Here is a 110947-nt window from a genome sequence, read left to right on the forward strand (position 1 = left end):
ATCCGAGTGGGACGCGATTCGAGCGTGCTTTGGAAGTGTGGCACCCCGGTCGCCCGGGGCGCCCCGCGTATTTCTACGAATGGCCGGGTAACATAAAAGGCCGTCGAACCGAAGCCTCCGCGTCATGCGATTTCATACCCCGTCGGCGCGGAATCGAGGGGGAGGCGATAGCCGTCGCTGGCGAGTGGGAGAGATATCGCGCGGTCGGAGGCCGGTCGGTCATCCCTCGCGTCTCGCGTCAGGTCGGACCGGGTGCTAGCCGCGCGAGTACGCATCGCCGGGGGACGGTCAAAGCCGTGTCGGATGCGTACTCCGGCGCGGGGTTGCACGTGTGCGTGAAGAAAAGGCGAACGGCGGCGTCGTCATCCTCGTTACTCTTCGAGGTGTTCGATACCCTGTTTCGAGACGTTCCCTTTCGTGATGTCGCCCTCCATCCAATCGGGCTTGTCCCCGGGGGCGTCGTCGGCCCACGCCCACGCGTGGAAGATGTGCACCTTGTCGGTGCCCTTCTCGCGGAGATGGATCTCTGTGGCGTGTTCTTTGGCTTCGTCTTCCGAGCCGTGCGGTTCGAGGCGTCGGGCGGCCTTCAGGGCGGCTTGGCGGGGCATGCTTCCGGAGAAGACGCTCGACTCCGAGCCGTCCTCCTCCCGCAGCACGAAGTTCCGCTTACCGTCCTCGCGTACCATGGTTTGTAACCTCCATGCCAACCGAACACATGGCTTGGCTTAAATATATCGGCAAAATTGGGAGCCGGCGGCGAGGTGCTTATATACCGAGTCGGGGTTCGGCCGCTCCTCGGGGTCGAACCGAAACCGGAGATGCGGGAGGCGGCGCCGCAATTCGGTTCCGGTTCGGAGGAACAGCGGTCGGGTAGACAACACTTATGTAGGTCCTACGGCGAAGCATCGAACAGAGAGACCCCGATGGTCCGGAAAAAGAAGCTCAGCCCAAGTGGCGCGAAAGACGAGAACGGCGAGTACCACAACGTCCACGTGAATCTCCACGAGGACGAACTCGCCGTCGCCGGGATGGACATCGGCGACGAGGTGTTCGTTCGGGTCCGTGACGGGAAGATCATCATCCAGAAGGCCGACTCCGACGACGTCGAGCACGACTTCTGAGACCGTCGCGCAGGTCGAACGAACGCCGACACACCCACACACGGATGCGCACCCTCTATCGAACACTGAAACCCGCACTCTTCTCGCTCCCGCCGGAGACGGCGCACGGACTCGTCCACCGCGGCCTCCGGACCGTCCAGCACACGCCCGTCTCCGACGCACTCGCCGCCCGGTACCGCGTCGACGACGACCGACTCCGAACCGAGGCGTTCGACTGCTCCTTCGAGAACCCCGTCGGCGTCGCGGCCGGGTTCGACAAGAACGCCGAGGTGCCCGACGCGCTCGGCGCCCTCGGGTTCGGACACGTCGAGGTAGGCGGCGTGACCGCCGAATCGCAGGAGGGCAACCCGCGTCCCCGGATGTTCCGCCTCCGCGAGGACCGGGGCATCGTCAACCGGATGGGACTGAACAACGAGGGCGCCGACGCCGTCGGCGAACGACTCGCGGCCGGACCGCGACCGGACGTTCCCGTCGGCGTCAACCTCGCCCTCTCGGAGTCGGCGGACGCCGACGACGCCCCCGCCGACTACCGCTACACCTACGAACGGGTCGGCGAACACGCCGACTACGTCGCGGTCAACGTCTCCTGTCCGAACAGCGAGGGCTTCCGCGACCTGCAGAACCGCGACTCCCTCGAAGCCATCCTCGGGGAACTCGTCGACGCGGGCGCCTCCCCCCTCCTCGTGAAACTCTCCCCGGACCTGCCAGACCCCGCCGTCGAGGACGCCATCGACGTCGTCGACGAGTACGGCCTCGACGGCGTCGTCGCGACGAACACGACCACCGACCGCCCGCCGGGACTCCGCAGTCCCAACCGCGCCGAACGCGGCGGCCTCTCCGGGGCCCCCATCCAGGACCGGGCGACCGAGATGGTCCGCTTCGTCGCCGAACGGACGGACGTGCCCGTCGTCGGCGTCGGCGGCGTCTCCTCCGCCGAGGGCGCCTACGCGAAGATTCGCGCCGGCGCCAGCCTCGTCCAGTTGTACACCGGCCTCGTCTTCGAGGGGCCGACGCTCGCGCGCGACATCAACGAGGGACTGTTGGAACTCCTCGAACGCGACGGCTTCGACTCCGTGGCGGACGCCGTCGGCGCGGATCCGTAGCGGACGGACAGCGACCTCCTGCATGGAAGCTTCGGGGAGTGAAACGCGGAAAACGAAGAACTGAGAGGGTAAATCGACGAGACGGAACGGAGACGAACGAGCCGCGAGTTCAGTCGCCGTGCCGGACGATGACGACGGCGTCGCCCGCTTCGAGCATCTCGCCTTCGCCCGTGTACTTGCGCTCTTCTTCGATGGTGAACATCTCGGAGTCGAGTTCGGCGTCGCCGGCGCGGAGTTCGCCGTCGACCACCTCGTACTCCTCGGCTTCGATGGCCGACTCGATGTCCGGCACCTGCGCGCCGAACTCGGGGCCGACGAGCGAGTAGTCGAGGTCGACGCCCGTGACGACCGACTCTATCGGCGGGCCCTCCGAGGAGGTTTCCAACTCCTCGACGTGCATCACGCCGCTGATGTCCTCCTCGAAGCCCCGCACGTCGCCGTACACGAGCACGTGGTCGACCGAGGCGTTCATCGACAGTTGGTTGTCGCTCTTGTACTTGCGGAGTGCGCCGACGACGGCCATCGCCGTCTCGCCGGCCGCGACGTCGGCGTCGACGCCGAGCGGTTCGGGCCACGCGGCGCGGTGGACGCTCGCGGCTTCCTCGCCGTACATGTCGCGCCACAACTCCTCGGTGGCGTGCGCGAGGACGGGCGCGAACAGTTTGACGAAGCGGCGGTGCGCCGTCCGGAGCGTGTACTTCGCGGAGTCGTCGTCGTCCTCGCGGACCCGCTGTTTGGCGATTTCGAGGTAGTCGTCGCAGAACGTGCTCCAGAAGAAGCTCCGGAGGCCGTCCCGCGCCTTCGAGAACTCGCGGTTCTCCAGTTTCTCGGTGACGCGGTCTATCTCGCGGTCCAACTCGGCCAACAGCCAGCGGTCTAAGGCGTGGAGTTCGTCGTGGTCGAACTCCGCGGGCGCCTCGTGGGTGAGGCTCTCGACCAGTTTCGAGGCGTTCCACAGCTTTCGGATGAGCTTCTCGCCCGCGCGGAGCCCCTTCTCGGAGTACGGCAGGTCGTCGCCGACGGCCGACCCCGCGGCCCAGTAGCGCGCGGCGTCGACGGGGTACTTCGAGACGACTTCGTCCGGCGAGACGACGTTACCCTTCGACTTCGACATCTTCTCGCGGTTCTCGTCGAGGACCATCCCGTTTATCATCACGCTGTCGAACGGCACCTCGCCGGTGTGCTCGTAGCACTTCACGACGGTGTGGAACAGCCAAAAGGAGATGATGTCGTGCCCCTGCGGGCGCAGGTCGAACTGGTACAGTTCCTCGCGGTCCAGCGTCGTCTCGCCGTTCTCCGCGTCCCAGTCCCACCCGGCGTTGATGAGGGGAGTCAGAGAGGAAGTGGCCCACGTGTCGAACACGTCGTCCTCGGGGACGAACTCGTCGTGTCCGCACTCCGGGCAGGCGTCGACCGGCGGGTCGTCCGCGAGGGGGTCGACCGGCAGGCTCTCTCGTTCGGCGACGACGACGTGTTCGCACTCCTCGCAGTACCAGACGGGGAACGGAATCCCGGAGGAGCGCTGCCGGGAGATGGACCAGTCCCACTGGAGCCCCTCGATCCAGTTTTTGTACCGCGTGAACATCTTCTCGGGGTACCAGTCCATCTGCCGACCCGCCTCGAGGTACTCGTCGGTCTTGTCGAGCAGTTCGATATACCACTGGTCCTTGACGAGGAACTCGACGCTCGTCCCGCAGCGCTCGTGGACGTTGACCGTGTGGGTGATGGCGCGCCTGTCGAGAAGCGCCCCCGCCTCGTCGAGGTCAGCGACGATGGCCTCGCGCGCCTCCTCGGAGGACATGCCGGCGTACTCCCCGGCCACGTCGGTCAGCGTGCCCGACTCGTCGATGGCGATGCGGAGGTCCAGGTCGTGCGCCTGGTACCACTCGATGTCGGTCTGGTCGCCGAACGTACAGCACATGACGATGCCGGACCCCGTTTCGAGGTCCACGCGGTCGTCCTCGATGACGGGCACCTCCTGTCCGAAGATGGGGATACGCGCCTCCTCGCCGACGAGGTGTTCGTTCTCGTCGTCGTCGGGGTGGACGAACACGGCGACGCAGGCCGGGAGCAGTTCGGGCCGCGTCGTGGAGATAACGAACGACTCCTCGGAGTTCACGACGTCGAACTCGATGTCGTGGAAGTGGCTGTCCTGTTCGTCGTCCTCGGTTTCGACCTGCGAGATGGCCGTCTCGCACTCGGGACACCAGATGGCGGGGGCGCGCTGGCGGTACTCCCGTCCCTCGTCGTACAGTTCGATAAAGGAGAGTTGGGAGGTGCGCTGGACCGCCGGCGAGATGGTCTGATACGTCTGTTCCCAGTCGATAGAGATGCCGAGCCCCTGCATCTTCTCGGTGAACTCGGCCTCGTACCCCTCGCAGACCTCCCGGCACATCCGCTGGAACTCCCGCCGGTCGTAGTCCTGGTGGCGCACGTCGAGTTCGTCCTCGGTCAGTCGCTCCGAGGCGATGCCGTTGTCGTCGAAGCCGAACGGGAAGAAGACGTTCTCCCCGCGCATGCGCTCGAACCGAGCGACGAAGTCCTGCAGCGTGAAGCCGTAGGCGTGGCCCCAGTGCAGACTGCCCGAAACCGTCGGCGGCGGCGAGTCGATGGAGAAGGCGGTGTCGGGGTCTACCGCGTCCGCGTCCTCGGCGTACGCGTACGTGTCCTCGTCGACCCACCTGTCCTGCCACTTCGCTTCGACCGTCACGGGGTCGTATTCTCCGCTCGGCATTCTTGTGCAGGAGTACCACCGGAGGGCGTGTTAAGTCACTCGATTGAACCGGCGAGACTCCCCCACGGGAACGATACCGGGCGAACCGACCGGCCTCGAACACGCGTCGCGGGGCGCACCCGCGGCCGGGAGGGTGCGCCGCCGCCGCGGGACGGAAGCGACGGTCAGAGCGCGTCGAGTCCGGTCGCGAGGTCCGACAGCAGGTCGGACTCGTGTTCGACGCCGACCGAGATTCGGAGGAGGCTGTCGGTGATGCCGAGGAAGTCGCGTTCGGACTGCGAGAGCGGCGAGTGCGTCATCGTCGCCGGGTGTTCGATCAGCGACTCGACGCCGCCGAGGCTGACCGCCAACGGGAAATGGTCGAGTTCGGCGACGAACCGCGCCGCGCCGTCCAGACCTGTCGCCAACTCGGCGGAGAGGACGCCGCCGTAGCCCGACATCTGCCGCGCCGCCAGGCCGTGTTGCGGGTGCGAGTCGAGGCCGGGGTAGTGAACCGCCGACACCGCCGAGTGGTCCGAGAGGAACTCCGCGACGGCCCGCGCGTTCGAGGCGTGCTTCTCCATCCGGAGCGGGAGCGTCTTCAGGCCGCGGAGGGTGAGGTAGGCGTCGAACGGCGCGAGCATGTTCCCCATCCCGACGCGTTGGAGGAAGGTCACCTCCTCGGCGAACGCCTCGTCGTTCGTCGCGAGTGCGCCGCCGATGGAGTCGGAGTGACCGTTGAGGTACTTCGTCGTCGAGTGGACCACCACGTCGGCACCGAGTTCGAGCGGTCGCTGGAAGTACGGTCCGACGAAGGTGTTGTCGACGCCGAGCAGCGCTCCGTGTTCGTCGGCGACGGCCGCGACGGCCTCGATGTCGCAGAGTCTGAGCAGGGGGTTCGTCGGCGACTCCATCCAGATGAGCGCCGTCTCCGGGCGCATCGCCGCCGCGACTTCCTCGGTGTCGCGCGCGTCGACGAGCGTGACGGCCACGCCGAGTCGGTCCTCGAAGAACCGCGAGAGCATCGACTTCGTGCCGCCGTACAGGTCGTCGAAGGCGACGACGTGGTCGCCGGGTTCGACGGCGGCCGAGATGGCGGTCACGATGGCCGCGGTTCCGGAAGCGAACGCGAAGGCGTGCTCGCCCCCGCAGAGCGCCGCCAAGCGGTGTTCCAGCGCGTTCCGCGTCGGGTTCGACAGCCGCGAGTAGAGGAACTCGCCCGCGTCCGGGTCGAGCGTCTCCAGCGACGCGTCGGGGTCGATGTCCGGCACCGCGTACGTCGAGGAGAGGTGGACGGGGACGGCCACGTCCTCGACGCCCTCGGCGGGTCGCTGTCCGCGTTCGCCGTGCGTCACCGCGAGCGTCTCGAACTTCCCTCCAGCATCGTTCATGAGGGATAGCGAGGCGACGGCGTACTAAACATTCCGATGATTTCTCTCGAAATAATTTGAGATAATTTTGTGTAAAAGAAGATTCTCCCGAGTTATGTTCCGCCGAACGGCGCGGGCGGACGAGGGTATCGAATCGGGTCGACATCCGGCGGTCGCGAGAGAGACGGACGCGGAGAGAAACGGGAACACGGGGAAACAGCGAGACGGAGGCGGGGGACGGTAGAACGGGACGAAAGAACGAGAGGCGCAAACCGGCGCGAGGGGGCTTAGCGCAGTGCGTCGAGGTCGAACTCGAACGCCGCGACGGGCAGTTCGAGGTCGTGTTCCACTAACACTCGCGGGTGAACCTCCCCGACGACGCCTACGTCCTCGCCGTCGACGACGACGCTCGCCGCCCGGCCGTCGATGAACGACGGGTGCTCGGTCGGCGGCGTCTCCAGGTCGACGGCGAAGTCCCGACAGAGCGTCTGCAGGCGGGCCTTCGCGTCCTCGAACGTCGCGTCGTGCCGCGCGAGGACGCCCGCGACGTGCCGGCGCTCCTTCACGCGCGTGTTCACGGAGTCGTCTCGCTCGGCGACGAGACCGATCTCGGCTAAGTCCTGCGGATACGCCCGATGGGTGTTGTTCTCCAGCACCATCATCAGCGAAGGGAGCGCCCACGTCCGCAGGATGGTGTAGTCCTCGCTGTACGGACCCGTGATTTCGGCGGGGTCACCACCGCCGAGCACCTCCGACCCGGCTTCGACGCCCATGCGCTCTTGCACCTCCGCCTCGCTCGTCATGTGGAAGTTGAGCATGTCCTCGAAGCCCAGCCCCACGAGCGAGTTCCGAACGGCGTCCTCCAGTCGGGAGCGCTCGTGCCGGCCGCCGACCGTGCCGACGTTCGGGTAGCGCGGGTCGAGTTCGTTGAAGCCGTACGCCCGGCCCACGTCGTCGACGAGGTCCAAGGGGTGGAGCACGTCGACGCGGTACGGCGGAATCGACACCTCGTAGACGGTCTCCTCGGCGTCGTCGCCGTCGGCCGCGTCGGTGCCGACGCCCGCACCGCCCTCGTCATCGTCGGCGAGTGCGGCGCCGAGACCCGAGCGCTCGAACAGGTCGGCCACCTCCCTCGTCTCGAACTCGACGCCGAGCATCGTCTCGATTCGCTCGTGGGAGACGCGCTTCGTGTCCACCTCGAAGTCGGGGCGCACGAGCGTTCCCGACTCGTACTCGACCTCCACCTCCTCGATGGTCGCGCCGCGGGCCGCCAGCGCGTAGCAGACGATGTTGCACATCCGGTCGATGGTCCACTGGTCGGTCCCCGTCAGTTCGACGAGGAGTTCGCGCGACTCCGTCGACACCTCGGTCCGACGGCCGTTGATGACCGGCGGGAACGAGAACAGACCGAGTTCGTCGTAGATGGCCGGATAGCGCTCGTACTCGCTCACGAGGCCCGCGTACTGCTTGCCGGTCTGATGCTCCGCCAGCACCGCCGCGGGCGTCATCTCCCGGTCCCCGTCGAGGGGGACGAACGTGTCGCCGTCGGGGTCGACGCCGCGGTAGGTGATTGAGTTGCCCTCCGAGTCCTCGCGCAGGGCGTCGCCCTGTATCATCGTCAGGTCGTGGATGCCGATGGCGCCCTTCGCGCGCTTTCGACCCATCGTCGCGTGCAGTTTCTCCTGCAGTTGGATGAGCGAGTCGAGGGCGTCCTCGTCCAAGTCGACGCCGCGGATTATCGCGCCCGTGACGTACGGGCGCTCCTCGGGCACGCTCTCGTCGACGGTGAACGTGAAGTCGGGGTCGTTCGTCTTCGGGACGTACACGCCCCGGTCGTCGCCGTACTGGTAGCGCAGCGACCGCGCGACCCCCTCCACGGAGAGTCGGTCCAGTCGGTCGGGGCCGAACTCCAGTTGGAAGGCGCCGTCTTCGGTCTCCCCCTCGAACTCCAGTCCGAGGGCAAACAGGTCCTCCTTGAACGACTCGTCGGATTTGTCCTCGTGCCCCGTCAGCCGCCGCAGTTCGTCGGGGTGGACGTCGACGACGGGCATTACCGCAGCACCTCCGTCTCCCGGAGCAGTTCGATGTCTGACATCGTCCCGTGCACGTCGCGGATATCGTCGAAGCCGTACATGAGCATCAGCAGTCGTTCCAGCGCGAGGCCCCACGCCATCACGTCGCAGTCGACGCCCAGCGGTTCGAGCACCTCATCGCGGAACATACCCGAATTACCGATCTCTATCAGTTCGCCCGTCTCGGGGTGCCGTCCGAACAACTCGAACGACGGCTCCGTGTAGGGGTTGTAGTGCGGTTTGAACTGGATGTCCGTGATGCCGAACTGCGCGTAGAACTCCTCGAAGGTGCCCATCAGGTCGCGCACCGAGAGGTCGTCGGCCATCACCCAGCCCTCTATCTGGTAGAACTCGAGGAGGTGCGTCGGGTCCAAGGTGTCGTTGCGGTACACCTTCTCGACGGAGAAATATCGCTGCGGCGGTTCCAGTTCGCCCACCTCGTGCCCCGAGAGGTACCGCATCGACAGCGAGGTGGTGTGGCCGCGCAGGGCGATAGCGCGCGCGAAGTCCTCCGACCACGGCGAGTGGTAGCCGTCGCCGTCCCGACCGACGCCCTTGCGGTGGGCGTCCTCGACCCTCTCGACGAGGTCCTCGGGCAGGTCCTCGATGGGCGGCACGTCGAGGGCGAAGCGGTCCCAGTGCGTTCTGGCGGGGTGGTCCTGCGGCATGAACAGGCAGTCGTTGATCCAGAAGTCCGCGTCGGCGTGCGGCCCCTGCATCTCCTGAAAGCCCATGCCGACCAAGACGTCCTTCACGCGGTCGGCCGTCTGCCGAAGGATGTGTGTCTTCCCGCCGCGGGTCTCGGGCGCGTCCGCCTCGACGTTGTACTCGGTGAACTCCACGTCCTCCCACTCCCCGGAAGCGAGCATCTCGGGGGTGAGTCGGTCAACCGTCTCCGCCGTCTCGACGCCCTCCATGAGGAGCGTCACGCCCTCGTCGGTGAGCGTCACCGAGCGAACCGTCTCCTCGCGGCGGTCGACGAGGTTGCGCGAGACGAGTTGCTCGAGCGTCGCCTCGTCCGCGTCGTCGACGGACTGGCCGTCAGCGAGGGCGGCTAAGACCGTCGACTCGGGGTCTTCCCCGGCGTCGGCGTCCCCGTCGGCGCTCAGTTCGCCGCTGTCGATGTCGCCGTAGCCCTTCCGGCCGAAGTTGGCGAGGGCGATGTCGACCGCCGGACCGCCGAGGCCCGACGCGCCGATGACCTGCCCCATCGGCGCGGCGCTGTCGGCCGCGCCCGCCTCGACGGCGGCGCGGTAGAGTCGCACCTCGGGAAGGCCGTCCTCGACGTACTCGCGGCCCTCCTCGGTGAGTTCGTAGTCGACGTCCGTTCGCTCCTCGACTGCGACGTAGCCCTCTTCGCGCAGTTCGAAGGCGGCCTGCGTCACCGTCTCCGGTTTCAGTCCCGTCTCGTCGGCGAGGTCGCCGACGGTCTGTTCGTCCGTCGCGCTCGCGGCGTTCAACACCGCGACCTGTGATTCGGGTAGTTTCATGTCGTGTTCGCGTCGGTCGATGTCGCGTCTTACTGGCCGAGCACCAGTGAGAGCGTCGATTGTCGGCGGTCGAACGCCCGGCGACGCCCCGAGGCGTCTGCGCTCGACGACCGGTGTCTCCGCGTTGACTGTGAAGTCGGACAACCGACGCAATAGCAGTTCCGAAGGGCGCTGGTGCGCGGTCCCGCCCCGGACCGGGTCGGACAGTTTTGTCGGCGGCGACCGCGCGGCGGGCGCGGCTCCGTCGCGTCGGTCCCCGTCGAGTCCGCCGTCGTCACGCGGCCTGTAATCGCGTCCGCAAATCGTCACACACTCGACCGCGTGACATCGTGCGGTCGGATGGATACTCAGTTGCGGACGCGACTATCGAAGAAGCCGGACCCGTCGGTCGCGGTCGGTTCGCGCGCGCCGCCCCCGCCGTCGGTGGGTCCGGTCGGCACGCACGTGAGAAACCGGTCGCGGGGCAAAACGGTTCCGAATCCGTGCGACCCGCTGTCACTGCATCGAACAACGGAAGCGGCACGAGACGGTCGCAGTCCCGTCAATAGGCCGCTCTCGGCTCGGCGAGGGTCGAACGTCACACCGAATCGCCCCCCAGACTCATGTCCGCCGCGCCCGTTCGACTGTACGAGAACCCATGAGTGGACACACACCAACGCGCGAAAGTGCGGAATCGGCGGGTCGAACGACTGGAACGAGGGGGCGGGCGAGATGAGCGGTCTCGGCCTCCTTGCGTTGCAAAGCGGTGCGGAGTCGAACGCCGGGTCGCTCGCCGGTGCAGTCCTCGTCTTCGTCGTCAACCTCCTCATCGGCGCCGTCGGCATCCACACCGGCGCGCGACTCATCGTAGACAAGGACGTTGGCTACCGCAGAGCCGTGTTCACGGCTCTCATCGGCGCCATCGTCTGGGCCGTCGTCGCGTTCTTCCTCGGGTGGATTCCGCTGCTCGGGCCCATCCTCGCGCTGGTGGCGTGGATCGGCGTCATCAACTGGCGCTACCCCGGCGGCTGGGGGCCGGCGACGCTCATCGCCTTGGTCGCGTGGGTCATCGCCGCACTCGTCCTGTACGCCCTCGCCGCCATCGGCCTGTTCGAGTTCTCGGCGCTGGGTATCCCGGGCGCCTGATCGCGCCGACGAAAAGCGGCGGACGGAGCGGAGAACGCCGGAGCGGTTCGGGCCGCACGGCCCGTCTCGGCTCCGGTTCGGCCCCGGTTCGGCCGTGCGCTTTATTCGGACCCCGTCCTACGAGGTTGCATGGTCAACAAGACGCTCAACGCCGAGAAGCTCTCCCGAGAGGAGACGGCTAATCGACTGCGGGCGCTCGCCGACGCCATCGAAGGCGAGGACGACGCCAACGTCAACGTCGGTAACAAGCAGATAACGCTCCGACCGCGTTCCAACATCGGCTACGAAGTCGGCGTCCGCGAACGGTCGTCCGTCCTCCGCGGCAGTCGCGAGAGCGTGACCGTGACGCTGGAGTGGAAGGCGCGGGGCAACTGACGAACGAAGGCGAAACCGATTTTCTTCGACCCGCCGATAGTCAGGAGTCGAACCGCTCAAGCGACGTTTTGCTCCACCGTGCCCGGTTCGTCCGACTCGAACCGTTCGAGCGACAGCGCCGAGACGTCGACGTGCGACGCGGCGCCGTCGAGGCAGAGTTCGGCGACGCACTCGCCGGTCGCCGGGGCGTGTTGGAAGCCGTGGCCGGAGAACCCGGCGGCGACGACGAACCCCGGACGCGCCTCGTCGACGACGGCGTGGTGGTCCGGCGTGACGGCGTAGAGGCCGGCCCACCCGTTGCGGACGCGCGTCTCGGGACCGAAGTACGCCGCCGCGTCGGCGGCGCGTTCGACCGCCTCGGCGGTCCACGCGAGGTCGGGCGACTCCGAGAAGTCGTCAGGGTCGACGTCCGGGTCCGCGTCGGCGAAGTGACCGCCGACCAGCGCCGTCCCCTCGCGTTCGGGCCGGAAGTACACCCCTCGGTCGAGGTCCACGGTCAGCGGCACCGACTCGGCCATCGCCGTCTCGGGTTCGACGACGGTCGCTTGGCGGCGGCGCGGCGCGATGGGCAACTCGACGCCGGCGAGTCGGCCGACCCGCCGCGCCCACGCGCCCGCGGCGTTCACGACGTAGTCGGCCGACAGCGTCTCTCCGGGCGTTTCGACGCGCCACGGTCCGTCCGCGGATTCGGGGGGCGAGAGGCCCGTCACCGGCGTCCTCGTTCGCACGTCGACGCCGCGTTCCTCGACGGCGCGCGAGTAGCCCTGCACCGCCGAGTGCGGGTCCGCGACGCCGTCGTCGGGGCAGTACGTCGCCGCGACGAACGCCTCGGCGCGCAGTTGCGGGCAGTGCTCGCGGGCCTCGGCGGGCGAGAGCGTCCGACTGTCGACGCCGCGGGCGGTCTGCATCTCGACGTTCGCCTCGAACGCCGCGGCGGTTTCCTCCTCGCGCGCGAGGAACAGGTAGCCGTTCTTCCGGTAGTCGACGTCGACGCCGAATCGCTCCTCGAAGGACTCCCAGACGGGGACGCTGGCGAGGGAGAGGTCGACGTTCACCGGCGTGGAGAACTGCGCGCGGATTCCGCCGGCGGCCCGGCCGGTGCTCCCGCCGCCGAGCGTCCCGGCCTCGCAGACGGTGACGTCGCCGCCGCGTTCGGCGAGGGCGAGGGCGCAGGAGAGGCCGACGACGCCGCCGCCGATGACAACTGTGTGCATACGTCGCGGTTCGCGGTAGGTGGGTAAGAATGTCACCCATCATTGGGGGCGGACTGATATCCCCGGCGCGCGAACGCGCACCCGTGCGAAGGATACGAACCGAACGCGAGGGTGCGGCCCCGGCGGAGGCGGCGTGGGACAGGGTGAGCGATATCTCGTCGTACCGCGAGCGGAATCCGCGCGTCGTCGACGGCGGCGGGCGATTCGAGGACGCGAACGGCGGCCGACGGGAGGCGGGAGCGTGACCGACGTTCGCGTCCTCTCGGACGACGACGTGGCCGCGTTGCTCTCGCTGTCGGACCTCCTGCCCGAGATAGAGCGGGCGTTCGTGAAGCAGGGTCGCGGCGAGGTCGAACGGCCCCCGCGCCCGCACTACCCGGTGGGGACGGAGACGCCGGGCACCGCGCTGACGATGCCCGCGTACCTGCACGGCGACCCGACGTACGCGACGAAACTCGCCGCCGTCCACGAGTCGAACGCGGAGAGGGAACTGCCGACGGTGAACGCGCAGGTGGCCGTGACGGACGCCGAGACGGGACTGCCGCTCGCGTACCTCGCCGGCACCCGCGTGACGAGCGCTCGAACCGGCTGTATCGGCGGCCTCGCCGCGCGCGAACTGTCGAACGGGCCGGTCCGACTCGGCGTGTTCGGCGCGGGCACGCAGGCCCGGTGGCAGACGCGCGCTATCGCCGCCGCGACGGACCTCGAACGAGTGCGGGTCTACTCGCCCTCCGACTCGCGGGAGGCGTGCGCGGCCGACCTGCGCGAGCGACTGCCGGACGTCGGCGTGACCGCCGTCGACTCGCCGGACCGGGCGCTGGCGGGGTCGAACGTCGTCGTCACCGCGACGACCAGCGCCGACCCCGTCTTCGACGGCGGCGGACTCGAAGCGGGAACGCTCGTCGTCGCCGTCGGGGCGTTCACCCCCGAGATGCGCGAACTCGACGGCGTGACCGTCCGCCGGGCGAGTCGACTGTTCGCCGACGTGCCCGAGGAGGCCGTCGAGACGGGCGACTTCGCGGACGTGGGCGTCGAGGCGACGGACCTGACGCCCCTCTCGGACGTCTTCGAGGGCCGGGTCGGCCGCGAGTCCGACGAGGAGGTTCTCGTCGTCGCCAGCGTCGGGTCCGCCGTGCTGGACGCGGCGACGGCGGGGCACCTGTACGAACGCGCCGAACGCGAGGACGCAGGGACCGTCGTCGAACTGTAGGCGGGGTCGGCATCGCTACGGGCGCAAAAGAGAAGGAATCAAATCGGTCGGGGCGCCCGCTCAGTCGTCGCCGGGGGCGACGTCGCGGCGCGCGGACTCCGTGGAGATATCGAGGTCCGCCAGCACTTCTTCCATCTCCTCGCGCTTCTCCTGGTGGTCTTCGAGGAACTCCTCCATCAGTTCGGCGGCCTGCTCTTTGCACCCGCCGCAGAGGCGTTCGCCGCCGACGCACTCCTCGTACACCTCCGTCGCGAACGCGTCGTCGTCGCCCGAGAGGAGGTAGGCGTACAGCTCGTAGACCGGACATTTGTCGGCTTCGCCGCCGAGTTCGCGCTGTTTCTCGGCCGTCTCCCGGCCGCCCGTCGTCGCGGATTTCACCTTGTCGTAGCCCTCCTCGGGGTCGTCGAGCAGCGAGATGTGACTCGCGGGAATCGAGGAGGACATCTTCCCCCCCGTGAGGCCGGTCATGAAGCGGTGATAGAGGGACGACGGCGCGCGGAAGCCGTAGCCGCCGTGCTCTATCTCCACCTCGCGGGCGAGTTCGTCCGCTTCGTCGAACGAGAGGTCGAACGCGTCGACGTGCTCGTCGTAGCGGCGCTTCTCCCCCTCGACGGCCTCGATGAGGGCGTCGAACGCTTCGTCGGTGGCGTTGGCGTCGAGAAAGCGGACGCGCGGGCGGAGCGGTTCCATCCCGGCGTTCGCCAGTTTCTCGACGGCCGACTCGCGGGCGGACTCGGCGGCGACGACGCCGTGGGCGTCGAGGTCCGCCGCCGAGAGCCACTCGCCCGCCTCCTCACAGCGCGGCGTTTCGGGGTCCTCGGCGAATTCCTCGCGGGCGTCGTAGGCGGCGGCGACGAGGGGTCGCTCCGCGTCCCGGAGTTCGAAGCTGGCGTACGCCTCGGTCACCTTGAAAAAGCGCATCCGGTCCGCTAAGTCGCGGGCGAGGCGAACGTGCGGGTCCTGGTCCGGGCCGACGGGGATAACCGTCGGTTTCGGCTCTTCTAACTGCGGGTAGAGGATGTCGGCCATCTGCGTGACGACCGACTGCACGTGCGAGACGTTCGTGCTCCCGTCGAAGCCGTAGATGGCCTCGAACTCCGAGTAGTTCGCCTTCGAGCCGAGTTCGAAGGCGAGGTCCTGCAGTTCCCGGTTGTCCGACTGTCGGTAGAGTTCGCCCTCCTCGGGATCGAACCCGAGCGCCAACAGCGAGAGCAGGTAGTCGCGGGCGTGTTCGTCTATCTCCGCCCACGACATCCCGCGGGCGGAGTGGGCCTCCAGGTCGGCGATGAGGCCGTACGCGTCGCCGCCCTGCTCTTGGTGCCAGATTATCTCGTCGAAGACGAGTTTGTGCCCGATGTGGGGGTCGCCGGTCGGCATGAATCCCGAGAGGACGGCGAAGTCGTCGCCGTCGCGCATCGCCTCGGCGACGGGGCGGTAATCGCGGTGCCCGAAGATGACGCCGCGGCGCATCAGGTAGTGGGGGTCCGGCACCTCCGGCAGCACCGCGTCGAACTCCTCGATGCCGAACTCCTCGAACAGTTTCCGGTAGTCCGAGATGGTCGAGGAACCCCACGGGTCGAGAGACGTTGCATCCGCTCCCTCTGCGGAGGCGCCCCCGTCGGTTCGGGGGTCCTCGCGTACCGACTCGTCGGTCTCGGTGTTGTGGTCTCGTGTCATGGGGTGAGCCGGGCTACCGAAAGCCAGTCTATCTGTTCGTTGGCGCCGGTGAGCGCAAAAACCATTCGTTTGCGGACCCCGCCGGCGAGGCGCACGTCGAGCGAGAGGTCCCGCGGCATGAACGCGTGGTCGGGCGTCACGACGCGCACCAGGTCGGCGGAGTGGCTCAACTCCGAGACGGACTCGAAGTCGGTGTACAGTCGGAAGTCGGCCCCGAACTTGAACCCGCTCTTCGGGACCGCGTCGGCGTTTCTGAGCGCCGCGTAGGCGCACAGACGGCGGTCGAACCGGTCGCCCTCCACGTCGCGGGCGAGGCTCACCACGTCGGCGGCGTCGACGTCGAGGGCGCCGCGTTCGGCGAGGTACGCCCCCTCGATGAGCGACAGTTGCAGGGGGCCGGCGTCGGCGTTACGGCCGAACAGTCGCTGCCCGTAGAAGCCCCGTTCGTACACCTCGTCGGGCGATTCGTAGCAGACGACGCGGTCCGAGAGGAGGTCCGCGTCGAGGCCCGCGGGCGGGTCGTAGTCGCCGGTGCCGCTCACGTCGGGGTCGGCGTCGGTGTCGAAGTACGTCAGGTCGCCGTCCTCGTCGACGACGGCGAGCACCACGTCGCCCAGAGACGACGCGGCGACGCGTTCGCGTTCCCCGATGACGCGGACGCGGTGCTCGACGACGCCGTCGGTCGGACCCTTTCCCCTGGGGTAGACGACGAAGTCGACGCCGTCGGGGTCCTCGACGCCCGGCCACTCCTCGCGGGCGGGCGAGAGGTAGAATCCCCTGTCCCGGAGGTCTTTGTAGACGACGAACTCCAGCACCGCGCCCGTCTCCGCGAGGAACTCGCGGAAGTCCATCCCGTCGATGCTGTCGAGGTCCCCCCGAGAGAGCAGGTGCGCCGCCTCGACCGGCGCGAGTTCGACGCGGTCCCCGTCGAGGGGACGACCGTAGCCCCTCGCGTCGTAGAACCGCTGACGCGCGTCGTCGGCCGCCCGGACGACGCCGTCGTGCAGTGTCGCGTCCATGTTCGAGAACGGGACGGGTGGCGACATAGGGCCTGCGATGCTCTCGCGGTTCCGCGGCCGACGAACGGCGACGACCGCACGGGCGCCGAAGAGACCTGTCGGTCTGAGCGGAATGTCCATACGTCGACGCGACGTATCGTGGGCATGGTCCACTGGTCCCCGTCTCAGACGGCCCGGCGACGTCCCTCGGTTACGTTCGGCGTCGCCGGAGGGGTGTCCGCCCTCGTCTTCGTCGCGGTGGCGACGGCCCAACGCGCGGCCGGCGGCGGCGGATACCTCCCGTCGGGACCGGAGATGCTCATCGTCGGCGGCGGGGCCCTCGGTGGCGCACTGCTCGCGCGGGTGCTCTGGACGCGCCTCGGCGGGGCGAAATCACCGCTTCGGGGGGCCGCCGTCGGCGCACTCGTCGGGTTACTGGCGATGCCGGTGCCGATGTACCTCCTCGAATTCGCGCTGGTCGTCGTGGACGGGATGCCGTTCGAGGCGGTGCCCGGTGTGTCGCCGTGGATGCAGGTGGGGAGCGATCTACTGCTCTTACTGGTGACGCCGCTCCTTCTCGCCGCGTTCGGCCTCGTCGTCACCTACGGAGGAACCGTCGTTGTCGGCGCCGTCACCGGCTATCTGCTCGCCGGCCGGTGAGCGCCGCCGGAGTTCGTCCGCGAAGCGCCTCCACTCACCCCGCGAACCGCTCGCACGTTCCGTCGAGACACCGCCGCCCCCGCGCCGTCTCGAACACCGGGAGGCCGCAGTCGCAGTCGTCGACGACGAAGCCGGCGGGAATCGAGAAGGCCGTCTCGCAGTCGGGGTACGCCGCGCATCCCGCGAGGAGGCGGCCGCCGCGCCGGATGATTCTCAGGTCGGACCCGCAGTCGGGGCAGGTCCACTCGCCGTCGAATCGCTCCCGCACGGCGTCGTCCAGCGACTCGCAGGCGCGGTCCACGCAGAGTTCGAAGACCGCGCCGCACTCCGCGCGCATCGTCGGGAGGCCGCAGTCCCCGCACGTCTCCTCCAGCACCGTCGCGCCCGCGGGGAGTTTGTACTCGGCCCCCGAGTCGAGGGCGACGACGGCGCCGCCCGTTCGAATCAGGGGTTCGCCCGTCGACGGGTGCGACCCGACGGGGACGCCCGCTTCCGTGACGGGATACTCCGCCCGTCCGCTGGATTCGTGACTCCGGACGCGCAGGACCTGCTCGTCCGCGCGGGCGACGAGGCCGAACCCGGAGTCGTCCGTCTCGACGGTCAGCGAGTCGGGACGAGTGAGCCACGATACGGGCTGGTAGCCGTCGGCGTCGTGGACGAGGACCGTCCGGTCGGGTTTCACGACGACCACCACCCGTCCGCGCTGTGTGCGGGCGTGCGCCCCCTCGAAGGTGGTCGTGCAGTCGCCGGCGAACACGCGAATCGTCTCGGACATGGGAGGCGCTGGCCGCCCGACCGGTGTTAAATCGTCACACGAAGGACTTTGAGTGGTGGCGCGCGTTGGACCGCGCATGGAAGTCCCCGACGACGCGGTGTTGTTCGACATGGACGGCGTGTTGGTCGACTCGGAGACGTACTGGTATCAGTTCGAAGACGAGTGGGTGTACGAGGAGGCCATCGAGTCCGGCGACCCGGACCACGAGGAGGTGACCGGGATGAACTACCGCGAGATTCACGACTACCTCACCGAGGAATACGGCACCGCGGTGACGAAAGAGGAGTTCGTCGAGGCGTACAACGAGCGAGCCGAGTCGCTGTACGGCGAGAACGTCGAACTGATGGACGGCGCCAACGACCTGTTCGACGACATCCGCGCGGCGGGGCGAAAGCTCGCGATCGTCTCCTCGGCGCCGCAGGCGTGGATCAAAATCGTCCGCGACCGCTTCGGCCTCGACCCCCTCGACTTGGTTCTCAGCGCCGACGACATCAGCGAACCGGGCAAGCCCGAACCGCACATCTACGAGCACGCCGCGGCCGAACTCGACCTCGACCCCGAGGAGTGCGTCGTCGTCGAGGACTCCGTCAACGGCATCGAGTCGGCCGCGCGGTCCGGCGCGTTCACCGTCGGCTACCGGTCGACGCACAACGCCGAGTTGGACCTCTCGCGGGCGGACGTCGTCGTCGAGGGTCCCGAGGAATTGCGCGAGACGATTCTCGGCTGAGTCAGAGGGCGGCGAAAACGCGCCGTTCGAACCGCTAACGGCGAAGAAAACAGTTATCGTGCGTTCTCGCGGACGAGTCGTATGCGTAGATTGTCAACAATACTCGTGTGTCTTCTTATCGTGCTCGCCGGGTGCGCCGGGAGTGGCGCCGGCGGCGACGCGACGGACTCGACGCCCGCACCGACGGCGACGGAGACGGAGGACGCCGGAAGCGGAGGGAGCGGCGGCGCCGATAGCGGCGCCGGGAGTGGAGGCGACTCGAACGAGGCCAGCGGGTCCGCCGGCGGCGACGACACGCCGCCGGATATGGCAGTCGTCCTGCGGACGGGCGAGTCCTACGAGTACGCGGTCCACAGCGCCGTCCTCGCCGACGAACCCGAGACCGGGACGATAACCATCGACGTCACGGAGGGCGGCGAGTGGCCCGGGGTGGCGATGGACGTCGTCCGCGACGCCCCCGGCGGCCGAATGGAGGCGTCCTCGCAGGCGGCGGTGTTCTCCCCCGCGATGGGTGAGATGAGTTACGCGCTGAACGTGCGGAACCTGGTCGTCACCTCCCGCCTCGTCACCGGCAGGTCGACGGATATCCGGACATACGAGGTCGGCGAGACGTGGCGCTTCCGAGGGTCCGACACCGAAGCGAACTTCGAGGTCGTCGACGAGGAGGACGTCGGCGGCCTGGCGGCCAAGCACGTCCGGGTCACGGGCGGCGCGGAGAGCGACTTGGACGCCGAGGTCTGGTTGGTTCACGGCGTCGGGTTCCCCGTGAAGTTCGTCCAGATGGAGGACGGCGAGGCGACGATAGAGCTGACGCTGACCTCCTACAGCGGGTAGTCGGGAGCGAGAGCGGACTTTTCGGATCTCAGCCTCACTCGACACGGACCGTCCGCATCTCCGTGACGGGGTGGAGGGGCGCGTCGGGGAACGTCACTTCGACGCGGTAGGTCACCTCGTCGGCGGGCGCGCCGAAGACGCCGACGTGGACCGTCGTCTCGTCCGAAAGATACGTCCGCTTGGTCGTCATCTCCACCTCGTCCCCCTCGTCGGCCACCGCGGAGACGCGGACGCCGACGGCCGCGCCGCCCGCGCGATTCCGGACGCCGACCTCGCACATCCTGTTTTCCCCCGTCGCGATGGACTCCGGGAAGTCGCCCCACGAGATGCTCACGTCGGGAAACGCCCGCGCGTTCTTCACGACCTGTTTCGCCACGCCCTCCGAGAGACCGGCCTGCCGGAGTTCGTCGGTACCGGCGGCCACCACGTCCCGCGGGGAGCGCAGGCCGCCGGTGGCGAGTTTGTTCGCGCGGTTCGGGCCGATGCCGTCGACGGCGGTGAGGGCGACGGCGTCGCGGGAGACGCCGTGTTCGACGCGCGCCTCGACGCGCCGGGCTAGGTTCGCCGCGCGCGGCCCGGCGAACTCGTCGAGGAACTCCCGGAGCGCCGAGAGCAGTCGGAGCGCGTTCTGGCGGATGACCCACGCGTCCGAGCGGAGGTCCGCGGGCGTGCTGTTCGACATGCTCGCGTGGAGGATGGCGAGCACCTTCCGCGGGCCGTCTTCGAGGGTCGTGTCGACGTCCCGCAGCACCGAGTTCACGGCGTCCATCTCCGATTGGCGCGCGGACACGTCGTGGAACTCGGCGGCGCCTGCGACCGTCTCCAGGACGGAGTCGTCGGTGATGGTGTCGCGTTCGCAGAGCGTGCCGAACCGGCGGGCGGTGTCCAATCGAAGATAGTACTTCGAGGCGAGGCGGCCGAGCGTCGTCGCCTCGATGGAGAGGTCCGAACCCATCTCGACGAACCCGCGCGCGACGAGCGATTCGAGCGTCTCGCGCACGCGGTCGCGCAGGCCGTCGAAGTCGTACTCGTCGGGTTTCGAGCGGGCGCGCTGGTAGAAGAACGTCGTCTCCAGCCACGACATGACGTCCTCTAAGTCCCCGATGGTGCCCATCGCTATCTCGGCGTTGAGATGCGAGTCGAGGTCCTCGGCGAGTCGGGACTCTATCTCCTTGCCCTCGCGGAGCAGTTTTCGATATTTGTCGGCGTCCGAGCGGTCGCAGACGACCCAGCCGTACCCCACGTCGTCGTAACCGGGGCGACCCGCGCGCCCGAGCATCTGGAGGATGTCCAGCGGCGACATGTCGACCTCCCCCTCTAGGGGGTCGTGGTACTTCGTGTCGCGGATGACGACGCACCGCGCGGGGAGGTTGACCCCCCACGCCAGCGTCGACGTGGAGAAGAGGAGCTGAATCTTCCCCTCCTTGAACCACTGTTCCACCCGGTCGCGGTCATCTTTGGCCAACCCGGCGTGGTGGAAGCCGACGCCGTCGGGGGCGGCTTTCCTGAGCGAGTCGTTGCTCAACTCCTTCGCGTCGTTGTGGAAGTCGTAGTCGCCGCGCGCGCCCATGGGGATGTCGCGCTTGCCGAGTTCGTCGCGGGCCTTCCCGGCGGCGCGGACGGTGTCCTGTCGGGAGGAGACGAACACGAGGGCCTGCCCGCCGTCGCGGATGTGTTCCTCGGCCAAGTCGATGGCGCGGTAGAGCCGCCGGTACTTGTCGGCGAAGGCGTTGTCGCCGTGCGCGTACGTCTTCACGCCGGCGTGGAGGTCCACCGGGCGGTAGTCGTCGCCGAACTCGAACGTCGTCTCCGGCGGCGCGTCCAGCCAGTTCGCCACGTCCTGGATGTTCGGCATCGTGGCGGAGAGGGCGACGATGCGCGGGTCGCAGATGCGACGGAGGCGGGAGACGGTGACTTCGAGGACGCCGCCGCGAGTGTCCGAATCGAGGAGGTGCACCTCGTCGATGACGACGCAGTCCACGTCCGTGACGAACGAGTAACGCGCGGAGTCGTGCTTTCTGGTGGCCGAGTCCGTCTTCTCGGGCGTCATCACGAGGATGTCGGCGCGTTCGGCGCGCCGGGGGTTCAGGTCGCGTTCGCCGGTGACGACGTAGACGGAGTAACCGAGCGACTCGAAACGCTCCCACTCGGCCTCCTTCTCGTTGGTGAGCGCGCGGAGGGGGGCGATGAAGAGGGCGGTGCCGCCCTTCTTCAGGGTGCGACAGATGGCCAGTTCCGCGAGGGCGGTTTTTCCGCTGGCCGTCGGCGCGGCGGCGACGACGTTGTCGTCGCGTTCGAGGATGGCGGGGGCCGCCTCGCGTTGCATCCGGTTGAACTCGTCGAACCCGAAGGCGTCGGCGAACTCGGGGACGACGGACGCGACTTTCACGGGAGGGGCCTCCGCGGAGACGAGACAGCGAGAGTCATACGCGACACCGGGTTCTACGGACTAAAAGGCGTTTCTCCCCGGGGGCGTCGCTGGTCGGTGCTCGGTTCGCTCGGAGAATAATCGGTCGGCGCGGGGGACGCGCAAGTCGGCCTTACGCGGCGCCCAGCGCAGCGGCGACGAACGACCAGTCCGTGCCGCTCTTGGGCTCTTCTTTCTTCGCTTCTGCGGTCGTGCGGTCGCGGCGGTGTTTCCAGTTCACACCAGTATTATGATTTACTCGGACTTGAGTTTTTCGATTATCTGATATATACGTCACGGTCTTCGATGCTCGATACGGAACTGTCGTGAGGAACCGGTCGGAACCGTGAACGACCCGGAGCGGCGGAGAGAGAGTCCGACAGGAGGTGCTCGGAAGCCGACGCCGAGGGCCGAGTCACTCCAGATGCTGCTTCGTCGGTTCGCCGAAGGAGCTCTCGCCGAGTTCGAGGGTGCTCTCGAGGAGATTCTTGTGTCCGCGGCGGAGTCGCTCCGAGACGGCCTGCTGGGAGATTCCGAGCGTCGCCGCCAAGTCGCTCATCGTCACGTTGCGGGGCACGTCGAAGTAGCCCTGATCCATGGCCGTCGTGAGCACCTCGTACTGGTCCTTCGAGAGGCCGTACTGGCCCCGCCCGACGGACCCGGTCACCTCGTAGATGTGCTTGATGACGAACGAGAGGTTCCTACCCTCGCAGAACTGGGCCGTCTCGGTGAGCGATTCGCGGTCCGGCAGGAGGACACGGAGGCGCCAACCGTCCGGGTAGCCGTTCATCTCCAGGACGACCCCCTCCTCGTCCAACAGGAGGTGGACGACGACGAGGATGTCCTCGACCCACTCCATGCGGTACAGGCGTTCGTCCCCGAGGTCGTCGACGAGTCGCCACTCCCGTACCGTCGGGTCCTCGTCCAACGCCTCGCCGAACGAGTCGAAGTCGTCCGCCGAGACGCGGACGTACGGGACGAGGGTATCGCGGTTCGTCGCGGCCACCCGAATGACCTCCAACTCGCCGTTCTCGAGCCTCGGGAGCGACCGGCCGAGCGCGAACTCGTCCACGTCCAGTTCGACTGACGCGATGGTACTCATCAGGAAAGAGGGTGCCCGCGACGGATATGAAACCGTCGGTCAGTGACCAACAGATAGAGAGTAGCTGTGAAAAGAATATAAATTTAATACGATTGTTTATTCTTCTATATTTTCCTACGAAAGCACATATTTACGGAGAGGGACTTATAAAAGACAAGAATATACAACCACAATCAAGTACGGGAGAGAGGGAGTACTTTATTTCACGACGATGGACCCCTACAACCGGCTCGACAGGGGACAGCTCCCCTATCATTGGCACGTGGTGTCCTCGCGGGACTGTATCGGTTTCAGACACCGCGATCGAGGCATCACGGTCGAGGCGGTGGAGGCAGAAGGCCCTCACCGCGAGTACGAAGGTCGGTGGCAGCTACGGTGTCGGCAGCGGTGCAACGAGGCCGAGTCACAGCGTACCGTGGGGCACGTGACGAGCGAGTCCGAGGCTCTCAGCGCGCTGTTCACCTGGATGGAGCGCATCAATACCGCCGCGGAGGAGAACGAGGCCACCGTCGATATCATCGGCCTCGGGAAGATTGCCGCGACGGAGACGGCCCCCCAAAGTAGCACGCACTGGGTACCAGACGAGAACGACAGGGCGGAACCGCGTGACACCGGTCCGAACACGCGAACCTCCCGCGACAGTCTGAGAGGCGCGCACAACATCGATTCTCGCGAACGAATTCGGAAGTAATCACAGTTCATGGCAAAGACCCCACCGTCGGAGACTGCGGACGATATTCGTTTAGAGGCGGACGACAGAATGAATCCGAACCAACGAGCGGACGCCGAGGAGGCGGCGGGGAGTCGCCACCTCGTCGTCGTCTCCAACCGGGAACCGTACCAGCACCACTACGAGGCGGACGGCAGCATCGGCGTCGAGGAACCCGTCGGCGGTCTGACCGCCGGACTCGACCCCGTGGTGCAGAAGACGCGCGGCGACTGGGTCGCCTGGGGCGACGGCGACGCGGACGCCGTCGTCACCGACGACGAAGACTGCGTGGCCGTCCCGCCCGGTGACGAGCGATACACGCTCCGCCGGGTGTGGCTGACCGACGAGGAGGTGTCGGGCTACTACTACGGCTACAGCAACCGGGTCCTGTGGCCGTTGTGTCACGACTTGGTCGACCGCATCGAGATGGAACCGGAGTACTGGGACACCTACAAGTCGGTCAACGAGTCGTTCGGGCGCGCGGCGGTAGAGCGCGCGACCGAGAACTCGACCGTCTGGATACAGGACTACCACTTCTGTCTCGCGCCGAAGACCATCCGGGAGTCCCTGCCGACGGGCGCGAACATGGTGCAGTTCTGGCACATCCCGTGGCCGGCGTGGGACACCTTCCGCGTCGTCCCGCATCCCGAGGAACTCATCGAGGGACTCCTGGCCAACGACGTGATCGGATTCCACGTCGAGCGCTATCGGGACAACTTCCTCGAGTGCGCCGCCCAACTCGACAGAACGCGCGTCGACCGCGGGGCCGGTATCGTCCGCATCGACGGACGCGAGGTCCGCGTCGGCGCGTTCCCGATGGGGGTCGACGCCGAACACATCGAGTCGACCGCGGAGGGGTTCGGCCGCGACGAGTGGGTCGACCTGGCGGAGCGATACGACATCGACCCCGACACGCGCGTCGCCGTCGGCGTGGACCGCATCGACTACACGAAGGGCATCCCGCACCGTATCGACGCGCTGGAGGCGTTCTGGGAGACGCACCCCGAGTGGCGGGGCGAACTGACGTTCGTCCAGAAATCGAGCCACAGTCGCTCGCAGATTCCCGCCTATCAGAAGATAGCGGCGGACGTCTGCGAGGCCATCCAACGGGTCAACGACCGGTTCGGCACCGACGAGTGGACGCCCATCGTCCACATCGACGACTACCTCTCCCAGCGCGAACTGTTCGGGCTCTACCGCCACAGCGACGTGGCGCTGGTGAGTCCGCTCCGCGACGGGATGAACCTCGTCGCCAAGGAGTACGTCGCCGCGCAGGTCGAAGAGGACGGCGTCCTCCTCCTGAGCGAGTTCGCGGGCGCGCACGAGCAGATGGACGAGGCAATCCCCATCAACCCGTACTCGCCGGACGGCTTCGCGGAGTCCATCCGCGACGCGCTGACGATGGCGGCGGGAGAACGCCGCCGCCGGATGCGGTCGCTCCGCGACCACGTCCGCGAGGACGACCTGGACGCGTGGGTGGCCGACCTGTTGGAGGCCGCGGGACTGGCCGCCCCGGAGGCGCTCCTCGCCGGAGGACACGATGTCTGAGGCGCAGAGCGCGGCGTTCACCTCGGCGGTCGAGACGCTCGATTCGAAGCTCCGGGAGCGCGAGGAACTGCTCCTCTGCGTCGACTTCGACGGGACGCTCTCGCCCGTCGTCGAGGACCCCGACAGCGCGACGATGCTCCCGGAGAACCGCGCCGCGCTGGAGGCGTTGCAGAGCCACCCGGACGTCACCGTCGCGGTGGTGAGCGGCCGGGAACTCTCCGACGTTCGCTCGCGCGTGGGCCTCACCGGCGTCACCTACGCCGGGAACCACGGGCTCGAACTCCGCACCGAGGGGACGACGAAGGTACACCCCGTCGCCAAGGAGCGGAAATCGGACGTCGAACGGCTGAGCGCGGAACTCCGCGGGACGTTCGAGGAAGTCAGGGGCGTCCACGTCGAAGACAAAGGCCAGACGCTGACGGTCCACCACCGTCGCGCGGCGGACGCCCACGCCGAACGGGCCCGCCGGACCGTCGCGCGCCTCGTGGGCGAGTTCGGCGGCGAGACGCTCACCGTCAGCGGCGACGAGGAGATAATCGAGGTGCGCCCGTCCATCGACTGGGACAAGGGCAGCATCGTCTCCTCGCTCCTGCACGACCGCGTGTCGTGTCTCCCCGTGTTCGTCGGCGACTCGCGGACCGACGAGGCGGGGTTCCGCGCCGTCGAACGCGACGGCGTCGGCATCCGCGTCGGCGAGCCCGACGACCGAGCGACGGCGGCGACGGAGTTCGTCAGCGACCCCGCGGAGACAGCCGCCCTGCTAGAGTGGTTCCAGCGGACGGGCGTCGACCGCCTGACGGGACCGCCGGAGACGACGCAGGCGAATCAAGCGGGGCCGACGGGCACCTCGTCCCCGTCACCGTCCTCGTCGGACGACCGACCGGACGTCGCGGACGACTGAACACGCCGGGACCGACCGGGTCGGTCCATCGGTCTAATCCTCACGCTTTTTACCTCCGCGCCGAACGTTCCCGTATGAGCGGCAGGCGCAAACCCGACTGGCTGAAGATGCGTCCGCCGTCGGGGCGACGCTTCACGGACATCAAGCAGACGCTTCGGGACCGCGACCTACACACCGTCTGCGAGGAGGCGAACTGCCCGAACATGGGCGAGTGCTGGAGCGGTACCGACGGCCCCGGCACGGCGACGTTCATGCTGATGGGCGACCGCTGCTCCCGCGGTTGTAACTTCTGCGACGTGCAGACCGGCGGGATGGAGCCGCTGGACCCCGACGAACCCGCGAACGTCGCCGCGGCGGTGGCCGAAATCGGCCTCGACTACGTCGTCCTCACCTCCGTCGACCGCGACGACCTCCCCGACCAGGGCGCCTCGCACTTCGCCGAGACCATCCGCGAGATAAAACGCCGCGACCCCTCGATTCTCGTCGAGGTGCTCATCCCGGACTTCCAGGGCGACGAGGACGCCGTCCGGGAGATAATCGACGCCGAACCCGACGTCATCGCGCACAACATCGAGACGGTCGAACGCCTCCAGTGGCCCGTCCGCGACAGGCGGGCGAACTACGAACAGACCCTGTCGGTGCTCGAACAGGTGAAGCGCGACTCGGACATCTACACGAAGACGAGCGTCATGCTCGGCCTCGGGGAGTACGACCACGAGATATACCGGACGCTGTCGGACCTCCGGGAGGCGGACGTGGACGTGGTGACCCTAGGCCAGTACCTCCAACCCTCCAGGAGTCACCTCGACGTGTTCGAGTACGTCCACCCCGACGCCTTCGAGACGTGGCGCCGCGTCGCCGAGGAGGAGTTGGACTTCCTCTACTGTGCCTCCGGTCCGATGGTCCGGTCGTCGTACAAGGCAGGCGAACTGTTCGTCGACGCCGTCGTCCGCGACGGCAAGAGTGTCGAACAGGCGCGCCGCGAGGCCCGCACCGCGGCCGGCGACTGACACCGTATCGCACGACGGCGGTGCGACGAACGTCTCCAAACCGGAAGTCGTCACATAATTTTACACATTCGTCCATTATCGTCCTCCGTCTGCTCCGGACGAAGAACGAATCACCGAGTCAGAGGGCCAAAAATCAAAGAAGTAGATTTCTTACCCGATGAGGATGGACGCTTTTCGCGTGGTCGGCAGTATTTCTTGGCATAGTAAACTATTTACGAAAACACTTTACGCGGGGCGGGTGAGGACCCGAACATGAGCAGGTGGGTTCACCCATGAGCGTACTACAGCGAGACCCGCAGGACATGCTTCGCGTCCTCGACGAGGGCGGCGAACCCGTCGGCGAGGTCCCTGACCTGAGCGACGACGAGTTGGTGACCATGTACCGCGAGATGTACCTCGCGCGCCACTTCGACACGCGGGCCGTCAGCCTCCAACGGCAGGGTCGGATGGGGACGTACCCCCCGCTGTCCGGACAGGAGGGAGCGCAGGTAGGCAGCGCGTTCGCCCTCGACGAGGAGGATTGGCTGTTCCCCAGTTACCGCGAACACGGCGCCGCCCTCCACCGCGGCCTGCCCCTGAAGCGGACGCTCCTCTACTGGATGGGCCACGAGAAGGGCAACCGCATCCCCGAGGACGTGAACATGTTCCCCGTCGCCGTCCCCATCGCCACGCAGGTGCTCCACGCCACGGGCGCGGCGTGGGCGAAGAAGTTGCAGGGCGAGGACGCCGCGGTGATGTGTTACTTCGGCGACGGCGCCACCTCGGAGGGGGACTTCCACGAGGGACTGAACTTCGCGGGCGTCTTCGACACGCCGAACGTGTTCTTCTGCAACAACAACCAGTGGGCCATCTCGGTCCCCCGGGAGCGACAGACCGCCTCCGCGACCATCGCGCAGAAGGCCACCGCCTACGGCTTCGAGGGCGTGCAGGTCGACGGGATGGACCCGCTGGCGGTGTACGCGGCGACGCGCGCCGCCGTCGAGAAGGCGAAGGACCCGGGCGAGGACGAGCGTCGTCCGACGCTCATCGAGGCGGTGCAGTACCGCTTCGGCGCCCACACGACGGCCGACGACCCGACGGTCTACCGCGACACCGACGAGGTCGAAGAGTGGAAGCGAAAGGACCCGATTCCGCGCTTAGAGCAGTTCCTGCGGAACACGGGCCGCCTCGACGACGAGAAGGTCGAGGCCATCGAATCGAGCGTGAAGGACGAAGTCGCGGAAGCCATCGAGGCGGCGGAGTCCGAGGCGCGACCAGAACCGAGCGAGATGTTCTCGAACGTGTTCGCCGAGCAGACGCCCGAGATTCGGGCGCAGGCGGAGGCGTTCGCGGAACTGCACGAACGACGCGGTGACGAGGGGTTCCTCCGGGAGTAACTATGAGTCAGAGCCAACAGACGCAGAATCTCACGCTGGTACAGGCGGTGCGGGACGGTCTCCACACCGAAATGACGAACGACGACCGAGTGGTCGTGATGGGCGAGGACGTCGGGAAGAACGGCGGCGTCTTCCGCGCCACCGAGGGCCTCTGGAACGAGTTCGGCGACGACCGGGTCATCGACACCCCCCTCGCGGAGTCCGGCATCGCCGGCACCGCCATCGGGATGGCGGCGATGGGGATGCGGCCCGTCGCGGAGATGCAGTTCTCCGGCTTCATGTACCCCGCGTTCGACCAGATAGTCAGTCACGCGGCGCGCCTCCGCGCGCGCAGCCGCGGCCGGTTCACCTGCCCACTCGTGGTCCGCGCGCCCTACGGCGGAGGCATCCGCGCGCCCGAACATCACTCCGAGTCGAAGGAGGCGTTCTACGCGCACGAGGCGGGACTGAAGGTGGTCATCCCCTCGACGCCGTACGACACGAAGGGGCTCCTCATTTCGGCCATCCGCGACCCCGACCCGGTCATCTTCCTCGAACCGAAACTCATCTACCGCGCGTTCCGCGGCGACGTGCCCGAGGGCGACTACGAGGTGCCCATCGGCGAGGCGGCGGTCCGCCGGGAGGGGACGGACGTCTCCGTCTACACCTACGGTGCGATGACGCGCCCGACGATGGAAGCGGCCGAGAACTTAGAGGAGGAGGGCGTCAGCGTCGAAGTCGTCGACCTGCGCACCGTCTCCCCGATGGACAAAGAGACGATAGTGAAATCGTTCGAGAAGACGGGCCGGGCCGCCGTCGTCCACGAGGCGCCGAAGACGGGCGGTCTCGGCGCGGAGATAACGGCGACGCTCCAGGAGCGAGCGCTCTTACACCAGGAGGCGCCCGTCGAACGCATCGCGGGCTACGACGTTCCCTACCCGCTGTACGCGTTGGAGGACTACTACCTGCCCTCGGTCGCGCGGGTCGAAGAAGGTATCCGGAACGCCGTGGAGTTCTGAACGATGGCTATCAAGGAATTCAAACTGCCCGACGTGGGCGAGGGCGTCGCGGAGGGCGAACTCGTCACGTGGCACGTCGCCCCCGGCGACACGGTCGAAGAGGACCAGGTCGTCGCGGAGGTGGAGACGGACAAGGCCCTCGTTGACGTCCCCTCCCCGTACAACGGGACCGTGAGCGAACTCCGCGCCGAAGAGGGGGAGATGGTCCCCGTCGGCGACGTGATAATCACGTTCGAGGTCGAGGGCGAAGGCGAGGAGGACACCGCAGAATCGAGCGACGGCGAACAGGTGACGGCCGACGACGCCGGCGACGGTGACGATGCTGGCGACGCGGCCGACGAGAGCGCCGAGGAGACGACCGACACCGCCGAGACGGAGCGAACGTCCGGGCGCGTGTTCGCGTCGCCGAGCGTTCGCAGACTCGCGCGCGAACTCGGCGTCGACATCGGATCCGTTTCGGGGTCCGGTCCGAGCGGACGGGTCACCGAGTCCGACGTGCAGGCGGCCGCCGACTCGGGGTCCGACGGCGACGACGCGGACTCCGGCGGCCCGCGGTCGGTTTCCTTCTCCGGGAAGTCGGCCGTCTCGAAGCGCGGCGACGCCGGTAACGGCGAAGTCGCGTCCGGTTCGGCGTCGGCGGACGCCGCCGGCCGGGAGAAGACGCTGGCCGCGCCAGCGACGCGCCGCATCGCCGACGAGGAGGGCGTGAACATCGACGACGTGCCCGCGAGCGAGGAACGAGACGGCGAGGCGTTCGTCACCCCCGAGGCCGTCCGCGAGTACGCGCAGGCCCAACGCGAGGCGCAGGCGGCCGACGCGAAAGCGCTCTCCGAGGAGGCCGATGCGGGCGAGGTAGCGGCCGAATCCGGGTCCGAGTCCGAACCGGAGACGGCGTCCGAACCCGCCGCATCCGGTCCCGCGGCCGGCGAACGCGTCCCCTATCGAGGGGTCCGCCGCGCCATCGGCGACCAGATGGAACGCTCGAAGTACACCGCGCCGCACGTCACCCACCACGACGACGTGGACGTGACGGACCTCGTGGAACTCCGCGAGGACCTGAAACCCCTCGCCGAGGAGCAGGGCGTCTCGCTCACCTACATGCCGTTCGTGATGAAGGCCGTCGTCGCGGCGCTGAAGGAGTTCCCGTACGTGAACGCCCAACTCGACGAGGAGAACGAGGAAATCGTGCTCCGCGACGAGTACAACGTCGGCGTCGCCGCCGCGACTGACGTGGGCCTCATGGTGCCCGTCGTCCGCGGGGTGGACGGGAAGGGCCTCTCCGACCTCGCACGCGACATGAACGAGAAGGTCGAGAAGGCGCGCGAGCGCAAGATTTCGCGCGAGGAGATGCAGGGCGGCACGTTCACCATCACTAACATCGGCGGCATCGGCGGCGAGTACGCGACGCCGATCATCAACTACCCCGAGGTGGCCATCCTCGCGCTGGGCGCCATCAAGGAGAAACCCCGCGTGGTCGACGGCGACGTGGTGCCGCGGAAGGTGCTGACGCTGTCGCTGTCGGTCGACCACCGGGTCGTCGACGGCGCGGTGGCCGCGCAGTTCACGAACAAGGTCAAGGAGTACCTCGCGAACCCCAAACTCCTCATGCTCGAATAATGGTCGTCGGAGACATCTCGACGGGAACGGAGGTACTGGTCATCGGTGCGGGGCCGGGCGGCTACGTCGCCGCCATCCGCGCCGCACAGCGCGGTCTGGACACGACGCTGGTGGAACGAGACGCCTACGGGGGCACCTGCCTGAACCACGGCTGTATCCCCTCGAAGGCGTACATCACGGCGTCGTCGCTGGCGCACGAGGCGGGCACCGCCGAGGAGATGGGCATCCACGCCGACCCCGCCGTAGATATGTCGCAGATGCGGAGTTGGAAGGACGACGTGGTGGACGGTCTCACCAGCGGCGTCGAGAAACTCTGCAAGGCGAACGGCGTCAACCTCATCGAGGGGACGGCGCGCTTCAAAGACGACTCCTCGGTCCGCATCGAACACGGCGGCGAGGGGCAGGGCTCCGAGACGGTGGAGTTCGAGCGCTGCATCGTCGCCACCGGCTCCCGACCCGTGCAGATTCCGGGCTTCGAGTTCACCGACGACCCCGTCTGGTCCTCGCGGGACGCCCTCGCCGCGGAGTCGGTGCCCGACGAACTGCTCGTCGTCGGCGCGGGTTACATCGGCATGGAACTGTCCACCGCGTTCGCCAAACTCGGCGCGGACGTGACCGTCGTGGAGATGCTCGAAGACGTGCTCCCCGGCTACGAGGACGACGTCTCCAGCGTCGTCCGCAAACGGGCCGAGGAACTCGGCGTCAAGTTCAACTTCGGAGAGGGGGCCAGCGGGTGGTCGCCCGACGGCGACGACGTGGTCGTCGAGACGGAGACGGAGGACGGCGAGACGGCGTCGTACCGCGCTGACAAGGTGCTCGTCGCCGTCGGCCGGTCACCCGTCACCGACACCGTCGACGCAGAGAACGCCGGATTGGAGACCGACGAGAAGGGGTTCTTCGAGACGGACGACCGGATGCGAACGAACGTCGAGCACATCTACGCCGTCGGCGACGTGGTGGCCGACTCCCCGATGTTGGCGCACGTCGGGTCGAAGGAGGGCATCGTCGCCGCCGAACACGCCGCGGGCGAACCCGCCGCCTACGACGCGCAGGCCGTCCCGGCGGCCGTGTTCACCGACCCCGAGATAGGGACGGTCGGCATGACCGAGGCGGAGGCCGAGGAGGCGGGCTTCACCCCCGCCGTCGGCAAGATGCCGTTCAACGCCTCCGGACGCGCGATGACGACGGGCCACACGGAGGGGTTCGTCCGCATCGTCGCCGACGAGGACAGCGGGTTCGTCCTCGGCGGGCAGATAGTCGGTCCGGAAGCCTCGGAGCTCGTCGCCGAACTCGCCCTCGCGGTGGAGATGGGCGCGACGCTGGAGGACGTGGCCAGCACCGTCCACACGCACCCGACGCTTGCGGAGGCCGTGATGGAGGCCGCCGAGAACGCGCGGGGCGAGGCGATTCACACGCTGAATCGGTGAGCTGACGCCGCCCCGGGTCGCGAACGGGCCATCTATTTGTTCGTTCGAAACATATTCTCGGTATGGTACTAGTGGTGCCGTTCGACGGGTCCGAACTGGCCGAAGCAGCGCTCGTCCGGGCGGGGCAGTTCGGGGCCGTCTTCGAGGAGGACGTGCTGGCGGTGAGCATCGTGCCCCGCGGAAACGTCCGGTACGCCGTCGATCGAGGGTGGTTAGAACCCGGCGAGCCGTTCGATCTAAACGCCGTCGTCGCGGCGTTGCACGAGCGGGTGACGGCCTGCTGTCCGAGCGCCGACTTCCGGCACAGCGTCGTCGGCCGGTACGCACCGCCGGGCAGCATCTCGACCCGGATTCGACGAATGATCGAGGACGAGGGCGCCACGATGGTTTTCATCGGCAGCGAGAACGCCGGGCACGTCGTCGCGTCGCTGAGCAGCGTCGGAAGCCACGTTGCCGCGGACGAGTCCTACGACGTGGTCATCGTCCGGCACGGGGTTCCATCTCGGATTGCCGCGCTCGCGGCTGACAGACGGAAGCAGCGACGGCCGAAGTCCGATTTCTTCCTTCCGGAGTGACGCCTCGAGACCCACTCGAACGCCGAAGGCGGCCGGTACGCCGCATCACGAGGGCCGCTCGGCCACCGTCGGTCACTGCCGCTCGTCGACCGCTTCCACGAGCGCTCGCACCTGTTCCGTTCCGTTCTCGACCAGCGCCCGCGGCAGTCGCCGTTGCCCGTTCGTGACGGCGTCCGTGAGTGCCGCCGCGGCGTCCTCGAACACGCCCTCGCCGTGGCCGACGAGGATTCGCTCGGGGTCGTAGCCGAGGAGGAACTTCGGGGTCACGAACCGCTGGAGCAGGTAGAGGCCGAGGCGTTCGTCGCCGGCGACGAACGGCGAGGCGGTGCCGAGCGTGTCCGGCGTATACAGCGTGCCGTCGGCGGGTCGGTAGGCTATCGCCTCCGACCACGCCGGGAGCGGCGCGTACTCGCGGATGCGGACGCCCGTGTCGGCGAGTTCGCCGTCGAACCGTTCGACGGGCGCGTCCACCCGTTCGGCGACCCGGGGGAGCCACCGCGGCAGCGACACCGGCACGTCGTAGCGGTCCGCGAACGCCGCGGCGTCGCGCGCGTGGTACGCCGAGAGGACCGCGACGCCCTCGACGGGGCCGAGTTCCGCGAGGGCGTCGTGGACGTTTCCGGCGTCGAGGGGGTCCAACAGCCAGACCCCGCCGTCGGCGCCGCAGATGGCGTGACTGCTCCGCGCTGCCGTCTCTTCGGGAAACGCGAGCCAACTCACGCCCCCGTCCCATCGGCGGATGCGGGCCTCGGTCGACTCCCCGCGGTCGTACATCGTCATCCCTCCGCAAATGGGTCAGCGACGCAAAAAGCGTGTCCCGTTCCCCCCGTCGAGACGCCGCGTTCGGTGGACGAGGCGAGAAAATTGAGATAAGCGAGCGGGTTCGGAGAACGGAGCGAAGCGAGGAGAGCGGGTCAGCGACGGGGCTGGGGGCGCCGGCCGGCGCGTTCGGACCTGCCGCCGTCCGTCGCCGTTCGGGCGGCGGCCGTCGGCGTCGGCGCCCGGGCCTCCGAGACGCCCGACGCGTCCGTCGCCGTCGCCTCGGCGGATGCGCCCACTTGGAAGCGAGCCAGGCGGTCGTGGAGCGACGCCGCCGCCGTCGAGAGGTCGCCGATGCTGGTCGCCACCTCGGAGACGGAGGCGGTCTGCTCCTCGGAGGCGGCGGTGACGCTCGATATCTCTTCGCTCGTCCGGTCGCCCGCCTCTCGGGCGTCCTCGGCCTTCAGCAGGGCGTCCTCGGTGGAGGTCGCCTGCTCGGTCGTCGCGCGGTCTATCTCCTGAATCCCGCCGTTGACCTCCTCGACGCGCGCGGCGATGTCTTCGAGGGCGGCCAGCGCGGATCCGACCGTCTCGGTGCCGGAGGTGACCCGGTCGCCGACCTCGCGCATGTCGCCGGCAGTGCCCGCGGCCGACGACTGGATGTCGGTGACGAGCGTCTCGATGCGGCCCGTGGCCGTCGTCGACTCGCTGGCGAGTTCCTTTATCTCGGCGGCGACGACAGCGAATCCCTTGCCGGCCTCGCCCGCGCGGGCGGCCTCGATGGAGGCGTTCAGCGCCAGCAGGTTCGTCCGGTCGGCTATCTCGGTGATGAGGTCGACGATGGCGACGATCTCGTCGAGTTCGTCGCGGAGCGCCTCCACCTCGCCGACGGTCCGGTCGGTCGTCCGCTGGACGTGGTCCATCTCCTCCAGCGCTTCGGTCGCGGACGCGCGGCCCGCCTCGCCGAGTTCGGACGCCTCGCCGGAGGTCTCGGCCACCTGCGTCGTCGACGCCGCCACCTCCTCGACCGTCGCCGAGAGCGTGCTCATCTCGTCGGCGGCCGCCGACAGGTGTCGGTGCTGCTCGTCGGTCTCGCCCGCGACGGCGGTCATCGAGGTGCTCACCTCCTCGCTCGCCATCCGTATCTCACCGGCGCTGGCGTCTATCTGCGCCGTCGAGTCGGCGACGTCGCCCGCGAACGACTGGATGGTCACGACGGTCGTCTCGAGGTCGGCCATCATCCCGTTGAACGACTCGGCCACGCGGGCCATCGCATCGCTCTCGCCGTCCCGGCTCATCCGAACGGTCAGGTCGCCGGCGGCTGCGGCGTCCATCACGCGGTCGAACTCGGCGGCGCCGGTTTCGAGCGACTCGGTCAGTGACTCCGCCGCCGCGCGGGACTCGGCCTCGCTGGCGCGGGAACGCTTCATGTCCTCGACGACGGCGTAGGTGCCCGTCGCGCCGACGGCGAAGACGGCGATGGTCGCCGTCAGGAGCGACACGCTGATGATGTCGAACACTTCCCCGCCGATTCCGAGATGCTCGGCGCTGACGACGCCCGCCCAGAAGAACCCGAGCAGAGCCGCCAACCCGAAGTTCAGCCAGAATCCCGACTCGGCGTCGGCCCGTCGGTAGGTCCGGAACGCGACGACCGCGGTGCCGAGGTACGCGACGGTGCCGACCACGTCGAAGACGGCGGTGAACTCGACCATCTCACTCCGCCTCCTTCGCGAGGACCCGACTCCGCTTGCGGGCCGCGATGAAGAACACGATGCCGGACGCGGCGATACCCGCTCCGTGCTCGACGGCGTTGAACAGGTCCCCGAACGCCAGTGCTTCGAGGTTCGTCGCTAACGCGCCAGCGCACAGTAGGAGATATCCACCCATGAACCACTTCGACTGCGAGGAACGCAGGAGCAACACCGGGACGACGCCGACCAATGCGACCAGTATCAGTACTAGTTCTTTCGGATCTAATGCGGTAAGTTCTGCCGACATGCCTCTGGGAGGGAGTATCAAGCGTTTCGGTATAAGACTACGGCCCCGAATATCAAAATTGGAAGTTTTGGGCGCTCGAGTTCCGTATAGACAACTATTCGTCCGGAAAATGTCGACACGAAAGCACGGTCGGGGGAGAAGACGCGTGGTTCCGTCCGCTTACCGGTCCGTCTTCCGCACGACGCCGTAGCCCTCGAGCACCTTTCCGAGGCGGTACATCGAGGCGACGACCACGTCGCAGGACGGTCGGACGGCCGGTTTGGGGACGAAGCCGACGGCGAGGCCGGCGACTTCGAGCATCGGCAGGTCGTTCGCGCCGTCGCCGACGGCGACGGTTCGAGAGAGTTTCACGTCGAGTTCGTCGGCGAGGGTTTCGAGCGCCTCGTCTTTCGTCCCCTCGATGAGCGACCCCTCCACCTCGCCGGTGAGACGGCCGCCCTCCACCGGGAGGCGGTTGGCGACGATGGTGTCCACCTCGACGCCCTCCTTCTCCAGGGCGCGTTCGACGCCGCGTTCGAACCCGCCCGTGAGCACGGCGACGTGGTGGCCGGCGTCGCGCAGGCGGCCGATGAGTTCCGCCGCGCCGGGACGGAGCGTCACCTCGTCGTACGCTTCCTCGGCGTCCTCGGCTTCGAGTCCGTCGAGGAGTTTCGCCCGCTTCCGGAGGCTGTCGGCGTAGGATATCTCGTCGTTCATCGCCCGTTCGGTGATGTCGGCCATCTCGTCGGCAACCCCCATCCGGCGGCCGAGAAGCACCGTCATCTCCGAGTCCGAGAGCGTTCCGTCGAAGTCGAAGGCCACGAGTCGCATACTCCCCTCTCGTCGGCGGCCGGTTTGAAACCAACTCATCCCGTCCACAGGGGGGAGATACCGCCGTCCCTCCCTCCCGTCGGAACGCCGTCGTGAAGCACGAGAGCACCTAACATAGCCAATACCGCCGACGAAGAAACCCTTAACCGGCGACCTACGGTGATTACGCGCATGAAGGTACTCGTCACGGACCCCATCGACGATGCGGGTCTGGAACGCCTTCGTGAGTCGGGTCACGAAGTCGAGACCGCCTACGATGTAACAGGGGAGGCGCTGTTGGACGCCGTCGCGGACGCGAACGCGCTCGTCGTTCGCTCCGGGACCGAAGTGGACGAAGCGCTGTTCGAGGCGGCGCCGGACCTCGTCATCGTCGGCCGCGCCGGCATCGGCGTCGACAACATCGACATCGACGCCGCGACTGACCACGGGGTCATCGTCGCCAACGCGCCGGAAGGAAACGTCCGCGCCGCCGCCGAGCACACCGTCGCGATGGCGTTCGCCGCCGCGCGCTCCATCCCGCAGGCGCACGCCCGCCTCAAGGACGGCGAGTGGGCCAAGGGCGACTACCTCGGCACCGAACTGAACGCGAAGACGCTCGGCATCGTCGGACTCGGCCGCGTCGGCCAAGAGGTGGCCAAACGGCTGGACGGCATCGGCATGGACCTCGTCGCGTACGACCCCTACATCAGCGAGGAACGCGCCGACCGACTCGGCGCCGAACTCGTGGAGTTCGAGGCGTGTCTCGAACGCGCGGACTTTCTGACGGTCCACACGCCGCTGACGCCCGAGACGGCGGACCTCATCTCCACCGACGAGTTGGAACTGATGGGCGGCGGTTACGTCGTCAACTGCGCCCGCGGCGGCGTCGTCGACGAGGACGCCCTCGCCGCCGCCGTCGAGGACGGAACGCTCGACGGCGCGGCCATCGACGTGTTCGCCGACGAACCCGTCTCGGCCGACAACCCCCTGCTCTCCGTGGAGGACGTCGTCGTCACCCCGCACCTCGGCGCTTCGACCGAGGCCGCCCAAGAGAACGTCGCCACCTCCATCGCCGACCAGATAGACGCCGCGTTCAACGACGAACCCGTCATGAACGCGCTGAACGCGCCGTCGGTGGACGAGGCGGCCTTCCCGCGCATCCGGCCGTACATCGACCTCGCGGAGACGGCCGGCAAGGTTGCCGCCCAACTCTTCGACAGTCGCATCTCGAGCGTCGAAGTCTCCTACGAGGGCGAAATCGCCGAGGAGGACATCGAACTCGTCACCGCCTCGGCGCTGAAGGGCGTCTTCGAACCGCTGGAGTGGCAGGTCAACGCCGTCAACGCCCCGAGCATCGCCGAGGAACGCGGCATCGACGTGACCGAGTCGAAGACGCTCCAGGCGGCCGACTTTCAGAGTCTCGTCACCGTCACCGTTGGCAACGACGAGGACTCGCTCGCCGTCTGCGGAACGCTGTTCGCCGGCGACGACCCGCGCATCGTCCGCATCGACGGCTACCGCGTCGACGCCATCCCGCACGGGCAGATGCTCGTCGCCCGCAACTACGACAAACCGGGCGTCATCGGGTTCATCGGCGGCGTCCTCGGGGACAACAACGTCAATATCGCCGGGATGTTCAACGCCCGCAGACACGAGGAGGGCGGCGAAGCGATAACCGTCTACAACCTCGACGACCCGGTCTCCGAGGAGGTCCAGGAGAAACTGCTCGCGGACGAACGCATCACCGACGTGAAATACCTCACGCTGAACGGCACCGACGAGTAGGTCGGCGGCGGTGAGCGGAGGGGGCGACGGGGGGAATCGGAGTTACAGTTCGCGTTCGGGTTCTTTTGCGTGACGGCCTCGGAGCCTCAGAGACCGGTCTGTCGCTGCCACGCGTGGTAGCGCCGTCGAAGGCGCGTCCATTGCGCGTCGAGTTCGTCGGCTAGCCGTCGCGCGAGCGACTTCGTCGGGGCGGGCGAGGTGTGCGGCGGCGACGGCGACGACCGCGCGGACGTGCCCGGCGCCGGCGTCGAGGGGGCCGTCTCGGTCTCGACTTCGACGTCGGCGTCGGTCTTGCCGTCGAGGAGTCGCTCGTACCGGTCGATGACGTCCTGTCGTCGCTGGCGGGTATCTCGAAGTTCCTGCCGCAGGTCCTCGTTCTCCGCTCTGAGCCGTTCGACCTCCGCTTCGAGCGTGGGCGGCGCGCCGCCGCGTCCGTCGGTCCGGGCGTTCGACTCGTTCGCGTCCGAGGCGGCGTCGCGGGGACGGTCGAACCGGTGTTCGTCCCGGATCGGGAACGTCCGCGACCCGTTCGACCCACCGCTCACCGTCCCAGTCGGCATCGTTGGCGAGGGCATACGTGCGAGGAAGTACCAGGGCGCTAAGAAAGTACGTCAGACCGCCGTCATTCACCAGATAGAAGAGAAGACAGTCTCAAAGTCCTACGTCGAGCCGATGTGGTCGAGCACCGCTTCGGTCGAGTTCGCCACGGGTTCGGGTTCGTTGCCCGCCTCGAACGCCGCGTCGGGGTCTTTCAGCAGGTGGCCGGTGGTGAGACAGACCACGTCCTCGTCGGCGTCGACGACGCCGTCGGACCGAAGTTTACGCAGGCCGGCGACGGAGGCGGCGGAGGCGGGTTCGACGCCGATACCCTCGCGGGCCAGGTCGCGCTGCGCCGAGGTTATCTCCGCGTCGGAGACGGCGACGGCCGTCCCGTTCGTCTGTCGGATGCCGGGGAGCGCCTTCGGCGCGTTGACGGGGTTGCCGATGCGGATGGCCGTCGCGCGCGTCTCCACCTCGTCCCAGCGTTCGGTGTCCTCCCAGCCGTTCTCGACGGCCTCGACCATCGGCGCGGCGCCCTCCGCCTGCACGCCGGTGAGTTTCGGCACGTTCTCGGGGTCCAGCGACCCGGACTGGACGAGTTCGCGGAACGCCTTGTACAGCGCCGCGGTGTTGCCCGCGTTGCCGACGGGGAGGACGATGCGGTCCGGGAACCGGTCGTAGTCGTCGCGGAACTCCTCTAAAATCTCCAGCCCGATGGTCTTCTGCCCCTCCAGTCGGAACGGGTTGAGAGAGTTCAGCAGGTACACCTCGCCGCGTTCGGCGAGGTCCTGCACGATGTCGAGACAGGAGTCGAAGTTGCCGTCGACTTCGAGGATGCGGGCGTCGTGGAGGGCGGCCTGCGCTATCTTCCCGGCGGCGACTTTTCCGGAGGGGAGGAGTACCAGCGTCTGCATCCCGCCGCGGGCGCCGTAGGCGGCGAGGGCGGCGGAAGTGTTGCCCGTGGAGGCGCAGGCGAGTCGGTCGACGCCGAGTTCCTTCGCCACGCGGACGCCGACGGTCATCCCGCGGTCTTTGAAACTGCCCGTCGGATTCATCCCCTCGTGCTTGATGCGGAGGGTGTTCACGTCGATGTCCTCGCGCAGGCGGGGGGCCTCGTGGAGGGGCGTGCCGCCCTCGGGGAGACTGACGCCCTCCTCGAACGGGAGCGCCGAGCGGTAGCGCCAGACGCCGCGGCCCTGGCCCTCGAAGTCGTCGAGGGAGGGCGGGTCGGCGTACTTGACTTCGAGCAGGTGGCCGCCGTCGCTGGTGTACCGTATCTCGTCGAAGGGGGCGTACGTCTCGCCCGTCTCGATGCACTCCAGCCACACGCCGTCCTCGGCGACGTCCGGGGCGTCCGGCGCGGGTGCGGTGAGGTCGAGGCTCATTGTCCACAGCCTCGGAGTCGGCGAGCAAAAAGGGGGACGGTTCGGACGCGTCTCAGTCGTCGACTCGACGGCGACCGTGGCGTTCGACCAGTCGCCGCATCGCCCCCGATTCAGCCCGTTGGAGCAGGTCCGAAGCCGTGCTCGGCGCGCAGTCGAGTTCGTCGGCCACGTCTCCGACGCCGGCTTCCCGCGGAATCTCGTAGAATCCGAGTTCTGCGGCGGTTCCGACGGCCTCCAGTTGACGTGTCGTGAGTTCGCCCGCGACGGGCGCGTGTCGCCTGTCGTACTCGCCGACGGCCTTCACGGTCACGTCTATCTCCTCGGGGAGGTCCGAGAGCATCGCCCGCAACTCCTCGCCGGGGCCGACGAGAATCATGTGGAACGCGGCGTTTTCGTCGTAGACGACGGGCGGTGCGAGGACGAGGTTCAGATCGGCGAACGCCTCTCTCCACGCCACGTCCTCGGGGCGCGTCTCCTGACTGACGTAGACGTAGAACGACTCGTCGTCTATCGGCGTGAGGTCGTACCACCGGACGGAGTCGACGGCCGAGAGCGCCGCTTCGTACGGCTCGCGGTCCGCCTCGGCGTAGAACAGTTCGTGTTCGACGCTTCTGTCGCCCGTGACCCCGCTCCACGCCTGCAGTTCCTCGTACCGCACGGCGTCCCCGTCGCGGATGAACTCCTGCATCGGGTGCAGCATCCACCGCGGTTGCGAGAGGCGCACGTCGAGATACTTCACGCCTGGTGCTTCCGGCGGCGCGGACTTGAAACTTAAACGAGCTAGTATCGCCGCGGAAAACTCCACGCGGCGACGGCCAGAATCGACGCGTATGGTGTGGACAGTCACGACGGCCCTGTTCGCGGTCGGCGCAGTCGCCGGAGTCGGTAACCTGGTCGGTATCGTCGCGAGCGCTCTCGGATGGGCGGACTACTGGCCGCCGGGAGACAGAAGCTGGGAGTACTACGCTCACTGGACGCTCTCGCAGGTGGTCAACCTCTCTTTGGCCGGGGTCGCGTACCTCGACTGGAACGCCCTCGGACTCCCGCAACCGGCGGCGGTCGTCGGCGGCGGCGTCCTCTTTGCGGTGTGGTACGGTGCCGCACTCGCCGCCGGGTTGGACTTGGGCGTCGAAGAGACGAAGGGGCTGACCGGCGACCTTCGCACCGACGGCTGGTATCGCTACTCTCGAAACCCGCAGTACGTCTGTTACATCGTCGCGACGGTCGGATTCGCGGTGATGGCGGGGTCGACGCTGGCGGCCGGACTCTGTGCGGTCTATCTCGCGTGGTGGCTGGTCCTCCCGTTCGCCGAGGAACCGTGGCTCCGCGAACAGTACGGGGAGGCGTACGAGCGCTACGCCGAACGCGTCCCGAGGTTCGTCGGTCCGCGTTCGCTCTCGGCGCTGACCGGCGACGCGCGGTCGAACGCCGATCCGGAGTGACAGGGGCCGCAGGCGGTGGCCCGCGTGGGAGAAACGCTGCCGGAGGGGACGAACCGTCGGCCGCGAGTCCGTGCGTTCGCGCCGGTCACTCCTCTCTACCGTACTCCTCGATGCTCCCGTGGACCTGTTCGACCCACTCGTCGAGGGCGGCGTGGAGCATCTCCTTGGCCTCCGGGAGCGGCGTCCCCGTGTACTGGTAGACGTAGCCGCCGGGGTCGAGCAGTCGTCGCTCGCGGTCCGCGAGGTTCTTCTCCATCAGCGTCGTCAGCGAGCGGTTGACGTTGCTCCGGTCGCGCTCTAAGATGTCCGCGAGTTCGGCGACGGTGCTGCCGGGGTTCTCGAGGAGCGTGAGGTAGGTCCGACTCTCGTGGTCCTGGACGCCGAAGACGCACGCGAGCACGCGTTGAAAGCTCGGGTCGTCCGTCTCGATGAGGTCCCCCATGTTGGGCGTATCGCTCATGTTCCCCCCTTGACCGCCCGCCCGATTAAAACGACCTGCAATCGGTAGCCGTCGCGGGCGCCGTCTGGCTCACTCGTTTCGCGCGTAGCCCATCTTCAGGATGCACTCGCGCATTCCGGCCTCGTCGGCGTGCTTGTGCAGCGTCGTCGGCGTGTCGCAGTAGTAGGTCGTGCCGTCGTGGCGGAGCGACACTTCGTGGACGCCGCCGAGCATCTCCGCTTCGACGACGACGCGGCGCCCCTCGCGGACCGCGTCGAGTATCTCTTCGACCGTCAACTCGCCGGACTTCGCGCGAAGTGGCTCGGACATCGCTCGTACGGAAGGACCTCTCGATAATGAGGGTACCGTCGGCGGAGAGGGTCGCGACGAGCGAATCGGGTGGGAAGTCAGTTCGTGCCGGGGTTCGACTCCGGTTTCGACTCCGGCGGCTCGACGCCCTCGGCCGCCTCGGCGTTCGTCGTCTCCTTCTCGACGTCGACGTGCCAGCGGTCCACCGTGTCGTCGTACTCGCCCAACCGGGTGCTGACGGCGGATTTCAGCTCGTCGTCGTTGATGTTCACCTCGAAGATGAACGTCACCTCCTCCTCGCCGCGGTGGGACTTCTGGATGTTGGCGCTGATGAGTTCGTTGTCGAAGTAGTACGGCGCGAGTTGGGTCATCACCTTCCGGTAGACGGTGTCTTCGACCTTTCGGAGCGCCCGTCGGCCGGCGGAGTCGGCGGCGCGGGCGACGTAGCCGATGGACTCGCTCCAGCGTTCGACGGCGCCGTCGTTGTCCCCCTCGTCCACCTTCTGATACGACTCGGACAACTTCTCGCCGGCCGTCTGAAGGTCCTCGTTGGGCTCTTTACCCGCCTTCTCCCCTTCGCCTTCGCCGACGCTCGCCTGCGCCGCCGTCTTCTCGTTCACGTCCTCGCTCAGCCGTTCGTGCGCCTTGGGACGCCACTCGTCCCACTGCTCGAACGCCTCGCTCTCGACGCCGGCGTCGCGAAGCGCGCGGGTGATGCGCTCGCCGTGTTCGACGATGTCGCCCCACGACCCGCGGATCTTGAAGCCGGAAACGCTCTCTTCCATCTGGTTGAGGGGTGATAAGTCCGGAGCCGTATAAAACTCTACTTGCGGCTTGCATCCGGTCAGGCTGTCACACGGTATCGTCCCTTGCTCGGCCGACGACGGCCGTCGCGGGGCGAGTTAGCGCGACCCGTAGACGAACCGCGAGGCGGCGTCGTCGAGACGGGAGACGGCGCTCGAAAGCCACGCGGCGGGCGAGGTGGCCCGCAACTCCCGGTCGGAGAGTTCGATGCGGTCGTCGCCGAACGTCGACGCGCGTCTCTCGTCGGCGTCGTCGCCGTCTGTCTCCGCTCCCCCCCCGACGGCGTCCACGACGGTGGACATCGCACACCGGCCGCAGGACTCGGTTCGTTTCCCGGACATCTCTGTTCACTCGTCGTACGGGACCCTCACGATTAAAACGTTGTGACCGCGGCGGACCCGGGGCGCTTTTGAGAACGTGCGGAGTGTGAACGCGTATGGGATACCGCGTCGTGGACTGCGAGACGGTGGAACCGAGCGACGATAGGGACTGCGAGATGCGCCGTCTGTCCGGACCCGCCGAGTTGGAGAACGTCGCTCTCAACCGGTTCCGCGCGGAACCGGGTCAGGAGCTTCCGCTGGCGTACCACTACCACGAAGAACAAGAGGAGGTGTTCTACGTGCTCTCGGGGACGCTGTCGGTCGAAACGCCCGAGGAGACGTACGAGGTGGGAGAGAACTGCCTGTTCGCCGTCGACCCGGGGAGCCCGCAACGAGCGTACAACCCCGCGGACGCCGACGACGCGGTGAACGTCCTCGCCCTCGGCGCGCCGCCCGTCTCCGGCGACGCGGTGCCGTACGACCCGGAGGACGGGGAGGAATGAGCGAGGCGGCCGACGACGGAGACGGCTCGTTCGACCCGAAGGCCGCCGCCGAGGAGGCTGGCATCGACCTCTCGGACGTCCCCGACTGGGAGGACGAGTACCTCGACCGGGTGTCCGACCGCCTCATGTTCAACTACGACTTAGAGCGGGACCGAAGCGTCCGCGGCGAGCGGTTCGACCTGTTCGGGGAGATGCGTATCGAGAGCGAAAAGCGGTTCTTCCACCCCGCCCTGAACTACGCGAACCACGAGACCCGAGAGTTCCTGTTCGCTCGGCGCGTCCCGAACGCGACGCGGGCGGAGTTAGAGCGACTGGTCGAACTCGGCCACGAACTGGCCGGAGCGTGGATAGACGCCGACGAGGAGCACTTCGGCACCGACTTCACGTTCGTCCTCCTCGCCGACGCGGTGCCTGAGGACGTGCGCGCGTTCGTCGCCGACTTCTCCGACCGGACGCTCCTGAAGTACGGCTACTACGGCCACTACGAGGTGAACCTCGCCGTCGTCGCCCCCGACGCCGAGGACGCCGTCGCCAGCGAGGGCGCCGACGCGGCGCGGGCGTTCACGCTGTGGGACGACGTGGACCCCACCCGGCGAGAACGGGGCGTCGTCGCCCGCCTGCTGGACCGTCTGCGCCGCTGAGCAGGCGGAGAACGGAATTGGAGGGTGAGAAACGAGAGGCGAAGAGGCTGGGGGGCGGCGGTCCGCGCGCGGTTCAGTCGTCGCTCGGCGAGTAGCCGCCCTCTTCGGGTTTCGCGCGGACGCGCTGGATGTTGCGGTAGCCCATCACCACCAAGGAGAGCGCGAGGTAGATGAGCACGAACGCGATGGCTATCTGGACCACCGCCGACAGCATGGCGAACGCGCCCGCCTCGGCCATCCACGCGTCGTTGAGGAACTTCGCGTAGACGTTGTCGTGCAGCGCCAGCCACAGCAGCCCGATGATGGTGATGAACGTCATCAGCGCCATCGGCGCGCCGGTGCTGAGGAGCTGTTTCGACTCGCTCCAGTTGGCCAGCCACACCGTCGCGGTGAGCAGCGCCAAGGCGGCGAGCAGTTGGTTGGCGCCGCCGAACAGTTGCCACAGCGTCAGCCACGACCCGCTGGTGATGAGGACGTACGCCGGAAGCGCCTGCACGAGAGCGTTACCGTAGCGGTCCGCCGCGAACGACTCGACGGACGACTCGGGCGTCCCGATTATCTCCTCCATCATGTACCGGCCCAGACGGACGGCCGTGTCCGTCGACGTGAGGAGGAAGCTGACGAGCACGAGCGCCATGAACGGTCCGCCGAAGGAGGCGGGGATGCCGAAACTCGTCAGGATGATACCGCCGCCCGTGGCGAACGTCGGCAGGGCGAGGCCGATGCCGCCGCCGACTTCGGGCGCGACGATGGCGACGGTGATGAGCGCCACGGTGGCGAGCAGTCCCTCGCCGAGCATTCCACCGTAGCCGATGACGCGCGCGTCGGACTCCTGATTCAGTTGCTTCGAGGTGGTCCCCGAGGAGACAAGCGAGTGGAAGCCGCTGATGGTCCCGCAGGCGATGGTGATGAACAGGAGCGGGAACAGCGGCGCGCCGGAGCGACCGATGAACCCGTAGTACGGTTCGAGGTTGGTCGTCAGCGGTTGGCTCGGCGTCACCGCCGAGATGCCGAACGCCGCGCCGGCGGTGCCGACGATGACGGCGACCAGCGCCCCGCCGACGCCCGTGTACAGCAGGAACGACGAGAGGTAGTCCCGCGGTTGCAGGAGCACCCAGACCGGGAGGGCGCTCGCGAGCGCCCCGTAGAGGAGGATGACGGGCACCCACGCCGCGGTGTTGGTGCCGAGCGAGGACGCTCCCGGAATCCACGACCCGCCGCTCGCGAACAGCACGAAGGTGTCTGCGGGCGCCCGCGAGGCCGGTTCGAAGAGCGCGAGGGGGTAGTGCGTCCCCAACCAGACGCCGACGAACATCGCGACGACGAACGCCACGGTGCCGGGGATGAAGGGGAGGTTCAGTTGGTAGAGGTAGACGCCGAAGACGACGGCGAGTCCGATGTAGATCAGACTGGCCGTCGCCGCCTCGGGGTACGCGTCGAACACGATGGCGACCACGAGGGCGAACACCGCCACGACGAGGACGATGGTGAGGAAGGCGAACCACAACAGCATGTTCTTACCCCGTTCGCCGACGTACTCGCCGATGATGTAGCCGATGGACTTCCCCTCGTGTCGGAGACTGGCCGACAGCGAGACGAAGTCGTGGACGCTGCCCATCAGCGGGTTCCCGATGGCTATCCACGCGAGCGCCGGGACCCACCCCCAGACGACGCCGGCCGTGATGGGGCCGACGATGGGCGCCCCGCCCGCGATGCTCGAATAGTGATGCCCGAGCAGGACCGGCTTCTTCGCCGGGACGTACTCCTGCCCGTCTTCGTACTTGTGCGCCGGCGTCGACCGACTGTCGTCGAGTTCGACGAACCGGGCGAGGTATCTCGAATAGCCGAGATATCCCACCGTGAAGAGCGCCAGCACCGCCGCCACGAGCCAGATGACTTGTACCATTGTATGACAGCCTCACTCACCCCTCATGGATAACAGCGGTTTAACGGTAACGATTGTTATCGTTCGAAAGCGGGTGTTAACTCCCGCTACCGCCGATATTCGGCAACATAGTCCGATTTAAGCGCCGGATGCCGACCCTCACGCGGGCCGTTCGGCGGCCGCGTCGATATCCAACTCCGCGGCCACCTCTTCGAGGAAGTCCCCCTTCACCTCGGAGACGCGGGTGGCTATCTCGGCGACGACCGGGTAGTCGAACGACTCGCGGAGTTCGCGCAGGCGTTCGCGTTCGGTCGCCACCCGGTCGCGGAGGAAGCGCGCGCCGCGGCCCTCCTCGTGCGCCTCCGGTTCCGGCGTGAGGCGGTTGACGGCGAGGCCGCCGACGGTCAGCCCGTAGGATTCTAAGTCGTCGGCCGCCCGGCGGGTCTCCCGCAGGGAGAGTTCGTCGGGGTTGACGACGAGGAAGAACGTCGACGCCTCGCGGAGCGTCTCGCCCGCGAACTCGAAGCGCTCCTTTCTGGTTTGCAGTCGGGCGAGGATGGGGTCGCCGTCCATCACGCGCCGGGGTTCGTTGTTGCCTATCGCCGCCTTCTCGTAGAGGTCGATGGACTTCTCGCGCTTGTGTGCGAGTCGGTCTATCCACCCCTCCAAGAGGTCCGGCAGCGAGAGCAATCGGAGCGTCCCGCCCGTCGGCGAGGTGTCGAAGACGACGCGGTCGAACGCCTCGGAGGACTGCATCACCTCGATGAAGCGGTCCATCAGCGCCGACTCGTACGCGCCGGGCGTCTGGTGGGCCATCTCGATTTGCCTATCGATTTCGTTGACCATCGCCGGACTCACCTGACTGCTCATCGCACGCTTGGTCTCCATCAGGTGTCGCTCCACCTCGTCCTCGGGGTCTATCTCCATCGCCGAGAGGTTCTCGACGCCCTCGACGGCCTGCGGGTCGTTCCCGAACTGCTGGTCGAACACGTCGGAGGTGCTGTGGGCGGGGTCGGTGGAGACGACGAGCGTTTCGAGGCCGGCGCGGGCGCACTTCAGCGCGTACGCCGAGGAGACGGTGGTCTTACCGACGCCGCCCTTGCCGCCGAAGAAGACGAACTTGCGCATCGTCAGAAGTGGTACTGGTGGCCCTTCCGTTCGAGCAGCGACCCGCGGTCCCACATCCGCCGCTCCCACGCCTCGAACTCGTCTTCGAGGTACGGCAGGAGTTCGGCGGTGTAGTAGGAGACGGGACTCGGGATGCCGAACGCCTCCGGAAAGCACGCCAGCATGAACGTGTCTTCTTGGTCTTCGGCCTCCTGCTCTATCTTCTCGTACGCCGGGTGCGAGACGAGTCCGTGGTAGAAGCCGCGAAGCCACTCTTCGAGGGCCTCGCGATAGTCGCCGATGCGGTCCGCGAGCGTCATGCGTTCACGTACCCCGGCCGGCGCGGAAAAGGATGTCGTTCGCGGGCGTCGACGGGGATTCCGCCGGTTCAGCCCGTGACGCACCGGGAGCGTCTCGGAAGGATTGCCCGCACCGGGCGGGCCGTTCGACCCGACGTCGGCGTCGGATTCGACGGCGGCGAGAAGAGAACACGCGAGCGGGCACCGCAGGTTGAAATACCGTGCCGGACCACTCTCGGACATGAGTCTGGGCGCGGCCAACGCGATACCGGTCACCATCCTGACGGGGAGCCTCGGCGCCGGCAAGACGACGCTCCTGAACCGCATCCTGCGGAACGCCGGCGACCGGAAGGTGGCCGTCCTCGTCAACGACATGGGCGAGTTGAACGTCGACGCCGAACTCGTCAGCGAGGAGTCCGAACTGTCCGTCGCCGACGGCACCGTCGCCGAGTTGTCGAACGGCTGTATCTGCTGTGAACTCCGCGACGACCTCGAAACCGCCGTGGTCCGCCTCGCCCGCGAGCGCTCGTTCGACCACCTCGTCGTCGAACCCTCTGGAATCAGCGAACCCGCGCCCGTCGCGCGCCTGTTCACCGGCGGGTCGCCCGCGGCCGCCCGGTACGAGGTGGACGCCGTCGTCGCCGTCGTCGACGCTCGGCAGTTCGCGGACACGTTCGACGGCGACGGCGAACCGACGAGGACCGTCGAGACGGGCGGCGACGGCGAGCGTCGCCCCCTCTCGGACCTCCTGGTCGAGCAGGTGGAGTTCGCCGACCTCGTCGTCCTGAACAAACGCGATTTGGTGAGCGAGGCCGAACTCGCGCGCGTGAAGTCGGTCGTTCGCGCCCTGCGACCCGACGCCGAAGTCATCCCCGCGGAGTACGCCGCGGTGTCGGTCGACCGACTGTTCGACATCCGCCTGTTCGACCCGGGGACGGCCGCCGAACGCGCCGGGTGGCGGCGGACGCTTGATGAGGCGGAGTCGGAGTCGGAGTCTGCATCGGCGGCGCACGGCGACCATCGCGACCACGAGCACAGCCACAGCCACGACAACAGCCACGAACACGCCCACCCCGAGGAGGCGTACGGCGTCGACTCGTTCGCCTACCGGCGTCGGCGGCCGTTCCACCCGGAGCGAGCGGCGGCCCTCCTCTCGGACCTCCCCGAGTCGGTCCTCCGCGCGAAGGGGTCGATGTGGGTCGCGGGGCGCGAGGACGCCCACCTCACCTACAGTCGGGCCGGGCCCTCGGCGTACGCCGAGGCGACGGGCCGGTGGGTGGCGAGCCTCCCCGAGTTCGAGCAGGACGCCTACCGGCGGAACCGCTCGGACCTCGGGTTCGAGTGGGACGAGGAGTGGGGCGACCGGCGCACGGGATTGGTGTTCATCGGCCGCGAAATGGACGAGGGGGCGCTGACCGCCGCGTTGGACGACTGTCTGCTCACCGACGAGGAGTTCTCCGCGGAGTGGGACGCCTTCGAGAACGCCTTCCCCGAGGAACCCGGCGCGCGGACGACGTTAGCGGAACCGACGCCCGAGGAGTGAATCCGGATTCGCGCTACGCGTCCGCGGCGAGGGCGTCGAGGGCGCGTTCGAGTTCGCCGCGGCGCTTCCACGCCGCGAGGCGGTCGGTCACCGCCGGAAGGGGCAGTCCGAGCGCGACCGACGAACGGGCGGTGACGGAGGCGCCGCCGTCGGCCGGTTCGACGGAGACGACCGTCTCCATCGCCTCGAACGGTCCGGCCTCGCCGTCCTGTTCGTAGCGGAGGCCGTCCTCGATGGACTCGAAGCGGAGGGCGAACTCGACGCCGCGCGCGCCGACGACTACGACCGTCTCCGGATCCTCCTCGCGGACCCCTCGGACGTCGAAGCTACCCTCGTACCGCACCATCGCCTCGGGCGCGAGTCGTCGGAGCACCGTCGGTTTCGACCGCGGGACGAACCGGGAGACCGTCACCTGACGCATACGCTAGCTGGTGGGAACGGCCGCGTATACCTGCCGACTCGGGTCGGCGGCGAACGAGTCGGAACGGGTCGGTCGGGTCCGGACGAACGGACCGGATTCGCTATCGGACGCTGTCGAGCGACCGAGCGACGGAACGGTCGACGGTTATCCACTGGGTCGCCAGCGTTCGCTCTCCGGGCGAGAAGATGGTCAGTTCGGACGGATTCGTCCGGTCGTCGTACAGACACTCCAACTCGACGTCGGGCGCGTCGTCGGGCTCCTCGGGCGCCCGTCTCTTCGAGTCCATCGATTACGCGGTCACGTCCGCCTTCAGACAGTTCGCACAGCGAATCTTCCCGCCGCGCGCCTTCCGCGTCGAGACGTACTCGCCGCAGTCGAAACACCGTACCCGACTGCGCGCGTACTCGGTGTGCGATGCGACGGGCGTCCGTCCACCGTGTTCGGTCATATCCGGTACCATGCGGGCAGCGTACAAAAGTACTTTGACAGATAGGTTCCTATTCGAGAATTTGCTTTCCTTCCGCGGTTCTATTCGGTAGATATCGTTATCTCTAGACTATTCTCACTACTTCGATGGACGATCGGTCGTATACGGGGCGCAGGAGAAAGCACCGGGCGGAACTATAAGCGCGCGAGCCGGAACTGTCCCGCATGGGAACGGACACCGCCTCGCGCGGCGACCCGCGCGTGCTGTTCGTCATGAATCTCGTCCTCTCCTCGGTGTTCGCCGCAGGGGTCGTCTGGGGGCTGGACTTCCTCGGGATGCTGGCGCTGACGTTCGTGAACGTCGCGTCGTTGGCGCTCGTCGTGATGGCTGTGACGTATCTCGTTACGCGATGACGCGGCGACGACGCGCCCGCGACCCGCACTGCCTCGCGTGAACCACCCGCACGAGCGCGTCTGCGGGGGATTCATCGGAATTTATGTCGCTGGGGGGTCCGCGTTTCGAACAACATGCCCATCGAAGACCGAGACGACGCGTACCTCATCACGCACGCGCTGGCGAAGGACACGCTGCTGCGACTCCGCGACGTGGAGACCGAGCAGGTGGCGTTCCGCAAAGGGCTCGTGAAACTCGGGCGCATCTGCGGCTACGAGATAATAGACGGCGTGATGGAGACGGAGTACGTGACGGTGCAGACACCGCTGACGGAGACGACGGGCGAACGCGTGAAGGGACTCGACGACGTGGTCATCATCAACGTCCTCCGCGCGGCGACGCCGTTCGTGGAGGGACTGTTGAAGGCGTTCCCGCGTGCCAAGCAGGGCGTCATCAGCGCCGGCCGCGACGAGGACGCCGGGATGGACGAGGAGGGGGAGTTCCCCATCACCGTCGACTACGTGAAACTGCCCGAGATAACCGAGAAGGACACCGTCATCGTGGCCGACCCGATGCTGGCGACGGGCAGCACGATGTGCGCCGTCCTCGACCACGTCCTGGAGAGCACCGAGGCCGACCCCACGGACCTGTTCGTGCTCTCGGCGGTATCCGCACCGGACGGCCTCCTCCGCGTCGACGGCCAGTTCCCCGAGGCGGACCTGCTGACCGTCTCCATCGACGACCACCTCGACGACGACGGCTACATCGTCCCCGGACTCGGCGACGCCGGCGACCGGGCGTTCCGCACGAAGTAGTCTCTCTTCCTCTCTCGTCTCGCCGCGGCCCCCCGCTCAGTCGTCGGCGGGGGTGCCGGCGGAGGGCGCGTTCGACGATGGCTCCTGACGCGCCCGCGCGACCGACTCCCAGCGCTCGCTCGACCCGCGGAGGAACCCGACGAGCGTCCGAAACACCACGAAATCGAGGAACTGCCGGTAGCCGACGACGTGGAACGGGACGTACGCGAGCAGTCGCCAGTCGCCCCCGGACACGTCGAGCGCCGTCGCCGCGACGAGCGAGAGGACCACGACGAAGTAGCCGGTGGCGAGAGCGACGGAGAGGAGAGTGCCGTGGAGCGCCGCGCCGATTAACGTCGCCGTGACCAACATCCCCGCCAGCGGGACGAACAGCAGCGAGCACGCCCACAGGGGGAACGTAAACCGGTGGAGAGAGCCGTACGCAGGCGTCCAGAGCACGTCGCGATGCTTGCGGAGCGTCTGGACGTTTCCGCGGGTCCAGCGGAGCCGCTGGTGGAGGAGGTCCGCGAAGGAGAACGGCGCCTCCGTGTAGACGACGCCCTCGGACAGTTCCACCCGCCAACCGGCTTTCAGGAGTGTGAGCGTCAGGTCGAAGTCCTCGGTCACGGTGTCGGGGTCGTAGCCGCCGACGCCGACCAGCGCCTCGCGGCGGAACGCACCGAGACAGCCGGGGACGACCATCACCGACCCGAGGTGGGAGAACGCGCGTCGGAGCGTGTTGATGCCGAGGACGTACTCCAACGCCTGCACGCCGCCGACGACGCCCTCGGGGTTGTCGATGACGACGGTCCCCGCGACGGCGCCCAGTTCGGGGTCCGCGTCGAGTTTCGCCACTGCCGTCCGGAGCGCCCCGGGGTCGAGGACGCTGTCGGCGTCGACGGTGACGACGAACTCGCCGCGGCCGCACGAGAGCGCGAAGTTCAGCGCGGCGTGCTTGCCGCCGTTCGCGCGGTGGTACACGGATACTCGGTCGTCGCGGTCACGGTAGGCGGCCGCCTCCGCGTACGTGCCGTCGGTGCTCCCGTCGTCGACGACGAGCACCTCCATCCTGTCGGCGGGGTAGTCGGAGGCGAGTATCGACTCGATGCAGGCGCCGACGTAACCGGACTCGTTGTACGCGGGGACGAGCACGCTCACGAACGGCGCGTCGCCGCCGAACGTCTCGTCCGGTTCGGGGCGACTGCGGACCTGCGCGAACGTCAGCGGAACGACCACCGCGACGAGACAGGAGACGACGAGAAAGCCCGCGAAGACGGCCGACTCGAACGCCGAGGGGAGGCGCCAGCCGAAGACGGCGCCCGCGGTGAGGCCGAGCAGCGACAGCATGGTGAGTGGCCACGTCGGGACCCGAAGACGCGTCGACGCCGCCCGACGGATGTCCCCGCCGAATGCCAGAGCGATCAACCACGGGAGGCACAGCGACGTGAGGAGGGCGAACTCGGCCGCTGCGACCGTGAGCCGTTCGACGAACGAGAGTGCGCCCGCGAACGCGAGAGCGAGGAACGCGGCGGCGGCGACCCAGACGGGTACCGGGAGGCGGGCGGCGAAGAGCCGGTCGAACCGCTGCGGCCACCGCTCGGCGGCGAAGAGCAGGGTCGAGAGGACGAGCGCGAAGCCGAGCGGTGCGAGGACGAGCGGGGCCGGAAACAGCAGCATCCCGGCGAGGACGGCGACGAGGAGGAACAGCAACTGCACCGGGGCGCGACCGGCCCATCGGGCCGCCCGGTCCGACGACGCCGCCTCCGCCATCAGTCGGACTCCGCCGCCCGCGGCACGCGCGAGGCGAACGAGACCGGCGCGTCGAACCGGTGGTCGCAGGACGAGCAGTCGTACAGAAAGCCGACGCACCGCAGGTCCTCGTCCGCCGGCGCGAGCGTCGCGTCGCACTTCGGACAGACGACGGCCGGACCGTCGGCGCCGAAGGCGGCGACGACGTCGACGAACCCGCACCGCACGTGCTCGAACGCGCCGACCCGCCGAACCCGGCCCTCGCCGCAGTCGGGGCACTCCGGGTCGGCGCGGCGGCTTCGAGAGACCGGCGCGTGTGTTCTCTCCACCATGCAACTAATATCGAATTTTAGATATATTGTTATCAGTCAGTGACCGCGAAGCGGTCGCGGCGAAATCGGTCGTTTAATCGTCCTCGGACGGTGTAACGGCCGGTTTAGCGGCGGAGGTGCCGGGGTAGCGGTGTGCTACTAATGACGGGTCCGGACGGAGGGCGCGTATGGACCGACGGCAGTTTCTCGGGTTGGTCGGCGCGTCGGCGGGCGCCGCTGTCGGCGTCGCGGGACTGACGCGGACCGCCTCGGAGACGGGAGCGACGCGGACGGGCGACTTTCTCGCCGGCGTCTCGGTCGACCGGCCGACCGTCGAGACGCTCGACCGCTTCGAGCGCTGGACCGGGAAGCGACACGCCGTCGTCACGCAGTACGCCGCCCTCGGGCAGTCCGACGAGGAGATAGCGTGGACGATGTCGGTGCTCGAAGCCCTGTGGGAACGGGGGCACGTGCCGATGCTCGTACTCGAACCGACGTTCGGGTCGGAGGCGGCGACACCGACCACCGTCTCGGCCGACGTGGCCGCGGGCGACCACGACGGCCGGGTGGACGCGTGGGGCGACGCCCTGACCGACTGGGTCCGCCGCGGGTTCGGTCGCCCGAACCGACGCCTCTTCGTCGAGTTCGCCCCCGAGATGAACGGCGACTGGGTGAAGTGGGGCGCGCCCGCCGGCGGGTCGACGCCCGAGGACTACGTCGAGATGTTCCGCCGGGTGCGCGGCCGCGTGATGTCGACGGGACTCGACGCCTCGGACGTGCAGTGGGTCTGGGGGCCGAACGCCGGCGGCCGCGGCGGCATCCCGATTCCGCGCTACTACCCCGGCGACGACGCCGTCGACTGGGCGGCCGTCAACGGCTACAACTGGTGGGAGTGGGCCGGGTGGTTCTCGCCCCCGGAGATATACGCCAAGGCGTTCGAGCAGGTCCGGAGCGTCACCGACGCGCCCCTCGCCATCACCGAAGTCGCCTGCTCCAGCGAGGTCGGGGGCGGCAACGACCCCGAGCGAAAGGCGGCGTGGATAGCCGACTTCTACGACTACGTCGTCGCCGAGGACGTGCGACTCGTCTCGTGGTTCGAGCACGCGAAGGAGACGGACTGGCGCGTCTTCGACGGCGTCCGCGGCACCGACGGGGCGACGGTGGGCGGCGAGACGGTCCGCGTGTACGACGCCTACAAGCGGGTGATGGACCGGGAGTCGACGCTCGGCGCGCACCCGACCGACCCGCGGCGATTGACTGACAGAGAGTTCCGCGGCGCGTTCTGAGTCCGCTTCGGCGAATCCGGGAGAAGCGCCCTACTCGTCGTCGCCCGGCAGTTCGCGGAGGAGACCGAACCGGACGCGGTAGAGCACGGTGCCGACGGCTTTGCCGAGACCGTAGTGGTGCCTGAACGCGTCCGGGTCAGGGGACGCACGCCGAAGCAGGAGGTGCCACCCGATGCGACAGAGGCCGAACAGGAGGCCGCGGCGGCGACTCGTCCGGATGCGGCCGGCGTCGCGGTCGTACAGGGCGCGGTGTATCGCCGCCGTCACCGCCCCTGCGGCGAGTCCGAGAGGCGAGAGCGATTCGACGTCCTCGCCGTGCCGGCGCAGGAACCGTCGAAGCCACACCGCGTATCCGAGCGTGGCGACTCCGAGGAGGAGTCCGAGGCGGGCGCGCATTCGTCGTTTCACTCTACCATCAGTTTCGTGCGCGCCTATCACTGTTGTGTTGAGTATGGCGACCCCGTTGCCGCCGACTCGCCTCCGACCCCTCGTCGCCCGAGTAACCCCCTCGCTTCGGATGGAACCCCACCGCAGTCTCCCGGTTTTTCTTCGAATTGAACGAGACGAAACGGACCACTCGACGGCACCCGTGGGAAACGTAGTCACGGGGTTGACGATGGATCGGGGGACGAACGCGCCGATCAACCCCTTCGCTTCCGCTCGAAACCGATAGACTGCGGTCCGAGAGGGCGGCGAGAAGCGGAGCGGAAACGACCCCTCGGAGCGAGAGGGTGCGGCACGTACTCCTCCGGAGACGCGCCTACCGGTCGTCTTCGTTCTCGTCTCCGCCTTCCGTTTCGTTCTCGTCGTCCGCGGCGGCCGAGAGGCCGTCGTCGCCGCGCTCGAGCGCTTTCGGCGCGTCGTGGTGCTCGGAGTAGCCGTCGAACCAGCGGACGGTGCGTTCGAGTCTGTCGACGACGTGGGCGGGTTCGCCCGAGCGAGAGAGTTCGTGTCCCTCGCGCGGATACCTGACGAGGCGAGTCTCGACGCCGTTCTTCTTCATGAACAGGTAGAACATCTCGCCGTTGTTGACGGGAACTCGGAAGTCGTTGTCCGCGTGCATCACGAGCGTCGGCGTCGTCACCTCGTCGGCGTAGGCGACGGGCGATTGCTCCCAGAGGAACTCGGGGTCCTCCCACGGGGCTGAATCGAAGTCGCCCTCGATAAGTTTGAACGCGTCCGTCGACCCGTAGAACGACGAGAGGTCGAACACGCCGCGTTGGGCGACGGCGCCCGCGAAGAAGTCGGTGTGACCGGCTATCCACCCGGTCATGAACCCGCCGAACGATCCGCCGGTGACGAACGCGTTCGACTCGTCGACGTAGTCGCGTTCGCACACCGCTTCGACGCCGTTCATCACGTCCGTCATCGTCACGTCGCCCCAGTCGGACTCGATGGCCGTGGTGAACGCTTCGCCGTAGCCGGTGGACCCGCGGGGGTTCGACCAGAAGACGACGTACCCGCGGGCGGCCAGCAGTTGGTACTCGTGCCACATCGACCCCGAGGCGGTCCACATCGCGTGCGGCCCGCCGTGAATCTCCGCGACGAGCGGGTAGGTCTCGTCCTCGTCTCGCGACTCGTCGTCGAACTCCGGCGGCGTCAGCACCCACCCCTGCACCTCCCTACTGTCGGACTCGAACCACAGTTCCTCGGGTTCGCCAACGTCGACGCCGGCGAGGTAGTCGGCGTTCACCTCGGTCAGGCGCGTCTCCTCGCCGTCGCGGAAGGAGAACACGTCGCCGCGGTGGTCCCACTCGCTCTTGGCGTAGGCGACGACCGGGTCCCCGGCGTCGCCGTCGACGGAGAGACCCGTCGCGTGGCCCTCGTCGGCGAGGAGTTCGGGTTCCTCGGCGGCGTCGCCCCTGACCCGGCGCGAGACGTAGTGACCCTCGTCCGGGGTGAGAAAGTAGACGAACTCCTCGCTCGGTCCCCACTCGAACCCCGAGAGGTCGACGGTGCGGTCGAGGTTCTCCGTCGGCGTCGTCGTCTCGTCCGTCTCGGGGTCGTAGACGCGGATGTCGGAACTCCGCATCGACAGGCGCTCCTCGGGCGTGTGACCGTAGGCGACGCGGCCGTCGGAGGCTACGTCCATCACCAACCCCCAACACGTCGTGCGCGTCACGTCGGAGAGGTCGCGGTCGTCGGAGTCGAGGTCGACGGATTGGATGTCGATGACGACGCTGTCGTCGGGTTCGACCTCGCCCTGGGGATATTTCACGCCGAGATACAGCGTTTCGTCGTCGCGCCACGCGGGCGAGACGTGGTCGAGTTCGCCGTCGGTGAGGCGTTCGACGCGGTCGGAGGAGGCGGCGTCCCCGCCTTCGCCCTCGACGTCGGCGACGTAGATGTGCGCGACGGTGCCGTCGCGGTAGCGTTCGTGCTGTCGGTAGACGAGTCGGTCGACGACGCGCGGGTCGGGCGTCTCGCGTTCGTACTCCTCGCCGTCGAGGCCGACGTCGATGCCGTCCTCNCGCTCAGAGATGTGTATAAGAGACAGCCACTCGATACCGGAGACGCCGCCGGGCACGTCCGTGATTCGCTCGGCCTCGCCGCCGCCGAGGGGGAGCACCCACAGTTGCGGCCGGTCGTCCTCGGCGCCGCGCGTTGAGACGAACGCAAGTCGGTCGCCGTCGGGACTCCACCGGGGTTGAGAGTCGTCGCCCTCGGCGATAGTGAGACGGCGGGGGTCCTCGCTCCCGTCGGTCGGGACGACGTAGACGGTCTGTTCGTAGGATTCCCCGTCTCTCGGTACCTTGCGGACGAAGGCGACGCGCGTCCCGTCGGGCGACACCCGCGGGTCCTCCACCTGCACGATATCGTGGTAGTCCGTCGCGGCGACGTGAGTCATACCGCCGCGTTCGGAACCTCCGCTGAAAGCCTTACGCCCACCGGCGGGGACGGCCGCCGCCGCCCCGTTCGTGTAAGATCGTTGAGCTAAATTCCGTATTTGCAGATAATCCGGGAATTGATAACAATGTGTATATACGTGGCGAAGGTAAGTACGGAGATATGGCAGGTAACATGCGACGCCGTGAGTTCATCGCAGCGACCGGCGCGGCGGGCATAGTCGGTATCGCGGGCTGTTCCAGCAACGGGAACGAGGGCGAGACGACGACGACCTCGGGCGGCGAGGAGACGGAGACGGGGACGGGAACGGGGACCGAGACGGAGTCGTCGGGCGGCGGGTCCGGCGGCAGCGGACGCCTCTCGTGGCACGCCGGCGGGACCGGCGGGACGTACTTCCCGCTGTCGAACGAGTTCAAGACCGTCGTCGAGGACAACACCGACTTCACCCTTCAGGTGCAGTCGACGGGGGCGTCGGTGGAGAACGTCGGCAGTCTCGCCCGCGGCGAGGCGGACTTCGCGCTTATCCAGAACGACATCGCCTACTTCGCGTTCAACGGGGAAGGCATCGACGCCTTCCAGGGCAACGCCGTCAAGAGCCTTCGCGGTGTGGCGACACTCTACCCGGAGACAATCCACATCGTTACGCTCGCCGGGACGGGCATCCAGTCCCCCTCGGACCTCTCAGGAAAGACCATCAACACCGGCGACCTCGGGTCGGGGACGCAGGTGAACGCGACGCAGATTCTCGAAGCGCTCGGCGTCTCCGACTACGAGGAGCAGAACACCGGGTTCTCCACGGCGTCCGACCAGTTGAAGAACGGCGACATCGACGCGGCGTTCGTCGTCGGCGGGTGGCCCGTCGGCGCCATCGAGGAACTGGCGGCGACCGAGGACGTGGTCGTCGTCCCCGTCGAGGGCGACAACAGGCAGGCGGTCAAGGACGCCGCGCCGTTCTACGCCGACGACGAGATTCCCTCCGGGACGTACGGCCTCGACTCCGCCGTCCCGACGGTGTCGGTGCAGGCGATGATAGCGACGACGACGCAGGTGGCGGACGGAACGGTCGAGAGTGTCGCGGGCGCCATCTTCGATAACACGGATCAACTCACCATCAAGACCGACTTCATCACGAAGGAGTCCGCCCAGGACGGGATGTCCATCGACCTCCACCCGGGCGCGAAAGCCTACTTCGGGTAGCGGTCGGCCGTGATATCGAGACGAACCGCACGCTCGCTGGTGGTGTTCGCTCTCGTCGTCCTCCTCGTCGCCGGGGCGGGAGCGGCGACGCCGGACGACCGCGTGCTGGTGGTCGAGGACGCCGAAACCGGCGAGACGCTCCTGACCGTCCCCGTCTCCGAGGGCACGCCCGTCGCCCTCGAATACACCCACAGCGTGGAGAAGACCCGCGTCCTGGACGGCTACGCCGTCGACGGGACGAATCTGACGATGACGCGGATGGAGTTCGAGTCGTACGGGGCAGGCCTCCCGGCGCGGGCGAACGTGACCGTCGAGAACGGGACGTTCGTCTTCGACCCCGAGGGCACCTACGAGGAACTGTACGTGAAACCCGGGCGCATCGCGGGCCACGAACTCCGCGTCGGCGGGGAGACGTACGACCTCGTCGCCCTCTCCGACGCTCGGTCGGTTCGGTTAGCGGTCGAACGCCGCTCGGCGCTCTCGCACGCCCTCTCGGTCGCAGATAGTAAGCTATGACATCCGATACAGACGACCGCCGAAGTGGTGACGGCGCGGGGGACGACCCCGAGACGAACGCGCGGCCCCTCGCAGACGGCGGCCGGGACGACCCCGGCCGAGACGACCCGGGTCGAACGGCGGACGACCGGCCGGTCGGGGATGAACCGCCGGGCGGCGACCCCGCCGGGCCCGAAGGCGAGGCGGACACGCTGAGCGACGCCGATGCCGAAGAGCTGTTACAGGAGATAGAGCGGCGGCGCTCCCTGTCGGGCTACGCGGCCGTCTTCGTCTCCGCCGTCGGCATCGCGTTCTCGCTGTACCAGATGTGGCTCGCCGCCCGCGGGTTCACCTTCGAGGTGGACCTGCCCGTCGTCGGCGAAGTCGGGGTCGGACAGCTTCAACTGCTCCAGATAAACGCCATCCACGTCGCGTTCGCCCTCGTCCTCGCGTTCGTCCTCTTCCCGCCCGCCGACGGTACCGGTGCCGTCTCCCGGCGTCTCGGCCGCGTCGTCCCCGCGGTGCGCTCTCGATTCGGTTCCGACAGTCCGGTGACGAGGGGAGCGACGGCGGTGCGGGGCGGCGTCCGGTGGGCGGTCGTCGACGGCGACCGGAACCGGGTGACGCCTGCCGACCTCGTCTGCGTCGTCCTCTCGATCGCCACGGCGCAGTACATGGTGACCGAGTGGTCGGAGATTCAGCAACTCCGCGTGCTCGGATTGGCCGCGGGCCGGTCCGTCGCGGAGTACCTCGGTCCCGCAGGCGTCCTCGCCGAGGCGGTGAGCGCCGTCGGAATTCCGCTCGCGGACGTCTCCTACCCGTTCTTCCTCGGCGCCGTGGGCGTCCTGCTCGTGCTCGAGGCGACGCGGCGCGCGCTCGGCCTCTACCTCATGCTCATCGTCGCCTCGTTCATCGTCTACGCGCGGTACGGCTACTTCATCTCCCCCGACACGCCGGTCATCGGCGTCCTCTCCATCACTGAGGGGTCGTGGGCGAACATCGTCCAGAACCTCTGGTACAACACCGAGAACGGCGTCTTCGGCATCCCCGTCACCGTGTCCGTGCAGTTCATCTACATCTTCATCCTGTTCGGCGCGTTCTTGGAGATGTCCGGCGCCGGCCAGTGGTTCATCGACCTCGCGTACGCGGCCACCGGGACGCGCCGCGGCGGACCGGCCAAGGCATCCATCCTCGCCTCCGGGTTCATGGGAATGATATCCGGGTCCTCCATCGCCAACACGGTCACGACGGGGGCGTTCACCATCCCGCTGATGAAGAAATCGGGCTACCGCCCGGAGTTCGCGGGCGCGGTGGAGTCCTCCGCCTCCTCGGGCGGACAGATTCTCCCGCCGGTCATGGGCGCGGCGGCGTTCCTGATGATAGAGTTCATCGGCGTCCCGTTCTCCGACATCATCATCGCCGCCACCATCCCCGCCATCGTGTTCTTCTTCGGCGTCTGGGTGATGGTCCACCTCGAAGCCGTCCGCACGGACATCGGCGGCCTCGACCGGAGCGAAGTCGTCGACCTCGGGGCGCACCTCCGCATCGGGTGGTTCTACCTCCTTCCCATCGGCCTGCTGCTGTTCTACCTGCTGATCGAACGCCTCACCGTGGCGCGGTCGGCGTGGTTCACGCTCGTCGCCATCATGGCGCTCGTCGCGTTCGTCGCGGCGTACAACCGCCGGACGCGGGTGCCGCTAGTCGGCGCCGTCGTCGCGCTTGCGACCGCGCAGTTCGCCGCCTACCTTCTCACCGGCGTCGGCGTCCTCGCGGCGGTGACCGGCGGGGCGGGAGAGGCGATGGCTCCCGTCGAGGCGGTGTTCGCCGTGGGCGGAGACCTCGGGACCATCGTCGTCGTCGTCAGCCTCGCGTTCCTTCTCGCGCGCCGTCGCATCGACGCGCCGCTTCTCGACTTAGACGCCGCCGTCGACGAGACCGGCGAGCGAGTCGCGCGGTCGGTCGGTCGACCCGCGCTGGCCCGCCTGAACGCCTTCCGCTACAGCGTGTTCGTCGGCAAGTCGATGGACTCCGGTGCGCGCACCGCGACGGAAGTCGTCGTCGCCGTCGCCGCCGCGGGCATCATCCCCGGCGTCGTCAGCGCGACGGGTCTCGGGCCGAACTTGACGTCGCTCATCCGGACGACGGCGGGCGGGTCGCTCGTCCTGCTGCTCGTGTTCACCGCCATCGCCTCCATCATCCTCGGGATGGGGATGCCGACGACGGTGACGTACATCATCCTCGTCTCGCTTCTGGGGCCGGCCATCGCGCAGTCCTCCGACATCCCCCTGCTCGCGGCGCACCTGTTCATCCTCTACTTCGGCGTCATCGCCGACATCACGCCCCCGGTGGCCGTCGCCGCCTACGCCGCCTCCGGGATAGCGAAGTCCGATCCGTTCCAGACGGGGGTGCAGGCGTTCTCGCTGTCGCTCAACAAGGCCATCGTGCCGTTCGCGTTCGCGCTCACCCCCGGCATCCTGCTCCTCCGCGGGAGCGGCGAGTCCGCCCGCGTCATCACGTTCGCCGACGTGGCCGACGTGGCGTACTTCCTCCCCGAGGTGGTCATCCCCGTCGCCGGGGTGTTCCTCGGCGTCGTCGGTCTCGGCGTGACCGTCATCGGCTTCCTCTACCGCACCGTCGACGCCGGCGAACGCGCCCTGTTCGCCGTCGCGGCGCTGCTGCTCATGGCTCCGATGCTGCTTCTGAACGCCGTGACCGACGTGCTCGGAGTGCTCGGCGTCCTGACGAACCTCGGCGAACCGCTGGTCCTCGACGTGGGGATGCGCGCCGCCGGCGGCGTCCTGTTCGCCCTCCTCGCGTTCCGGAACCGCCGCGGGGCCGACGAGAAGCCGAATCCGACGACCTCGGCGACGAGCGACTGATCCGGCCTCGCCGACCGCGGTTCAGAAGCGGTCGACGGCGAACCGCTCGATGTCCGTCGCGGGCGTCTCGCCGCGCACGGCGTCGGCGACCATTTTCCCGCTGTACGGTCCCAACTGGAGGCCCGTGGGTCCGTGTCCCGTACAGAGGTAGGCGTTCGGAACGCCCGGCACCGCGCCGAGGACGGGCAGGCCGTCGGGACTCAGCGGTCGGAGGCCGACGCGCGAGGAGCGAAGGGAGGCGTCCGCGAGGCCGGGAGCGACGCGGAGCACCTCCTCGAACACCTCCCGCAACCCCTCGACGGTGGTGTGCGGGACGAACCCCGACCCCGTCTCGCGGGTCGCGCCGGCGGCGACGCGGCCGTCGTCCCACGACACCATGTAGTGACCCTGGAACGGGCTAACGATGGGCCAACCGTCGGTGTCGGCGTCCACGTCGAGGTGGACTATCTGCCCGCGTTGCGGTTCGACGGGGACCTCGACGCCCAACTGCGACCCGAACGACTCGGACCACGCGCCGCCCGCGACGACGACGCTGTCGGCGTCGATGCGCTCGCCGGATTCGAGGACGACTCCTCCGACCGCTTCGACGCCGCCGTCGCCGAGAACCAGTTCGCGCACGCTCGCCTCGCGTTCGGTCAGCCCGTGGGACTCGGCCGCCCGCCGGAGCGCCGACTCGAACGTCCGCCCGTCGACCCGGGCGGCGTTTTCGTAGTAGAACGCCCGTTCCACGTCGGCCAGCGGCGGAAACCGCTCTCTCGCCTCCTCGGCGTCGACTTCCCGCAGCGACCCCGGCTCGGGAACGCCGAAGCGCTCGCGTCGCTCTTCGATATGTGTCATTGTCCGCTCGAACGCCTCGACCTCGTCGTCGTCGATGGCGACGCTCAGGACGCCCCGTTCGGCGTACCCGTGCGGGCCGTCCTGTTCTCGTTCGAGGGCGGCGACCAGCTCCTCGTAGTAGCCGACGGCCTCGACGGCGAACGCGACCCACGTCTCGTCGTCCCTGCTGGTCGTCGCAGGCGAGAGGATGCCCGCACCGGCGTCGGTGGCCCGGCCCTCGTCGCGTCGGTCGACGAGAAGCGTCTCGACTCCCTCGCGGGCGAGGTGGTAGGCGACGGAGGAACCGACGATGCCGCCGCCGACGACGACCGTCTCGTATCGGTCTGTCATGGAGGCGAGACGACGGTCCGAGACGTGATACTGTCGCTTCCGTCTCTTCGGAGGAGCGGACGGTGCGAGTCGACGGCGAGGTCGGGAGGGTCGGAGACGCTACTCCACTTTGTCGCTGACGCGGATGTCGACGCCGCCGTCGCTCCACAGCCCCATCGTGAGGTTTTCGAGTTCGATGGTGACGCTGATCTCGACGTCGCTCGTGTCTTTGAACAGCATGTCGATGGCGTCGGGGTTGATGTTATCGTACAGGCGGAACTCGTCGCCGGAGAACGTCGCGTGCTCGTGCTCCTGAACGGCCTCCAGTATCGCCTCGCTGAGCGCGATGTCGTCGTCGGGGTAGTACCGTCTGCGTTCGGGGTCGTAGGTCATGGTTCGCCTCCTCTCAGGTACACCGACTGTGCTCAAATTTCTTTTTGCAGCGGCGGGAAAATATAGTCGGCACGGGGCGCTACCCGACGTCGGCCCGGCCGCTGGTGGCGCTCCGAATCCGGTCGCGGAGACCGGACCCCTCCTCGACCGGAACCCGAACGTCGAAGGATACGTCGGCCTCGTAGGCGGCGTCGAACTCGACGTCCGCGCTCTCTAAGATGCCGCGGACGGTGCCGGAGTCGTCGTAGGCGACCGTGACGGAGAACGTCTCGTGCGGTAGTTCCTCGACGGTTCCGGCGGCGTCGACGGCGTCCTTCACGCCGCGGGAGTACGCGCGGGCGAGGCCGCCGACGCCGAGGTTCGTGCCGCCGTAGTAGCGCGTGACGACGGCGACGACGTTTCTGATGTCCTGTTGGACGAGGACGTTCAGCGCGGGTTTGCCCGACGACCCCGAGGGTTCGCCGTCGTCCGAGGAGTACTCGCGGAGCATCGTCCCGGACCCGGCCGACTCCCCTCCGGCGGGGACGCGGTAGGCGGGCACGTTGTGCGTCGCGTCGGCGTGTCGCTCCCGCACCGCGTCGACGAACGCCTCCGCCTCCTCGACGGTGTTCGCCCGGTCGACGTAGCCGATGAACTCGGAGCCGCGAATCTCGAAGCGGGCCTCACCGGGGCCGGCGACGGTGCGGTAGGCGTCGGTCACGGTCGGAGTTGGCGCGGGTTCAGGCAAAAGGGTTCGGTCGTCGCGGGCGAGGTCGGTTTGAGGTCCGAGTTCTACTCGTTCACCTTCCGGAAGCCCTCCAAATCCCCCTGCGGGCTCCCCCACTCGATGTTGACGCCCTCGACGTCGGCCTTCGGCGGGCCGCGCTTGCACCAGTCGACGACGTGTTGGACGTCCGGTTCGGCCCCCTCGAACACCGCCTCGACGCGGTCGTCTTCGAGGTTCCGCGCCCACCCGTCGACGTCGTGGGCGCGGGCCGTCTCGTGGAGGTTGTCTCGGAAGTGAACACCCTGTACCGTACCGGAGACGAACACGTGTGCGCGTGAGTCGGCCATCGAAGACGTTACGCACGGGCCACTGAAACGGGATTGGGCCGGAGCGACGGACAGTCAGGCGATGCTGATACGGCGGACGAACGGGAGTCCCGACAGTTCGTTCAGCAGGTCGCCCGGGACCGGTTCGTCGGTGACGAGGTAGAGTTTCGGGTCGTCGGTGAACTCGGGGTCTTCGCTTATCGTCTGGCGGATGGAGATGTCGCGGTCGGCCAGTCTGGACGTTATCTCGGCGACGATGCCGGGGGCGTCGGCGTCGGCGACTTCGACGGTGAGAACCGAGAGGTCGAGGACGGGCGCGAGGTCCATCAGGCTGGGAATCGAGGAGATGTTCTGGAAGATGCGGCGGAGTTGCTCGTCGTCGAGGATGGCGCTGGTCGTGGAGTCGACGACGCGGCGGTCGACGCCGATTTCGCGGGCGATACCGGTGTTCGGAATCTCGATGCCGCCGGAGACGACGCGCCCCTCGTCGTTGACGGAGAACCCGCGTTCGAGGAGGAGGCGGATGACCTCCTGTTGGCTCGGACTCCCCTCGAACTTCCGCATTATCTCGTCGAACATCGCTTCTCGGGAGATTGGAAGGCGGCGGCATTAATCCCTCGTTCGTCGCCGGACGGGACGGCCTCGCAGGGGTCGGGGGCGACCGAGTCCGGCCGCGGCGAGAGGGTTTAACCGCCCGCGGTGAGCATCGTTCGGGTATGCCTATGCGACAGCTTCGCTCGTGTGACTTCTGCGGCGAGGACGCCAGCGGAATCTACGAAGTCCTCCCCGCGGAACTCTCGCCGACCGAAGACGAACAGCGTCGCGTCGTCCTCTGCGACGACTGCCTTCGGACGCTCGAAACCGTGGTCGACCCCCTCCTGGCCCGCCTCGGCTTCGACGCGGCGGCGAGCAGAGATTCCGTCGTCGAGAAGCGAGAACGGGGCGAGTCGCCCGAACCCGTCTCCGCCTCGCGGATGAGCAACCGGGAGGGCGACATCACCGAACGGCCCATCGCCACATCGGCGAAGGACACGACGGACGCGACGCCGATGACGACCGAGTCCGAGCGAACGTCCCGGACGGCCGACGGCGGAACCGACGACGAAGGCGCGGCCCACGGCGAGACGGCCGACGTCGACGACGAGGGGGCCGTCGAGCAGACGGGCGACGAGGAAACGGGTGACGAGGAGACGTTCGGCGACCGGCCGGCCGAGGATTACGAGGTCGACGAGGAGGCGGCAGTCGAGGAGACTGCGACGCCGGACGAAACGAGGGAGACCACCTCGGAGTCGGACGAGGAGAGAACCGTCGAGGAGACGGACGACGAGGAGACGTTCGGCGACCGACCGGCAGAGGATTACGAGGTCGACGACGCCGACAGGCGGCAGTCGACCGAGGGCGACCCCGCCGAGGACTACGAGGTCGAAGGGGACGTCGAGGCGGGAGGAGAGATGGACGCCGCGGAGTCCATCGAGGCGGAACCGGAGAAGTTCCGGCGGGTGATGCGCCTGCTGAACAACCGCGACCTGCCGGTCGAACGGGACGAGTTCGCCGACGTCGCGACCGGTGCGTACGAACTCGACCGCTCCGAGGTCGACGCCATCATCGACTACGGAATCGAGCGCGACGTGCTGGCGGAGGAGGACGGACGGCTCCGGAAGGCGAGCTAGAGCGCCCCCTTCGTGCTCGGCGTGTCGCTGCGCCGCGGGTCGACGCGCGTCGCGTCGTCCAGCGCGCGGGCGAGGGCTTTGAACAGCGCCTCGACCTCGTGGTGGGCGTTGTCGCCGCGGACCTCGGTGTGCAGCGTCAGGCCGGCGTGCATCGCCAACGAGTAGGCGAAGTGCCGGGCCATGTCGCTCGCGAAGTCGCCGATTTCGTCCTGGGAGAACGCGCCGTCGAACGCGAAGTACGGGCGGCCGCTCACGTCCACGACGACGCCGGCGACGGCCTCATCCAGGGGTACTTTCCGGTCGGCGTACCGGACGATGCCGCGCTTGTCGCCGAGGGCCTCCGAGAGGGCGTCTCCGAGGACGATAGCCACGTCCTCGACGGTGTGGTGGTCGTCGATGTGCAGGTCGCCGTCGCACTGGACGGTCAGGTCGAACAGCCCGTGCTTGGCGAACGCTTCGAGCATGTGGTCGAAGAACCCGACGCCGGTGTCGACGACGGCGTCGCCGTCGCCGTCGACCGTCAGCGTCACGTCGATGGTCGTCTCGGCCGTCTCGCGGGAGATGGCGGCGGTGCGCGGGGCGGCCTCTCTCCGTCCGTCCGCGTCGGCGTCGTCGGTCATATCGGCGAGTCGTCGCGGGGCGGTATCACGGTTGCGCTCTCGCGCGGCAGCGGTCGCTCGCCTCACGACGCGTCCGAACTGGCTCCCTCTCCGGCCGCCCCCGAGGGAGGGCCGTCGACGGGAAACAGCCCCGTCGCCATCAGTCGGCGGACGATGGTCACGAGTCCGTTGTCGAACCCGCGCCCGAACACGGCCTGTTCGGACTCCTCTTTCGTCGCGGCGTTCGAGTGAGCCGTGCTCACGAGGATGGTCGCCCGGTCGATCAGGAGCAGTCGGGTTATCTCGGTGTCGTCGTCCGCCGCGGCCATCGAACTCAGCCAGCCCAACTCGGAGACGAACGCCTCCGCGCCCGGGAGCAACGCGCGCACGTCCTCGCGGAGCGACTCCGACACCGTGCCGACGATGACCGAGACGCCGCGGTCCTGCGCCGATTCGAGTTGGTCCACCAACCCGTCGGTCAGTGCCAACTCGTGGCCGACGACGAGGACGATTTCCTCCTCGGCCTCCTCGATGAGTTGGGACGTGCGGGTCGCTATCGCCGCGCTTCCCGAGAGCGCCCACACCTCGTGGGAGACGTCCACCTCGTCTTCGACGGTGGCCGCCTCGACTCCCTGCAACGTCTCCCGGAGCGAGTCCGTCCGCGATTCGTACTCGGCCCGAAGCGTCTGGGCCGCCTCCTCGATGGAGACGGCCCGAAACCGCTGCGGGTTCGCGTGCTGAATCTCGACGAGTCCCTTCGTTTCGAGCACGCGGACGGCGTCGTACACGCGCGTGCGCGGCACCTCCGAGATTTCGCTGATGTGTTTCGCTGTGCCGCTCGGAAGCTGCGTGAGCGCGACGAAGCACTTCGCTTCGTACTCTTTGAGCCCGAGTTGCTGGAGCAGTTCCACCGCTCGTTCGACGTTTGTTAGGTCTTCCATGGGTCCCAACCTCTTCGACCGGCTACTCAGTCGTCACAGTGGGGTTGGCGTCCCCGAGGAAAGACGCTTCCGCTCCGAAACGTATCGAGGGGTCCGAGCGGGGAAACAGCGGCGACGAGGTGATTCCGTTTCGACGGTCCGAGGGCGGCATTCGGCGGCATCGGATGCAGTCACTCGATTACTCACAATAGCGTTGGAGAGAACAGCAGGCCGTACCCTGCTTACTAGCTTGTCAAATCCGTTAACTCGATTAATCACAACACAAATATAATCCCGGAGCACGCATCGGCGAGTGGCACGTCGTCAGAATGGGTCCCAACCTCTCTGCATCGACGTGCTGTGGCTGCCCCTCCGGGGGCAGTTTCCGACCGCGAAGTCCGCCTCTACTATGTCTCCAGACTCGTCCGACGACCCGCACGCCGTCGCCGTCGAACAGTTAGAATCGCTCGGGTTGAGCGCGTACGCCGCGCGAACGTTCGTCGCGCTCGACAGCATCGAGCGGGGAACGGCCCAGGAGATAAGCGACGTGTCCGAGGTCCCGCGGACTCGCGTGTACGACGCCGTCGAGGAACTCCGGGGCCGAGATCTCGTCGACGTACAGCAGTCCTCGCCCAAGCAGTTCTGGTCCGTCTCCGGCGAGACGGCGAGGCGACGGTTCGAACGCGAGTACACTCACCGACTCGACACGCTGTCGGACGCCCTAGACGCCATCGAAACCCCGCCGCGGACGACGGAGCAGCGCGGGGTGTGGACCGTCACGGGACGGGAGACGGTCACCGACCGCCTCGTCGAGTTCATCGACGAGGCGACCGAGGAGATAGTGTTCATGACCGTCGAGGAACTGCTCTCCGAGGAGATAGTCGACCGACTCCGCGCGGCCGGCCGACGCGGCGTCTCCGTCAGACTGGCCGGCCTCTCGCCGTCCGTCCGGGACGACATCCGAGCGAAGGTGCCGGAGGCCGAACCGTTCGAGTCGCTGTGGGCGTGGTCGGAGACGCCCGCCGGTCGACGCCTGATGGTCGACCGGGAGAAGACGCTCGTGAGCGTGCTGGTCGACGGAGACAGCCACCACCCGCCGGAACCCCGCGACGAGACGGCCATCTGGGGGACGGGTGAGACCAACGGTCTGGTCGTCGTGCTGAAGGCGATGTTCACCTGGGAACTCGAACGCGACGGCGCCGACGGAGTCGACGGAGCGAGTTGACGCCAGTGGGACGGAGCGACGGCGTCGCCTCGCGGCGCTCTCGAACGCTCCCGCGTCCTCGTCAGTTCCTGGTTCGCTGCGGGAATCTCCGCCGTTCGGACTGGCGGAGATAGCTTTCGATGAGGTTCGCGGTGCCGCGCCGGAGACACTGCGACGCCGCGGTGTCCGAGATGGCCAACCCGTCGGCGAGTTCCATCAGCGACGCCCGCCTCGGAACGTCGAAGTAACCGATTTCCCACGCCCGGTGAAGTACCTCGCGTTGCTTCTCCGTCAGGGTACTTCCGGGCGTCTGCAACGTCAACTCGGACGAATTGATGCGGTAGATGGTCAGCGGGTACTCGGGGTCGTCGTAGTCGGCGTAGAACCGCGACATCGTCCCGCGGTCCGAAAACCGGAGCGCGAGGCGCCACTCCCCGCCTCGCAGGGAGGCCCGGACGAGAGTCCCCTCGGCGTCGCGGACGCGCCGGAACAGTTCGGGCAGCGTCTCCCCCCAAGAGAGTCGATAGATCGCACCGTTCTCCGTCTCTTCGACGCGGCGGACGTCTTCGAGGAGGGGGCTCTCGCGGAACGCGGCCACCACCGCCTCGGTGGCGTCCCCGGAGATGACGACGGCCGCGGAAGCGACGCGGTCCGGAGCGAAGACGGCGCGTTCGAACTCGACGTCCGCCGCCGTCAGTCGGGTTCCCGTCCTGACGAGACCCAACGCACCGGCGGGCACCGATAGCTCTACGAGCATCTCGGGGTCCAGTCCGCGAACGGCGGGACCGGCCCGGACCGGGCGACGGAACGCGTCCGACGCGACTCGGCCCGGCCGTGGGGAGCAGTTCGCTTTCGAGGGCCCGCGGCGGGCGAAAACGACGATTCGGCCGAGGCGGCTGTCGTATCGGATAACATGTGTGGTTCCTCCCCGTTCGAGCAGTGTGGTGCGTGCGTAAACGTGGGACTACACGTTCACGCGCGCGTCGGAAGCCGGTGTCGTTACTTCGCATCCTCACACGACCGCGTGCGCTCTCGGCCGGATTTCGAAATCGAGTCGGCTGTATATTCCGTTTCCATACCGTCTGACGGGCGTCTGCCGGATATTCATGCGTCTCGGGCCGCCAAGAGGTAGTAGTCCATGCGCTTGAAGGGAACGGCGGTGGCGCTGTACACGCTGACGCTCGGATGCCTCCTGCTGTTCGCGCAGTCCAGCACCGGGACGGCGCTCGGAGTCGCGCTCATCGCCCTCGTGTCGACGGCCGCGGTGGCGAGAGTCACCATCGACCGGCCGGCGCGTGGAAAGCGACGGCGGGACGTGGAGTGACCGAACCGGTGGATTCGGTCGAACGGTGCGGCCGCGAGCGTGCGGCGCCCCGAACGCCCGGCGAGCGACGACGACGGGTCGCTACTCGCCGACGGCCGCTCGGGCCGCCTCGAGGGTGAACGTCCCCTCGTAGAGGGCCGTCCCGACGACGACGGCCGCCGCGCCCGCCTCCTTCAGCGCCCGAACGTCCGAGAGCGACGCGACGCCGCCGGAGGCGACGACGGGGATGTCGACGGCGTCGACGACGCGGTGGGTCACGTCGGTCTGAACCCCTTCTAACCGCCCCTCGACGTCCACGTCGGTGAACAGTATCGCGCCCGCGCCGAGTTCCTCGTAGCGCGCGGCGGCCTCGGCGGGGTCCAGTCCCGTTCCCTCGGTCCACCCCGAGACGACGACTTCGCCGTCCTTGGCGTCGAGACTCACCATCACCGACCCCGGATGCGACTCGCTTATCTCGCCGACGATGTCGGGGTTCTCGACGGCCGCGGTGCCGAGGATGACCCGCTCGACGCCGAGTTCGAGCAGTTCGACCGCGTCCGCTGCGGTCCGGATGCCGCCGCCCAACTGGACGGGCACGTCGACGGCCTTCACCACCGACTCCACCGCGTCGGCGTTCTTCCGGTCGCCCTCGAACGCGCCGTCCAAGTCGACGAGGTGGAGCGTGCGCGCCCCCTCGTCGACCCAGCGCTCGGCGGCCTCGACGGGGTCGCCGTAGCGCTTCTCGGTGCCGCGTTCGCCCTGCACCAACTGGACGACTTCGCCGTCTTGCATGTCGACCGCGGGGACCACCTCGAACGTCGGAAACGCCGCTGTCATACCGGAGCGTGGACGCCCGCCGCGCGTAAAGTCACCGGAGACGGCGGCTCTGCCGCGCGGGTCGTCCCGGGCGGTGAGGACTGCGGCCGGACAGAACGGGAACTATCAGTTCGGAGGGGTGAAAATCTTGATATCGTTCGGGAAAGACGCGAGCGATTCGAAGGAACTGATTCGCAACCGCTTTGGCGTCGGCCGAATCAAAAGGAGGTAATGAAACTGTTCGGTTCGAGCGGGACCCGGGGCGTGGTGGGTGACGGTCTCACGCCCGAGTTCGTCCTGCGCGTCGCGAAGGCGGCGGGGACAGTCTGGGCGTCGGACCGTGCGGTGGTCGCGCGCGACACCCGAACGACGGGCGAGATGTTCTCCGACGCGGCGACGAGCGGTCTCGCCAGCGTCGGCGTCGACGTGGACGTACTCGGCCCCGTCCCGACGCCGGGCGTCGTCCGCTACTGCGAGGCGGAGGAGGTGCCGGCCGTCGTCATCACCGCCTCGCACAACCCCCCGGAGTACAACGGCATCAAACTCGTCGGCGACGACGGCGTCGAACTCTCCGTCGCCGACTTAGAGCGCATCGAAGAGCACATCCTCGCCGAGGACTTCGCCACCGCCGCGTGGGACGAGGTGGGCGAGATACGCGAAATCGACTCCGCGAACCGCGAGTACGTCGAGGACCTCTTGGGCGCCGTCGACCGCGAGGCCATCTCCGAGGCGAACCTGACCGTCGCTCTCGACCCCGGTCACGGCGCGGGTTGTCTCACAAGCCCCCAGTTCTTCCGCGAACTCGGCTGTGAGGTCGTGACGGTCAACGCCAACCCGGACGGTCGCTTCCCCGGCCGCGAGTCCGAACCGGTCGGGAGCAAACTGGGCGACCTCTGCCGCCTCGTGAAGGCCAGCGACGCGGACGTGGGCGTCGCCCACGACGGGGACGCCGACCGGGCGGTCTTCGTCGACGAACGCGGCGAGTTCGTCGCCGGCGAAGCCTCGCTGGCCGCCCTCGCCGCCGCCCACCTCGGACCGAACGACACCACCGTCGCCGCGGTGAACGTCTCACAGCGACTCGTCGACGTCTGCGAGGAGACGGGCGCCGACCTCGAACTGACGCCCATCGGCGCGACGAACATCATCACGCGCATCCGCGACCTCTGGTCGCGGGGCGAAACCGTCCCCGTCGCCGGCGAGGGCAACGGCGGCATCTTCTTCCCGAACTACCGCCTCGTCCGCGACGGCGCCTACACCGCCGCGAAGTTCCTCGAACTCGTCGCCGAGCGTCCGACGAGCGAGGTGGTCGCCCCCTACTCCGACTACGTGAACGTGCGCGTCAACCTCCAGTACGAGAACGACGCGGAACTCGAAGCGATGCTCGACGCCGCCCGCGAGTACGCCGAGAACTCCGAGGCGACGCCGAACACGACGGACGGCTACCGCCTCGACTACGGCGACGCGTGGGTACTCGTGCGCCCCTCCGGCACCGAACCGAAGGTGCGCGTCTACGCCGAAGCGCGGAACGAAGAGCGAGCCGCCGAACTCGCATCCGGGGCCGAAGACGCGCTCAGAGACGCTCTCGAACGGGTCTGATTCCGTTTTTCACCGTTAAAACGAACTGAGTAGGCCGAACAACAGACAGAGCAACCCGAAGACGAGGAGGCCGACGCCGCGTTCCACCGACACCTCCGAGGCGGAGTCCTCGGGCATTGCCGCCCGTTCGTCGGGCGGGAGCAACCACGCCGTCGGCGCGTCGTCGGTGCCGGTCACCTCCCCCGTCGGGTCGTCGCGGCGGCGCGCCCGGCCGACGGCGCGTCGGAGTTCCAGCGCTTTCGCGGCGTAGTAGAAACAGACGAAACCGAGCGACACCGCGAACGCGCCGACGACCGACATCGTCTCAGTCCTCGGCGAGTTCGGCGGTCAGTTTCTCGCGCGCCTCGCGGAGTTCGCGCAGGTCCGTCTCGACGGCGCCCGAGCGGAGACGGTCGAGTTCGTCGTCGGTCAGTTCCGTGCGGGCGCGCGCCGCCGTCCGGAGGCGGTCGTAGTCGTCCAGTCGCGTCAGCGCCCGAACCTCGCGCAGGCGGGCTACCGTTTCCTCGTCGGCGAAGCGGTCCAAGACCGAGACGAGTTCGTCCGCGCGGCGGCGGAGCGTCTCGGCCGACGGCGGCGGGAACGACACGCGCAGGGGGCCGGCGTCGAGTCGTTCGAGGTACGTCCGGTGGACGGCGACGGCCGTCTGGAGGGCCGCCGGGTCCTCGGCGTAGTGGTCGAGTTTCGACCCCGTGTAGTCGGCGAACTCCAGCAGTTTCGGGACGGGTTCGTCGGCGTCGGGGCTCTCGCGGACGAACGCCCGGAGGTCTCTCGGCGGCGTCTGGTAGTCGACGAGCGGGTACCACTCCGTGGCCTCTATCGTCGTGAGCACCTCGTACGCCGAGAGATTCCGCTTGTACGCCCGAAATTCGTCGGTCACGGCGTCGTTGTACGTCTCGACGGGGTCGCGGAGGCGTTCGACCGGCGCGTCCACGTCCGCCTCGCCGAGTTCGCTCAGTCGCCGCAGTTCCTCGATGCGGGCGTCGATATCCTTCCGGCGGAGTTTCGCGTCGCGCCGCGCCGCCGACAGTTCCTCGCGCGCCTCGCGTCTGCGGTCGAGGCGTTCGACGGCCGCGGCGGCGGATTCGAGGTCCTCCCGCGCGCCCTCGAAGTCGCGTTCGCGGAGGCGGCGGCGGTCCAGACGCTCGGCCGCGGCCTCGAACGCCTCGCGGTGCGGCAGGTCCTCGGGGAGGTCCTCGACGAGTCCGAGGAACTTGTCCTGGAACTCGACGTACGCCTGAAAGTCGCCTGACCCGACGGCCGAATCCTCGTACCGGTCGAGGAGTCGCGTCGCCTTCCGGTAGGCGTCGGCGGCGGCGACGACCGACTCCTCGCCCGTCTCGGCGACCGCCGACTCGGCGGCGTCGCGGGCCTCGCGCGCCTCGGTGAGTCGCCCCCGCAGGTCGTCCGTCTCGGCCGCAGTCGGGTGCTCGTCGGCCATCTCAGTAGACGTCGTCCGGGTCGAACACTCGTTCGCCGACCTCCTCGCCGTCGACGGTGCGGTAGAAACACGACCGGTGTCCCGTGTGGCACGCGCCGCCGGTCTGGTCGACGAGGTAGAGGAGCGTGTCGGCGTCGCAGTCGACGCGCACCTCCTCGACGGACTGGGTGTGCCCGCTGGTCGCCCCCTTCTCCCAGAGTTCGTCCCGACTGCGGGAGTAGTAGTGCGCGCGGCCCGTCTCGCGGGTCTGTTCGAGGGCCTCGGGCGAGACGTACGCGAGCATCAGCACTTCGCCGGAGTCGGCGTCCTGCGCGACCGCGGGGACGAGACCGTCCGCCCCGAAATCGACCTCGACGTCGTCTGTCATCGAGTGAGCACACGTGATTCCGGCCGATATGTCTTGTGTACCGTCGAATCGCGCACTATCGACACCCGTCCGTCGGGTCCGCTCAGTCCGCGCCATCGCTCATCGCCTCGTCGGGCGCCGTCGGCGGGGCGGCCGTCCCCCGGCGCCCGAGGGCGATGCCGGCGCCGACGGCGGCGAGTATCGCGCCGCCGAGGAGAACGACCAGCGCCCACCGAAGCGAGTCGGGAATCGCTAACCCCGCGTGGATACCGAAGATGGCGACGCCGGAGAGGAGAAGCGAAGGGACGGCGTTCGCGAGCGACGCATCTCGACTCGCGTTCGTCCACGTCTCCCGCTCCCGGTACGCGAGCGCGCACCCGAGCCCCCAGCAGAGACCGGCCGTCGCCGCGAGCAACGCGTCCGGATACAGCAGGGACGAGACGGCGCCGCCGAGCAGTGCGCCGCCGATAGCGATAGCGCGGGTGGTTCGGGACACGCGCGGCAGTTAGTCCGCGCGCGGCAAAAGTGTCGCGTTGGCGATGTTTTCTCAGACCAACCCGAGCGCCCCGACGACGCCGAACACGATGTCGCCGTAGGTGAACGCGAGGACGGTGCCGAAGAACATCGGAACGAGGAACGGGATGCCGGGCGATATCCACACCTCCTCGCGCGAGGTGACCACCTGCAGGCCGTCCCGGAGTTTCTCCGGCGTCGTCCCGTACGCCGTCGAGTCGATGTCTTCGAGGAACGCCTCCGCACCCCACGGGTCCTCCGCCTCGACCGAACCGCCATCGACGGCCATCCCGTCGCCGACGGCGCCGTCGGTCGGGTCGTGCGTCTCGGTGATGCTGTTCGGGTCGCGGAGTCGCTCCGGTCGTTCGCGGAGTTCCGCCAGCGTCGTCCCCCGCCAGCGGAGGTACATCCGCAGGGCGTCGATGTCGAGGCCGTTCCTCGTGTACCCCGTCGTCGTCTCGAACAGGCGGCCGTGCGCCGTCGACAGCGAGGGGACCGAGACGCGGCGACCGAGGAACATCAAAGGGAGTTCGACGCTCCCGTCGAGGAGGTTCCGCACGCCGAGGGCGAGCGGATAGCCGACGGCGAGCACGACGGTGTTCGTCAGGACGGTCATCGAGAACACGCCGAGCGTCGTCCTGACGACGGGGAGTCCCAGCCCCGGCAGCAGGTACCGCGGGAACGTCGGCAGCAGTATCGAGATGGTGATGAGCGCCTTCGCGTCGGCGCCGCCGAACCCGCCGAGTCGCCAGAACACGTACGAGAGGGGCGCGACGAACAGGAGGCTGATACCGACGCGGAGGAAGTACAACTGGTCGAGAGGCGTGAAGGCGAGGTGGCCGAGCGACTCCCACGCGAGGAGCGCCGCGCCGAGAGCGACGAGCGGATACCACACGACGGAGGGGACCCGTCGCGTCTCGATATCCCGCCACGCCGCCCATCCCAGGAGGGGTAGGACGACGAGTCGGAGGAGGTCTGGTACGGAGGCGAACATACAGGCCGAACGAGTCCGGGGGGAGTTATCGTTTTGGAACGTTGAAACGCCGGGGACGCGAGACGGAGGCGTATCTCGTGAGCGTGATTTCGGGAGAGTGAACGGTCGTATTCGTCGTCTAGCGTCTCAGCGGCGTGCGGGCGTCGAGGGCACCGTCACTGTTCGACCGGGACGTGGTGAGTCGACTGAATCCACGCGTGGTGGTTCTCGGTGTCCTGGATGACGGCGACGGTGCCGCCGTCGTCGTTGTACTGGATGTATCTGTATCGGTCGGTGCATTCCGGTTCCGGATCGGTGTGTACGGACATGTGGTTCTCGGGTGCTTCGTAGTCGTGGTCGGATACGCTACCTCGTCGGTTCCGTCAGTCGCCGCGTCGGTCGTTCCCCCTCTCGTCTAGCCACGCCGTCCTGCAGTCGTCGTCGCAGAACAGGTAGACGGTCGAGGGGTCGTGCGGGACGACGGCGGCCGGGTGTCGGTGCGTCGGGTCTATCTCCACCCCACAGGAGGCGCACCGCTTCCCGTCGGCGTCGTCCGGAGGGCGACACTCCTCTGCGACTTCGTCGTTGCGACGGCGCCGGTCCGGGACTTCGTCGTCCGGATACCGCATCAGCGTCCACCTGCCGGCGGTGACGCGCCCGATTCGAAACCCGGTCGGCGAGGACCGTGGCTCGGAGCAGTCCACCGGGTTACCGTCCGTCGGCATCGCCTCTGCCGCCCGCCGCCGAGCCCACGTCGGCGACGGAAACGGTGGGGTGCTCGGACTCGAACTCCGCCGTCGGCGGCGCGCGCGTGACCGAGACGGTTCCGTCGTTCTCGACGGTCACGTCGCAGCCCTCGTACCGAAACGACAGGTCCGCGTCGTGTCGGACGGTCCCGGTCAGTCCGGTGGTCGCGAACAGCGCTTCGACGGCATCGGTGTCGACGACGGTCCCCAGCGGTTCGAGTTCGAGCGGATCGGTGGCCGTGAGTTTCGACACGGTGTCGACGACGGCGAAGCAGATATCCCCCTCCGAACTGACGCAGACTGTTTGACACTCACTCATTGCTCTATCAGTTAGTATCGTAGCTAGCCCTATGGAACTGTGGCGTATCCTGATATCCCCCCCGCGTAATCCGGCGCTATACTGATTCATCGTCCGGTCGCAGATCCCCGAAAACGAGCGAGAACAGTTCGTCACTCGCCCTTGCGGATGTGCCGGTTCACGGTCGGTTGCGACACGTCGAGGAGTTCTGCGACTTGCTTTCCGGTCGCCTCCCGAGGCCAATCGAAGAAGCCCGCGAAGTACGCCGTCCGGAGCACCTCCTCCTGTCGGTCCGTGAGCCGCTTGCGGTAGAGCGCTCGGAACTCCGACTCCGTCTGGATGGGCCGCTCCAGTTCGCGGCGGGCGACGAGTTCGACCCCGTCGTACGTCCGGAGGAGCATATCCAAGAACGCCCGGATATCCCCGGTTCGGGGGAGTTCGACGGTGAGCGTCGCGCCGTCGGGCGTCGCCGTGAACCCGGTGGGGTACGCGCCGTAGTCGAGGAGTGCGCCGAAGAAGTTCCCGTCTTCGAGCGTGGCCTCGAACAGGTAGCCGTCGTCGCGTTCGGCGATGAGACTCCCGTCGCTGATGGTCGTCAACTGCGAGGAGAGAGACAGCGTCTCGTCGGGGTCGATGCCGCCGACGACGAAGAAGATGCGAACCTCGCCGTCGCCCCGTTCGACCAGGGCGTCCAGCTCGAACGTGGTGTCCGTCTCCCTCGCTAGCGTGACGGGCGGGACGTCCACGTCGTCCATGCGGAACTCCAGTTCGACCGCCCGGTCGCTGACGAGCGCCTTGCGCCGTTCGAGGGCGTTGATGGCGAAGCCGATGCTCTTGCCGAGTTCCTCCAGCACGTTCACCTCCAAGTCGTCGAACACCCCGGGTTCGTCCGCATAGAGGTTCAACACCCCGTACATCGTCTCCTTGTACACCAGCGGAATGGAGGTGGACGCGCGGAACCCTCGCTGGAGGGCCTTCGCGCGCCACGGTTCGAACGGCGGGTCGGTGTGGAAGTTGTTCTGCACCTGCGGTTCGCGCGTCCGGAGCGCCCGACCTGCCGGTCCTCGTCCCGTCGGACTGTCGTCGGCGGTGACGGTGATTTCGTCCAGATAGCCGCGGCCGACGCCGGCGGACGTCTTCGGGACGAGTTCGCCGCTGACCGTCTCCTGTTCGCCGATCCAGGCGAAGCGGTAGGGGTCCGCGTTGACCAACTGCGTGCAGACGACCTGCTCTATCTCCTCGCGCGAGGTCGCCTCCGTGAGCGCCCGCGTCAGGTCGCGGATGACCGTGTTGATGCGGTTCACGCGTTCCAGCGAGGTCGTCCGCGCCTCCAACTCCTCTTTCTGCTCGCGGAGCGTCTGCTCTCTGTCGGTGCGCTCCAAGGCGGCGCGCACGTTGGCGACGAGGATGTTCGCCAGGATGACGTCCGTCTCGGAGAACGCGTCCGCCTCCGGCCGACCGCTGACGAAGACGCCGTACTTGCCGATGGGGAGAACGACCGCGCTCCGAAGCGGCGACTCCGAGGACTCCTCGGCGGCCACGTCGTCGAACACCGCGCTGGTGCTGCTGGCGTACACCCGCCACGGCACGTCGGAGTCGGGGCCGAACAGCGACCCGTCGCCGACGTACTCCTCGGCGGCCTCGGTGCGCGCCGTGACGACGAGTTCGCCCCGGTCGTCGTACAGTTTAATGTCCGAGAGGGGGAAATCGAGCGTCTCCGCCGCCGCCCGGACGGCCAGTTCGCACACCTCCTGGGAGGTCTCGGCGGTCGTCAACGCCTGCGCCGTCTCGTTGAGTGAGGCGAGTTGCGTCTCCCTGCGCTGCCGGTCGGTGATGTCGCGGACGACGCCGACGCGGCCGTACGTTCCGTCGCCGAGCGGGAACGGCGAGATGCGCGCCTCTAAGGGGACGTCGCCCCGCGGCGTCGACACCGTCGTCTCGTACGTGACGGCGTTCTCGTCGTTCCGCAGCAACTCCGTCAGGAGCGACTCTATCTCCTCGGTGGTCTCGTCGTCGCTCACCGTCGCCGCCGCCGTGCCGAGCAGGTCCTCCTCGGACCGACCAACCAGTTCGGTGTACGCCCGGTTGACCGCGACGAACCGGCTCCGGTCGTCGAGGACGTATATACCGTCCTGCACAGTCTGGACCATCGCCTCGTACCGCTCTAACTCTCTCTCGCGGCGCTTCTGGTCGGTCACGTCGCGGGCGACGCCGATGAATCGGCGCTCCTCGTCGTAGCGGAGTTCGTTGAACGCGATGCTCAGTTGGACCTCGTGGCCGTCGCGGTGGACGGCGGGGAGTTCGACCTCCTCCCAGTCGAGGGTTCGTTCGCCCGTCTCAAGGTAGCGAGCGAGTCCCCGTTGATGTTGTTCGCGCATCTCCTCGGGCATCAGTACCGTGAGCGGTCGCCCGATCAGTTCGTCGGGCGGGTAGCCGAGGACGTTCTCGACGGCCGGATTCACGAACCGAATCGTGCTCTCCTCGTCTATCGAGAGCACGACGTCCGAGAAGGCGCCGAGGAGCGTTCGCAGTTGTATCCGGGTGGGGAACTCCCGTTCGGACCGCGTCGTCAGGGCGACGACGTGGTCGCCGAGGACGGCGGCGTCGTCGGGACCGGTGTCCCGGACGTACTCGTCGACGTCAGCGCCGCGAACCCGGCCGAGGAGTTCGGGCGAGTGTTCGGCGTCGAACAGGACCGTCGTGACCGACGGATACCGCGCGGCGACGGACGCGAGGAAGTCGACGCCGTCGCCGGCGGACGGAGCGTCGCCGTCGTTGAGGGCGGTCGCACCGTCGTCAGCCGAGTTCACCTCGGACGACTCGGCGGCCGTTAGGGAGAGGCGGGCGACCACGCAGTCGACCGACGACTCCGAGAGCGCCGTCTCAGCGGCCGACGCGGTCGTGACGGTCCGGAGTCGGAGGTTCGGATGGGATTCCCGGAGCGTCGAGCAAAGCGCGTCGGAGCGGTCCGAATCGGCGTCGACGTAGAGGGCGAGGGGTTCGTCTGATGACATGGAGGGCTAACGGGATGGGACAGCGTTAGCGAACTTATTTGTCTGGCAGTCTGATAAACGACTCGGCTGCGGTGAACGGTGCTGCGGAAGGGAGCGGAGACGGCGCGTCAGAGGCTCTGAGACGAAAGTAGAATAGAACTGTATTCTGATATGTCAGTGTTAATTTATACATCGGCGTCGTGACTGCCGGCTCGCCGGTTGAGCGACCGTCGTCAAAAATGGAGTGCGAATCGACCACATCGGGTCGTATATCGGGAGATATACGGCCGTTAGATGACGCGGTTCTGGAGGTAGTCGAGGTGCTTCGCGTTGTAGACGATTTTGACCTCGTCGGCCTCCGGCGACCCGATGCAGGTGAGACGGACGTTCTTGTCAGAGACCTCCTCGTCGGAGAGAATCTGCTGCATGTCCATCTCGATTTCGCCCTCTTTCAGGATGGCCGCGCAGTTCGCGCAGGCGCCGGCGCGGCACGAGAAGGGCCAATCGTAGCCCTGTGCCTCGGCGGCTTCGAGGATGTACTCGCCCTGGTTGACTTCGAGAGAGCCGTAGTCTTCGTCGTCGAAGTCCGCGTCTGCGGCCTTCTCGAAGAGGTCGTCGTCGTTGATATCCCAGCCGTTGTCGTCCAGCGTCTCGTAGTTGAGGTATTCTACCGTGGGCATCACCGCATGGTTCAGGACCCACGCCATTAGACTTTGCTGTTTTTCGCTGAAAAGATGGGCCCTCGAAATCGGGAGAATCCGACCGCTTGGCCGGCCTAAAACCGGATTACGGTCACAGCGGCGTGGCCGAAAACAGCGCGTACGACGCCACGGCCGACAGCGACGGCGTGAGCAACCAAAAGAAGATGACGCGGCCGGTCGTCCCGGGGTCGAATAAGTCCGACCCGGCGAGGTCGGTTTCGGACTCCTCGCCGACCGGCGGCACGTCCTCGCGCGTCTCGGCGGTCAGCGCGTTCACCGACATGCCGGGGGACTTCCCGCTGATGGCCTCGCCGATGGTTACCGTGCGGGTCGCCCGCCCCCATCCGAGTCCGACGATGCACATCGTCGCCGAAACGGCGAGGCTGGCGGGGATGCCGATGTACGAGAGGAACGTGATGAGCGACGCCGAGACCGTCTCGACGATGAGAGCGGCGAGGATGGGCAGTTCCGTCAGGTCGTTGCCGACGGTGTCGAGCGTCCGCCGGGCGATGGTGAACGCGCCGAGACCGATGGCGCCCGCGCTGAGGAGGATGCCCTCGTTGATTCCGAGGGCGCCGTTACCGACGAGGGGGGCGACGGCGTTGGCGGCGTTCGACGCGCCCGCCGAGTACGCCATGTAGCAGGCGATGACGACGACGAGAACCGTACTGGCCGCCTCGCGGACGGTCGTGTTCGGACCCAGTTTCGGCATCGGGACGCCGTCTCTGTCCAGCTCGACGAGTGCCCCCGGCGAACTGTCGAGTTTGAGTTTCGCGTCGAGGTAGGGGTAGACGTAGCGGCCGACCATCGCGCACACCCAGAAGGCGATGACGGGTGCGACGATCCACCACGAGACGATTTCGAGCATCACGCCCTCGTCGAGCGTTCCCGTGGCGATGCCGAGACCGGCGATGGCGCCGACGGCGGTCATGGAGGTGGAGGCGGGGACGCCGAACGTGTTCGAGATGAGCAGCGCGAGGCCGACGAAAAAGAGGACGGCGACGCTCGCTACGAGCGTGAACTCCGACTGCGGGACGATCTGACCGCCCATCGTCTTTATCACTTCGCGGCCGGCGGTCCACGCGCCGAACAGGGCGAACGCGGTCATCAGCGCGCCCGCGGCGAGTTTGCTGAGGAGGCCGCTGCCGACCGCCGGACCGAAGGCGACGCCGGTGGAGGAACCGCCGATGTTGAAGCCGACGAAGACGGCGACGAGGAGGCCGACGATGAGGAGTATTTCGACCACGAGTTGCGTTCGGTGCTCCGTCCGTTAAACGTCACCCATTCGGTCGCTGAACCGCGGTCGGGCCGTCGTGCCGGGGAGAACTCCTCGAACTGCCGCGGCCATCGCTCTCCCCTTCGTCGTCGGTCGTTCTCGCTCGGACAGTCGCTCGGACGGTCCCCCGCCTCAGTCCGTCGCCGCCTCGATGGCCTGCGCCAGGTCGGCGACGATGTCTTCGGCGTCCTCGATACCGACCGAGAGGCGAACCATGTCCGGCGTGACGCCCGCGGCAGCCTGTTCGTCCTCGGTCAACTGCTGGTGGGTCGTCGAGGCGGGGTGGATGACGAGCGTCTTCGCGTCGCCGACGTTGGCCAGCAGGGAGGCGAGTTCCACCTCGTTGACGGTTCCGCGGGCGGCCTCGTAGCCGTCCGCGAGGCCGAACGTAATCATGCCGCCGTATCCCCCTTCCAGATACTTCGACGCCTCCTCGTGCGTCTCGTGCGATTCGAGGCCGGGGTAGTTCACCCACGACACGGCGTCGTGGTCTTCGAGGAACTCCGCGACGACCATCGCGTTCTCGCAGTGTCTGTTCATCCGCATCGGGAGCGATTCGATCTTTTCGAGCGTATTCCACGCGTCGAACGGCGACTGAGCGTTACCCAAATCGCGCAAGCCGCGGGCGATGGCCGCGTAGGTGAACGCCGCCTCGCCGAACCGCTCGGAGAAGTCGACGCCGTGGTACGCCGGGTTCGGCTTCGCTATCTCGGAGTACTTCTCAGCGTGTTCGGTCCACGGGAACGACCCGCCGTCGACGAGGGCGCCGCCGATTGTCGTGCCGGCGCCGTGAATCCACTTCGTCGTCGACTCCCACACCAGGTCGGCGCCGTGTTCGAGGGGACGGCAGAGGTAGGGGGTCGCGAAGGTGTTGTCGACGAACAGGGGGACGCCGTTGTCGTGTGCGACTTCCGACAACCGCTCGAAGTCCGGCGTCACGAGGGCGGGGTTGCCGATGGTCTCGACGTGGACGAACGCGGTGTCCTCGTCGATGGCCTCGTCGTAGGCGTCGTAATCGAGCGTGTCGACGAATTTGGTCGTGACTCCCCGTCGCTCGACGGTGTGGGTGAGGTAGGTGTACGTCCCGCCGTACAGTGAGGAGGCGGAGACGATGTTGTCGCCCGCCTCCGCCAGCAGGAAGGTCGCGAGGTCGAACGCCGCCATCCCCGAGGCGGTGGCCGCCGCGCCGACGCCGCCCTCGAGCGAGGCGAGTCGCTCCTGCAGCATCGCCACGGTCGGATTCATCAATCGCGAGTAGATGTACCCCTCCTTCTCCAACGCGAACTGGTCCGCGGCGTCGTCCGCGTCGTCGAAGACGTAGGAGGTGGTCTGGTAGATGGGCGGCGCACGCGCGCCGGTGGCCGCGTCCGGTTCTTGCCCGGCGTGGAGGCTCCGCGTGCTGAATCCGGGCGTCTCGTTCTCTGCGCTCTCGTCGTCCGCGTGGTCTGTGTCGTCCGCCATGCGCGTGGGGACGCGTGACTGGGTGTTAAAACGACGCGACAGACGGCGTCACGCCGCGTCGCCTCGCGGACCGTTCAGCGACGCCCCCGAGAAGAACAGGAGGAAGCCGACGACGCCGGTGACGGCCACGACGAGGGGCGAGAACGCGTACAGGACGAGGCCGAGGGCCGCGACGGCGACCAGTAGCGTGCCGACGGTGATGGCCCACGACCGACCGCGGCCCGCGGCGACGGCGAGGCCGACGAGGGCGACGACGACGCCCGTGAGACCGATGACGACGAAGACGTTCACCTCGCCGGCGAGGAGGGCGTCCAGCCCTCTCGGAACCGTCACGGAACCGACGAGCAACCCGTAGTAGGCGACGAACGCACCGACGGCGGCGGCGAGGAGGCCGCCGAGACGACCGAGGAGACGCGCGAGTGACATACCGGTCCGGTGGTTCGGACGCGGGAAATCGCTTCGGGTCCGAACCGCCGTTCACCGACTGAACAGCGAGGAGTGCACCGGCGCGAAGTCCCGGTCGTCCGGCAGCGACTCGGGTTCTTCTTCGGTGTCGTGGACGGCGCGGCCGTCGACGCCGTCGTCGAGGAAGTCTCGGAGCGGCGGGCCGACCTTCTCGGGTTCGACGAGGAAGGCGTCGTGGCCGTGGTCGGACTCGACGACGTGGTGGGCGACGGGCGCGTCGAGTTCGCGGAGCGACTCGGCCAGCGACTCGGACTGCTCGGTCGTGAAGTGCCAATCGCCCGTAAAGGAGAGCAAGAGCGTCTCCCCCTCGAAGGCGGCGAGGGCGTCGGCGTCGTCCTCGTAGCCCTCCGCGAGGTCGTAGTCGTCCATCGCGCGCGTGAGGTAGAGATAGGAGTTGGCGTCGAAGCGCTCGACGAACTTCTCGGCCTGGTAGTCGAGGTACGACTCCACGTCGCGGTAGGGGAAGTACGCCGCGGCGGGGTCCGTCGGGAACGACTCCCGTTGGGCGTCGCGGCCGGCGGCCCGCCGGCCGAACTTCCGCTCCATCGACGCCTTCGAGAGGTACATCACGTGACCGAGTTGGCGCGCGAGGGCGAGGCCGTCCGTCGGCGGGTCACCGTCGTAGTAGTCGCCGCCGTTCCAGTCCGGGTCGGTGGTGATGGCCCGCCGGGCGATGGCGTCGAGGGCGAGACACTGCGGGTCGAGGCGGCCGGCGGCGGCGACGACGGCGAGGTGGCGCACGTCGTCCGGATAGCGCTGCGCCCAGTCGAGGGCGTTCATCCCGCCGACGCTGCCGCCGACGACGGCGTGCAGGCGGCCGACGCCGAGTTCGTCGAGGAGGAGACGCTGGGCGCGCGTCCAGTCGCCCACCGTGACGGGCGGGAAGTCGGTGCCGTACGGGTCGCCGTCCGGACCCGGAGAGGCGGGGCCGGTCGTCCCGTAGCAGGACCCGGGGACGTTCGCGCAGACGACGTAGTAGTCGTTCGTGTCGATGGCCTTCCCCGCGCCGACGATGTCGTTCCACCACGCGCGGGCCTGTCCGGCCGTGTTCTCCCCGTAGCCCGCGACGTTCTGACTGCCGGTGAGGGCGTGACAGACCAGTACCGCGTTGCTTCCGTCGAACTCGCCGTAGGACTCGTAGGCGACGTCGAGCGAGGGGATGTCCGCGCCGCACTCGAAGTCGAACGCGCCCACGTCGACGGTGCCGCTGTCGGTCTTCATCTTACCGCGTCGCCTCCGCGGCCCGGCGAATCGATTCGTCCAGGTCGGCGACGATGTCTTCCGAATCTTCGATGCCGACCGAGAGGCGGAGCATGTCGGGGCCGACGCCCGCGGCGCGTTGCTCGTCGGCGCTCAACTGCGCGTGCGTCGTGGATGCAGGGTGGATGACGAGCGTCTTCGCGTCGCCGATGTTGGCGAGGAAGGAGGCGAGTTCGGTGTTCTCGCAGGTGCGCTTGGCCGCCTCGTAGCCGTCCGCGAGGCCGAAGGTGACCATGCCGCCGTACCCGCGTTCCAGATACTCGCCGGCGTTGTCGTGCGTCGGGTGGTCCTCGAACCCCGGATACGACACCCACGCCACGTCGTCGTGGTCGCGGAGGGAGGCGGCCACCTCGCGGGCGTTCGCGCAGTGTTTCTCCATCCGGAGCGGCAGGGTCTCGACCCCCTGAATCGTCTGCCAGGCGTCGAAGGGCGACTGCTGGTTCCCGAGCGTTCGGAGCGAACGTTGGCGCGCCGCCATTGCGAACGCCCGGTCGCCGAACCGTTCGGTGAAGTCGACGCCGAAAGCGGGGTTCTCCCCCGAGAGTTCGTCGTAGTCGGCGTGCTCCCAGGGGAACGTCCCGCCGTCGACGAGGACGCCCCCCACCGTCGTCCCCGACCCGTGGATCCACTTCGTCGTCGACTCCCAGACGATGTCCGCGCCGTGTTCGAGGGGTCGACAGAGATACGGCGTCGCGAACGTGTTGTCGACGACCAGCGGGGCGCGCGCCTCGTGGGCGATATCGGCCAGACGCTCGAAGTCCGGCGTCTTCAGCGAGGGGTTGGCGATGGTCTCGACGTGAACGAACGCGGTGTCCTCGTCGACGGCCTCCTCGTAGGCGTCGTAGTCGAGGGTGTCCACGACGCGCGTCTCGACGCCGCGGCGCGAGGCCATCTTCGTGAGGTACGTCGAGGTGCCGCCGTACATGTCGGCCGACGCGACGACGTTGTCGCCGACGGACGCGAGGATGCTCGCGGCGGCGTCGAAGGCGGCCATGCCGGAGGCGGTGGCGACGGCGCCGACGCCCGATTCGAGCGCCGCCAATCGGTCTTCGAGCACGCGCGTCGTCGGGTTCGAGATGCGCGAGTAGACGTCGCCCTCGGCGTCGAGAGCGTACAGGTCGGCGGCGCGGTCGGCGTCCTCGAACAGGTACGAGGTGGTCTGGTAGATGGGCGGCGCGCGCGACCCGGTCGTAGAATCCGGCTCCTGCCCGGCGTGGAGGCTCCGGGTGTGGAACCCGTGTGTCATGTACTACACGCATATTCCTCGTGAGAGATATAACCTGCGGTTACGGTAGCCGACGACGGCGAGTCGGGCGCACCGAAGTGTTTTTTCGCTCCGCAGAACGTCTCCGACTCATGTCGAATCAAACGGGCGCGGTGGACGCCCGAATCGAGGTGGGGTACGACGCCGCGGTGTACGAACGACTCCGCGGCGGGGAGTCGAATCCCGACGCGGTCGTCCGGGTGGTGGCCGACGGTCGGGAACTGACGCGCGGGCGCGACGGCCTCCGTCGGCACTGCGCCCGACTGCTCGACGCCGCGGAGTCGGTGCTCGCCGACGACCCCGCGACCGTCGAGTGCTACGGGGGCGGCGGACGGTACCGCCTCGTCCCGGCGGGCGAGAGTGTCCGGATCGTCCCGGACGCCGACCGGCGGACGGACGCGGAGGGAGGAACGACGGGCGTCGGGTCGGAGCGCGCGGAAATGAACTCGGACGGGGACGGAGACGCGGACGGGGAAACGGGCGTCACCGTCGACCGGGAGGAGTTCCTGACGGAGATACTGCGGACGGCCGAGACGTTCTGCGACGTGGCCGTCGGAGCGAATCCCGCGCTGGCGGCGGACGTCGCCCCGATGCGCGAACGCGTCGGCGCCGCCCGCGTCGCCGCCGCGGGGTTCGGGGAGTGGGGCCTGCCCGTCCGCCTCCTCGACGCCGTTCCGGAGACGGCGTACGGCGGGACGGTGTACGCCCAGACGGCCGTCGTCGCCGCCGGCGACGCTCGCTTCGGCGCCTTCGACGGCGAGACGCTGGCCGACGACTGCGCGCGCGACGCGCCGGCCGCCGCCCGAATCTGGCTCTCGGACGTCGAGGCGGTCGCCCGCGGCGACGGCGTCGGACGGCACGTCGAACCGAACCCGGACGCCCTCGTCTGGCACGACCACGCCTTCGCCGGCGAGGTCGTCTCCGTCGGACCGATTCCGGCGTCAGCGCGCACGCCTGCCGACCGCGCCCCCGAGCGGTACGCACTGCTGCACGTCGGCGCGGGCACCGTGGCGTTCGACCCCGACGAGGTCGAAACTGGAGCGGAAGGAAAAACGGTCGCCGCGGGTGACCGCCTCCGCCTCCACGCCTCGCGCGTCCACCTGAGCGACATCGACGTCACCGACGCGCCGTCGCTGACCGACCGGTCGGACGCGTCGCTCCGCGACTCGCTGTCGGACCCCTCGCGCCGCGCCGCCGCCGCCGCGGAACTCGCCCGGCGCGGGGACGACGACGCCGTGGCCGCCCTCGTCAACTGTCTCCGAACCGACCCGCCGATGGCGGACCGCCGCGCTCTCGTCCGCGCGTTGGACGTGCTGGACGACCGGGCGGCCGTACCGGGACTCGTCGACCGACTGGCCGACCCCGACCCGGACGTGCGCCGGGCCGTCGCGGCCGCCCTCGCCACCGTCGGCGACCCCGAGGCGATGGACCCGCTACTGGCCGCCGTGCGCTCGGAGTCCGACGCCGCCACGCGCCGCGCCATCGCCCGCGCGGCCCGCGACGTGGACCCGACGAACGCCCTCGATTACTTCGCCAGCCTCGTCAGAACCGACACCGACCCGGAGGTACGCGAGACCGTCGTCCGCGTCCTCAGCGGGACGCGGAGCGTCCACGCGGAGGCCCTCGTCGTGGAGGCGCTGGACGACCCGGACACCGCCGTCGCCTGCGAGGCCATCGACGCGGTCCGGTGGCTCACCGACGAGCGACCCGTGGGCGGCCTCCTGCGCCGTCTCATGGACGACGACCCGACGGTCAGAGTCGCCGCCGCCGGCGCCTTCGTCGAACTCGGCGCGCGCGCCTCCGACTACCACGACGGCGGGGCGTTCGGCCCGGAGACGCGGACGCGCGTGGTCCGCTCGCTGCTCGAACGGTTGGACGACGAGAGCGCCGCCGTCAGGGCGACGGCGATAGAGGCGCTCGGGTCGCAGGCGCACCCCGAGTCGGTCGCGCCCCTGTGCGACGCCTACGACGAGGACGAGGAGTGCCGGCCGAGCGTCGTCGACGCCCTCGGCCGCATCGGCGACCCGCGGGCCATCCCCACGGTCGTCGCCGCACTCGACGACGACCGACCGGGCGTCCGCCGCCGCGCCTGTCGCGCCTGCGCCCGTCTCAGCACCAAGGCGGGCATTGGCCGGCTCTGCCGCCTCGCTCGCGACGACCCGAGCCCGGCCGTCCGCGTCGAGGCCGTGGAGACACTCGGCCGCGTCGGCAACGACCGCGACGAGGTGTTCGACGCGCTGGAGGCCATCCTCGACGTCCGGGAGGCGAACGCCGACGCGTGCGGGGCCGAGCGGGACCGCTCCTCGGCGTTCGGAGGCGCCGACAACGCGGACCTCCGCTGGGAGGCGGTAACGGCCCTCGGGCGACTCGACCACCCGCGCTCGCGGTTCCTCCTCCGGTGGGTGGCCGAGGAGGACCCCGACGACTCGGTCAGAGACCGGGCGCGCAGTCGGTTAGAGTAGCGAAGGAGAGGGCTCTGTTGAAACCCTCTTCACGTCTTGCGATTTTGTATAGAAGCTAGTTTCAGTCGCATTGGTCGTGAGTGACGAGTAGAGCACCTGTCCTGAATGTCAGCAGCGAAGGGTTTCAACAAGGCCAAGGAGAGAGGGAGAAACGCGGGCTCAGTCGTCGGCGTGCGCCGACTCGACCGTTTCGAGTTCAGCGCGCGCGGCGTCGACGCCGGCTTCCACGTCCGCGTCGACGCCCGCGTCGGCCATCGCCTCGCCGACGGTGCGGACGCCGCGGAGGATGGCGTCGTCGGGCAGACCGCCCATGTTGCTGACGCGGAATATCTGTCCGCCGAGGTGCGCCTGCCCGCCGGAGATGCTGACGTTCCGCTCCGTAACGCCGTCGAAGAACGCCTCGCAGTCGTCGCCGTACACTTCCTCGGGCAGCGAGACGGCCGTGACGGTGTTCGAGTAGTCGCTCTCCTCCCGCAGGTCGGCGAACAGGTCCAGCCCCATCGCGGTGAACCCCTCTCGGAACGCCTTCGCCTGTCGGCGGTGCCGGCGGATGCGCGTCGGCATCGTCTCCTCGACGATGTCCTCGACGGCGACGGCCAGCGCGCGGAACAGGGGGACGGCGCTCGTGAAGGGCGTCTGGTGGCTCTCCGCCTTGCGGAGGTGCCACTCCAAGTCCTCGTAGAACGGCGCGGACTCCCCGTCCAGTTTCTCCTCGACGTCCGCCGAGAGCCACATCGCGCTGACGCCCGGCGGCGCGGCCAGCGCCTTCTGCGAGTCGGTGACGGCGACGTCGACGTTCCAGTCGTCGAGGCGGAACTCGTCGCCGCCGATGGAGGTGACGCCGTCGACGACGAACGTGGCGTCGTGGTCGGCGGCTATCTCGCCCACCTCTGCGACGGGGTTCAGAATCCCGGTGCTCGTCTCGTTGTGAACCATCGTCACCACTTCGGTGTCGTCGGTGACCGCCTCGCGCACGTCGTCGAGGGAGAGGGAGGTGCCCCACTCGGCCTCGACGCGCGTCGCCTCGTCGGTGTGACGGTCGGCGATGCGGGCGAAGCGGCGCCCGAACTTGCCGTTGACGAGCGAGACCGCCTCGTCGCTCTCGCCCACGAGGTTGGCGACGGCCGATTCCATGCCCATCGTCGCCGTCCCGTTCAGGACGAGCGACGTGCCGCCCGACTCGGGGGCGGTGGAAGCGCCGTCGAGCGTCGACTCCGTGAACACGTAGTCCAAGCCGTCCTGCGCGCGTTCGTACACCGCCTCGAAGTCGGCGGACCGGTGCGAGACCATGGGTTCGTCCATCGCCGCCGACACCTCGTCGGTCACCGGCACCGGGCCGGGGTTGAGGAGGAGAAAGTCCTCTGTCATAGGTGGTCGATTGTGGTCCCCACGAATAAGCGGTGCGGGTGCGTGCAAACGTCGCCGTCGCTACCGTTCGTTCACACGGGTCCGACCGACTCGCGTTCCGATGACTTTTCGCGCCGGCGGACCGACGGGCAGGCAATGAGCGACGAGGCCGACGCGGACGCGGACGGAGGCGGAGACGTGGACGCGAGGGACGGCGCCGGCGAACGCGACGCCGGGACGGCGCCGGTGGACGCGGGCGAACCGGAGCACGCCGACCCCTCGAATCCCTTCCTCTCGGACCCGGACACCGACTTCGAGCCGGTTGAATCGCTCTCGCGCGAGGGGGCCGAACGCGAGGCCGAACGGCTCCGAGAGGCGATCAGAGAACACGACTACCGCTACTACGTCGCCGCCGACTCCCTCGTGGCCGACCGGACGTACGACGCCCTGTTCGCCCGCCTGCAGGATCTCGAGGACGCCTTCGAACTCGACGACGAGTCGAGTCCGACCCGGCGCGTCGGCGGCGAACCGCTGGACGAACTCGAAACGGTAGAGCACGTCGCGCGGATGCTCTCCATCGACCAGTCCGTCGAGGAGGACGACGTGCGCGAGTTCGACCGGCGGGTGCGCGATTCGGTGGGGGAGGTGACGTACGTCTGCGAACCGAAGTTCGACGGCCTCTCGGTCGAAGTCGTCTACGAGGACGGCGAGTACGTCCGCGCGGCCACCCGCGGCGATGGCGACAGGGGCGACGACGTGACCCGGCAGGTGCGGACGATTCGCTCCGTTCCGCTCCGCCTGCGCGGCGACCACCCCGACTTCCTCGCCGTCCGCGGCGAGGTGTACATGCCGAAGGACGCCTTCCGCGAACTGAACCGCGAACGGGTCGAGGAGGGGAAGGAACCGTTCGCCAACCCGCGCAACGCCGCCGTCGGCACCCTCCGACAGTTGGACCCCTCCGTCACCGCCGACCGACCGCTGGAGTGTTTCTTCTACGACGTGCTCGACGCCAGCGAGGTGCCCGAGACGCAGTCGGCGACGCTCGACCGACTGGAGGCGTGGGGTCTGCGGACGAACGAGGCGGTGGACGCCGACGCCGAGAGCATCGACGACGCCATCGCCTACCGCGAGGAGATGATGGCCGCGCGGGAGGACCTGAACTACGAGATAGACGGGACGGTCATCAAGGTGGATAGGAGAGACCGGCGCGAAGAACTCGGCGAGACGAGTCGCTCCGTCCGGTGGGCGTTCGCGTACAAGTTCCCCGCCCGGTCGGAGGTGACGACGGTGACGGACGTGGTGGTGCAGGTGGGCCGGACGGGTCGCCTGACGCCCGTCGCTCTGCTCGAACCCGTCGACGTGGGCGGCGTCACCGTCTCGCGGGCGTCGCTGCACAACCCCGAGGAGATCGAGCGGTTGGGCGTCGACGTGGGCGACGAGGTGCGAATCAAACGCGCGGGCGACGTGATTCCGGACGTGGAAGAGGTAGTCGAGAAGCGCGCGGAGGGGACGTTCGCGTTCCCCGAGGCGTGTCCCGTCTGCGGGAGTCCGGTCGAACGCGAGGGACCGCTGGCGTTCTGTACCGGCGGACTCGCCTGCGAGGCACAACTCGTGCGCGCCGTGGACCACTACGCGATGCGCGGCGCGTTGGACATCGAAGGCCTCGGCGGCGAACGCGTCGAGCAGTTGGTCGACGCGGGTCTCGTGACGGGCCTACCGGACCTCTACCGACTCGAACGCGAGGAGTTGGCCGAACTGGAGGGGTGGGGCGAGACCAGCGCGGACAACCTCGTCCGCGAGATAGAAGCGGCGAAGTCTCCGTCGCTGTCGGCGTTTCTCGTCGGCCTCGGCGTGCCCGAAGTCGGCGGGTCGACGGCGCGGAACCTCGCCCGCGCGTTCGGCGGCCTCGACGCCGTGATGGACGCCTCCACGGAAGAGTTAGAAGAGGTGGAGGACGTGGGGCCAACCGTCGCCGAGAAGATACGCGAGTTCTTCGACACCGAGACCAACCGCGAGGCCGTCGCGGAGTTGCGGTCGCTCGGCGTCGAACCCGAAGCGGAAGCGACGGACGGGGACGACGAACTGGACGGACTGACGTTCGTCTTCACCGGGTCGCTGTCGGTGACGCGCGGGGAGGCGCAGGACCTGGTGGCGGAACACGGCGCGAACGCCACCGGAAGCGTCTCCGGGAACACGGACTACCTCGTCGTCGGCGAGGGCCCCGGGCAGTCCAAGCGCGACGACGCCGCCGAGAACGACGTGGAAGAGGTCGACGAGGAGGCGTTCGCGGCCCTTCTCGAAGCGCGAGGCGTCGACTACCCACCGTAGTCGGTCGGTCCGGCCGGCCGTTTGAACGGAACTGATTCAAGTTATTTGAATATCTCAGAATAGCGCCGGAGACCGGGTTTCCACCGGGTGAGTGCCCGCCTCTAACGTTTCACTTTCTTACGATTTCCGGTGGTTTGAAGCGGTCTGACAGCGAATGCACAGTTCGGTACGAGATTGACAGAGATGATTGACGACGATTCGGCTCTCTCGGAGTACGAGGGCTACGACTGGGAGAGTCTCTCGGGCGTCCCGTCACCCGACGCGCTGTTTCGGGTACTCTCGCACCGTCGCAGGCGACGCATCCTGTGGTTCCTTCTAGAACGTCCGGAGACGACGGTCGGGGAGCTAGCCGACATCTTAGTGGGGTGGGAACTGGACGACGAGGACGGCACCGCCGGCCCGGATAAACACGAGCGCGTGCTGGTCGCACTCCACCACAACCACCTCCCGATGCTCGCCGAGAGCGACCTCGTGGAGTACGACATCGAGACGGGCGCGGTGCGGTTCTCGTCGCCGCCGGAGCCGATAACGGTGCTCATCAAGTTCAGCTACCAGTACGAGCGGGCCGTCGCCGGCCGGAGGACGTGAGGGACCCGAGATGGCAAGCGACGACGCGGCGGGTCTGAGGGCGATACTGGATGCGGCCGAGCGACGCCGAAAGTCAGTCACGTACTACGCGCCGGAGGCCGGCGACCTCATCGAACGGCTGGACACTCGGAACCTCGACGTCGAGTTCCGAGCGATTCCGCCGCGCGGACCCGAACCGTTCCTCATCGTCCGGGCGGGCGGACAGTTCCGGGGGGCGATGCCCGTCGAAGCGCTCCGCGAACACGTCGGCTGGTCCCGAAACCGGCGCGGCGAGATGGACGAGCACTCCGAGGCATACGCTATCATCGTCGAATTGCTGGACGACACGGTGTTCGCGTCACTGTCGAAACGCCAACTGCTGTTGACCGTGCGGGAGTTCGAGGACCGCGCGTGGCGGGTGGGGAACGGGGTGTTGCACACGGGGTTCCAGTCGGCGACGGCGTTCGCTCCCCAGCGGGGGCTGTACCGGGAGTTGGCCGCCGAAACGGCGCTGGACGTGCACATCTACGTCGCGGACGGGGAGCGGGTCGAACCGCTCGATGAACCGAACGCGACGCTGCACACCGAACCCGCCGAGGAGATCGGTCGCTACTGGTTTCTCGTGTTCGACGGCGGCGAGGAGCGCGAACAGGGGGTGGCGCTCGTCGCCGAACAGCGGCCGGACGAAACCTTTCGCGGCGTCTGGACGTACGACCCGGACCTCGTCGACCGGGCGCTGTCGCTGCTCCCGTCGGTCGACGGAGACCGGTGAGAAGCAGCGCACGACGCGATACGGTCTTTCGACGGATCGGTAAAGAGAGCGGACAGTCGGGAGAGAACTCGCGAAAAGGACTCTGACGCGTCTCGGATTCAGAGGTCTCGCTCGCGGAAGACGTAGTAGCCGACGAGGGTGGGGACGACTATCCACGCCAAGAAGACGAGCAGCATCGCCCCCCCGGAGAGGTAGATGGGCACGCCGCCCTGCGCCGGAGCGAACTGGTTGGCCACGGCGAGTTGCTCGCCCGTCGTCGCGCTGACCAGACGGGCCCGCGCGGGGCCGTAGTACACCTGCGCGACGAGCGTCTCGTACGTCCGGAGCGGGTTGAGATACTTCAGGAACAGCCCTATCTTCACCCGGGTGAAGTTCTCCAGCGCACCCACGCCGGCCTCCTCGGCGGCGTAGTTGAGAAGCTTCGGGATGCCCTCGGCGATGGGCTTCCAGAGGATGCCGAAGATGAGGTACAGCCCCATCGTCGCCAGCGTCGCCTCGCGGTTGGAGTCGGCGACGGCGGAGATGCCGAGACCGACGGAGACGAACGCGAGGGCGAGAAGCACCGTCAGCGCTATCATCGGGACGAACGACTCGAAGCCGATCGACGTGCCCGTGGCGAGGAGGGCGACGAACGCCGCGAGGAACCCGACGAGTAGCGCGGCGACGACGACGGCGCCGCGGCCGAGGAACTTCCCGGCCACGAGGTCCATGCGCGAGTTCGGCAGCGACAGCGCGAGCTTTATCGTTCCCGTCTCGCGTTCTTCGGTTATCGACCCGTACGACGTCGACAGCGCGACGAACCCGAGGATGAGCGCGAACAGTCCGGGGAACGAGAGGCTGAAGATGCCGAGGTCGACGAAGAAGCCGAACAGGTTCGACGCGTCCTTGAACTGGTCCGGGAGGAGGAAGCCGAACGCCAGCGCCGCCGCGCCGCCGAGGAACAGGACGAAAAAGAGCGTCGACCCGTGGAGCCAGCGCGAGCGGATGGAGTCGTCGAACTCCTTGCGGGCGACCGCTTGCCACGTCATGCGTGGGCCTCCTGCCCGTCGCCCGCTTCGTCCGTTTCCGGGGCGTCGTGACCGGTGTACGAGAGGAAGAGGTCCTCCAGCGACGCCTCGCGCGTCTCGAAGTCGGTCACGTCGAGCCCCTGAGATTCCAACTCGTCGATGACGGCCATCTTGGCGTCGCCGACGCAGGAGACGGTGAGCGAGTCGGCGGCGGCGTCGACGGTGACCGAACGGACGCCGTCGAGTGCGGTGACCGCCTCGACGTCCAGCGCCGAAACGTCCCCCGCCACCTCGACCCGGAGCGTGGAGTCGGCGTCGGACTTCTCGCGCAGGCTATCGATGGTGTCGACGGCGACGAGTTCGCCCTCGCGCATGATGCCGACGCGGTCGCAGACGGCGTCGACCTGTTCGAGGACGTGACTGGAGAAGAACACGGTCGTCCCGCGTTCGGCCTCCTCGGTGACGATGTCGCGCATCTCCTTCGCCCCGGCGGGGTCGAGGCCGGACGACGGTTCGTCGAGGACGAGCAGGTCCGGGTCGCCGACGAGCGCCATCGCCAAGGCGAGGCGCTGGCGCATCCCTTTCGAGTAGCCGCCGGCCTTCCGGTCGGCGGCGTCGGCGATGCCGACCCGTTCGAGGACGGCGTCGACGTCGGCCTCGTCCTCGTCGAGTCGTTTCGAGGAGGCGGCGAATTCGACGTGCTGCCGTCCGGTGAGGCGGTCGTACACGTCGAAGCCTTCGGGGAGGACACCGGTCCGCGCGCGCACGTCGACGCTCTCGTCGCGGGCGTCGAAGCCGAGGACGCGAATCGCGCCCTCGGTGGGGCGGACGAAGTCGAGGAGCATGTTGATGGTCGTCGATTTCCCCGCGCCGTTCGGACCGAGGAAACCGAACACTTCGCCCTCCTCGACCGTCAGCGAGAGGTTTCTGACTGCGGTAACGTCGTCGGAACGCTCGGCGTTCCGAACGGAGTCGACGAGGCGCGAGAGTCTCCCGCCCTCCTCGAACCGCTTCGTTACCTCGTCGAGTTCGATGGCGGCCATGGGCGAGGGTAGTCCGTTCCCCGGATAAAGCGTTTGGTGCGAAAATCAGCGTTGAGATTGGGAGGCGCGGGTGGGGGGGTTCTCGGGTCGAAAACCGCGCTTACAGTTCGTCGTCGGGGGCGTACTCCCCGCGGACGCGTTCGACCTCGGTGCGGTAGCGCTCGCGCGTCTCGGCGTCGTCGACGGGTTCGAGGTCCGCGGCCGCCACCGTCGTCGCCGCGGTGGCTTCGGTACCGCGTTGGCGCATGATGGTCGCCGAAATCTGTTTTCGCCGCACTCGGTCGCCCGAGGGCGTCGCGTACACGAGGTCGATGAGGCCGCGGTCGGTGTACGTCCGTTCGACGAGCCAACACTGGACGTCCTCGTCGCCGGCGTCGGAGTCGGTGTCAGAGTCGCTCACATCGACGTTCTCGGTCACCGGACGCTTGACCCTGTCGCTCACGGAGCATCCGCCGTCTCCGGAGTTGGTCCGCGGGGAACCGCCGTCCGGCGGTGAGCGGTCCGGCGACGACGAGCCGCGTCCGCCCAACTGTCGGAAATAAAATGTAATTTTAGTAAGTATTAACTGCGGGCAAAACAGTTCTCCAGACACCATGGGGCGGGAAGACATCGGAGTCCTGTACGAGATGCTATCGACCGAGCGACGGCGGCGAGCGCTCGCGGTGTTGACCGACGCGGAGGAACCGCTCGGCCGTGAGGAGTTGGCGCGGCGAATCGTCGCGCGTCGCCGTACCGCCGACGCGGGCGGCGTCGAACCGGACGGAACGCGGAAGACCGACATCGAAATCTCCCTCGGTCACATCCACCTTCCGAAACTGGAGTCGGGTGGGGTGGTGGAACGGACCGCGGAGGGGAAGTACGACGCGACCCCCCTGGGGTGCGACCTCAGACGCGCGGCGCAGGCCTTCGAGACGTCGCTCGACGCCGACGCGCGGGAAATCGAGGGAACGGCGTCGCCGACGAACCGCTCGGACGCCGTGCCCGCGAGCGAAGCCGACGACGGACGGTAACTGTCTCCGCGACCGGCGCTGTTTTTCCGCGCGTCAGCCTCAAGCCGTTCGGGGCGTAATCTCGCGTAGATGGATGCGAGCGACGTCCGCGAACGAGCGAACGACCTCCCGACGGGGCCCGGCGTCTACCAGTTCCTCGACGGCGACACCGTCCTGTACGTCGGCAAAGCCGTCGACATCCGCGCCCGGGTGCGGTCGTACGCCGACCCGCGCGGCGAGCGCATCCGGCGGATGGTCGACCACGCGGCGGCTATCGACTTCGCCGTCACGGACACCGAAACGCAGGCGCTCCTCCTCGAAGCCAACCTCATCAAGCGCCACCAACCGCGGTACAACGTCCGCCTGAAGGACGACAAATCCTATCCGCTCGTCCAACTGACGGACCACCCGGTGCCGCGAATCGACGTGACGCGCGACCCCGAGGAGGGGGCGACGGTGTTCGGGCCGTACACCGACAAGGGCCGCGTCGAGACGGTGGTGAAGGCGCTGCGGGAGTACTACGGCATCCGCGGCTGTTCGGACCATAAGTACGCCAACCGCGACCGACCCTGCCTGGACTACGAGATGGGTCTCTGCACGGCCCCCTGCACCGGCGAGATATCCGAGGAGAACTACCTCGCCGACGTGGAGTCGGTCGTTCGCTTCTTCGAGGGCGAGACGGGCGTTCTCGCGGACCCGCTCCGCCGGACGATGGAGGAGGCCGCCCAAGCGGAGAACTTCGAACGGGCCGCCAACGCCCGCGACAGACTCGAAGCGGTGGAGTCGTTCCACGGCGCGGGCGAGGAGGCCGTCGCCTCCCAGTCGGACGAACGCGCCGTCGACGTGCTAGGTGTCGCCATCGAGGGCGACGCGGCCACCGTCGCGCGCCTGCACAGCAAGCGCGGCCAACTGGTCGACCGCTCCCGCCACCGCCTCGACGCCCCCGAGGGCGGCGAGCGCTCGGCGGCCGTGCTCTCGGCCTTTCTGACCCAGTACTACGCCGAACGCGAGTTACCGGACGCCATCCTCCTCTCGGAGCGTCCGGACGACGAGGACGTGTTGGCGTGGTTGCGCGCGGAGGGCGTGAACGTCCGCGTCCCCGGCGCCGGCCGCGAGGCCAAACTGGTCGAACTGGCGCTGAAGAACGCCCGGCGCGGGCCGGCCCGGAACGACGAACTCGGCGCCCTCTCGGACGCGTTGGGCATCCCCGGCATCTCCCGCATCGAGGGGTTCGACGTGAGCCACGCCCAGGGGAAGGCCGTCGTCGGTAGCGACGTCTGCTTCGTCGACGGCGACGCCGTGAAGGCCGATTACCGGCGGAAGAAGCTCCCCGAACGGAACGACGACTACGACAACATGCGCGCGCTGATCCGCTGGCGGGCCCAACGCGCCGTCGAGGGGCGCGACGACAGACCGGACCCCGACCTGCTCCTCATCGACGGCGGCGACGGCCAACTCGGCGCGGCGACGGACGCCGTCGCGGAGGTGGGCTGGGACGTCCCCGTCGTCGCCCTCGCGAAGGACCGGGAACTGGTCATCACGCCCGACCGGGTGCACGATTGGCCCGCCGACTCACCGCATCTACACGTCCTGCAACGCGTCCGCGACGAATCCCACCGCTTCGCTGTCCAGTACCACCAGACGCTCCGCGACGACGTTCGGACCGTCCTCGACGACGTGCCGGGCATCGGCGAGAAGACGCGGCGCGCGCTCCTACGTCGGTTCGGCAGCGTCGAGAACGTCCGCGGGGCGACGGTGTCGGATCTGACCGACGTGCCGGGCATCGGCGAGAAGACGGCGGCAACGCTCAAAGAGCGGTTGTAGCGGGCGGTCCCTTAATTTTCAACTCAGGGTTCGAGTCCCCGCGCCCAGTCCACCGCGTCCTGCGGCGTGTCGGGCGTCTCGACGACGACGTTCGTGCCGCGGAGGCGCCCGCGAAGCGCCACCTGCTTCGCCGTGGGGCCGACGAACGCCACGCGCCGGACGCCGAACTCGTCTATCTCGGCCGCGAGCGCGTCGAAGCGCTCGAAGAACCACTTGCTGATGCCGCCGTCGTCGTCGAGGACGAACACCGACGCGTCCACGTCGGGGCGCGAGTAGACGGCCGTAACCGTCTCGAAGAACCGTTCGAGGAGGACGCCGCCGCCGACCGCAAACTCCGTGAGGTCGAACAGGGCGACGCCGTCGACGATGTCGTATCGGTACACGTCTGCGCTCATACCGCATAGAATCCCCGAGACGGACCTAACTACGCGGAGACTACTGCGGGCGTAACCGACGGTTAACAGCGGTTAACAGGCCACTCACGCATCGTACGCGAGTCCTACCGCCCCGTCCGACCGGTCGCTCCCGCGACAGCGCGGACCGGTACCGAGACCATCAAAATATCGGCTTGAGGAGACAGTCAGGCTCGCGTTATTCTTCTCTTAGGTGGCGTCGAATCCCGCGACGCCGTCGGAGTCGGTCGCTTCCCCTGGGTCGTGCTCCGGAGGGCGCGGGGATTCTTTGTCGGTCGACGCGAACGGTCTGGGGATGTCCTCCACATTCGAACGAGTCGGCCTCCTCGCCGCCGGGGGTCTGTGCGTGCTTCTCGCCGCCAACGGCGCGCTGGTACTGTACAGCCTGGACGACAGGAGCCTCGCGACCGGACTCCTCCTCCTCGGGGCCGCCGTCGTCGTCGGAGCGGTGGTGCTCGCACGCGGACGATAAAGAAACGAAGTGAGGGAGCTGAACGGCACTCACGACGCGAACGCGTCGGCCCGCAGGAGCAACCACGCCGCGAGGGCGACCCACGGGAGGGCCGCGAGCACGCCGACGGGGGCCGGTCCGAGGAGCGAGTGGGGACGGCCGAGGACGAACAGCGTTCCGAGTCCGGCCATGGCGTTTATCGCGCCGTGCCCTATCGCCGCAGGCCAGACGCTGTCGGTCCGGAGCGTCGCCCACGCGAGGAAGACGCCGGTGGCGACGGTGAACACGCACATGGCGAGAAAGCCCGTCCACGGCGCGCCGACGTAGCCGAAGCCGTAGTTGTACCCCATAGCGACGATGGGCCAGTGCCAGACGCCCCAGACGACGCCGACGACGAGTGCCGCGCGCGTCGCGCCGAGGGGGAGGAGTTTCGGCAGCAGGTAGGCCCGCCAGCCGAACTCCTCGCCGAACGCGAAGACGGCGTTGATCAACGGCGCGATAGTCAGCGCGGCGACGACCTGAATACCGACGAGCGTCCACGGGTCGACCGGCACGCCCCCCGCGGCGGTCTCCAGCGCCGTCCGGTAGGCCGACAGCGCGGGGTCAAACTGACCGGGGAAGACGGCGAAGTACAGCGCTGCGCCGATGAACGTGAGGAGAGCGGGGGCGAACCACGCGGCGGCGTAGACGCGGAGCGACTCTGAGGGGTGCGGGCGGACCCGGAGGTTCGACCGGCCCTCGCCGGTGACGAGTCGCGCGACGACGTTGCCGACGGCCGGCGCGAACATGTACGCCGTCGGGAGGAGGACGGACGCGAGCGTGAGACCGAGACCGGGGACGACGACCGGACTGTTCGCGAGGCCGCCGGTGGCGTAGATGACGGCCGCGGTGGCCCACGCGACGCCGAAGGCGACGGCGAGGAAGACGCCGACGCGGCGCGTCGGAAGGGATTCGGAAGACATAGCTCACCGTTCGCCGGGCGAGCGCAAAAATGGAACGCGGGTGGACGCGGACCGGACCCGACGCGGACGCGGCGCTCCGATTACCTGAATTGAGGCGCTAAGGCCCCTTCCTCAACGAGCGAGTGGAGCGAGTGAGTAGGGAGGGGATACAGCGTTGACGAGACGCGCTGCGTCTCGTCCGCACACGAGAGCAAAGCTCTCGTGAACGCCGCACGGTTCTCAAACACGTCCGTCACTCAGCCCACAGGCCCACGTAATCGCAACTCTTATTTGTGTAGTTTGTGTATATTGTGGTGTGGCAACGCGCAAGAACATCTCTATCCGCGACGACCAAGCCGAGTGGGTTGAGGACAACCACCTCAACCTCTCGTCGTTCGTCCAAGAGAAACTTGACGAACTCATCGAAGAACGCTCGTAGATGAACTACAACTACAGGTATCGGCTNAACCACCTCAACCTCTCGTCGTTCGTCCAAGAGAAACTTGACGAACTCATCGAAGAACGCTCGTAGATGAACTACAACTACAGGTATCGGCTCCGGCCGTCCGACGCTCTCGAAGAGCAGTTAGCGTGGACTGTCGATACCTGTAGACAGGTCTACAACCACTTCCTCCACCGCATGAATCGGAACGGCGACACCTCGGCATACAGCGAGCAGAAACTCCTGCTGAGCCTCAAGAAGTGGTGGAACGACCTGAAAAACGTTCACTCGAAAGTGCTTCAGAAAGTCGTGCAACGGTTGTACGACAACCTCTCGACGCTTCGTGGACGCAAAGAGAACGGCTACCGCGTCGGGACGCTCAAGTGGAAAGCCCCGGACGAGTACCGCAGTTTCACCTACAGTCAATCCGGTCACCAGAAGCCTTTGGCTTCTGGTTAGCAACCAGAAAGCTCCGCTTTCTGGTGACGGCTTCAAGCTCAAGAACACGAGCGGTCGGACGAGATTGTGGCTCTCGAAACTCGGAGAAATCCCGCTCACTTTCCACCGCGACCTCCCCGATGACGCCGACATTAAGACCGTCACGGTCAAGCAGGAACCCACCGGCAAGTGGTACGCCATTCTCGGTGTCGAAACCCCGGACGGCCCGCCGGAGAAACCGGAGAACCCCGAGCGGTGCGTCGGCATCGACGTGGGGATTCTCAAGTACGCTCACGATACGGACGGAACCGCCGTCGAATCTATCGACCTCTCGGACGAACGTGAGCGGTTGGAACGCGCTCAACGCGACCTCTCGCGGAAGGAAGACGGCTCTGCGAATTGGGAGAAACAGCGCCGCGTTGTGGCCGAACGCCATGCCGAGTTGAAGAACAAGCGCCGCGACTTCCTCCACAAACTCTCGAACTACTACGCTCGGGAGTACGACTTTGTGTCGGTCGAAGACCTCGACGCGAAGGGTTTGGTCGAACTTCCGGGCAACTCACGGAACCGGGCAGGTGCGGCGTGGGGGACGTTCCTGCGGATGCTTGAGTACAAGTGCGAACGGGAGGGGACGCACTTCGTCGCCGTGAATCCACGCGGGACGACGAAAGAGTGTGCCTCCTGCGGGGTTTCGACCGAGAAACCGCTGTGGGTTCGTGAACACTCCTGTCCGGCGTGTGGGTTTAAGGCGGATAGAGATGCGAACGCGGCGTGGAACATTCTTTCTCGCGGTGTCAAAAAGCGGTTAGGAGCGGGACGCTCCGAAGAAACGCCTGTGGAGGCTGCGCTCCCTGTGGATACGTCCGTATCTGCAAAGCGCGTCGTGGAAACAGGAAGCCTCACCCTCAAGCGCGAGCCGTCAGGCGAGCGGTAGGGTGGGGTAGTTCACGAAATCTCGTCGTACTGATCGCTCAGTTTCTCGGCGGCGTCGTCCATGAGGTCCCGTTCGTACTCGTCGAGGTCCCACTCGACGACCTCTTCGATGCCGTTCGAGCCGAGTCTGACCGGAACGCCGAAGGCGGTGTCCTCGTAGCCGTACTCGCCGTCGAGGACGAGCGAACCGGGGAGCACCTCGCCGGTGTCGCGGAGGATGGCCTCGACCATGTGAGCAACGCCCGTCGCCGGTCCCCACTGGGTCGCGCCCTTGCGGGAGATGACGTCCATCGCGGACTCCTGGAGGTCCGAGAGAATCTCCTCGCGTTCGTCGGCGGTGAACTCGGGGTCCGCGCCGTCGACGCGAACCTTCGAGAACGCGGGCACCTGCGCGTCGCCGTGTTCGCCGAGGATGGTCGCCTCGACGTTCTTCACGGGGGTGTCGAACCGCTGACTGAGAACGTAGCGGAACCGCGCGGAGTCCAGGCGGCCGCCGAAGCCGACGACCTTGTGTCGGTCTCTGTCGCCCGCCTCGTACAGGTGACGGTTCAGGAGGTCCACCGGGTTCGAGGTGGTGACCGAGACGAAGTCGTCGTTGTGTTCGGCCAGCGACGACCCGATGTCGGCCATGATGGGCGCGTTGTCGCCCGCGAGGTCGATACGGGTCTGCCCCTCCTTTCGCGGGATGCCCGCCGTGATGACGACCACGTCGGACCCCGACGTATCCTCGTAGCCGCCCTGATACACCTCCGTGTTCGAGTCGTAGGCGATGCCGTGGTTCGTGTCGGCCGCCTGCCCGACCGTCTTGTCCTCCATGTCCGGGATGTCGACGAAGACGAGTTCGTCGACGATATCCCGAAGCGCGAGGTTGTACCCGGCGGCAGCGCCGACCGTCCCGGCCGCACCGACCACGCTAACTTTCGTCATACCACGTAAACGACGCGTCGGATTCCGATTAAACGCTTCGGAACCGCCCCCTCCGCGCCTCTATCGTCGTATTAGTAGTTCGTCGTTTGTCGAAATCCGTCGACAGCCGAACGGTCGCGACGCCGCAGTCGTCGGGCGGGGCGGTTCGGTCGGCGGTCCCGGTGGGTTTTTCGACGCACGTGCCCTCCGTCGAGATATGAGCGATTTCGACAAAGAGGCGGAGCGACAGCGTCTCCGCGAGAAGTACGAGAAGGACGCGGAGCGACGCGAGGAGACCCAGCGGATGAGCGAACTCCTCCTGCAGGGGGCGACGATGACGAACAAGCACTGCAACCAGTGCGGGACGCCCATCTTCCGCTATCAGGGGACGGAGTTCTGCCCGAACTGTCAGAGCAAGCAGACGAACGCGGCGGCCGAGACGGCCGACGCCGCCGCCGCGGACATCGCCGACGGCGAGGCCGGGAGCGCCTCCTCCGACGGCGCGTCGGGGTCCGTCGAAGACGGAGAGTCGGCGGGCGAGGCGGAGCCGTCGGTGCCGACGCCGGAAGCCGAACGCGACGTGCCGGCGGAGGTGTCCGACGCGGGCGGTGCGCCGAGCACCGAAGCGTCGAACGCGGGGACGGGAACCTCGAATGCACGGGCGGGGGCCTCGAACGGCGGGAGCGCCTCGAACATGCGGACGGCGTCGACCGAGGCGGCCGCCGAGGAGTCGGCCTCCTTCGGGTCCGCTGAGTCGTCGACCGCTCCAGCGACGGGGACGACGGAACCGGCGGGGGGAGCGGCGAAAGCGGCGGATGCGACGAATGCGACGGACGCCTCGATGCGAGGGGCGCGCGAGGCGCTCCTGCGGGCGATAACGGAGCACGCACGACGGTCGACCGCGACGGAGGAACCGCAGCAGGCGACGGCCCATCTCGAAGCGGCCCGCGAAGCGGCCGAGGCGCTGGACGCGCTGGACCGATAAGCGGCAGACACCTCTTTCTCGGTCGCTCCCGTAGGTGCGTGCATGGATATTCTCGCCCCTATCGACGGTTCGGACTGCAGCGACCGCGCCGTGACGTTCGCCGCCGAACTCGCCGCCCGGTTCGAGGCCGAACTTCACGTCGTCCACTTCTCCGACGCCGAGACGGACGCGACCGATATCGTCCTCGGACGGGCGCGCGAGGCCGTCGAGTCGGCCGGACTCGACTCGGAGCCGGAGCTGTCTATCCTGGAGATGGACGTCACCCCCGGCGACCAAGTGGGTCGGGAGATACTCCGCTTAGTCGAAGAGCGGGGGTTCGACCACGTGGTGATGGGGCATCACGGCTCCGGCACCATCGAGCGCGCCATCCTCGGCAGCGCCGCCGACACCGTGGTTCACGACGAGAGCGTTCCCGTCACCATCGTACCATGACGCCCCGGGCGCCGGGGTTCGACGCCGGCGACGTCTCCTCGGTGCGCTCGCGTTCGACCCGTCGGCGGAGCGCCTCCGCCTGAATCCGCCTTCGCTCGGCGCTCGACCACTCCGCGTAGGACCGCAGTTCGCGGTCGGTGGGGGGTGACGGTGCGGTGACGACGCACGCCGCTTCCGGGTCGGTCAGCGGTCGCGTCTCGTGTTGCGGGGTTCCGTAGAACGCCCGCACCGCACCGGGAGTGAGTTTGACGCTCATACGTTCTGTATACGCACTGTGAGGATATAGTAATATCTCCGACAGCTCAAACGGATGACTTTCTGTCTCCCGGAACTGTCCCGAACGTGGGTTACGTCGACCTATTCGTAGTCGGAGCCGACCACGTCTCGGATTCGCTCTGCGGTTACCGCTCCGATTCCGGACACTTCCAACAGGTCGTCTTCGCGGGCGGTCATCACCGCTTCGACGGTGCCGAACGCTTCGAGGAGATTGCGCGCGGTGACGGGGCCGATGTCGGCGATGGAGGAGACGACGTACTCCTGCTGTTCGGTGAGCGTCTTGGTGCTCTTGCCGCCGTGGACGCTCACCGACCGGTCGCGTTCGGTCTGTTCGCGCGACGCGACGGTCAACAGTAGTTCCGCCGTGTCCGCCTCGTCGCGCGTCTGCAGGACGCTCACGTCGAAGTCGACGGCCAGCGAGGCCAAAGCGCCGCGAATCGCGCCGGGGTGGATGTTCCGCTCCTCGTAGAGGCCCTCGCCTTCGAGAATCAAGAGCGGTCGCGCGTACGCCCGCGAGAGGTCGCCCACCTGTTCGAACAGCGACCGGTCGCCGCCGGTGAGCGTGTCGAGGAAGTCCGAGACGGACTTGCGTTCGACGGCGACGCGGTCCGAGAGCACGTAATCGCCCACCGCGAGCGTTTCTAACCGAGTTTCGACGCCGTCGCGCGTCGAGAGGTCCTTCGCGATGGAGGAGTCGAGTTCGCGCTGGTCGACGACGATTTCGACCACGTCATCGTCGCGCCCGGCGGTGGCGACGGTGCCCTCGGGTTCGGTGTCGAGGGGTTCGTCTCCATCGTCTCCGTCGCCGCCGTCGTCCCCATCGTCGCCTCGATTCGCGTCGTCCTCGGCGCGGGCTAGCTCCGCGTCCGTCGCGGAGAACTCCGTGAGACCGGATTGGCCGTTCGCTCCCGTCGTCGACGCGGCGTCTGTCGCCTCGCCGTTCGCCGACGCGTCCGCACCGTTCGGCGGCGCGGCACCGCCTGACTCGCCGGATTCGCCCGACGCGCCGCCGAACGCGTCCAACCCCTTCTGGGAGTCGTCGAGTTCCGCCTCCACCTCGTCGGCGACGCCCTTCAGGTCGCGCAGTTCGGACTCCATCTCCTTTTCGCGACGCCGGGAGATCCAGAAGTACGCCTCGTCGCGCGTGTCCTCGGCCATCAGGACGACGACGCGCCCCTCGGCCTGCCGGCCGGTCCGCCCCTTCCGCTGGATGGAGCGAATCGCCGTCGGCACGGGTTCGAAAAAGAGGACCAGGTCGACTTCGGGCACGTCCAACCCCTCCTCGGCGACGGAGGTGGAGACGAGCACCTCGAACTCGCCGTTCCGGAATTCGTTCAGCGTCTCCTGTTGCTCCTTCTGGGTCATCCCGTCGGAGCCGTCCTTGTCGCCCTGACCGACGAACCGCCGGACGTCGAACGACGCCGAGAGGAAGTCGGTGAGCGCCTCGGCCGTGTCGCGCGATTCGGTGAAGACGATGACGCGCTGGCCGCCCTCGATGCCGAGCGTCTGCGCGAGGAGGATTCGCGTGCGGGAGAACTTGGGGTGGAGTTCGTCGAACGACTCGGCCTTCCGCATCGCCTCTCGCACCTTGGGTTCGGAGACGAGTCGCTGACTCGCCTTCGACGCCCCCGACGACCGGGCGGCGTTGCGCTGCCGTTCGAAGTAGCGCCGGACCGATTCGACGGACTGCGTCTCGACCAGTTCGACCGCCCGCCGGAGCTTCATCACCTCCGCGTGCGTTGACATCCCCTTGTAGCCCTCCGACTTGTCGTTGTTTATCAGCTTCTGCAACTCCGCGCGCATCCCGTTCAACTGCTTCTGCGAGACGTCCGGACTCGTCGTGTTCGTCACGCCGAGCGACTTCAGTTTCTCCAGTCTGTCCTTGATGACGTCGTTGAGCGCGTCGCGTATCGCCAGAATCTCGTCCGGCAGGTCGATTCGCTCCCACTCCACCTCGGTGTCGTAGGTGTACTCGTCGACGTCGGCGTCCTCCTCGGTCATCACCTCGACCTCCGAGAGGCCGAGGTTCTCACAGACTTCGAGGATGGACTCCTCGTCGCCGCCGGGCGAGGCGCTCATCCCCGTGACGAGGGGGTGTTCGGCGTCGGCGTGGTATCGTTCGGCGATGTAGACGTAGGCGTAGTCGCCGGTGCCGCGGTGGCACTCGTCGAACGTGAGATGCGTCACGTCGCGCAGAGAGATGCGGTTGCCGATGAGGTCGTTCTCCACGACTTGCGGCGTGGCGATGACGATGCGGGCGTCCTCCCACAGCGCCGCCCGGTCGTCCGGGCGCACGTCGCCGGTGAACACGACGATCTCGTCGTCGGGTATCGTCAGCGCCTCGCGGTAGAAGTCGGCGTGCTGTTGGACGAGCGGTTTCGTCGGCGCGAGAAAGAGCGCCTTGCCGCCGATTTCGTGGAGGCGTTCGGCCGTGACGAGAAGGCTGACCGTCGTCTTGCCGAGTCCGGTGGGAAGGCAGACGAGCGTATCCGCGTCGCGTGCGGCGCCCGCCAGCCGAATCTGGTACAGGCGTCGCTCGATGAACGACGGGCTCAGGAGGGGGTGGTCGACGTGCGAGGGGTCGTCTGCGGCCGCCATTGGGCCCGCTTGGGCGCGATGCGGGTTAAGGCTTAGCGAACCGCGGTGAAAGTGTATCTCCGGTCGCGTGCGGTGCTCGCCGGTAGGTATCGTCGGTCGGTGGTTGTCGTCAGTCGGCCGTTATCGTCGGTCAGCGTCGCGGTCGCCCCTCGGGTCGGGCGTCAGTCGTTCCGACCCGTCTGCGACGCCGTCCGGGATGGACTCGCCGACGAGGTCGGCCCACTCGGCGACGCGGTGGCCGTGGATATCTCGGGTCATGCTCTCGCTCGCCACATCTCCTCATGCGTACATAACGATTGTGCAAACCCCACTCGAATCTGGACAGACACGATACGTGAAACGTTGGACGGCGTCGCGACGAGACCGTCTTTCTCCGCGGCGTCCGAGCTATCTATCGGGGGCCGAATCAGTGTCGGTCAGACGACCTGTTCGCCGTCGTCGTCGTACAGTTCGATGGCGTCGACGGGACAGACCCGCGCGGAGAACTCGGCCTCGAACTCCTCGCCGTCGGGAACTTCGAGTTCGAAGACGCCGTCTTCGACCTCTTCGGCGCCCGCCAGGTCGGCCTTCCCGTCGTCGAGGTTCTTCTCGAAGGCGTCCCACTCGTCGACGCACTGGAACATGCCGATACAGGTGTTGCGGTCGTAGCGGATCTTCATGCCGGGCGTTCGGTGAGGGCGTACAAAGCGGTGACGACGCCGCGACATCGAACGGCGCGCGGCGGCCTTCGCCGACGGGTCCGACAATTTAAACCGGGTGACGGCTTACTCCGCGCCAATGAGACCGGAGGACGTGCCGGGCCTGCCGGAGGGGGTGCCCGAGCGGTTGCAGTCGGAGGGCATCGAGGAACTGTACCCCCCGCAGGCCGAGGCGGTGGAGGCGGGCGTGACGGAGGGCGAGAGCGTCCTCGCCTCCGTCCCGACGGCGTCCGGGAAGACGTTCATCGCCGAGTTGGCGATGCTGTCGAGCGTACAGCGAGGCGGAAAGGCGCTGTACATCGTCCCGCTTCGCGCCCTCGCCTCCGAGAAGAAGGCCGAGTTCGAACGCTGGGAGGAGTTCGGTATCGACGTTGGCGTCTCGACGGGCAACTACGAGTCCAGCGGCGAGTGGCTCTCCTCCCGGGACATCATCGTCGCCACCTCCGAGAAGGTGGACTCGCTCATCCGCAACAACGCGGGGTGGGTGAGCGACCTCTCCTGCGTCGTCGCCGACGAGGTGCACCTCGTGAACGACGGCCACCGCGGCCCCACGTTGGAGGTCACGCTGGGCAAACTGCGGAAGATAAACGCCGGGCTACAGGTCGTCGCCCTCTCGGCGACGGTGGGCAACGCCGAGGAGGTGGCCGAGTGGCTCGACGCGACGCTCGTACAGTCGGAGTGGCGACCCATCGACCTGAAGATGGGCGTCCACTACGGCAACGCCATCTCGTTCGACGACGGGAGCCAGCGGGAGGTTCCGGTCGGGAAGGGCGGCAGACAGACGTCGGCGCTCGTCGCCGACACCCTCGACGAGGACGGGTCCTCGCTCGTGTTCGTCAACTCCCGGCGGAACGCCGAGGCGGCCGCGAAGCGTCTGAAGGACGTGACGGCGGAGTACCTCACGGGCGAGGAGCGAAGCGAGTTGGCCGAGTTGGCACAGGAGATACGCGACGTGTCGGACGCCGAGACGAGCGATACGCTCGCGAACTGCGTGGCGAAGGGCGCCGCGTTCCACCACGCCGGCCTCGCCTCCGAGCACCGGCGGTTGGTCGAGGAGGCGTTCCGCGCCCGGTCGGTGAAAACCGTCTCCGCGACGCCGACGCTCGCGGCGGGCGTCAACACGCCGAGTCGGCGCGTCATCGTCCGCGACTGGCAGCGCTACGACGGCGAGTTCGGCGGCATGAAACCGCTTGACGTGCTCGAAGTCCACCAGATGATGGGGCGGGCGGGCCGCCCCGGCCTCGACCCGTACGGCGAGGCCGTCCTCCTGGCGAAAGACTCCGAGACGCGCGACCAACTGTTCGAGCGCTACGTCTGGGCCGACGCCGAACCCGTCCGCTCGAAACTCGCCGCCGAACCCGCCCTGCGGACGCACCTCTTAGCCACCGTCGCCTCCGGGTTCGCCCACACGCGCGAAGGACTGTTGGAGTTTCTCGACCGGACGCTGTACGCGACGCAGACGGACGAGCCCGGACGGTTAGAACGGGTCACCGACACCGTCCTCCGATATCTCGAAGCGAACGGCTTCGTGGAGATGGACGGGGACGACATCTCCGCGACGGCCATCGGGCACACCGTCTCGCGCCTCTACCTCGACCCGATGAGCGCCGCGGAGATAATCGACGGCCTGCGCTGGGGCGCCGACCACCGCGAGGAGAAACTCCGCGCACTGGAAGGCGTCTCAGACGCCGACGCTCGGCGCGCGGCGAGCGACGCCGAGGAGGAGGCGGACGAGTCCGGCGGGTTCCAACGGGCCAGCGAGATGGTCTCGACGGGAGACGAGGAGGGAGCAGAGAGCGCGGAACCCATCGAGACGGACCGCACCTATCCGACGGCGCTCGGCCTGTTCCACCTCGTCTCGCGGACGCCCGACATGTACCAACTCTACTTGAAGTCGGGGGACCGCGAGACCTACACCGAGGAGTGCTACGAGCGCGAGCCCGAACTGCTCGGGAGCGTCCCCTCCGAGTACGAGGACGTGCGCTTCGAGGAGTGGCTGTCCGCCCTCAAAACCGCCAGACTGCTCGAAGACTGGACGCGCGAGGTGGACGAGGACCGAATCACCGAACGCTACGGCGTCGGCCCCGGCGACATCCGAGGCAAAGTCGAGACGGCGCAGTGGTTGCTCGGCGCGGCCGAACGACTCGCCGGGGAGTTGGATCTCTCCTCGGCCGTCGCCGTCCGCGAGGCGAAAAAGCGCG

The 110947-nt window shown here is 67.9% G+C and carries 111 protein-coding genes and 1 pseudogene (1 of these 112 cut by a window edge); 45 read left to right on the plus strand and 67 right to left on the minus strand.

The genetic code is table 11. The features are described from left to right. Window positions 1-371: 371 nt before the first annotated feature. Entirely contained in the window at window positions 372-686 is a 315-nt protein-coding gene (locus C474_RS09355) for a non-histone chromosomal MC1 family protein (RefSeq protein WP_008386171.1), read from the minus strand. 237 nt (window positions 687-923) lie between these two features. Between C474_RS09355 and C474_RS09360 the strand changes: the two genes are divergently transcribed. Together C474_RS09360 and C474_RS09365 are read left to right on the plus strand one after the other, a co-directional pair. Then, window positions 924-1121, plus strand: coding sequence for a hypothetical protein (locus tag C474_RS09360; protein WP_008386173.1), 198 nt, complete (start codon window positions 924-926; stop codon window positions 1119-1121). Window positions 1122-1165: 44 nt separating this feature from the next. Further along, on the plus strand, window positions 1166-2224 hold the full coding sequence (locus C474_RS09365) for a quinone-dependent dihydroorotate dehydrogenase (RefSeq protein ID WP_008386176.1): 1059 nt from the start codon (window positions 1166-1168) through the stop codon (window positions 2222-2224). Between the two features lie 109 nt (window positions 2225-2333). Here C474_RS09365 and C474_RS09370 read toward each other — a convergent pair whose 3' ends face one another. The 4 genes from C474_RS09370 to pheS all read right to left on the minus strand — a co-directional run bounded on the left by C474_RS09370 (window position 2334) and on the right by pheS (window position 9869). Next, window positions 2334-4958, minus strand: coding sequence for a valine--tRNA ligase (locus C474_RS09370; protein WP_008386177.1), 2625 nt, complete (start codon window positions 4956-4958; stop codon window positions 2334-2336). Window positions 4959-5122: 164 nt separating this feature from the next. Continuing rightward, window positions 5123-6328 carry a trans-sulfuration enzyme family protein gene (locus C474_RS09375; protein WP_008386180.1) on the minus strand — a complete coding sequence of 402 codons (1206 nt, stop codon included), beginning with the start codon at window positions 6326-6328 and terminating at the stop codon, window positions 5123-5125. 266 nt (window positions 6329-6594) lie between these two features. Further along, window positions 6595-8358, minus strand: coding sequence for a phenylalanine--tRNA ligase subunit beta (gene pheT, locus C474_RS09380; RefSeq protein WP_008386182.1), 1764 nt, complete (start codon window positions 8356-8358; stop codon window positions 6595-6597). Continuing rightward, window positions 8358-9869 (minus strand): phenylalanine--tRNA ligase subunit alpha, encoded by a 1512-nt coding sequence (gene pheS, locus C474_RS09385; RefSeq protein ID WP_008386185.1) that lies wholly within the window; start codon window positions 9867-9869, stop codon window positions 8358-8360. Before pheS ends, pheT begins: the two co-directional genes overlap by 1 nt. A gap of 711 nt (window positions 9870-10580) precedes the next feature. Here pheS and C474_RS09390 point away from each other — a divergent pair. Together C474_RS09390 and C474_RS09395 are read left to right on the plus strand one after the other, a co-directional pair. Continuing rightward, complete coding sequence (locus C474_RS09390; protein WP_008386186.1) at window positions 10581-10994, plus strand: hypothetical protein; 414 nt, start codon at window positions 10581-10583, stop codon at window positions 10992-10994. Window positions 10995-11123: 129 nt separating this feature from the next. Continuing rightward, on the plus strand, window positions 11124-11369 hold the full coding sequence (locus C474_RS09395) for an amphi-Trp domain-containing protein (RefSeq protein WP_008386189.1): 246 nt from the start codon (window positions 11124-11126) through the stop codon (window positions 11367-11369). Between the two features lie 56 nt (window positions 11370-11425). On the opposite strand, the gene C474_RS09400 is transcribed toward C474_RS09395, so the two are convergent. Then, window positions 11426-12583 (minus strand): NAD(P)/FAD-dependent oxidoreductase, encoded by a 1158-nt coding sequence (locus C474_RS09400; protein ID WP_008386191.1) that lies wholly within the window; start codon window positions 12581-12583, stop codon window positions 11426-11428. An 83-nt stretch (window positions 12584-12666) separates the two neighbouring features. Here C474_RS09400 and C474_RS22345 point away from each other — a divergent pair, with 83 nt between their 5' ends. Further along, window positions 12667-12828 (plus strand): SRPBCC family protein, encoded by a 162-nt coding sequence (locus C474_RS22345; protein WP_008386192.1) that lies wholly within the window; start codon window positions 12667-12669, stop codon window positions 12826-12828. Further along, a complete protein-coding gene (locus tag C474_RS09405; RefSeq protein WP_008386194.1) occupies window positions 12825-13793 on the plus strand; it encodes an ornithine cyclodeaminase family protein in 969 nt (322 codons plus the stop codon). The genes C474_RS22345 and C474_RS09405 overlap by 4 nt, the downstream gene beginning before the upstream one ends. 60 nt (window positions 13794-13853) lie before the next feature. Here C474_RS09405 and C474_RS09410 read toward each other — a convergent pair whose 3' ends face one another. Further along, window positions 13854-15470, minus strand: coding sequence for a tryptophan--tRNA ligase (locus C474_RS09410; protein WP_008386196.1), 1617 nt, complete (start codon window positions 15468-15470; stop codon window positions 13854-13856). Further along, window positions 15467-16489, minus strand: a complete 1023-nt coding sequence (endA, locus tag C474_RS09415) for a tRNA-intron lyase (RefSeq protein ID WP_049916898.1) — start codon at window positions 16487-16489, stop codon at window positions 15467-15469. The genes C474_RS09410 and endA overlap by 4 nt, the downstream gene beginning before the upstream one ends. 144 nt (window positions 16490-16633) lie before the next feature. On the opposite strand from endA, the gene C474_RS09420 reads away from it, so the two are divergent. Next, window positions 16634-17128 carry a hypothetical protein gene (locus C474_RS09420; RefSeq protein ID WP_008386199.1) on the plus strand — a complete coding sequence of 165 codons (495 nt, stop codon included), beginning with the start codon at window positions 16634-16636 and terminating at the stop codon, window positions 17126-17128. Between the two features lie 34 nt (window positions 17129-17162). On the opposite strand, the gene C474_RS09425 is transcribed toward C474_RS09420, so the two are convergent. Continuing rightward, window positions 17163-17903: an endonuclease NucS domain-containing protein gene (locus C474_RS09425; protein WP_008386201.1), complete on the minus strand. Its 741-nt coding sequence runs from the start codon at window positions 17901-17903 to the stop codon at window positions 17163-17165. 76 nt (window positions 17904-17979) lie between these two features. Between C474_RS09425 and C474_RS09430 the strand changes: the two genes are divergently transcribed. Both C474_RS09430 and C474_RS09435 read left to right on the plus strand, forming a co-directional pair. Further along, entirely contained in the window at window positions 17980-18630 is a 651-nt protein-coding gene (locus tag C474_RS09430) for an HAD family hydrolase (protein WP_008386202.1), read from the plus strand. A 120-nt stretch (window positions 18631-18750) separates the two neighbouring features. Then, a complete protein-coding gene (locus C474_RS09435) occupies window positions 18751-19464 on the plus strand; it encodes a hypothetical protein (protein WP_049916885.1) in 714 nt (237 codons plus the stop codon). Between the two features lie 34 nt (window positions 19465-19498). Here the strand turns inward: C474_RS09435 and C474_RS09440 are convergent, their stop codons facing one another. After that, a complete protein-coding gene (locus C474_RS09440; protein ID WP_008386206.1) occupies window positions 19499-21853 on the minus strand; it encodes a DEAD/DEAH box helicase in 2355 nt (784 codons plus the stop codon). Window positions 21854-22286: 433 nt separating this feature from the next. Further along, window positions 22287-22973: a helix-turn-helix domain-containing protein gene (locus tag C474_RS09445; RefSeq protein ID WP_008386209.1), complete on the minus strand. Its 687-nt coding sequence runs from the start codon at window positions 22971-22973 to the stop codon at window positions 22287-22289. Between the two features lie 211 nt (window positions 22974-23184). Here C474_RS09445 and C474_RS09450 point away from each other — a divergent pair, with 211 nt between their 5' ends. From C474_RS09450 to C474_RS09490, 9 genes are all read left to right on the plus strand, one after another. Further along, entirely contained in the window at window positions 23185-23664 is a 480-nt protein-coding gene (locus tag C474_RS09450) for a hypothetical protein (protein ID WP_049916886.1), read from the plus strand. 69 nt (window positions 23665-23733) lie between these two features. Beyond that, the gene (locus tag C474_RS09455) at window positions 23734-25230 is read left to right on the plus strand and encodes an alpha,alpha-trehalose-phosphate synthase (UDP-forming) (protein WP_049916887.1); all 1497 of its coding nucleotides are present in this window, start codon (window positions 23734-23736) and stop codon (window positions 25228-25230) included. Continuing rightward, window positions 25223-26131, plus strand: a complete 909-nt coding sequence (gene otsB, locus C474_RS09460; RefSeq protein WP_008386215.1) for a trehalose-phosphatase — start codon at window positions 25223-25225, stop codon at window positions 26129-26131. The genes C474_RS09455 and otsB overlap by 8 nt, the downstream gene beginning before the upstream one ends. Continuing rightward, window positions 26128-27141 (plus strand): lipoyl synthase, encoded by a 1014-nt coding sequence (gene lipA / locus C474_RS09465; RefSeq protein ID WP_338035537.1) that lies wholly within the window; start codon window positions 26128-26130, stop codon window positions 27139-27141. The genes otsB and lipA overlap by 4 nt, the downstream gene beginning before the upstream one ends. 272 nt (window positions 27142-27413) lie before the next feature. Next, window positions 27414-28517 carry a pyruvate dehydrogenase (acetyl-transferring) E1 component subunit alpha gene (pdhA, locus tag C474_RS09470; RefSeq protein ID WP_008386221.1) on the plus strand — a complete coding sequence of 368 codons (1104 nt, stop codon included), beginning with the start codon at window positions 27414-27416 and terminating at the stop codon, window positions 28515-28517. Window positions 28518-28519: 2 nt separating this feature from the next. Further along, window positions 28520-29515 carry an alpha-ketoacid dehydrogenase subunit beta gene (locus tag C474_RS09475; RefSeq protein WP_008386223.1) on the plus strand — a complete coding sequence of 332 codons (996 nt, stop codon included), beginning with the start codon at window positions 28520-28522 and terminating at the stop codon, window positions 29513-29515. Window positions 29516-29518: 3 nt separating this feature from the next. Then, entirely contained in the window at window positions 29519-31132 is a 1614-nt protein-coding gene (locus C474_RS09480) for a dihydrolipoamide acetyltransferase family protein (protein ID WP_008386225.1), read from the plus strand. After that, a complete protein-coding gene (gene lpdA, locus C474_RS09485; protein WP_008386227.1) occupies window positions 31132-32559 on the plus strand; it encodes a dihydrolipoyl dehydrogenase in 1428 nt (475 codons plus the stop codon). The genes C474_RS09480 and lpdA overlap by 1 nt, the downstream gene beginning before the upstream one ends. 62 nt (window positions 32560-32621) lie before the next feature. After that, window positions 32622-33134, plus strand: coding sequence for a universal stress protein (locus C474_RS09490; protein ID WP_049916888.1), 513 nt, complete (start codon window positions 32622-32624; stop codon window positions 33132-33134). 72 nt (window positions 33135-33206) lie between these two features. On the opposite strand, the gene C474_RS09495 is transcribed toward C474_RS09490, so the two are convergent. From C474_RS09495 to serB, 4 genes are all read right to left on the minus strand, one after another. Next, window positions 33207-33914: a hypothetical protein gene (locus tag C474_RS09495; protein WP_008386230.1), complete on the minus strand. Its 708-nt coding sequence runs from the start codon at window positions 33912-33914 to the stop codon at window positions 33207-33209. Window positions 33915-34048: 134 nt separating this feature from the next. Next, entirely contained in the window at window positions 34049-35605 is a 1557-nt protein-coding gene (locus tag C474_RS09500; RefSeq protein WP_008386232.1) for a methyl-accepting chemotaxis protein, read from the minus strand. Between the two features lies 1 nt (window position 35606). Continuing rightward, window positions 35607-35891 (minus strand): hypothetical protein, encoded by a 285-nt coding sequence (locus C474_RS09505; RefSeq protein ID WP_049916889.1) that lies wholly within the window; start codon window positions 35889-35891, stop codon window positions 35607-35609. 159 nt (window positions 35892-36050) lie between these two features. Further along, window positions 36051-36701 (minus strand): phosphoserine phosphatase SerB, encoded by a 651-nt coding sequence (gene serB, locus C474_RS09510; protein ID WP_008386235.1) that lies wholly within the window; start codon window positions 36699-36701, stop codon window positions 36051-36053. A 171-nt stretch (window positions 36702-36872) separates the two neighbouring features. Here serB and serA point away from each other — a divergent pair, with 171 nt between their 5' ends. After that, a complete protein-coding gene (gene serA, locus C474_RS09515) occupies window positions 36873-38465 on the plus strand; it encodes a phosphoglycerate dehydrogenase (RefSeq protein ID WP_008386237.1) in 1593 nt (530 codons plus the stop codon). An 86-nt stretch (window positions 38466-38551) separates the two neighbouring features. Here serA and C474_RS09520 read toward each other — a convergent pair whose 3' ends face one another. The 3 genes from C474_RS09520 to C474_RS09530 form a co-directional block, all read right to left on the minus strand. Continuing rightward, window positions 38552-39040 (minus strand): translation initiation factor IF-2, encoded by a 489-nt coding sequence (locus tag C474_RS09520; RefSeq protein WP_083862003.1) that lies wholly within the window; start codon window positions 39038-39040, stop codon window positions 38552-38554. A gap of 84 nt (window positions 39041-39124) precedes the next feature. Next, window positions 39125-40390 (minus strand): threonine synthase, encoded by a 1266-nt coding sequence (gene thrC, locus C474_RS09525; protein ID WP_008386240.1) that lies wholly within the window; start codon window positions 40388-40390, stop codon window positions 39125-39127. 52 nt (window positions 40391-40442) lie between these two features. Then, entirely contained in the window at window positions 40443-41129 is a 687-nt protein-coding gene (locus tag C474_RS09530) for a helix-turn-helix domain-containing protein (RefSeq protein ID WP_008386242.1), read from the minus strand. 91 nt (window positions 41130-41220) lie between these two features. On the opposite strand from C474_RS09530, the gene C474_RS09535 reads away from it, so the two are divergent. Beyond that, window positions 41221-41832 (plus strand): methyltransferase family protein, encoded by a 612-nt coding sequence (locus C474_RS09535; protein ID WP_008386244.1) that lies wholly within the window; start codon window positions 41221-41223, stop codon window positions 41830-41832. Window positions 41833-41917: 85 nt separating this feature from the next. On the opposite strand, the gene C474_RS09540 is transcribed toward C474_RS09535, so the two are convergent. The 4 genes from C474_RS09540 to C474_RS09555 form a co-directional block, all read right to left on the minus strand. Next, window positions 41918-42292 carry a helix-turn-helix domain-containing protein gene (locus C474_RS09540; protein ID WP_049916890.1) on the minus strand — a complete coding sequence of 125 codons (375 nt, stop codon included), beginning with the start codon at window positions 42290-42292 and terminating at the stop codon, window positions 41918-41920. Between the two features lie 69 nt (window positions 42293-42361). Continuing rightward, window positions 42362-42601 (minus strand): hypothetical protein, encoded by a 240-nt coding sequence (locus tag C474_RS09545; RefSeq protein ID WP_008386247.1) that lies wholly within the window; start codon window positions 42599-42601, stop codon window positions 42362-42364. Window positions 42602-42678: 77 nt separating this feature from the next. Further along, a complete protein-coding gene (locus C474_RS09550; RefSeq protein WP_008386248.1) occupies window positions 42679-43365 on the minus strand; it encodes a DUF5828 family protein in 687 nt (228 codons plus the stop codon). Window positions 43366-43482: 117 nt separating this feature from the next. Then, window positions 43483-43725: a hypothetical protein gene (locus C474_RS09555; protein WP_008386249.1), complete on the minus strand. Its 243-nt coding sequence runs from the start codon at window positions 43723-43725 to the stop codon at window positions 43483-43485. A gap of 95 nt (window positions 43726-43820) precedes the next feature. Here C474_RS09555 and C474_RS09560 point away from each other — a divergent pair, with 95 nt between their 5' ends. Both C474_RS09560 and C474_RS09565 read left to right on the plus strand, forming a co-directional pair. Further along, on the plus strand, window positions 43821-44207 hold the full coding sequence (locus tag C474_RS09560) for a cupin domain-containing protein (RefSeq protein WP_008386250.1): 387 nt from the start codon (window positions 43821-43823) through the stop codon (window positions 44205-44207). After that, window positions 44204-44848: a hypothetical protein gene (locus C474_RS09565; RefSeq protein ID WP_008386251.1), complete on the plus strand. Its 645-nt coding sequence runs from the start codon at window positions 44204-44206 to the stop codon at window positions 44846-44848. The genes C474_RS09560 and C474_RS09565 overlap by 4 nt, the downstream gene beginning before the upstream one ends. A 73-nt stretch (window positions 44849-44921) precedes the next feature. Here the strand turns inward: C474_RS09565 and C474_RS09570 are convergent, their stop codons facing one another. The 3 genes from C474_RS09570 to C474_RS09580 form a co-directional block, all read right to left on the minus strand. Next, window positions 44922-46754 carry a carbon starvation CstA family protein gene (locus C474_RS09570; RefSeq protein ID WP_008386252.1) on the minus strand — a complete coding sequence of 611 codons (1833 nt, stop codon included), beginning with the start codon at window positions 46752-46754 and terminating at the stop codon, window positions 44922-44924. A 138-nt stretch (window positions 46755-46892) separates the two neighbouring features. Continuing rightward, complete coding sequence (locus tag C474_RS09575) at window positions 46893-47861, minus strand: ArsA family ATPase (protein ID WP_008386253.1); 969 nt, start codon at window positions 47859-47861, stop codon at window positions 46893-46895. Between the two features lie 2 nt (window positions 47862-47863). Beyond that, window positions 47864-48160: a hypothetical protein gene (locus tag C474_RS09580; RefSeq protein ID WP_008386254.1), complete on the minus strand. Its 297-nt coding sequence runs from the start codon at window positions 48158-48160 to the stop codon at window positions 47864-47866. A gap of 226 nt (window positions 48161-48386) precedes the next feature. Between C474_RS09580 and C474_RS09585 the strand changes: the two genes are divergently transcribed. Next, window positions 48387-49682 (plus strand): GTP-binding protein, encoded by a 1296-nt coding sequence (locus C474_RS09585; protein ID WP_394295419.1) that lies wholly within the window; start codon window positions 48387-48389, stop codon window positions 49680-49682. A 13-nt stretch (window positions 49683-49695) separates the two neighbouring features. On the opposite strand, the gene C474_RS09590 is transcribed toward C474_RS09585, so the two are convergent. From C474_RS09590 to C474_RS22350, 3 genes are all read right to left on the minus strand, one after another. Beyond that, on the minus strand, window positions 49696-50103 hold the full coding sequence (locus C474_RS09590; RefSeq protein ID WP_008386256.1) for an SRPBCC family protein: 408 nt from the start codon (window positions 50101-50103) through the stop codon (window positions 49696-49698). Window positions 50104-50203: 100 nt separating this feature from the next. Continuing rightward, the gene (locus tag C474_RS09595) at window positions 50204-50389 is read right to left on the minus strand and encodes a hypothetical protein (protein WP_008386257.1); all 186 of its coding nucleotides are present in this window, start codon (window positions 50387-50389) and stop codon (window positions 50204-50206) included. A gap of 3 nt (window positions 50390-50392) precedes the next feature. Then, window positions 50393-50551 carry a hypothetical protein gene (locus C474_RS22350; protein ID WP_160166830.1) on the minus strand — a complete coding sequence of 53 codons (159 nt, stop codon included), beginning with the start codon at window positions 50549-50551 and terminating at the stop codon, window positions 50393-50395. A gap of 203 nt (window positions 50552-50754) precedes the next feature. On the opposite strand from C474_RS22350, the gene C474_RS09600 reads away from it, so the two are divergent. Beyond that, on the plus strand, window positions 50755-50943 hold the full coding sequence (locus C474_RS09600) for a hypothetical protein (RefSeq protein WP_008386258.1): 189 nt from the start codon (window positions 50755-50757) through the stop codon (window positions 50941-50943). Between the two features lie 114 nt (window positions 50944-51057). Further along, window positions 51058-51738, plus strand: coding sequence for a uracil phosphoribosyltransferase (gene upp, locus C474_RS09605; protein ID WP_008386259.1), 681 nt, complete (start codon window positions 51058-51060; stop codon window positions 51736-51738). 36 nt (window positions 51739-51774) lie between these two features. On the opposite strand, the gene C474_RS09610 is transcribed toward upp, so the two are convergent. Both C474_RS09610 and C474_RS09615 read right to left on the minus strand, forming a co-directional pair. Beyond that, window positions 51775-53487: a glycosyltransferase gene (locus C474_RS09610; protein ID WP_008386260.1), complete on the minus strand. Its 1713-nt coding sequence runs from the start codon at window positions 53485-53487 to the stop codon at window positions 51775-51777. Beyond that, complete coding sequence (locus C474_RS09615; protein ID WP_008386261.1) at window positions 53487-53798, minus strand: TackOD1 domain-containing metal-binding protein; 312 nt, start codon at window positions 53796-53798, stop codon at window positions 53487-53489. The genes C474_RS09610 and C474_RS09615 overlap by 1 nt, the downstream gene beginning before the upstream one ends. A gap of 167 nt (window positions 53799-53965) precedes the next feature. Between C474_RS09615 and C474_RS09620 the strand changes: the two genes are divergently transcribed. After that, window positions 53966-55063 carry a glycoside hydrolase family 26 protein gene (locus C474_RS09620; protein WP_008386263.1) on the plus strand — a complete coding sequence of 366 codons (1098 nt, stop codon included), beginning with the start codon at window positions 53966-53968 and terminating at the stop codon, window positions 55061-55063. 30 nt (window positions 55064-55093) lie between these two features. On the opposite strand, the gene C474_RS09625 is transcribed toward C474_RS09620, so the two are convergent. Both C474_RS09625 and C474_RS09630 read right to left on the minus strand, forming a co-directional pair. Further along, window positions 55094-55471, minus strand: a complete 378-nt coding sequence (locus C474_RS09625) for a hypothetical protein (RefSeq protein WP_152421642.1) — start codon at window positions 55469-55471, stop codon at window positions 55094-55096. 352 nt (window positions 55472-55823) lie between these two features. Next, window positions 55824-57911, minus strand: coding sequence for a S9 family peptidase (locus C474_RS09630; RefSeq protein ID WP_008386267.1), 2088 nt, complete (start codon window positions 57909-57911; stop codon window positions 55824-55826). 161 nt (window positions 57912-58072) lie between these two features. Here C474_RS09630 and C474_RS09635 point away from each other — a divergent pair, with 161 nt between their 5' ends. From C474_RS09635 to C474_RS09645, 3 genes are read left to right on the plus strand one after another with little or no spacing between them, the layout of a single operon-like run. Then, window positions 58073-59107, plus strand: a complete 1035-nt coding sequence (locus C474_RS09635; RefSeq protein WP_049916891.1) for a TAXI family TRAP transporter solute-binding subunit — start codon at window positions 58073-58075, stop codon at window positions 59105-59107. 39 nt (window positions 59108-59146) lie between these two features. Further along, entirely contained in the window at window positions 59147-59623 is a 477-nt protein-coding gene (locus C474_RS09640) for a DUF1850 domain-containing protein (RefSeq protein ID WP_008386271.1), read from the plus strand. Beyond that, window positions 59620-62481, plus strand: coding sequence for a TRAP transporter permease (locus C474_RS09645; RefSeq protein ID WP_008386273.1), 2862 nt, complete (start codon window positions 59620-59622; stop codon window positions 62479-62481). The genes C474_RS09640 and C474_RS09645 overlap by 4 nt, the downstream gene beginning before the upstream one ends. Before the next feature lie 21 nt (window positions 62482-62502). On the opposite strand, the gene C474_RS09650 is transcribed toward C474_RS09645, so the two are convergent. From C474_RS09650 to C474_RS09670, 5 genes are all read right to left on the minus strand, one after another. Continuing rightward, window positions 62503-63648: an NAD(P)/FAD-dependent oxidoreductase gene (locus C474_RS09650; protein WP_008386275.1), complete on the minus strand. Its 1146-nt coding sequence runs from the start codon at window positions 63646-63648 to the stop codon at window positions 62503-62505. Between the two features lie 99 nt (window positions 63649-63747). Beyond that, window positions 63748-64020: a HalOD1 output domain-containing protein gene (locus tag C474_RS09655; protein ID WP_008386277.1), complete on the minus strand. Its 273-nt coding sequence runs from the start codon at window positions 64018-64020 to the stop codon at window positions 63748-63750. A gap of 79 nt (window positions 64021-64099) precedes the next feature. Then, entirely contained in the window at window positions 64100-64720 is a 621-nt protein-coding gene (locus tag C474_RS09660) for an IMPACT family protein (RefSeq protein WP_008386279.1), read from the minus strand. 71 nt (window positions 64721-64791) lie between these two features. Then, window positions 64792-65073, minus strand: coding sequence for an acylphosphatase (locus C474_RS09665; RefSeq protein ID WP_008386282.1), 282 nt, complete (start codon window positions 65071-65073; stop codon window positions 64792-64794). Window positions 65074-65127: 54 nt separating this feature from the next. Then, complete coding sequence (locus C474_RS09670) at window positions 65128-65631, minus strand: regulator of amino acid metabolism (RefSeq protein WP_008386284.1); 504 nt, start codon at window positions 65629-65631, stop codon at window positions 65128-65130. A 137-nt stretch (window positions 65632-65768) separates the two neighbouring features. Here C474_RS09670 and C474_RS09675 point away from each other — a divergent pair, with 137 nt between their 5' ends. After that, window positions 65769-66722, plus strand: a complete 954-nt coding sequence (locus C474_RS09675) for a hypothetical protein (RefSeq protein ID WP_239640410.1) — start codon at window positions 65769-65771, stop codon at window positions 66720-66722. Here C474_RS09675 and hisB read toward each other — a convergent pair. Together hisB and C474_RS09685 are read right to left on the minus strand one after the other, a co-directional pair. Beyond that, on the minus strand, window positions 66719-67342 hold the full coding sequence (hisB, locus tag C474_RS09680; RefSeq protein ID WP_008386287.1) for an imidazoleglycerol-phosphate dehydratase HisB: 624 nt from the start codon (window positions 67340-67342) through the stop codon (window positions 66719-66721). The genes C474_RS09675 and hisB overlap by 4 nt on opposite strands. A gap of 62 nt (window positions 67343-67404) precedes the next feature. Then, on the minus strand, window positions 67405-68262 hold the full coding sequence (locus C474_RS09685; RefSeq protein ID WP_008386288.1) for a TrmB family transcriptional regulator: 858 nt from the start codon (window positions 68260-68262) through the stop codon (window positions 67405-67407). Between the two features lie 388 nt (window positions 68263-68650). Here C474_RS09685 and C474_RS09690 point away from each other — a divergent pair, with 388 nt between their 5' ends. Further along, a complete protein-coding gene (locus C474_RS09690) occupies window positions 68651-69466 on the plus strand; it encodes a TrmB family transcriptional regulator (protein WP_008386290.1) in 816 nt (271 codons plus the stop codon). A gap of 61 nt (window positions 69467-69527) precedes the next feature. Here the strand turns inward: C474_RS09690 and C474_RS09695 are convergent, their stop codons facing one another. After that, window positions 69528-70202: a helix-turn-helix domain-containing protein gene (locus C474_RS09695; protein WP_049916893.1), complete on the minus strand. Its 675-nt coding sequence runs from the start codon at window positions 70200-70202 to the stop codon at window positions 69528-69530. Between the two features lie 381 nt (window positions 70203-70583). Here C474_RS09695 and C474_RS09700 point away from each other — a divergent pair, with 381 nt between their 5' ends. Further along, a complete protein-coding gene (locus C474_RS09700) occupies window positions 70584-70769 on the plus strand; it encodes a hypothetical protein (protein ID WP_008386293.1) in 186 nt (61 codons plus the stop codon). A gap of 81 nt (window positions 70770-70850) precedes the next feature. On the opposite strand, the gene hisA is transcribed toward C474_RS09700, so the two are convergent. Continuing rightward, on the minus strand, window positions 70851-71585 hold the full coding sequence (hisA, locus tag C474_RS09705) for a 1-(5-phosphoribosyl)-5-[(5-phosphoribosylamino)methylideneamino]imidazole-4-carboxamide isomerase (protein ID WP_008386295.1): 735 nt from the start codon (window positions 71583-71585) through the stop codon (window positions 70851-70853). Between the two features lie 210 nt (window positions 71586-71795). On the opposite strand from hisA, the gene glmM reads away from it, so the two are divergent. Continuing rightward, entirely contained in the window at window positions 71796-73160 is a 1365-nt protein-coding gene (gene glmM, locus C474_RS09710) for a phosphoglucosamine mutase (protein WP_008386296.1), read from the plus strand. 15 nt (window positions 73161-73175) lie between these two features. Here the strand turns inward: glmM and C474_RS09715 are convergent, their stop codons facing one another. The 15 genes from C474_RS09715 to C474_RS09780 all read right to left on the minus strand — a co-directional run bounded on the left by C474_RS09715 (window position 73176) and on the right by C474_RS09780 (window position 86876). Then, a complete protein-coding gene (locus tag C474_RS09715; protein WP_008386298.1) occupies window positions 73176-73460 on the minus strand; it encodes a hypothetical protein in 285 nt (94 codons plus the stop codon). Between the two features lie 4 nt (window positions 73461-73464). Next, the gene (locus tag C474_RS09720) at window positions 73465-74598 is read right to left on the minus strand and encodes a DUF7118 family protein (RefSeq protein ID WP_008386300.1); all 1134 of its coding nucleotides are present in this window, start codon (window positions 74596-74598) and stop codon (window positions 73465-73467) included. A 1-nt stretch (window position 74599) separates the two neighbouring features. Next, window positions 74600-74965, minus strand: a complete 366-nt coding sequence (hisI, locus tag C474_RS09725) for a phosphoribosyl-AMP cyclohydrolase (protein WP_008386301.1) — start codon at window positions 74963-74965, stop codon at window positions 74600-74602. Between the two features lie 82 nt (window positions 74966-75047). After that, window positions 75048-75440 (minus strand): hypothetical protein, encoded by a 393-nt coding sequence (locus tag C474_RS09730; protein WP_008386303.1) that lies wholly within the window; start codon window positions 75438-75440, stop codon window positions 75048-75050. A 51-nt stretch (window positions 75441-75491) separates the two neighbouring features. Further along, complete coding sequence (locus C474_RS09735) at window positions 75492-76451, minus strand: A24 family peptidase (protein ID WP_008386305.1); 960 nt, start codon at window positions 76449-76451, stop codon at window positions 75492-75494. 155 nt (window positions 76452-76606) lie between these two features. Continuing rightward, window positions 76607-76759 (minus strand): DUF7331 family protein, encoded by a 153-nt coding sequence (locus tag C474_RS22595; protein WP_169330565.1) that lies wholly within the window; start codon window positions 76757-76759, stop codon window positions 76607-76609. 54 nt (window positions 76760-76813) lie between these two features. Next, the gene (locus C474_RS09740; RefSeq protein WP_152421643.1) at window positions 76814-77059 is read right to left on the minus strand and encodes a DUF7576 family protein; all 246 of its coding nucleotides are present in this window, start codon (window positions 77057-77059) and stop codon (window positions 76814-76816) included. Between the two features lie 79 nt (window positions 77060-77138). Further along, window positions 77139-77495: a HalOD1 output domain-containing protein gene (locus C474_RS09745; protein ID WP_008386309.1), complete on the minus strand. Its 357-nt coding sequence runs from the start codon at window positions 77493-77495 to the stop codon at window positions 77139-77141. 131 nt (window positions 77496-77626) lie between these two features. After that, entirely contained in the window at window positions 77627-80488 is a 2862-nt protein-coding gene (locus tag C474_RS09750) for a PAS domain S-box protein (protein WP_008386310.1), read from the minus strand. A 269-nt stretch (window positions 80489-80757) separates the two neighbouring features. Beyond that, on the minus strand, window positions 80758-81147 hold the full coding sequence (fer, locus tag C474_RS09755) for a ferredoxin Fer (RefSeq protein ID WP_008386312.1): 390 nt from the start codon (window positions 81145-81147) through the stop codon (window positions 80758-80760). Between the two features lie 112 nt (window positions 81148-81259). Further along, window positions 81260-82414 carry an inorganic phosphate transporter gene (locus C474_RS09760; protein ID WP_008386314.1) on the minus strand — a complete coding sequence of 385 codons (1155 nt, stop codon included), beginning with the start codon at window positions 82412-82414 and terminating at the stop codon, window positions 81260-81262. Window positions 82415-82576: 162 nt separating this feature from the next. Beyond that, window positions 82577-83905: an O-acetylhomoserine aminocarboxypropyltransferase/cysteine synthase family protein gene (locus C474_RS09765; protein WP_008386316.1), complete on the minus strand. Its 1329-nt coding sequence runs from the start codon at window positions 83903-83905 to the stop codon at window positions 82577-82579. 48 nt (window positions 83906-83953) lie between these two features. Then, window positions 83954-84331, minus strand: coding sequence for a hypothetical protein (locus C474_RS09770; protein WP_008386317.1), 378 nt, complete (start codon window positions 84329-84331; stop codon window positions 83954-83956). A 51-nt stretch (window positions 84332-84382) separates the two neighbouring features. Continuing rightward, complete coding sequence (gene metX, locus C474_RS09775; RefSeq protein WP_008386318.1) at window positions 84383-85591, minus strand: homoserine O-acetyltransferase MetX; 1209 nt, start codon at window positions 85589-85591, stop codon at window positions 84383-84385. 1 nt (window position 85592) lies between these two features. Further along, a complete protein-coding gene (locus C474_RS09780) occupies window positions 85593-86876 on the minus strand; it encodes an O-acetylhomoserine aminocarboxypropyltransferase/cysteine synthase family protein (RefSeq protein WP_008386319.1) in 1284 nt (427 codons plus the stop codon). A gap of 110 nt (window positions 86877-86986) precedes the next feature. On the opposite strand from C474_RS09780, the gene C474_RS09785 reads away from it, so the two are divergent. Then, window positions 86987-89356, plus strand: coding sequence for a HEAT repeat domain-containing protein (locus tag C474_RS09785; RefSeq protein WP_049916894.1), 2370 nt, complete (start codon window positions 86987-86989; stop codon window positions 89354-89356). A gap of 159 nt (window positions 89357-89515) precedes the next feature. On the opposite strand, the gene C474_RS09790 is transcribed toward C474_RS09785, so the two are convergent. Next, the gene (locus C474_RS09790) at window positions 89516-90724 is read right to left on the minus strand and encodes a pyridoxal-phosphate-dependent aminotransferase family protein (protein ID WP_008386321.1); all 1209 of its coding nucleotides are present in this window, start codon (window positions 90722-90724) and stop codon (window positions 89516-89518) included. A gap of 135 nt (window positions 90725-90859) precedes the next feature. Between C474_RS09790 and ligA the strand changes: the two genes are divergently transcribed. The 3 genes from ligA (at window position 90860) to C474_RS09805 (ending at window position 94370) form a co-directional block, all read left to right on the plus strand. Beyond that, a complete protein-coding gene (gene ligA / locus C474_RS09795; RefSeq protein WP_008386322.1) occupies window positions 90860-93031 on the plus strand; it encodes an NAD-dependent DNA ligase LigA in 2172 nt (723 codons plus the stop codon). A 183-nt stretch (window positions 93032-93214) separates the two neighbouring features. Further along, complete coding sequence (locus tag C474_RS09800) at window positions 93215-93619, plus strand: DUF7344 domain-containing protein (protein WP_008386323.1); 405 nt, start codon at window positions 93215-93217, stop codon at window positions 93617-93619. A gap of 10 nt (window positions 93620-93629) precedes the next feature. After that, window positions 93630-94370, plus strand: coding sequence for a DICT sensory domain-containing protein (locus C474_RS09805; protein WP_008386324.1), 741 nt, complete (start codon window positions 93630-93632; stop codon window positions 94368-94370). Window positions 94371-94468: 98 nt separating this feature from the next. On the opposite strand, the gene C474_RS09810 is transcribed toward C474_RS09805, so the two are convergent. The 3 genes from C474_RS09810 to C474_RS09820 form a co-directional block, all read right to left on the minus strand. Then, window positions 94469-95398 (minus strand): ABC transporter permease, encoded by a 930-nt coding sequence (locus tag C474_RS09810; protein ID WP_008386325.1) that lies wholly within the window; start codon window positions 95396-95398, stop codon window positions 94469-94471. Further along, complete coding sequence (locus C474_RS09815) at window positions 95395-96420, minus strand: ABC transporter ATP-binding protein (protein WP_008386326.1); 1026 nt, start codon at window positions 96418-96420, stop codon at window positions 95395-95397. Before C474_RS09815 ends, C474_RS09810 begins: the two co-directional genes overlap by 4 nt. Before the next feature lie 100 nt (window positions 96421-96520). Beyond that, complete coding sequence (locus tag C474_RS09820) at window positions 96521-96820, minus strand: hypothetical protein (protein ID WP_049916901.1); 300 nt, start codon at window positions 96818-96820, stop codon at window positions 96521-96523. Window positions 96821-97013: 193 nt separating this feature from the next. Here C474_RS09820 and C474_RS09825 point away from each other — a divergent pair, with 193 nt between their 5' ends. Both C474_RS09825 and C474_RS09830 read left to right on the plus strand, forming a co-directional pair. Further along, window positions 97014-97430, plus strand: a complete 417-nt coding sequence (locus tag C474_RS09825) for a DUF7344 domain-containing protein (protein ID WP_008386330.1) — start codon at window positions 97014-97016, stop codon at window positions 97428-97430. Window positions 97431-97499: 69 nt separating this feature from the next. Continuing rightward, the gene (locus C474_RS09830) at window positions 97500-99233 is read left to right on the plus strand and encodes an excinuclease ABC subunit C (protein WP_008386331.1); all 1734 of its coding nucleotides are present in this window, start codon (window positions 97500-97502) and stop codon (window positions 99231-99233) included. Between the two features lie 23 nt (window positions 99234-99256). Here the strand turns inward: C474_RS09830 and C474_RS09835 are convergent, their stop codons facing one another. After that, complete coding sequence (locus C474_RS09835; RefSeq protein ID WP_008386346.1) at window positions 99257-99628, minus strand: hypothetical protein; 372 nt, start codon at window positions 99626-99628, stop codon at window positions 99257-99259. Between the two features lie 313 nt (window positions 99629-99941). Between C474_RS09835 and C474_RS22355 the strand changes: the two genes are divergently transcribed. Next, window positions 99942-100118 carry a hypothetical protein gene (locus C474_RS22355; RefSeq protein ID WP_160166831.1) on the plus strand — a complete coding sequence of 59 codons (177 nt, stop codon included), beginning with the start codon at window positions 99942-99944 and terminating at the stop codon, window positions 100116-100118. A 29-nt stretch (window positions 100119-100147) separates the two neighbouring features. On the opposite strand, the gene C474_RS09840 is transcribed toward C474_RS22355, so the two are convergent. Beyond that, window positions 100148-101059 carry a CPBP family intramembrane glutamic endopeptidase gene (locus tag C474_RS09840; protein WP_008386347.1) on the minus strand — a complete coding sequence of 304 codons (912 nt, stop codon included), beginning with the start codon at window positions 101057-101059 and terminating at the stop codon, window positions 100148-100150. 295 nt (window positions 101060-101354) lie between these two features. Here C474_RS09840 and C474_RS23320 point away from each other — a divergent pair, with 295 nt between their 5' ends. Together C474_RS23320 and C474_RS09845 are read left to right on the plus strand one after the other, a co-directional pair. Beyond that, on the plus strand, window positions 101355-101477 hold the full coding sequence (locus tag C474_RS23320) for a hypothetical protein (RefSeq protein ID WP_004971932.1): 123 nt from the start codon (window positions 101355-101357) through the stop codon (window positions 101475-101477). A gap of 93 nt (window positions 101478-101570) precedes the next feature. After that, window positions 101571-102852 (plus strand): annotated as a pseudogene (locus C474_RS09845) (RNA-guided endonuclease InsQ/TnpB family protein). Between the two features lie 11 nt (window positions 102853-102863). Here the strand turns inward: C474_RS09845 and mdh are convergent. Then, entirely contained in the window at window positions 102864-103778 is a 915-nt protein-coding gene (gene mdh / locus C474_RS09850; RefSeq protein WP_049916895.1) for a malate dehydrogenase, read from the minus strand. 196 nt (window positions 103779-103974) lie between these two features. Here mdh and C474_RS09855 point away from each other — a divergent pair, with 196 nt between their 5' ends. Further along, window positions 103975-104742 (plus strand): Sjogren's syndrome/scleroderma autoantigen 1 family protein, encoded by a 768-nt coding sequence (locus C474_RS09855; protein ID WP_008386349.1) that lies wholly within the window; start codon window positions 103975-103977, stop codon window positions 104740-104742. A gap of 42 nt (window positions 104743-104784) precedes the next feature. Further along, window positions 104785-105174 (plus strand): universal stress protein, encoded by a 390-nt coding sequence (locus tag C474_RS09860; RefSeq protein WP_008386350.1) that lies wholly within the window; start codon window positions 104785-104787, stop codon window positions 105172-105174. Here C474_RS09860 and C474_RS09865 read toward each other — a convergent pair. From C474_RS09865 to C474_RS09875, 4 genes are all read right to left on the minus strand, one after another. Continuing rightward, window positions 105158-105430, minus strand: coding sequence for a hypothetical protein (locus C474_RS09865; protein WP_008386351.1), 273 nt, complete (start codon window positions 105428-105430; stop codon window positions 105158-105160). The genes C474_RS09860 and C474_RS09865 overlap by 17 nt on opposite strands. Before the next feature lie 101 nt (window positions 105431-105531). After that, window positions 105532-108048, minus strand: a complete 2517-nt coding sequence (locus tag C474_RS09870; RefSeq protein ID WP_008386352.1) for a DEAD/DEAH box helicase — start codon at window positions 108046-108048, stop codon at window positions 105532-105534. A gap of 120 nt (window positions 108049-108168) precedes the next feature. After that, window positions 108169-108306: a hypothetical protein gene (locus C474_RS22600; protein WP_169330564.1), complete on the minus strand. Its 138-nt coding sequence runs from the start codon at window positions 108304-108306 to the stop codon at window positions 108169-108171. Window positions 108307-108464: 158 nt separating this feature from the next. Continuing rightward, window positions 108465-108707, minus strand: coding sequence for a ferredoxin (locus tag C474_RS09875; protein ID WP_008386356.1), 243 nt, complete (start codon window positions 108705-108707; stop codon window positions 108465-108467). 118 nt (window positions 108708-108825) lie between these two features. Here C474_RS09875 and C474_RS09880 point away from each other — a divergent pair, with 118 nt between their 5' ends. Continuing rightward, window positions 108826-110947, plus strand: partial view of an ATP-dependent DNA helicase gene (locus tag C474_RS09880; protein WP_008386358.1) — the 5' portion only. 338 nt of this gene lie beyond the right edge of the window; only the first 2122 of its 2460 coding nucleotides appear in the window; the start codon lies at window positions 108826-108828; the stop codon falls past the right edge of the window.

The organism is Halogeometricum pallidum JCM 14848 (assembly GCF_000337095.1).
GTDB classification, from domain to species: Archaea; Halobacteriota; Halobacteria; order Halobacteriales; family Haloferacaceae; genus Halogeometricum; species Halogeometricum pallidum.

What these genes read in the sequence shown, in the direction of transcription:
- C474_RS09355 (WP_008386171.1), bottom strand. Translation starts at nt 686, where the DNA reads ATGGTACGCGAGGACGGTAAGCGGAACTTCGTGCTGCGGGAGGAGGAC.
- C474_RS09360 (WP_008386173.1), top strand. Translation starts at nt 924, where the DNA reads ATGGTCCGGAAAAAGAAGCTCAGCCCAAGTGGCGCGAAAGACGAGAAC.
- C474_RS09365 (WP_008386176.1), top strand. Translation starts at nt 1,166, where the DNA reads ATGCGCACCCTCTATCGAACACTGAAACCCGCACTCTTCTCGCTCCCG.
- C474_RS09370 (WP_008386177.1), bottom strand. Translation starts at nt 4,958, where the DNA reads ATGCCGAGCGGAGAATACGACCCCGTGACGGTCGAAGCGAAGTGGCAG.
- C474_RS09375 (WP_008386180.1), bottom strand. Translation starts at nt 6,328, where the DNA reads ATGAACGATGCTGGAGGGAAGTTCGAGACGCTCGCGGTGACGCACGGC.
- pheT (WP_008386182.1), bottom strand. Translation starts at nt 8,358, where the DNA reads ATGCCCGTCGTCGACGTCCACCCCGACGAACTGCGGCGGCTGACGGGG.
- pheS (WP_008386185.1), bottom strand. Translation starts at nt 9,869, where the DNA reads ATGAAACTACCCGAATCACAGGTCGCGGTGTTGAACGCCGCGAGCGCG.
- C474_RS09390 (WP_008386186.1), top strand. Translation starts at nt 10,581, where the DNA reads ATGAGCGGTCTCGGCCTCCTTGCGTTGCAAAGCGGTGCGGAGTCGAAC.
- C474_RS09395 (WP_008386189.1), top strand. Translation starts at nt 11,124, where the DNA reads ATGGTCAACAAGACGCTCAACGCCGAGAAGCTCTCCCGAGAGGAGACG.
- C474_RS09400 (WP_008386191.1), bottom strand. Translation starts at nt 12,583, where the DNA reads ATGCACACAGTTGTCATCGGCGGCGGCGTCGTCGGCCTCTCCTGCGCC.
- C474_RS09410 (WP_008386196.1), bottom strand. Translation starts at nt 15,470, where the DNA reads ATGACACGAGACCACAACACCGAGACCGACGAGTCGGTACGCGAGGAC.
- endA (WP_049916898.1), bottom strand. Translation starts at nt 16,489, where the DNA reads ATGGACGCGACACTGCACGACGGCGTCGTCCGGGCGGCCGACGACGCG.
- C474_RS09420 (WP_008386199.1), top strand. Translation starts at nt 16,634, where the DNA reads ATGGTCCACTGGTCCCCGTCTCAGACGGCCCGGCGACGTCCCTCGGTT.
- C474_RS09425 (WP_008386201.1), bottom strand. Translation starts at nt 17,903, where the DNA reads ATGTCCGAGACGATTCGCGTGTTCGCCGGCGACTGCACGACCACCTTC.
- C474_RS09430 (WP_008386202.1), top strand. Translation starts at nt 17,980, where the DNA reads ATGGAAGTCCCCGACGACGCGGTGTTGTTCGACATGGACGGCGTGTTG.
- C474_RS09445 (WP_008386209.1), bottom strand. Translation starts at nt 22,973, where the DNA reads ATGAGTACCATCGCGTCAGTCGAACTGGACGTGGACGAGTTCGCGCTC.
- C474_RS09450 (WP_049916886.1), top strand. Translation starts at nt 23,185, where the DNA reads ATGGACCCCTACAACCGGCTCGACAGGGGACAGCTCCCCTATCATTGG.
- C474_RS09455 (WP_049916887.1), top strand. Translation starts at nt 23,734, where the DNA reads ATGAATCCGAACCAACGAGCGGACGCCGAGGAGGCGGCGGGGAGTCGC.
- otsB (WP_008386215.1), top strand. Translation starts at nt 25,223, where the DNA reads ATGTCTGAGGCGCAGAGCGCGGCGTTCACCTCGGCGGTCGAGACGCTC.
- pdhA (WP_008386221.1), top strand. Translation starts at nt 27,414, where the DNA reads ATGAGCGTACTACAGCGAGACCCGCAGGACATGCTTCGCGTCCTCGAC.
- C474_RS09475 (WP_008386223.1), top strand. Translation starts at nt 28,520, where the DNA reads ATGAGTCAGAGCCAACAGACGCAGAATCTCACGCTGGTACAGGCGGTG.
- C474_RS09480 (WP_008386225.1), top strand. Translation starts at nt 29,519, where the DNA reads ATGGCTATCAAGGAATTCAAACTGCCCGACGTGGGCGAGGGCGTCGCG.
- lpdA (WP_008386227.1), top strand. Translation starts at nt 31,132, where the DNA reads ATGGTCGTCGGAGACATCTCGACGGGAACGGAGGTACTGGTCATCGGT.
- C474_RS09490 (WP_049916888.1), top strand. Translation starts at nt 32,622, where the DNA reads ATGGTACTAGTGGTGCCGTTCGACGGGTCCGAACTGGCCGAAGCAGCG.
- C474_RS09495 (WP_008386230.1), bottom strand. Translation starts at nt 33,914, where the DNA reads ATGACGATGTACGACCGCGGGGAGTCGACCGAGGCCCGCATCCGCCGA.
- C474_RS09500 (WP_008386232.1), bottom strand. Translation starts at nt 35,605, where the DNA reads ATGGTCGAGTTCACCGCCGTCTTCGACGTGGTCGGCACCGTCGCGTAC.
- C474_RS09505 (WP_049916889.1), bottom strand. Translation starts at nt 35,891, where the DNA reads ATGTCGGCAGAACTTACCGCATTAGATCCGAAAGAACTAGTACTGATA.
- serB (WP_008386235.1), bottom strand. Translation starts at nt 36,701, where the DNA reads ATGCGACTCGTGGCCTTCGACTTCGACGGAACGCTCTCGGACTCGGAG.
- serA (WP_008386237.1), top strand. Translation starts at nt 36,873, where the DNA reads ATGAAGGTACTCGTCACGGACCCCATCGACGATGCGGGTCTGGAACGC.
- C474_RS09520 (WP_083862003.1), bottom strand. Translation starts at nt 39,040, where the DNA reads ATGCCCTCGCCAACGATGCCGACTGGGACGGTGAGCGGTGGGTCGAAC.
- thrC (WP_008386240.1), bottom strand. Translation starts at nt 40,390, where the DNA reads ATGAGCCTCGACCTCACCGCACCCGCGCCGGACGCCCCGGACGTCGCC.
- C474_RS09535 (WP_008386244.1), top strand. Translation starts at nt 41,221, where the DNA reads ATGGTGTGGACAGTCACGACGGCCCTGTTCGCGGTCGGCGCAGTCGCC.
- C474_RS09540 (WP_049916890.1), bottom strand. Translation starts at nt 42,292, where the DNA reads ATGAGCGATACGCCCAACATGGGGGACCTCATCGAGACGGACGACCCG.
- C474_RS09545 (WP_008386247.1), bottom strand. Translation starts at nt 42,601, where the DNA reads ATGTCCGAGCCACTTCGCGCGAAGTCCGGCGAGTTGACGGTCGAAGAG.
- C474_RS09550 (WP_008386248.1), bottom strand. Translation starts at nt 43,365, where the DNA reads ATGGAAGAGAGCGTTTCCGGCTTCAAGATCCGCGGGTCGTGGGGCGAC.
- C474_RS09555 (WP_008386249.1), bottom strand. Translation starts at nt 43,725, where the DNA reads ATGTCCGGGAAACGAACCGAGTCCTGCGGCCGGTGTGCGATGTCCACC.
- C474_RS09560 (WP_008386250.1), top strand. Translation starts at nt 43,821, where the DNA reads ATGGGATACCGCGTCGTGGACTGCGAGACGGTGGAACCGAGCGACGAT.
- C474_RS09565 (WP_008386251.1), top strand. Translation starts at nt 44,204, where the DNA reads ATGAGCGAGGCGGCCGACGACGGAGACGGCTCGTTCGACCCGAAGGCC.
- C474_RS09570 (WP_008386252.1), bottom strand. Translation starts at nt 46,754, where the DNA reads ATGGTACAAGTCATCTGGCTCGTGGCGGCGGTGCTGGCGCTCTTCACG.
- C474_RS09575 (WP_008386253.1), bottom strand. Translation starts at nt 47,861, where the DNA reads ATGCGCAAGTTCGTCTTCTTCGGCGGCAAGGGCGGCGTCGGTAAGACC.
- C474_RS09580 (WP_008386254.1), bottom strand. Translation starts at nt 48,160, where the DNA reads ATGACGCTCGCGGACCGCATCGGCGACTATCGCGAGGCCCTCGAAGAG.
- C474_RS09590 (WP_008386256.1), bottom strand. Translation starts at nt 50,103, where the DNA reads ATGCGTCAGGTGACGGTCTCCCGGTTCGTCCCGCGGTCGAAACCGACG.
- C474_RS09595 (WP_008386257.1), bottom strand. Translation starts at nt 50,389, where the DNA reads ATGGACTCGAAGAGACGGGCGCCCGAGGAGCCCGACGACGCGCCCGAC.
- C474_RS22350 (WP_160166830.1), bottom strand. Translation starts at nt 50,551, where the DNA reads ATGACCGAACACGGTGGACGGACGCCCGTCGCATCGCACACCGAGTAC.
- C474_RS09600 (WP_008386258.1), top strand. Translation starts at nt 50,755, where the DNA reads ATGGGAACGGACACCGCCTCGCGCGGCGACCCGCGCGTGCTGTTCGTC.
- upp (WP_008386259.1), top strand. Translation starts at nt 51,058, where the DNA reads ATGCCCATCGAAGACCGAGACGACGCGTACCTCATCACGCACGCGCTG.
- C474_RS09610 (WP_008386260.1), bottom strand. Translation starts at nt 53,487, where the DNA reads ATGGCGGAGGCGGCGTCGTCGGACCGGGCGGCCCGATGGGCCGGTCGC.
- C474_RS09615 (WP_008386261.1), bottom strand. Translation starts at nt 53,798, where the DNA reads ATGGTGGAGAGAACACACGCGCCGGTCTCTCGAAGCCGCCGCGCCGAC.
- C474_RS09620 (WP_008386263.1), top strand. Translation starts at nt 53,966, where the DNA reads ATGGACCGACGGCAGTTTCTCGGGTTGGTCGGCGCGTCGGCGGGCGCC.
- C474_RS09635 (WP_049916891.1), top strand. Translation starts at nt 58,073, where the DNA reads ATGGCAGGTAACATGCGACGCCGTGAGTTCATCGCAGCGACCGGCGCG.
- C474_RS09645 (WP_008386273.1), top strand. Translation starts at nt 59,620, where the DNA reads ATGACATCCGATACAGACGACCGCCGAAGTGGTGACGGCGCGGGGGAC.
- C474_RS09650 (WP_008386275.1), bottom strand. Translation starts at nt 63,648, where the DNA reads ATGACAGACCGATACGAGACGGTCGTCGTCGGCGGCGGCATCGTCGGT.
- C474_RS09655 (WP_008386277.1), bottom strand. Translation starts at nt 64,020, where the DNA reads ATGACCTACGACCCCGAACGCAGACGGTACTACCCCGACGACGACATC.
- C474_RS09665 (WP_008386282.1), bottom strand. Translation starts at nt 65,073, where the DNA reads ATGGCCGACTCACGCGCACACGTGTTCGTCTCCGGTACGGTACAGGGT.
- C474_RS09670 (WP_008386284.1), bottom strand. Translation starts at nt 65,631, where the DNA reads ATGTTCGACGAGATAATGCGGAAGTTCGAGGGGAGTCCGAGCCAACAG.
- C474_RS09675 (WP_239640410.1), top strand. Translation starts at nt 65,769, where the DNA reads ATGCCTATGCGACAGCTTCGCTCGTGTGACTTCTGCGGCGAGGACGCC.
- hisB (WP_008386287.1), bottom strand. Translation starts at nt 67,342, where the DNA reads ATGACCGACGACGCCGACGCGGACGGACGGAGAGAGGCCGCCCCGCGC.
- C474_RS09685 (WP_008386288.1), bottom strand. Translation starts at nt 68,262, where the DNA reads ATGGAAGACCTAACAAACGTCGAACGAGCGGTGGAACTGCTCCAGCAA.
- C474_RS09690 (WP_008386290.1), top strand. Translation starts at nt 68,651, where the DNA reads ATGTCTCCAGACTCGTCCGACGACCCGCACGCCGTCGCCGTCGAACAG.
- C474_RS09695 (WP_049916893.1), bottom strand. Translation starts at nt 70,202, where the DNA reads ATGCTCGTAGAGCTATCGGTGCCCGCCGGTGCGTTGGGTCTCGTCAGG.
- C474_RS09700 (WP_008386293.1), top strand. Translation starts at nt 70,584, where the DNA reads ATGCGCTTGAAGGGAACGGCGGTGGCGCTGTACACGCTGACGCTCGGA.
- hisA (WP_008386295.1), bottom strand. Translation starts at nt 71,585, where the DNA reads ATGACAGCGGCGTTTCCGACGTTCGAGGTGGTCCCCGCGGTCGACATG.
- glmM (WP_008386296.1), top strand. Translation starts at nt 71,796, where the DNA reads ATGAAACTGTTCGGTTCGAGCGGGACCCGGGGCGTGGTGGGTGACGGT.
- C474_RS09715 (WP_008386298.1), bottom strand. Translation starts at nt 73,460, where the DNA reads ATGTCGGTCGTCGGCGCGTTCGCGGTGTCGCTCGGTTTCGTCTGTTTC.
- C474_RS09720 (WP_008386300.1), bottom strand. Translation starts at nt 74,598, where the DNA reads ATGGCCGACGAGCACCCGACTGCGGCCGAGACGGACGACCTGCGGGGG.
- hisI (WP_008386301.1), bottom strand. Translation starts at nt 74,965, where the DNA reads ATGACAGACGACGTCGAGGTCGATTTCGGGGCGGACGGTCTCGTCCCC.
- C474_RS09735 (WP_008386305.1), bottom strand. Translation starts at nt 76,451, where the DNA reads ATGTTCGCCTCCGTACCAGACCTCCTCCGACTCGTCGTCCTACCCCTC.
- C474_RS22595 (WP_169330565.1), bottom strand. Translation starts at nt 76,759, where the DNA reads ATGTCCGTACACACCGATCCGGAACCGGAATGCACCGACCGATACAGA.
- C474_RS09740 (WP_152421643.1), bottom strand. Translation starts at nt 77,059, where the DNA reads ATGCGGTATCCGGACGACGAAGTCCCGGACCGGCGCCGTCGCAACGAC.
- C474_RS09745 (WP_008386309.1), bottom strand. Translation starts at nt 77,495, where the DNA reads ATGAGTGAGTGTCAAACAGTCTGCGTCAGTTCGGAGGGGGATATCTGC.
- C474_RS09750 (WP_008386310.1), bottom strand. Translation starts at nt 80,488, where the DNA reads ATGTCATCAGACGAACCCCTCGCCCTCTACGTCGACGCCGATTCGGAC.
- fer (WP_008386312.1), bottom strand. Translation starts at nt 81,147, where the DNA reads ATGCCCACGGTAGAATACCTCAACTACGAGACGCTGGACGACAACGGC.
- C474_RS09765 (WP_008386316.1), bottom strand. Translation starts at nt 83,905, where the DNA reads ATGGCGGACGACACAGACCACGCGGACGACGAGAGCGCAGAGAACGAG.
- C474_RS09770 (WP_008386317.1), bottom strand. Translation starts at nt 84,331, where the DNA reads ATGTCACTCGCGCGTCTCCTCGGTCGTCTCGGCGGCCTCCTCGCCGCC.
- metX (WP_008386318.1), bottom strand. Translation starts at nt 85,591, where the DNA reads ATGAAGACCGACAGCGGCACCGTCGACGTGGGCGCGTTCGACTTCGAG.
- C474_RS09780 (WP_008386319.1), bottom strand. Translation starts at nt 86,876, where the DNA reads ATGACACACGGGTTCCACACCCGGAGCCTCCACGCCGGGCAGGAGCCG.
- C474_RS09785 (WP_049916894.1), top strand. Translation starts at nt 86,987, where the DNA reads ATGTCGAATCAAACGGGCGCGGTGGACGCCCGAATCGAGGTGGGGTAC.
- C474_RS09790 (WP_008386321.1), bottom strand. Translation starts at nt 90,724, where the DNA reads ATGACAGAGGACTTTCTCCTCCTCAACCCCGGCCCGGTGCCGGTGACC.
- ligA (WP_008386322.1), top strand. Translation starts at nt 90,860, where the DNA reads ATGAGCGACGAGGCCGACGCGGACGCGGACGGAGGCGGAGACGTGGAC.
- C474_RS09800 (WP_008386323.1), top strand. Translation starts at nt 93,215, where the DNA reads ATGATTGACGACGATTCGGCTCTCTCGGAGTACGAGGGCTACGACTGG.
- C474_RS09805 (WP_008386324.1), top strand. Translation starts at nt 93,630, where the DNA reads ATGGCAAGCGACGACGCGGCGGGTCTGAGGGCGATACTGGATGCGGCC.
- C474_RS09810 (WP_008386325.1), bottom strand. Translation starts at nt 95,398, where the DNA reads ATGACGTGGCAAGCGGTCGCCCGCAAGGAGTTCGACGACTCCATCCGC.
- C474_RS09815 (WP_008386326.1), bottom strand. Translation starts at nt 96,420, where the DNA reads ATGGCCGCCATCGAACTCGACGAGGTAACGAAGCGGTTCGAGGAGGGC.
- C474_RS09825 (WP_008386330.1), top strand. Translation starts at nt 97,014, where the DNA reads ATGGGGCGGGAAGACATCGGAGTCCTGTACGAGATGCTATCGACCGAG.
- C474_RS09830 (WP_008386331.1), top strand. Translation starts at nt 97,500, where the DNA reads ATGGATGCGAGCGACGTCCGCGAACGAGCGAACGACCTCCCGACGGGG.
- C474_RS09835 (WP_008386346.1), bottom strand. Translation starts at nt 99,628, where the DNA reads ATGAGCGCAGACGTGTACCGATACGACATCGTCGACGGCGTCGCCCTG.
- C474_RS22355 (WP_160166831.1), top strand. Translation starts at nt 99,942, where the DNA reads ATGTCCTCCACATTCGAACGAGTCGGCCTCCTCGCCGCCGGGGGTCTG.
- C474_RS09840 (WP_008386347.1), bottom strand. Translation starts at nt 101,059, where the DNA reads ATGTCTTCCGAATCCCTTCCGACGCGCCGCGTCGGCGTCTTCCTCGCC.
- mdh (WP_049916895.1), bottom strand. Translation starts at nt 103,778, where the DNA reads ATGACGAAAGTTAGCGTGGTCGGTGCGGCCGGGACGGTCGGCGCTGCC.
- C474_RS09855 (WP_008386349.1), top strand. Translation starts at nt 103,975, where the DNA reads ATGAGCGATTTCGACAAAGAGGCGGAGCGACAGCGTCTCCGCGAGAAG.
- C474_RS09860 (WP_008386350.1), top strand. Translation starts at nt 104,785, where the DNA reads ATGGATATTCTCGCCCCTATCGACGGTTCGGACTGCAGCGACCGCGCC.
- C474_RS09865 (WP_008386351.1), bottom strand. Translation starts at nt 105,430, where the DNA reads ATGAGCGTCAAACTCACTCCCGGTGCGGTGCGGGCGTTCTACGGAACC.
- C474_RS09870 (WP_008386352.1), bottom strand. Translation starts at nt 108,048, where the DNA reads ATGGCGGCCGCAGACGACCCCTCGCACGTCGACCACCCCCTCCTGAGC.
- C474_RS22600 (WP_169330564.1), bottom strand. Translation starts at nt 108,306, where the DNA reads ATGACCCGAGATATCCACGGCCACCGCGTCGCCGAGTGGGCCGACCTC.
- C474_RS09875 (WP_008386356.1), bottom strand. Translation starts at nt 108,707, where the DNA reads ATGAAGATCCGCTACGACCGCAACACCTGTATCGGCATGTTCCAGTGC.